Annotated in this window: 109 protein-coding genes (1 of these 109 only partly in view); 77 read left to right on the forward strand and 32 right to left on the reverse strand. The window is 69.5% G+C overall.

Annotation, left to right across the window (positions count from 1 at the left end):
- A protein-coding gene (locus tag AC0LPE_RS09090) for an ATP-dependent DNA ligase (protein WP_026061077.1) crosses the window boundary here: on the reverse strand, window positions 1–1297 show its 5' portion. 242 nt of this gene lie to the left of the window's left edge; only the first 1297 of its 1539 coding nucleotides appear in the window; the start codon lies at window positions 1295–1297; its stop codon lies beyond the left edge, outside the window.
- 136 nt (window positions 1298–1433) lie between these two features.
- On the opposite strand from AC0LPE_RS09090, the gene ligD reads away from it, so the two are divergent.
- Window positions 1434–2381, forward strand: coding sequence for a non-homologous end-joining DNA ligase (ligD, locus tag AC0LPE_RS09095; RefSeq protein ID WP_026061078.1), 948 nt, complete (start codon window positions 1434–1436; stop codon window positions 2379–2381).
- 38 nt (window positions 2382–2419) lie between these two features.
- Here ligD and AC0LPE_RS09100 read toward each other — a convergent pair whose 3' ends face one another.
- The 5 genes from AC0LPE_RS09100 to AC0LPE_RS09120 all read right to left on the reverse strand — a co-directional run bounded on the left by AC0LPE_RS09100 (window position 2420) and on the right by AC0LPE_RS09120 (window position 8050).
- Window positions 2420–3355: a D-isomer specific 2-hydroxyacid dehydrogenase family protein gene (locus AC0LPE_RS09100; protein ID WP_016691894.1), complete on the reverse strand. Its 936-nt coding sequence runs from the start codon at window positions 3353–3355 to the stop codon at window positions 2420–2422.
- Between the two features lie 49 nt (window positions 3356–3404).
- Window positions 3405–3803: an ectoine synthase gene (locus AC0LPE_RS09105; RefSeq protein ID WP_016691895.1), complete on the reverse strand. Its 399-nt coding sequence runs from the start codon at window positions 3801–3803 to the stop codon at window positions 3405–3407.
- Window positions 3804–3861: 58 nt separating this feature from the next.
- Window positions 3862–5151 (reverse strand): diaminobutyrate--2-oxoglutarate transaminase, encoded by a 1290-nt coding sequence (gene ectB / locus AC0LPE_RS09110; protein ID WP_016691896.1) that lies wholly within the window; start codon window positions 5149–5151, stop codon window positions 3862–3864.
- A 61-nt stretch (window positions 5152–5212) separates the two neighbouring features.
- Complete coding sequence (gene ectA, locus AC0LPE_RS09115) at window positions 5213–5719, reverse strand: diaminobutyrate acetyltransferase (protein ID WP_088897347.1); 507 nt, start codon at window positions 5717–5719, stop codon at window positions 5213–5215.
- A 216-nt stretch (window positions 5720–5935) separates the two neighbouring features.
- Complete coding sequence (locus AC0LPE_RS09120) at window positions 5936–8050, reverse strand: RecQ family ATP-dependent DNA helicase (protein ID WP_229567910.1); 2115 nt, start codon at window positions 8048–8050, stop codon at window positions 5936–5938.
- Window positions 8051–8399: 349 nt separating this feature from the next.
- Between AC0LPE_RS09120 and scpC the strand changes: the two genes are divergently transcribed.
- Window positions 8400–9941 carry a succinyl-CoA:acetate CoA-transferase ScpC gene (gene scpC, locus AC0LPE_RS09125; RefSeq protein ID WP_016691899.1) on the forward strand — a complete coding sequence of 514 codons (1542 nt, stop codon included), beginning with the start codon at window positions 8400–8402 and terminating at the stop codon, window positions 9939–9941.
- A 75-nt stretch (window positions 9942–10016) separates the two neighbouring features.
- Here the strand turns inward: scpC and AC0LPE_RS09130 are convergent, their stop codons facing one another.
- On the reverse strand, window positions 10017–10631 hold the full coding sequence (locus AC0LPE_RS09130) for a DUF3515 domain-containing protein (protein WP_145691825.1): 615 nt from the start codon (window positions 10629–10631) through the stop codon (window positions 10017–10019).
- Between the two features lie 129 nt (window positions 10632–10760).
- Between AC0LPE_RS09130 and AC0LPE_RS09135 the strand changes: the two genes are divergently transcribed.
- The 3 genes from AC0LPE_RS09135 to AC0LPE_RS09145 are packed head-to-tail and all read left to right on the forward strand — an operon-like array spanning window position 10761 to window position 13004.
- The gene (locus AC0LPE_RS09135) at window positions 10761–11699 is read left to right on the forward strand and encodes a thiamine-phosphate kinase (RefSeq protein WP_202400166.1); all 939 of its coding nucleotides are present in this window, start codon (window positions 10761–10763) and stop codon (window positions 11697–11699) included.
- Between the two features lie 45 nt (window positions 11700–11744).
- A complete protein-coding gene (locus AC0LPE_RS09140; RefSeq protein ID WP_088897343.1) occupies window positions 11745–12272 on the forward strand; it encodes a gamma carbonic anhydrase family protein in 528 nt (175 codons plus the stop codon).
- 3 nt (window positions 12273–12275) lie between these two features.
- Window positions 12276–13004: a uracil-DNA glycosylase gene (locus AC0LPE_RS09145; protein ID WP_145691823.1), complete on the forward strand. Its 729-nt coding sequence runs from the start codon at window positions 12276–12278 to the stop codon at window positions 13002–13004.
- 22 nt (window positions 13005–13026) lie between these two features.
- On the opposite strand, the gene AC0LPE_RS09150 is transcribed toward AC0LPE_RS09145, so the two are convergent.
- Both AC0LPE_RS09150 and rpmB read right to left on the reverse strand, forming a co-directional pair.
- Window positions 13027–13842 (reverse strand): enoyl-CoA hydratase/isomerase family protein, encoded by an 816-nt coding sequence (locus AC0LPE_RS09150; protein WP_490606059.1) that lies wholly within the window; start codon window positions 13840–13842, stop codon window positions 13027–13029.
- 88 nt (window positions 13843–13930) lie between these two features.
- Window positions 13931–14122 carry a 50S ribosomal protein L28 gene (gene rpmB, locus AC0LPE_RS09155; protein WP_006551201.1) on the reverse strand — a complete coding sequence of 64 codons (192 nt, stop codon included), beginning with the start codon at window positions 14120–14122 and terminating at the stop codon, window positions 13931–13933.
- A gap of 233 nt (window positions 14123–14355) precedes the next feature.
- On the opposite strand from rpmB, the gene AC0LPE_RS09160 reads away from it, so the two are divergent.
- The 10 genes from AC0LPE_RS09160 to mutM all read left to right on the forward strand — a co-directional run bounded on the left by AC0LPE_RS09160 (window position 14356) and on the right by mutM (window position 26500).
- A complete protein-coding gene (locus tag AC0LPE_RS09160; protein ID WP_145691822.1) occupies window positions 14356–16044 on the forward strand; it encodes a DAK2 domain-containing protein in 1689 nt (562 codons plus the stop codon).
- Between the two features lie 45 nt (window positions 16045–16089).
- Entirely contained in the window at window positions 16090–18381 is a 2292-nt protein-coding gene (gene recG, locus AC0LPE_RS09165) for an ATP-dependent DNA helicase RecG (protein ID WP_490606060.1), read from the forward strand.
- A gap of 182 nt (window positions 18382–18563) precedes the next feature.
- Entirely contained in the window at window positions 18564–21965 is a 3402-nt protein-coding gene (locus AC0LPE_RS09170; protein WP_490606061.1) for a pyruvate carboxylase, read from the forward strand.
- Window positions 21962–22528 (forward strand): 16S rRNA (guanine(966)-N(2))-methyltransferase RsmD, encoded by a 567-nt coding sequence (rsmD, locus tag AC0LPE_RS09175; RefSeq protein ID WP_016691908.1) that lies wholly within the window; start codon window positions 21962–21964, stop codon window positions 22526–22528. Before AC0LPE_RS09170 ends, rsmD begins: the two co-directional genes overlap by 4 nt.
- Window positions 22525–23016 carry a pantetheine-phosphate adenylyltransferase gene (gene coaD, locus AC0LPE_RS09180; RefSeq protein WP_016691909.1) on the forward strand — a complete coding sequence of 164 codons (492 nt, stop codon included), beginning with the start codon at window positions 22525–22527 and terminating at the stop codon, window positions 23014–23016. The genes rsmD and coaD overlap by 4 nt, the downstream gene beginning before the upstream one ends.
- Before the next feature lie 139 nt (window positions 23017–23155).
- Complete coding sequence (locus AC0LPE_RS09185; protein ID WP_088897337.1) at window positions 23156–23914, forward strand: DivIVA domain-containing protein; 759 nt, start codon at window positions 23156–23158, stop codon at window positions 23912–23914.
- A 101-nt stretch (window positions 23915–24015) separates the two neighbouring features.
- The gene (locus AC0LPE_RS09190; protein WP_016695888.1) at window positions 24016–24630 is read left to right on the forward strand and encodes a YceD family protein; all 615 of its coding nucleotides are present in this window, start codon (window positions 24016–24018) and stop codon (window positions 24628–24630) included.
- A gap of 2 nt (window positions 24631–24632) precedes the next feature.
- Entirely contained in the window at window positions 24633–24815 is a 183-nt protein-coding gene (gene rpmF, locus AC0LPE_RS09195; protein ID WP_006551208.1) for a 50S ribosomal protein L32, read from the forward strand.
- An 11-nt stretch (window positions 24816–24826) separates the two neighbouring features.
- Window positions 24827–25630 (forward strand): ribonuclease III, encoded by an 804-nt coding sequence (gene rnc / locus AC0LPE_RS09200; protein WP_490606062.1) that lies wholly within the window; start codon window positions 24827–24829, stop codon window positions 25628–25630.
- Between the two features lie 6 nt (window positions 25631–25636).
- A complete protein-coding gene (gene mutM / locus AC0LPE_RS09205; RefSeq protein WP_490606063.1) occupies window positions 25637–26500 on the forward strand; it encodes a bifunctional DNA-formamidopyrimidine glycosylase/DNA-(apurinic or apyrimidinic site) lyase in 864 nt (287 codons plus the stop codon).
- A 36-nt stretch (window positions 26501–26536) separates the two neighbouring features.
- On the opposite strand, the gene pcaG is transcribed toward mutM, so the two are convergent.
- Window positions 26537–27220 carry a protocatechuate 3,4-dioxygenase subunit alpha gene (pcaG, locus tag AC0LPE_RS09210; RefSeq protein ID WP_490606064.1) on the reverse strand — a complete coding sequence of 228 codons (684 nt, stop codon included), beginning with the start codon at window positions 27218–27220 and terminating at the stop codon, window positions 26537–26539.
- Complete coding sequence (pcaH, locus tag AC0LPE_RS09215; protein ID WP_490606065.1) at window positions 27217–27948, reverse strand: protocatechuate 3,4-dioxygenase subunit beta; 732 nt, start codon at window positions 27946–27948, stop codon at window positions 27217–27219. Before pcaH ends, pcaG begins: the two co-directional genes overlap by 4 nt.
- A gap of 94 nt (window positions 27949–28042) precedes the next feature.
- On the opposite strand from pcaH, the gene AC0LPE_RS09220 reads away from it, so the two are divergent.
- The 15 genes from AC0LPE_RS09220 to trmD all read left to right on the forward strand — a co-directional run bounded on the left by AC0LPE_RS09220 (window position 28043) and on the right by trmD (window position 45532).
- The gene (locus tag AC0LPE_RS09220; protein ID WP_490606066.1) at window positions 28043–29014 is read left to right on the forward strand and encodes a LysR substrate-binding domain-containing protein; all 972 of its coding nucleotides are present in this window, start codon (window positions 28043–28045) and stop codon (window positions 29012–29014) included.
- Window positions 29007–29444, forward strand: a complete 438-nt coding sequence (locus tag AC0LPE_RS09225; RefSeq protein ID WP_490606067.1) for an OsmC family protein — start codon at window positions 29007–29009, stop codon at window positions 29442–29444. Before AC0LPE_RS09220 ends, AC0LPE_RS09225 begins: the two co-directional genes overlap by 8 nt.
- A 3-nt stretch (window positions 29445–29447) precedes the next feature.
- Entirely contained in the window at window positions 29448–29735 is a 288-nt protein-coding gene (locus AC0LPE_RS09230) for an acylphosphatase (RefSeq protein ID WP_229567914.1), read from the forward strand.
- A 93-nt stretch (window positions 29736–29828) separates the two neighbouring features.
- Window positions 29829–30743 carry an SMP-30/gluconolactonase/LRE family protein gene (locus tag AC0LPE_RS09235; protein ID WP_490606068.1) on the forward strand — a complete coding sequence of 305 codons (915 nt, stop codon included), beginning with the start codon at window positions 29829–29831 and terminating at the stop codon, window positions 30741–30743.
- 36 nt (window positions 30744–30779) lie between these two features.
- Window positions 30780–34406 carry a chromosome segregation protein SMC gene (gene smc, locus AC0LPE_RS09240; protein ID WP_229567917.1) on the forward strand — a complete coding sequence of 1209 codons (3627 nt, stop codon included), beginning with the start codon at window positions 30780–30782 and terminating at the stop codon, window positions 34404–34406.
- Between the two features lie 12 nt (window positions 34407–34418).
- Entirely contained in the window at window positions 34419–36053 is a 1635-nt protein-coding gene (gene ftsY / locus AC0LPE_RS09245; protein ID WP_490606069.1) for a signal recognition particle-docking protein FtsY, read from the forward strand.
- A gap of 244 nt (window positions 36054–36297) precedes the next feature.
- Window positions 36298–37605: an ammonium transporter gene (locus AC0LPE_RS09250; RefSeq protein WP_490606070.1), complete on the forward strand. Its 1308-nt coding sequence runs from the start codon at window positions 36298–36300 to the stop codon at window positions 37603–37605.
- A gap of 63 nt (window positions 37606–37668) precedes the next feature.
- Window positions 37669–38007, forward strand: a complete 339-nt coding sequence (locus tag AC0LPE_RS09255; RefSeq protein ID WP_016694628.1) for a P-II family nitrogen regulator — start codon at window positions 37669–37671, stop codon at window positions 38005–38007.
- Entirely contained in the window at window positions 37997–40510 is a 2514-nt protein-coding gene (locus tag AC0LPE_RS09260) for a [protein-PII] uridylyltransferase (RefSeq protein WP_490606071.1), read from the forward strand. The genes AC0LPE_RS09255 and AC0LPE_RS09260 overlap by 11 nt, the downstream gene beginning before the upstream one ends.
- A gap of 128 nt (window positions 40511–40638) precedes the next feature.
- Window positions 40639–42207, forward strand: coding sequence for a signal recognition particle protein (gene ffh, locus AC0LPE_RS09265; RefSeq protein WP_059381161.1), 1569 nt, complete (start codon window positions 40639–40641; stop codon window positions 42205–42207).
- 13 nt (window positions 42208–42220) lie between these two features.
- Window positions 42221–43336, forward strand: coding sequence for an amidohydrolase family protein (locus AC0LPE_RS09270; protein ID WP_490606072.1), 1116 nt, complete (start codon window positions 42221–42223; stop codon window positions 43334–43336).
- A gap of 195 nt (window positions 43337–43531) precedes the next feature.
- The gene (gene rpsP, locus AC0LPE_RS09275; RefSeq protein ID WP_088897329.1) at window positions 43532–43978 is read left to right on the forward strand and encodes a 30S ribosomal protein S16; all 447 of its coding nucleotides are present in this window, start codon (window positions 43532–43534) and stop codon (window positions 43976–43978) included.
- Window positions 43978–44220, forward strand: a complete 243-nt coding sequence (locus AC0LPE_RS09280) for an RNA-binding protein (RefSeq protein ID WP_006550954.1) — start codon at window positions 43978–43980, stop codon at window positions 44218–44220. Before rpsP ends, AC0LPE_RS09280 begins: the two co-directional genes overlap by 1 nt.
- Window positions 44221–44230: 10 nt before the next feature.
- Window positions 44231–44821 (forward strand): ribosome maturation factor RimM, encoded by a 591-nt coding sequence (gene rimM, locus AC0LPE_RS09285; protein ID WP_490606073.1) that lies wholly within the window; start codon window positions 44231–44233, stop codon window positions 44819–44821.
- 3 nt (window positions 44822–44824) lie between these two features.
- On the forward strand, window positions 44825–45532 hold the full coding sequence (gene trmD, locus AC0LPE_RS09290) for a tRNA (guanosine(37)-N1)-methyltransferase TrmD (RefSeq protein WP_088897327.1): 708 nt from the start codon (window positions 44825–44827) through the stop codon (window positions 45530–45532).
- 18 nt (window positions 45533–45550) lie between these two features.
- Here trmD and AC0LPE_RS09295 read toward each other — a convergent pair whose 3' ends face one another.
- Window positions 45551–46537 carry a serine hydrolase gene (locus AC0LPE_RS09295; protein WP_490606074.1) on the reverse strand — a complete coding sequence of 329 codons (987 nt, stop codon included), beginning with the start codon at window positions 46535–46537 and terminating at the stop codon, window positions 45551–45553.
- A 202-nt stretch (window positions 46538–46739) separates the two neighbouring features.
- Here AC0LPE_RS09295 and AC0LPE_RS09300 point away from each other — a divergent pair, with 202 nt between their 5' ends.
- The 9 genes from AC0LPE_RS09300 (at window position 46740) to dprA (ending at window position 55845) form a co-directional block, all read left to right on the forward strand.
- Window positions 46740–49118 (forward strand): Tex family protein, encoded by a 2379-nt coding sequence (locus tag AC0LPE_RS09300; protein ID WP_490606075.1) that lies wholly within the window; start codon window positions 46740–46742, stop codon window positions 49116–49118.
- Between the two features lie 68 nt (window positions 49119–49186).
- On the forward strand, window positions 49187–50092 hold the full coding sequence (locus AC0LPE_RS09305; RefSeq protein WP_490606076.1) for a hypothetical protein: 906 nt from the start codon (window positions 49187–49189) through the stop codon (window positions 50090–50092).
- A gap of 83 nt (window positions 50093–50175) precedes the next feature.
- The gene (rplS, locus tag AC0LPE_RS09310; protein ID WP_006550960.1) at window positions 50176–50517 is read left to right on the forward strand and encodes a 50S ribosomal protein L19; all 342 of its coding nucleotides are present in this window, start codon (window positions 50176–50178) and stop codon (window positions 50515–50517) included.
- Between the two features lie 228 nt (window positions 50518–50745).
- Window positions 50746–51555, forward strand: a complete 810-nt coding sequence (gene lepB, locus AC0LPE_RS09315; protein WP_490606333.1) for a signal peptidase I — start codon at window positions 50746–50748, stop codon at window positions 51553–51555.
- A complete protein-coding gene (locus AC0LPE_RS09320; protein WP_490606077.1) occupies window positions 51552–52304 on the forward strand; it encodes a ribonuclease HII in 753 nt (250 codons plus the stop codon). The genes lepB and AC0LPE_RS09320 overlap by 4 nt, the downstream gene beginning before the upstream one ends.
- A 37-nt stretch (window positions 52305–52341) precedes the next feature.
- A complete protein-coding gene (locus AC0LPE_RS09325) occupies window positions 52342–52656 on the forward strand; it encodes a DUF2469 domain-containing protein (protein WP_006550963.1) in 315 nt (104 codons plus the stop codon).
- A 176-nt stretch (window positions 52657–52832) separates the two neighbouring features.
- Complete coding sequence (locus AC0LPE_RS09330) at window positions 52833–53207, forward strand: YraN family protein (RefSeq protein WP_016691241.1); 375 nt, start codon at window positions 52833–52835, stop codon at window positions 53205–53207.
- Window positions 53207–54715 carry a YifB family Mg chelatase-like AAA ATPase gene (locus tag AC0LPE_RS09335; RefSeq protein WP_016691240.1) on the forward strand — a complete coding sequence of 503 codons (1509 nt, stop codon included), beginning with the start codon at window positions 53207–53209 and terminating at the stop codon, window positions 54713–54715. Before AC0LPE_RS09330 ends, AC0LPE_RS09335 begins: the two co-directional genes overlap by 1 nt.
- Complete coding sequence (gene dprA, locus AC0LPE_RS09340) at window positions 54712–55845, forward strand: DNA-processing protein DprA (RefSeq protein WP_088897322.1); 1134 nt, start codon at window positions 54712–54714, stop codon at window positions 55843–55845. Before AC0LPE_RS09335 ends, dprA begins: the two co-directional genes overlap by 4 nt.
- A 23-nt stretch (window positions 55846–55868) precedes the next feature.
- Here dprA and AC0LPE_RS09345 read toward each other — a convergent pair whose 3' ends face one another.
- Window positions 55869–57185 carry a ClC family H(+)/Cl(-) exchange transporter gene (locus AC0LPE_RS09345; RefSeq protein WP_490606078.1) on the reverse strand — a complete coding sequence of 439 codons (1317 nt, stop codon included), beginning with the start codon at window positions 57183–57185 and terminating at the stop codon, window positions 55869–55871.
- 142 nt (window positions 57186–57327) lie between these two features.
- The gene (locus AC0LPE_RS09350) at window positions 57328–57594 is read right to left on the reverse strand and encodes a DUF6953 family protein (RefSeq protein WP_006550968.1); all 267 of its coding nucleotides are present in this window, start codon (window positions 57592–57594) and stop codon (window positions 57328–57330) included.
- Window positions 57595–57709: 115 nt separating this feature from the next.
- On the opposite strand from AC0LPE_RS09350, the gene AC0LPE_RS09355 reads away from it, so the two are divergent.
- The gene (locus tag AC0LPE_RS09355; RefSeq protein ID WP_016691237.1) at window positions 57710–58474 is read left to right on the forward strand and encodes a siderophore-interacting protein; all 765 of its coding nucleotides are present in this window, start codon (window positions 57710–57712) and stop codon (window positions 58472–58474) included.
- Window positions 58475–58490: 16 nt separating this feature from the next.
- Here the strand turns inward: AC0LPE_RS09355 and AC0LPE_RS09360 are convergent, their stop codons facing one another.
- On the reverse strand, window positions 58491–59702 hold the full coding sequence (locus AC0LPE_RS09360) for a multidrug effflux MFS transporter (protein WP_490606334.1): 1212 nt from the start codon (window positions 59700–59702) through the stop codon (window positions 58491–58493).
- Window positions 59703–59787: 85 nt separating this feature from the next.
- Between AC0LPE_RS09360 and AC0LPE_RS09365 the strand changes: the two genes are divergently transcribed.
- Together AC0LPE_RS09365 and AC0LPE_RS09370 are read left to right on the forward strand one after the other, a co-directional pair.
- Window positions 59788–60726, forward strand: a complete 939-nt coding sequence (locus tag AC0LPE_RS09365; protein WP_088897319.1) for a tyrosine recombinase XerC — start codon at window positions 59788–59790, stop codon at window positions 60724–60726.
- Between the two features lie 66 nt (window positions 60727–60792).
- Window positions 60793–62394, forward strand: coding sequence for a MinD/ParA family ATP-binding protein (locus AC0LPE_RS09370; RefSeq protein ID WP_490606079.1), 1602 nt, complete (start codon window positions 60793–60795; stop codon window positions 62392–62394).
- A 24-nt stretch (window positions 62395–62418) separates the two neighbouring features.
- On the opposite strand, the gene AC0LPE_RS09375 is transcribed toward AC0LPE_RS09370, so the two are convergent.
- Window positions 62419–62922 carry a murein hydrolase activator EnvC family protein gene (locus AC0LPE_RS09375; RefSeq protein ID WP_160876496.1) on the reverse strand — a complete coding sequence of 168 codons (504 nt, stop codon included), beginning with the start codon at window positions 62920–62922 and terminating at the stop codon, window positions 62419–62421.
- A 307-nt stretch (window positions 62923–63229) separates the two neighbouring features.
- On the opposite strand from AC0LPE_RS09375, the gene rpsB reads away from it, so the two are divergent.
- From rpsB to AC0LPE_RS09405, 6 genes are all read left to right on the forward strand, one after another.
- A complete protein-coding gene (gene rpsB, locus AC0LPE_RS09380) occupies window positions 63230–64072 on the forward strand; it encodes a 30S ribosomal protein S2 (RefSeq protein ID WP_060650992.1) in 843 nt (280 codons plus the stop codon).
- Between the two features lie 129 nt (window positions 64073–64201).
- Entirely contained in the window at window positions 64202–65026 is an 825-nt protein-coding gene (gene tsf, locus AC0LPE_RS09385) for a translation elongation factor Ts (RefSeq protein ID WP_006550975.1), read from the forward strand.
- A gap of 197 nt (window positions 65027–65223) precedes the next feature.
- Window positions 65224–65952, forward strand: a complete 729-nt coding sequence (gene pyrH, locus AC0LPE_RS09390) for a UMP kinase (RefSeq protein WP_006550976.1) — start codon at window positions 65224–65226, stop codon at window positions 65950–65952.
- 28 nt (window positions 65953–65980) lie between these two features.
- Window positions 65981–66538, forward strand: a complete 558-nt coding sequence (frr, locus tag AC0LPE_RS09395; protein WP_024100638.1) for a ribosome recycling factor — start codon at window positions 65981–65983, stop codon at window positions 66536–66538.
- Between the two features lie 2 nt (window positions 66539–66540).
- Window positions 66541–67479, forward strand: a complete 939-nt coding sequence (locus AC0LPE_RS09400) for a phosphatidate cytidylyltransferase (RefSeq protein WP_490606080.1) — start codon at window positions 66541–66543, stop codon at window positions 67477–67479.
- Window positions 67480–67486: 7 nt separating this feature from the next.
- Window positions 67487–68230, forward strand: a complete 744-nt coding sequence (locus tag AC0LPE_RS09405; RefSeq protein ID WP_490606081.1) for a class I SAM-dependent methyltransferase — start codon at window positions 67487–67489, stop codon at window positions 68228–68230.
- Between the two features lie 6 nt (window positions 68231–68236).
- On the opposite strand, the gene AC0LPE_RS09410 is transcribed toward AC0LPE_RS09405, so the two are convergent.
- Window positions 68237–69076: an HpcH/HpaI aldolase/citrate lyase family protein gene (locus tag AC0LPE_RS09410; protein ID WP_160876490.1), complete on the reverse strand. Its 840-nt coding sequence runs from the start codon at window positions 69074–69076 to the stop codon at window positions 68237–68239.
- Window positions 69077–69212: 136 nt separating this feature from the next.
- On the opposite strand from AC0LPE_RS09410, the gene rlmN reads away from it, so the two are divergent.
- Window positions 69213–70322, forward strand: coding sequence for a dual-specificity RNA methyltransferase RlmN (gene rlmN / locus AC0LPE_RS09415; protein ID WP_160876488.1), 1110 nt, complete (start codon window positions 69213–69215; stop codon window positions 70320–70322).
- Between the two features lie 59 nt (window positions 70323–70381).
- Here rlmN and AC0LPE_RS09420 read toward each other — a convergent pair whose 3' ends face one another.
- Entirely contained in the window at window positions 70382–70630 is a 249-nt protein-coding gene (locus AC0LPE_RS09420; RefSeq protein WP_120282265.1) for a DUF2631 domain-containing protein, read from the reverse strand.
- Between the two features lie 133 nt (window positions 70631–70763).
- Here AC0LPE_RS09420 and dxr point away from each other — a divergent pair, with 133 nt between their 5' ends.
- From dxr to AC0LPE_RS09450, 6 genes are all read left to right on the forward strand, one after another.
- Window positions 70764–71933, forward strand: coding sequence for a 1-deoxy-D-xylulose-5-phosphate reductoisomerase (dxr, locus tag AC0LPE_RS09425; RefSeq protein ID WP_390889767.1), 1170 nt, complete (start codon window positions 70764–70766; stop codon window positions 71931–71933).
- A 15-nt stretch (window positions 71934–71948) separates the two neighbouring features.
- Complete coding sequence (locus AC0LPE_RS09430; protein ID WP_490606082.1) at window positions 71949–73166, forward strand: M50 family metallopeptidase; 1218 nt, start codon at window positions 71949–71951, stop codon at window positions 73164–73166.
- 45 nt (window positions 73167–73211) lie between these two features.
- A complete protein-coding gene (gene ispG / locus AC0LPE_RS09435) occupies window positions 73212–74366 on the forward strand; it encodes a flavodoxin-dependent (E)-4-hydroxy-3-methylbut-2-enyl-diphosphate synthase (RefSeq protein ID WP_016691224.1) in 1155 nt (384 codons plus the stop codon).
- A 114-nt stretch (window positions 74367–74480) separates the two neighbouring features.
- Window positions 74481–75317 carry a GNAT family N-acetyltransferase gene (locus AC0LPE_RS09440; protein WP_145691800.1) on the forward strand — a complete coding sequence of 279 codons (837 nt, stop codon included), beginning with the start codon at window positions 74481–74483 and terminating at the stop codon, window positions 75315–75317.
- Between the two features lie 32 nt (window positions 75318–75349).
- Window positions 75350–77191: a penicillin-binding transpeptidase domain-containing protein gene (locus AC0LPE_RS09445; RefSeq protein WP_490606083.1), complete on the forward strand. Its 1842-nt coding sequence runs from the start codon at window positions 75350–75352 to the stop codon at window positions 77189–77191.
- Between the two features lie 108 nt (window positions 77192–77299).
- Window positions 77300–77764: an MFS transporter gene (locus tag AC0LPE_RS09450; RefSeq protein ID WP_490606084.1), complete on the forward strand. Its 465-nt coding sequence runs from the start codon at window positions 77300–77302 to the stop codon at window positions 77762–77764.
- A gap of 7 nt (window positions 77765–77771) precedes the next feature.
- Here AC0LPE_RS09450 and AC0LPE_RS09455 read toward each other — a convergent pair whose 3' ends face one another.
- Window positions 77772–79142 (reverse strand): APC family permease, encoded by a 1371-nt coding sequence (locus AC0LPE_RS09455; protein WP_145691797.1) that lies wholly within the window; start codon window positions 79140–79142, stop codon window positions 77772–77774.
- A 52-nt stretch (window positions 79143–79194) separates the two neighbouring features.
- Entirely contained in the window at window positions 79195–80058 is an 864-nt protein-coding gene (locus tag AC0LPE_RS09460) for a LuxR C-terminal-related transcriptional regulator (RefSeq protein WP_490606085.1), read from the reverse strand.
- 108 nt (window positions 80059–80166) lie between these two features.
- On the opposite strand from AC0LPE_RS09460, the gene AC0LPE_RS09465 reads away from it, so the two are divergent.
- Together AC0LPE_RS09465 and map are read left to right on the forward strand one after the other, a co-directional pair.
- Window positions 80167–81810: an AMP-binding protein gene (locus AC0LPE_RS09465; protein WP_160876478.1), complete on the forward strand. Its 1644-nt coding sequence runs from the start codon at window positions 80167–80169 to the stop codon at window positions 81808–81810.
- Window positions 81811–81876: 66 nt separating this feature from the next.
- Window positions 81877–82734 (forward strand): type I methionyl aminopeptidase, encoded by an 858-nt coding sequence (gene map, locus AC0LPE_RS09470; protein ID WP_120282274.1) that lies wholly within the window; start codon window positions 81877–81879, stop codon window positions 82732–82734.
- 82 nt (window positions 82735–82816) lie between these two features.
- Here map and AC0LPE_RS09475 read toward each other — a convergent pair whose 3' ends face one another.
- Genes AC0LPE_RS09475 through AC0LPE_RS09485 form a run of 3 tightly spaced genes read right to left on the reverse strand, consistent with a single transcriptional unit; the run spans window position 82817 to window position 84809 of the window.
- Entirely contained in the window at window positions 82817–83551 is a 735-nt protein-coding gene (locus AC0LPE_RS09475; RefSeq protein ID WP_430715521.1) for a hypothetical protein, read from the reverse strand.
- On the reverse strand, window positions 83548–84453 hold the full coding sequence (locus AC0LPE_RS09480; protein ID WP_490606086.1) for an ABC transporter ATP-binding protein: 906 nt from the start codon (window positions 84451–84453) through the stop codon (window positions 83548–83550). The genes AC0LPE_RS09475 and AC0LPE_RS09480 overlap by 4 nt, the downstream gene beginning before the upstream one ends.
- Window positions 84450–84809 carry a GntR family transcriptional regulator gene (locus AC0LPE_RS09485; protein ID WP_026060947.1) on the reverse strand — a complete coding sequence of 120 codons (360 nt, stop codon included), beginning with the start codon at window positions 84807–84809 and terminating at the stop codon, window positions 84450–84452. Before AC0LPE_RS09485 ends, AC0LPE_RS09480 begins: the two co-directional genes overlap by 4 nt.
- Before the next feature lie 121 nt (window positions 84810–84930).
- Here AC0LPE_RS09485 and AC0LPE_RS09490 point away from each other — a divergent pair, with 121 nt between their 5' ends.
- Entirely contained in the window at window positions 84931–85497 is a 567-nt protein-coding gene (locus AC0LPE_RS09490) for an alpha/beta fold hydrolase (protein WP_037189752.1), read from the forward strand.
- A gap of 91 nt (window positions 85498–85588) precedes the next feature.
- Here AC0LPE_RS09490 and mtr read toward each other — a convergent pair whose 3' ends face one another.
- Both mtr and AC0LPE_RS09500 read right to left on the reverse strand, forming a co-directional pair.
- Window positions 85589–86962 (reverse strand): mycothione reductase, encoded by a 1374-nt coding sequence (gene mtr, locus AC0LPE_RS09495; protein WP_016691211.1) that lies wholly within the window; start codon window positions 86960–86962, stop codon window positions 85589–85591.
- Window positions 86959–88029: an alpha/beta hydrolase gene (locus tag AC0LPE_RS09500; protein ID WP_016691210.1), complete on the reverse strand. Its 1071-nt coding sequence runs from the start codon at window positions 88027–88029 to the stop codon at window positions 86959–86961. Before AC0LPE_RS09500 ends, mtr begins: the two co-directional genes overlap by 4 nt.
- Before the next feature lie 187 nt (window positions 88030–88216).
- Between AC0LPE_RS09500 and mqo the strand changes: the two genes are divergently transcribed.
- The 4 genes from mqo to AC0LPE_RS09520 all read left to right on the forward strand — a co-directional run bounded on the left by mqo (window position 88217) and on the right by AC0LPE_RS09520 (window position 93738).
- Entirely contained in the window at window positions 88217–89743 is a 1527-nt protein-coding gene (mqo, locus tag AC0LPE_RS09505) for a malate dehydrogenase (quinone) (protein WP_490606087.1), read from the forward strand.
- Between the two features lie 96 nt (window positions 89744–89839).
- Window positions 89840–91102, forward strand: a complete 1263-nt coding sequence (gene cobA, locus AC0LPE_RS09510; RefSeq protein ID WP_490606088.1) for a uroporphyrinogen-III C-methyltransferase — start codon at window positions 89840–89842, stop codon at window positions 91100–91102.
- A gap of 59 nt (window positions 91103–91161) precedes the next feature.
- Window positions 91162–92583: an MFS transporter gene (locus AC0LPE_RS09515; RefSeq protein ID WP_232238113.1), complete on the forward strand. Its 1422-nt coding sequence runs from the start codon at window positions 91162–91164 to the stop codon at window positions 92581–92583.
- Window positions 92584–92655: 72 nt separating this feature from the next.
- On the forward strand, window positions 92656–93738 hold the full coding sequence (locus AC0LPE_RS09520) for an FUSC family protein (protein WP_490606089.1): 1083 nt from the start codon (window positions 92656–92658) through the stop codon (window positions 93736–93738).
- Here the strand turns inward: AC0LPE_RS09520 and yaaA are convergent.
- On the reverse strand, window positions 93731–94474 hold the full coding sequence (yaaA, locus tag AC0LPE_RS09525) for a peroxide stress protein YaaA (protein WP_145691793.1): 744 nt from the start codon (window positions 94472–94474) through the stop codon (window positions 93731–93733). The genes AC0LPE_RS09520 and yaaA overlap by 8 nt on opposite strands.
- Before the next feature lie 53 nt (window positions 94475–94527).
- Here yaaA and AC0LPE_RS09530 point away from each other — a divergent pair, with 53 nt between their 5' ends.
- Both AC0LPE_RS09530 and AC0LPE_RS09535 read left to right on the forward strand, forming a co-directional pair.
- A complete protein-coding gene (locus AC0LPE_RS09530) occupies window positions 94528–96261 on the forward strand; it encodes a proline--tRNA ligase (protein WP_024100656.1) in 1734 nt (577 codons plus the stop codon).
- 119 nt (window positions 96262–96380) lie between these two features.
- Entirely contained in the window at window positions 96381–97040 is a 660-nt protein-coding gene (locus tag AC0LPE_RS09535; protein WP_490606090.1) for an O-methyltransferase, read from the forward strand.
- A gap of 23 nt (window positions 97041–97063) precedes the next feature.
- On the opposite strand, the gene AC0LPE_RS09540 is transcribed toward AC0LPE_RS09535, so the two are convergent.
- Window positions 97064–97507: a ferritin-like domain-containing protein gene (locus AC0LPE_RS09540; RefSeq protein WP_016691202.1), complete on the reverse strand. Its 444-nt coding sequence runs from the start codon at window positions 97505–97507 to the stop codon at window positions 97064–97066.
- Window positions 97504–97995 (reverse strand): hypothetical protein, encoded by a 492-nt coding sequence (locus AC0LPE_RS09545; RefSeq protein ID WP_186455159.1) that lies wholly within the window; start codon window positions 97993–97995, stop codon window positions 97504–97506. Before AC0LPE_RS09545 ends, AC0LPE_RS09540 begins: the two co-directional genes overlap by 4 nt.
- 156 nt (window positions 97996–98151) lie before the next feature.
- Between AC0LPE_RS09545 and rimP the strand changes: the two genes are divergently transcribed.
- From rimP to truB, 11 genes are all read left to right on the forward strand, one after another.
- On the forward strand, window positions 98152–98751 hold the full coding sequence (rimP, locus tag AC0LPE_RS09550) for a ribosome maturation factor RimP (protein ID WP_186455145.1): 600 nt from the start codon (window positions 98152–98154) through the stop codon (window positions 98749–98751).
- A complete protein-coding gene (gene nusA, locus AC0LPE_RS09555) occupies window positions 98748–99776 on the forward strand; it encodes a transcription termination factor NusA (protein WP_145691791.1) in 1029 nt (342 codons plus the stop codon). Before rimP ends, nusA begins: the two co-directional genes overlap by 4 nt.
- 44 nt (window positions 99777–99820) lie before the next feature.
- Entirely contained in the window at window positions 99821–100129 is a 309-nt protein-coding gene (locus AC0LPE_RS09560) for a YlxR family protein (RefSeq protein WP_145691790.1), read from the forward strand.
- Window positions 100130–100332: 203 nt separating this feature from the next.
- Window positions 100333–103206, forward strand: coding sequence for a translation initiation factor IF-2 (gene infB, locus AC0LPE_RS09565; RefSeq protein ID WP_145691789.1), 2874 nt, complete (start codon window positions 100333–100335; stop codon window positions 103204–103206).
- Between the two features lie 112 nt (window positions 103207–103318).
- Window positions 103319–103609 carry a DUF503 domain-containing protein gene (locus AC0LPE_RS09570; protein WP_026061433.1) on the forward strand — a complete coding sequence of 97 codons (291 nt, stop codon included), beginning with the start codon at window positions 103319–103321 and terminating at the stop codon, window positions 103607–103609.
- 53 nt (window positions 103610–103662) lie between these two features.
- Window positions 103663–104121, forward strand: a complete 459-nt coding sequence (gene rbfA / locus AC0LPE_RS09575) for a 30S ribosome-binding factor RbfA (protein ID WP_016693580.1) — start codon at window positions 103663–103665, stop codon at window positions 104119–104121.
- A gap of 28 nt (window positions 104122–104149) precedes the next feature.
- Window positions 104150–105157 (forward strand): DHH family phosphoesterase, encoded by a 1008-nt coding sequence (locus AC0LPE_RS09580; protein ID WP_016693579.1) that lies wholly within the window; start codon window positions 104150–104152, stop codon window positions 105155–105157.
- Complete coding sequence (locus AC0LPE_RS09585; protein ID WP_145691788.1) at window positions 105154–106518, forward strand: MATE family efflux transporter; 1365 nt, start codon at window positions 105154–105156, stop codon at window positions 106516–106518. Before AC0LPE_RS09580 ends, AC0LPE_RS09585 begins: the two co-directional genes overlap by 4 nt.
- Window positions 106519–106521: 3 nt before the next feature.
- Window positions 106522–107460: a metallophosphoesterase family protein gene (locus AC0LPE_RS09590; protein WP_490606091.1), complete on the forward strand. Its 939-nt coding sequence runs from the start codon at window positions 106522–106524 to the stop codon at window positions 107458–107460.
- 41 nt (window positions 107461–107501) lie between these two features.
- Window positions 107502–108164, forward strand: coding sequence for a 4'-phosphopantetheinyl transferase Npt (gene npt / locus AC0LPE_RS09595; RefSeq protein ID WP_490606335.1), 663 nt, complete (start codon window positions 107502–107504; stop codon window positions 108162–108164).
- Window positions 108164–109087 (forward strand): tRNA pseudouridine(55) synthase TruB, encoded by a 924-nt coding sequence (gene truB / locus AC0LPE_RS09600; protein ID WP_145691786.1) that lies wholly within the window; start codon window positions 108164–108166, stop codon window positions 109085–109087. Before npt ends, truB begins: the two co-directional genes overlap by 1 nt.
- A 6-nt stretch (window positions 109088–109093) precedes the next feature.
- On the opposite strand, the gene AC0LPE_RS09605 is transcribed toward truB, so the two are convergent.
- Genes AC0LPE_RS09605 through AC0LPE_RS09620 form a run of 4 tightly spaced genes read right to left on the reverse strand, consistent with a single transcriptional unit; the run spans window position 109094 to window position 112378 of the window.
- Complete coding sequence (locus tag AC0LPE_RS09605; RefSeq protein WP_016693574.1) at window positions 109094–109786, reverse strand: metal-dependent transcriptional regulator; 693 nt, start codon at window positions 109784–109786, stop codon at window positions 109094–109096.
- A 20-nt stretch (window positions 109787–109806) separates the two neighbouring features.
- Complete coding sequence (locus AC0LPE_RS09610; protein ID WP_145691785.1) at window positions 109807–110700, reverse strand: metal ABC transporter permease; 894 nt, start codon at window positions 110698–110700, stop codon at window positions 109807–109809.
- Window positions 110697–111494, reverse strand: coding sequence for a metal ABC transporter ATP-binding protein (locus tag AC0LPE_RS09615; protein ID WP_490606092.1), 798 nt, complete (start codon window positions 111492–111494; stop codon window positions 110697–110699). The genes AC0LPE_RS09610 and AC0LPE_RS09615 overlap by 4 nt, the downstream gene beginning before the upstream one ends.
- Window positions 111491–112378 carry a metal ABC transporter substrate-binding protein gene (locus tag AC0LPE_RS09620; protein WP_145691783.1) on the reverse strand — a complete coding sequence of 296 codons (888 nt, stop codon included), beginning with the start codon at window positions 112376–112378 and terminating at the stop codon, window positions 111491–111493. The genes AC0LPE_RS09615 and AC0LPE_RS09620 overlap by 4 nt, the downstream gene beginning before the upstream one ends.
- 158 nt (window positions 112379–112536) lie before the next feature.
- Here AC0LPE_RS09620 and AC0LPE_RS09625 point away from each other — a divergent pair, with 158 nt between their 5' ends.
- Window positions 112537–113505 (forward strand): bifunctional riboflavin kinase/FAD synthetase, encoded by a 969-nt coding sequence (locus AC0LPE_RS09625; RefSeq protein WP_490606093.1) that lies wholly within the window; start codon window positions 112537–112539, stop codon window positions 113503–113505.
- A 93-nt stretch (window positions 113506–113598) separates the two neighbouring features.
- Window positions 113599–115017, forward strand: a complete 1419-nt coding sequence (locus AC0LPE_RS09630; protein WP_490606094.1) for a wax ester/triacylglycerol synthase domain-containing protein — start codon at window positions 113599–113601, stop codon at window positions 115015–115017.
- The last annotated feature ends 93 nt before the right edge of the window (window positions 115018–115110 follow it).

Raw genomic sequence — 115110 nt, forward strand, 5'->3', positions numbered from 1 at the left:
CTGTCTGCCACTGCAGCAGCGCGTCGGTGAGTCCCTTGAACGTCTTCCCGACCATGATCGGCGGACCACCGTCCGGGTCGCGGGCACCGAGGTGCAGATTGGACAGGAAGCCGGTGCGGCGCCCGTAACCCCACTCGGCGGCGAGCACCACGAGGTCCAGGGTGTGCTCGGGCTTGACCTTCTGCCACGCTCGGCCCCGGCGTCCGGCGGTGTAGGTCGACGTGAGGGACTTCACCATCACACCCTCGTGACCGTTGCCGAGCGAGTCACCGAGATGCGCCTCGGCGCTGTCGGCGTGCGGGGCGACCAGCGTCGGGATGCGGTGCTCACCCGCGACATGGGCGAGACGGTCGAGACGCACCGACAGCGGCTCGTCGAGCAGGTCGTCGCCGTCGAGGTGCAGGCAGTCGAAGAAGTACGGGTGGAGGAGCAGTTCGCGTTCGGAGCGGGCGCCGAACCGGCTCATGGTCTCCTGGAACGGTCGGGGACGGCCGGAATCGGTGAGCGCGAGCGTCTCGCCGTCGAGCACGACACTGCGGCACGGCAGCGCCCGGACGAGTTCGACCAGTTCGGGAACCGACGCGGTGATGTCGCGCAGTGTGCGGGTGAAGATCCACACGGCGTCCTCGTGGCGGTGCACCTGGATGCGTGCGCCGTCGAGTTTGTACTCCACGCTCACCGCCCCGTCGAACTCGGTCAGGGCCGCCTCGAGCGACTCGGCGGGCGAGGCGAGCATCGGCCGGACCGGTCGGCCGAGTTCCAGGCCGAACTCCGCCAGCGCGTCCACACCACCGTCGAAGGCCGCCGCTGCGGCCTGGGCGAGGCGACCCGACAACATCACCGCCCGGCGGACCGGTTCGACGGGGAGACCGGCTGCCGCTGCGACCGCATCGGTCATCACCCCTTCGAGCGCACCCTGCCGCAGCTCACCGCCGAGGAGCGCGACGAGGAAACGCTGCTCGCCCTCGGTGGCCCGGCCGAACAGGTCCAGGAGCAGTTGCTGCCGCGCGGCGGTGGATCCCGGACCTGAGATGTCGGCGAGCCGGTCGAGGAAACCGGACACCTCGTCGACGGAGAGCGTCGGATCGTCGGCGACCGGTGCGGAGAGACCGGCAAGGGTGCGGAAGCCGACACCCAGGCGGCCCTGGGTCATCTCTCCGGACAACCACGAGACCACCGCTTCGACCTCGTGGGATTCGGCGCGCTCCAGTAATTCCCGCAGCAGATCGATCTTGGTGCGTCGTGACCGCGTGGCGGCGACGGCGACGGACGTGTCGACAACCGAGTGCAGCAGCATCGCTTCGACGTTAGCGCCCGGCCGTGCCACGCGGAGGAAATCGTGCGCCGGGGTGTATTTCCGCACGCAGACGGGAATCGAGAGGCCAGGATGGTGCACGGGACGCGTGCACGAGCGGGAGGGACGGGAGACGCGGATGAGCAAGGACTCCGAGGCGGTCGAGCTCGACGTGGACGGTCGCCCGGTGCGTATCACGCATCCCGACCGCGTGTACTTCCCCGAGATCGGGGCGACCAAGCTCGATCTCGCGAACTACTACCTGAGCGTGGGGGAGGGGATCGTCCGGGCGCTCCGTGAGCGGCCCTGCATGCTGCACCGGTTCCCCGACGGACTCGAAGGGCAGAAGGTGCACCAGAAGCGGCTGCCCCGCGGGGCGCCGGACTGGGTCGAGACCGTGCGGGTGCACTTCCCGCGTTACGACCGCGACGCCGACGAACTGTGCGTCACCCACCTCGCCGATGTGGTGTGGGCCGTGCAGATGTCCACCGTGGAGTTCCATCCGTGGAACTCGCGGCGCAGCGACGTGGAGCGGCCCGACGAATGGCGGATCGACCTCGACCCGATGCCCGACTGCGATTTCGACCGGGTGCGGCGCGTGGCGTCGGTGGCGCACGAGGTGCTCGACGAGCTCGGTGCCGTGGGCTGGCCGAAGACCTCGGGCGGCGACGGCCTGCACGTCTACGTCCGGATCGCACCGGAGTGGGAGTTCGACGATGTCCGAAGGGCCGCATGGGCTTTCGCGCGGGAGGTGGAGCGACGCGCGCCGGGGGACGTGACGACGGCGTGGTGGCGCAAGGAACGTGATCCGTCGGCGGTCTTCGTCGACTACAACCAGAACTCGCGCGACCACACGATCGCCAGTGCCTATTCGGTCCGCGGTGTACCGGAGGCAACGGTCTCCACGCCGGTGCGGTGGGACGAGATCGACGACCTCGATCCGCGGGATTTCACGATCCGGACCGTGCCGAAGCGGTTCGAGGAACTGGGCGACCTGCACGCGGGGATCGACGACGCGGTCTTCGCCCTCGATCCGCTGCTGGAATGGGCGGAACGCGACGAGAAGCAGGACAAGGGGTCGGAGTGAGCGCTGTGGTCGGACAACTGTGGTCCGGTAGATGTGGCCTAGTAGCCGGCGCTGGGATCGACGACCCCGATCGGCACGAGGCCGGACGCGAACCGCGTGACGTTCTCGGTCACGTGCTCGAGATAGGCCGGGATGCGCAATGGGGGCGGATTGGCGTCGTGGGGCGTGATCACGGCGTTGGGGAGCGTCCACAACGGATGATCGTCGGGGAGCGGTTCGGGGTCGGTGACGTCGAGCCCTGCACCGCCGATCGCGCCGGATCGTAGGGCGGCGACGAGGGCGTCGGTGTCGACGAGATCACCCCGGGCGACGTTGACGACCCACGCCGTGGATTTCATCGCTGCGAGTTCGGTTGCGCCGACGAGGCGTTCGACGTCGAGGGTGGCAGTCGCGGAGATGACGAAATGATCTGCCAGAGTCCATATCTCGTCGATGCGTTCGACGGGGAACGTCTCGACGGCCCCGGGCACGGGACGACCGCTGCGGGTGACGGCGAGCGCATGTGCGCCCAGCGTGGCCAGCATCGGGATCAGTGCACGACCGACACCACCGGCACCGATGATCCCGACCGTCGCGCCGCGGAGGGTGCCGACGGCGGGCGCGAGGCTCTCGGGTGCCCACGAGGTGGCCGCCAGATGCGCGGGTAGGGCCCGGACCCCGGCGAGCAGGAGCAGGAGCGCGTGCTCGGCGACGGTCGTGGAGTAGGCGGCGGCCGCCGACGTCCAGGTGACGCGAGGATGAGCCTTGACGACGCCCTGCGACAGCCAGTACTCGACACCGGCGGACGGAAGCTGCACCCAGCGGACGGAGGCGGGGAGGACCTCGGGGAAGTCCTGCGGCCCGGCCGTCCAGACGAGCGCGTCCGGGGTGTCCTCGAGTCCGCAGGGCACGCCGCCCCCGCCCGAGACCGCCCGTTCGAAACGGGGGTCGCGCTCGGGGCCGACAGCGATGCGGGGCGCACGCTCGGGAGTCATGGTCTCGACTCTAAGCGTCCGCCCCGCATCGGTCACGTGGTTACCGCACTCAGGCGGGTTCGACGATCAACGGGTACACACCGTTCTCGTCGTGCACCTCACGGCCGGTGACCGGGGGATTGAAGACGCACAGCATGCGCATGCGCGTCTCGGGGAGCACGCGGTGACGCTCGTGTCCGTTGAGCAGGTACATCGTGCCCGGAGCGAGGTCGTACTCCACGTCGTTGTCGAGGTCCTGGAGCTTGCCGGTGCCCTCGACGAGCCACACGGCCTCGACGTGGTTGGCGTAGTGGAACTCGTTGACGGTGCCGGGCTCGATGGTGGTCTCGTGGAACGAGAAGCCCACCTTGTCGCCGGCGAGGATGATGCGCTTGCTGCGCCACTGGCCGTCCTCCGAGACGACGTCGCGCTCGGTGCCGGTGATCTCTTCTGTCGTACGAACGATCATGGGTGTCGAAAGTCCTTCTTCTGCAAGTAGTTTCGGAACGGGCGGAGCGGGGGACCGCTCAGGAACGGACCTTGGCGGTCGCTTCCGCCAGGATGTTCAGCCCGAACTCGAGTTCGTCGTCGGTGATGGTCAGCGGCGGCAGCAGCTTGACGACCTCGTCCGACGGGCCGGAGGTCTCGGCGAGCAGGCCCTCCTCGAAGGCCAGGGCGCAGACCTTGTCGGCGTCCTCCGGCTTGTCGAAGACCAGGCCCTGGACCAGACCGCGGCCGCGGGTCGAGACGCCGTCGAACATGTCCGACAGGTTCATGAAGGTCTGGCGGATGCGCTCGCCCTTGCGCAGGGTGTCGCGCTCGAGCTTGTCGTCGGCCCAGTAGTGCTCGAGGGCGGCAGCCGCCGTCACGAAGGCCGGGTTGTTGCCGCGGAAGGTGCCGTTGTGCTCGCCCGGACCCCACACGTCGAGCTCACGCTTGAACAGGGTGAGCGCCAGCGGCATTCCGTATCCGCCGATCGACTTCGACAGGGTCACGATGTCGGGCGTGATGCCGGCGATCTCGAACGAGAAGAACGGGCCGGTGCGGCCGCAACCCATCTGCACGTCGTCGACGATCAGCAGGATGTCGCGTTCCTTGCACAGGTCGGCCAGAGCGCGAAGCCACTCGGGGCGAGCAACATTCACGCCGCCCTCACCCTGCACGGTCTCGACGATGACCGCGGCCGGACGGTTCAGGCCACTGCCCGCGTCGTCGAGCACACGCGAGAACCACTGGAAGTCCTCGGTGACGCCGTTGAAGTAGTTGTCGAACGGCATCGGCGTGGCGTGGACGAGGGGGACACCCGCGCCGGCGCGCTTCATCGAGTTACCGGTCACCGAGAGCGCACCCAGGGTCATGCCGTGGAAAGCGTTGGTGAAGTTGATGATCGACTCGCGGCCGGTCACCTTGCGGGCGAGCTTGAGCGCTGCCTCGACGGCGTTCGTGCCGGTCGGGCCGGGGAACTGGACCTTGTAGTCCAGGCCGCGCGGCGCGAGCACGTGCGACTCGAAGGTCTCGAGCAGCTTGCGCTTGGCGACGGTGTGCATGTCGAGGCCGTGGGTGACGCCGTCGCTCATGATGTAGTCGACCAGGGCCGACTTGAGAACCGGATTGTTGTGGCCGTAGTTCAGGGCTCCGGCGCCGGCGAAGAAGTCGAGGTAGTCCTTGCCGTCCTCGCTGCGCAGCCAGGATCCCGATGCCTTGTCGAAAACGGCGGGCCAGCCGCGGCTGTAACTCCGAACCTCGGATTCGAGGTGCGAGAAAATCGCAGTATCGGGCTTACCGGTGGTCTCGGGCTTGTTTTCCAGGATGGTCATGTCGTGGTCCTCCTGTGATTATTCGAGAATTATGAAGATGTCGCGCGCACATGCGCTGCGATCATTCGCCGATGGTGTAGAGATCCTCGGCCAGATGTGAATCGGGGAAATCGTCGGGCGCGAACAACTCGGTGCGAGTGATATGCGTTCCGCGGCGACGTGCGAGAGCGGTGAACATTGCGATCGACGCTTCGTTGTCGGGACTCACCGTCGTTTCCAGACGGGTCACGCCGAGCGGCTCGAGTCGGTCGAGCAGTGCGTTGAGCATACGGCCGGCCACTCCACGTCCACGCTGGTCTGCGTCGACTGCCACCTGCCAGACGAACAAGGTGTTCGGGGAGTCGGGGCGGCGGTAGCCGGTTACGAATCCCACGGGGCGATCGGTGTCGTCCGTTGCGACGACCGATGTGTCTGCGAAATCGCGACACCACAGCACATATGCGTAACCGGAATTGACGTCGAGAACCTGCGAATCACGCGCGATCTGCCAGAGTCGTCTACCGTCGGCGATACGCGGACGCCGGAATTCGATTGCAGCCGGCTCACTACCGGACTCGGTGGCGGCCACGTCCGAAGAAGTGGTCGCGGTATTCGATTCAGCCGAGTCGGGGGTCGGGGTACTTCTTTCCTTGACGGGCCTCATATGTCCTTTCAACCTAACAACTTCCGGTGTCGAGATCACGCCCGTCTCCGGAATCGGGATCGGAACCCTGTGGTCCGTGCAGGTCGAGCGCATGTTGTGATGCCGGTCACAAACATGTTACGTCGGTCCTCCTCGTGGCGATTACTTCGGGCTCGCGAGTGCGTACGGCAACACCGCGTCGGCTCCCGCGGCGACGAGGGTTCTCGCCGCCATTGTGAACGTCCAGCCGGTGTCGGTCACCGCATCGACGAGCAGGATCGGACCAACCGACCCGACGTCGTCGGGTCGCTCCCACCCATCGATCAGTGCGGCGACCCGGTATGCCGAGTTCGCTGCCGTGGGCTCCGTATTCCCGCTTCGGCGTCGCAATACACCTAGATCTCGCAATCGTCCGATTTGTGCCAATCGGGACGCGAGTGACTCGACGAGCAGGGGGTGCGTGGGGGAGTCCATGGCCATGACGGCGGTGGGCCGCTCCTCCCAGTCCCACGCCGCGAGCACCGCGATCGACGCGTCGACCACCGCCTTCGGCACTTCGCGGTCCGGCCCGTCGAGCAGCTCGCGCAGTCGCGGTCCCCACCCCAGATCCGACAACCGGCCCAATACACGCCCCGGACGCGGACCGTCCGTGATCCGGCCCGACAGCGCGATCCCGAGGGTCGACATCCCCGTAGGCCACTGCCGTCGCGGTGGCAGATCGACGCCGGGGCGTTCGAGGCGGGCGCGGGTCCGGGCGACCTCGTCGTCGCCGACGGACGTCTCCCACCGGGAGCCGATGCAGTTGTCGCACCGGCCGCAGCCGGTGCCTGCAGCGTCGAGATCGGGGTCGTCGAGTTGACGGCGGAGGAAGACCATGCGGCATTCGGTGGTGCGCTCGTATTCGAGCATCGCCTCCTGTTCCGCGGTGCGCGCCTCCTCGAGGCGCCCGTAGCGCTCCTCGTCGTACACCCAGGGCTGCCCGGTGGCGAGCCAGCCGCCCTTGACCCTCTTCACTGCTCCGTCGACGTCGAGGACCTTGAGGACCATCTCCAGGCGGGAGCGCATGAGGTCGACCCGCGGTTCGAGGGCGGGCGTCGATACCGGCCGTTCGGTATCGAGTGCTGCGATCACACGTCGGACGAGCTCCTCGTCCGGGAAGGCGACCGAGGCGAACCACTGCCAGATCCGGCGGTCCTCCGGGCCGGGGAGCAGAACCACCTCGGCGCGGTCGGTGGAGCGACCCGCACGCCCGACCTGCTGGTAGTAGGAGATCGGGGACGAGGGAGCGCCGAGGTGCACCACGAAGCCGAGGTCGGGTTTGTCGAAACCCATGCCGAGCGCCGAGGTCGCGACGAGCGCCTTGACCTTGTTGTCGAGGAGATCGGCTTCGAGCTGTTCGCGCTCGGTCGGTTCGGTCTGCCCGGTGTACGCCGCCACCGCGTAACCGTGGTCTGCGAGCAGCGCCGCGAGGTCGCGGGCGGCGGAGACCGTCAGCGCGTACACGATGCCCGAGCCCGGCAGATCCTTCAGATGCTGCGCGAGCCACGCTGCGCGTCGTGCCGGCTCGTCGATCCGCACCACCGACAGGTGCAGCGATGGACGGTCGAGGCCGCCGCGCAGCACGAGCGTGTCACCCGGGCCGTCGCTGCTGTTCCCACCGACACCGAGCTGGGCGGCGATGTCGGCGACGACGCGGTCGTTGGCGGTCGCCGTCGTCGCCAGCACGGGGATGTCGTCGCCGAGCTCGGCGACGAGGGTGCGGATGCGGCGGTAGTCGGGCCGGAAGTCGTGACCCCAGTCCGACACGCAGTGCGCCTCGTCGACGACCACCAGTCCGGCGTCGCGGGCGAGGGACGGCAGCACCTGGTCGCGGAAGTCGGGGTTGTTCAGGCGTTCGGGGCTGACGAGGAGGACGTCGACCTCGCCCGCCGCGATCCGCTCGTGGATCGCCGACCATTCCGTGACGTTGCCGGAGTTGATGGTCGCGGCGTGGACACCGGCCCGTTCGGCGGCCGCGACCTGGTTGCGCATCAGGGCGAGCAGCGGCGAGACGATCACTGTGGGACCCCGGCCCTGTCGACGCAGCAGCTTGGCGGAGATGAAGTAGACGGCCGACTTCCCCCAGCCCGTGCGCTGGACGACGAGGGCTCGGCGACGGTGCACCACGAGCGCTTCGATGGCGACCCATTGGTCGTCGCGGAGCCGGGCATCGGGGCCCGCCAACTCGCGGAGAAGGTGCTCGGCATCGTCGCGCAACAGGTCGGTGGAGTTCGTCATGTTGCAATCGTGCCCGACGGCGTTCCGTCACGGCGGCGGTGAACGGTTCTCCGGGGGCGGCGAACGGTACTGATGCGGCGGCGAACGGGGATACCGTAGAGATGGCGGCGGAGCGGCTCGCGCGAAAGGTGGTGGCACCCAGTGTCAGTCAGCGTGGCGGAAATCATCGTGTAAAATCTTGCGGAACAACAACTTCCGATTACATCGATCTTGGAGTGCGACTCGTGACACTCTGTGTCCAAATTGGTGACGGCGATCGCCGGTCCGGCCCGAGTGTGACGAGCGGATCATCCGCGCCGCTATGGTCGTCGTCATGTACGCAGCCCTTTCATCGCCCGCAGCACCGTCTGTGGAGTCGGTCGTCGTGACCCCGGCCGAGGCTCGGGTACGTCATGAGACCTACCGCAAGAAGATCGTGTCGGCGCAGGACGCCGTCCAGTGGATCCGCCCCGGCGACACCGTTGCCATCAGCGGCTTCGCCAGCGCAGGTACCCCGAAGGCCGTGACCCCGGCCCTCGCCGAACACATCCGCCGCACGCGGGCGACCGGCGGCGACTTCCGGATCAACCTGCTCACCGGAGCATCGGTGGCCTCCGACACCGAGCGCATGCTCGCCGACGTCGACGGAATCGCGCTGCGTATGCCGTACCAGGCGGAGCCCACCGCCCGCGGACGGATCAACGAAGGCCGCATGGACTACGTCGACATCCACCTGTCGCACGTCGCCCAGCAGGTCTGGGAGGGCTACTACGGACACGTCGACGTCGCCGTCGTCGAGATCTCCGGCATCACCGAGACGGGCGAGCTGATCCCCGCCACCTCCATCGGCAACAACAAGACCTGGCTCGACGTCGCCGAGAAGGTGATCCTCGAGGTCAACTCGTGGATCCCCGCCGCCATGGACGGCGTGCACGACGTCTACTACGGCACCGCGCTTCCCCCCAACCGCCGCCCGATCGACCTCACCGACGTCGAGGACCGCATCGGCCAGCCCTACTTCCGGATCGATCCGGAACGTGTCGTCGCGGTGGTCGAGACCGATCGCCCCGACAGCGCGACCGCGCTCACGGCGCCCGACGCCACCAGCCGGGCCATCGCCGACCACGTCCTGGACTTCTTCGCGCACGAGGTCGCTGCCGGCCGGCTGCCCGCCGACACTCTGCTCCCGCTGCAGTCGGGTGTCGGCAACGTCGCCAACGCCGTGCTCGCCGGTCTCGACAGCGGACCGTACCGGGGGCTGACCTGCTACTCGGAGGTCATCCAGGACGGCATGCTCGACCTCGTCAAGCACGGCACCGTCCGGTTCGCCTCGGCCACCGCCCTCGCGCTGTCCGAAACGGGACTCAACGACTTCGTCGAGAACATCGACTTCTACCGCGACCACATCATGTTGCGGCCGCAGGAGATCAGCAACCACCCCGAGATCGTGCGCCGACTCGGCATCATCGCCATGAACGGCATGCTCGAGGCCGACGTCTACGGCAACGTCAACTCCACCCACGTGATGGGCACCCGCATCATGAACGGCATCGGGGGCTCCGGCGACTTCGCGCGCAACGGCTACCTGTCGATGTTCCTGAGCCCGTCGACGGCTCGCGACGGTGCGATCTCGTCGATCGTCCCGATGGTGCCGCACGTCGACCACACCGAGCACGACGTGCAGGTCATCGTGACCGAACAAGGTCTTGCCGATCTGCGCGCCCTGTCTCCCCGCCGTCGATCGCGGGTCGTCGTGGAGCGCTGCGCGCATCCCGACTACCGCGCCGAACTGCTCGACTACATCGAGCGCGCAGAAGCTGCCCCCGGCGCAGGTCACACCCCGCACCTGCTCGGTGAGGCATTCTCCTTCCACGAGCGCTACCAGCGCACGGGGACCATGCACGCGTCCTGATCGACGCGGCGGCGAACACGGTCGGCCCCGGCACCACACCACGGTGCCGGGGCCGACCTTTCTCGTTCGTCCGACTCAGCGGATCGGCGCCGGATCGATCTCCTGCTGCGGGAGCGTCGCGGAGATCGTCGCCGTGATGTCCTGCAGCGGGGTCGGCCCGGATCCGTCGGGCACGGTCAACGCCACGTAGACCGGACGGTCGACGGCGAACCACGTACTCGCCGGGATGCCCTGCTCGGCTCCCGACACCTCGAACCACTGCACGTCGTCGATCACCTGCAGCGCCGCCGCCTGGTCGAACTGGTCGGGCCGGTCGAGACCGCAGCGCAGGACGACCTCCTCGCCGTCGTCCGACTGCCAGGCCGCCGCACCCACCGGTGCCGGATCGGCCAATTCGGCGCGCGTGTAGTCGCCGAGCTCCTCCGGCAGCGCGTCGAGCAACTGTGAGCAGGATTCGGACTCCGCTTCCGGAGCCGGCACGGGACCGAGACCGACAGGCGTGTTCACCGGTGACTGCGACACGATCACGGCCGCGACCACCACACCGACCAGCAGGGCGACGGGCAGTGCGATCGCCGTGGCGATCAGCGCGGGACTGCGTCGCGTCCCGTCCGATCCGGGCGCCTCGACGGGGGCGTCGTCGGAGGGTTCGCGATCGGAAGCAGAGGTGTCGTTCATCGTGTCCAGCATCCGGGCTCGGGGACAGGGGGCGGTAGCGTGATCGAACGTAGCAGGGCACGTGCCGGCTCTCTCCCACCGCCGACCCAGAAAGAGGCGACCGTCACCGTGACGAACCCGACCGGACCCACCGTCGCCGACATGGGCGAATTCCCCGTGATCGAACGCGCGGTGAGGGCACGACGGCAACCCGACAGCACACTCGTCGGGCCGGGCCACGACGCGGCGGTCGTGTCGGCCGCCGACGGTCGCATCGCGATCTCGACCGACATGCTCGTCGAAGGACGTCACTTCCGGTTCGACTGGTCGAGCCCGGAGGAGGTCGGACGCAAGGCGGTCGCCCAGAACGGAGCCGATGTCGCCGCGGTCGGTGCGCGTCCCACCGCCTTCGTCGTCGGCCTCGGATGCCCACCCGAGACACCCGTCGCCGTGCTCGACGGCATCTCGGCGGGCATCGGGGAGGCTGCGGAGGAGATCGGCGCCGGAGTCGTGGGAGGTGATCTCGTGCAGGCGGGTCAGGTGATCGTCTCGGTCACCGTGCTCGGCGAACTCGACGGACGGCCACCGCTCCTCCGCTCCACTGCGCGCCCCGGCGACGTCGTCGCCCTCGCCGGTCGCACCGGTCGCTCCGCGGCGGGCCTGGCCCTGCTGCTGGCCGGCAACCGGGACTTCCCCGAACTCGTCGCGGCGCATCGTGTGCCCACACCGCCCTACGCCGCAGGTCCTGCTGCGGCCGCGGCAGGCGCCCACGCATGTACCGACATCTCCGACGGTCTCGTCGCCGATCTCGGGCACATCTGCACCGCATCGGAGGTCGCGATCGATCTCGACCCGGGTGCACTCGCTCCCGACACGCAACTCCGGGACGCCGGGGAGGCACTGTCGGTCGACCCGCAGGAATGGATCCTCACCGGCGGCGAGGACCACGCCCTCGCGGCGTGCTTCCCTCGCGAGGTCACCCTGCCGGACGGATGGCGGCCCATCGGCGTGGTCCTGGAAGGCTCCGGCGTCACCGTCGACGGGCGACACCACAACGGATCCGGGGGCTGGCAGAGCTTCGCGGCGGGCGCTGATCGCTAGGGCGACCACTCCGGGTGGGGTTCGCTCGAGATAGGTTCTGCAGTCATGGCTGTCTACGCACTCGGCGAGCGTGTCCCCGATATCCATCCCGACGCGTGGGTTCATCCCGACGCGGTCGTGATCGGCAACGTCACCCTCGGTGCCGGCGCCTCCGTGTGGCCCTCGGCGGTGCTGCGCGGCGACTACGGCACGATCACCGTGGGGGAGAAGACCAACATCCAGGACGGCACGATCATCCACTGCACCGCGATCGAGGCCACGGTCATCGGCGCTCGCTGCGTCGTCGGGCACAACGCGCACATCGAGGGCGCCACGATCGGTGACGGTGCGCTGATCGGCTCGGGTTCGCTCGTCCTCAACGGCTCGGTCGTCGGTGCCGGCGCGCAGGTCGCCGCCGGCGCCCTGATCCCGCCGCGCTTCGAACTGCCGCCCCGCCGCATGGCGATGGGTATCCCCGCGAAGGTCCGCGAGGGCTACGAGGTCCCCGAGAACAACTTCGACGCCAACGCCGAGATGTACGCGGCGAACGCCGCCTACTACCGGACCGCCCTCCGCCGCATCGATCAGGAGTGACAGGTGGCCGACACCGTCGACACACAGTCCGCGGCCGGGGGAGCGGACGAGCCCCGTTCCGGTCGGCCCCTGTCCGAACTCGTCGACCCGGGCTGGGCGCGAGCACTCGAACCCGTCGCCGGTGACATCACCGCGATGGGGCAGTTCCTCCGCGCCGAACTCGCCGCGGGCCGCAGTTACCTGCCGTCCGGTCCGAACGTGCTGCGTGCCTTCACGCAGCCCTTCGAATCCGTCCGCGTCCTGATCGTCGGTCAGGATCCCTATCCCACTCCGGGTCACGCTGTGGGACTGAGCTTCTCGGTGGCCCCGGACGTCCGGCCGATCCCGCGCAGTCTCGCCAACATCTACCGCGAGTACACCGACGATCTCGGGTTGCCGCAGCCCTCCACGGGCGACCTGTCGCCGTGGACCGAGCACGGCGTCCTGTTGCTCAACCGGGTCCTCACCGTCGCACCGGGCCAGCCGGCCTCCCACCGCGGCAAGGGCTGGGAGGCGGTCACCGAGCAGGCGATCCGCGCGCTGGTCGCACGCGGGACCCCGCTCGTCGCGATCCTGTGGGGTCGCGACGCCGCGACCCTCGAACCCATGCTCGGTGGTGTGCCCACCGTGAAGTCGGCGCACCCGTCCCCGCTGTCGGCCTCACGCGGTTTCTTCGGGTCGCGTCCGTTCAGCCGCGCGAACGCTCTGCTCGTCGAGCAGGGCGGCGAACCGGTGGACTGGCGACTGTCCTGAGCACCGATCCGCCGCCCGGAGATCAGGCGCGGACCGAATCCCAGTCCGGGCGCCGCTTGGCGACGAAGGCGTCGACACCCTCGATACCCGTGGGCGACGTCGCGGCCGCGGAGATCGAGGCGGCTTCCGCATCGAGGTGCTCGGACAGCGATCGCTCCGCCGAGCCCGCCACGAGCGAGCGGATGGCGGCGTAGGACTGCGTGGGGCCGTGCGCGAGGGTCCGTGCGAGTCGCAACCCCTCGCTCTGGATCTCGCCGTCGGCGACGAGCCGGCTCAGCAGACCCAGACGCACGGCTTCGTCGGCGCCGATCACGGCGTCGGTCATGATGATCTCCCGTGCCCGCGACGGACCGACGATCCGCGGCAGGGTCCACGACATGCCGCCGTCGGGGGAGAAACCGATCGACGGGTACGCGGCGCGCATCTTCGTGCCGGGGCCGGCGAGCGCGATGTCGGCGAGCAGCGCCAGGCTCATCCCGGCGCCGGCAGCCCAGCCGTGCACGGCGGCGACGACCGGCACGGCCGCCTTGTCCAGCTCGCGCACGAAGTCGTGGAAGAGGTTCGCGATGTCGAGCAGGTGGGCGCCGCGGTCCTCGGCCGCGGCGAATCCGTGGACGTTTCCGCCCGCGCAGAAGTTCGCACCCTCACCGACGAGCAGCACGGCGCCGATCTCGGGGCCTGCCGCGCGCAGGGCCGCGATGCCCTGCCCCATCCCTGCGGGGGACAGGGAGGTGCCGTACTCGGAGGTCGCCACGGCGATCCGCAGGACGCGGTCCTCCACGCTCACCAGTGAGCGGAGAGAGTCGCTGTCGGGGAAGGAAACTTGATTCTCGGTCATTCCCGCACGATATCCGGCCGGGGGATCGAACGGCGAAGGCCCCCTGCGCAATCAGCGCAGGGGGCCTTCGCTACGACTCGACCGGGAATCAGCCGCGGACGACCTTGCCGGCCTTGAGGCAGGAGGTGCACACGTTCATCTTGCGGGTGTTGCCCGGTGCAACCTGAGCGCGCACGCTCTGGATGTTCGGGTTCCAGCGACGGTTGGTACGCCGGTGCGAGTGCGAGACCGACTTCCCGAAGCCGGGGCCCTTGGCGCATACGTCGCAGACGGCAGCCATGTCGCGAACTCCTTGTGTCTAGTGGATAGATCTTCTGTCTGTTGTTTCGCCTTGCGAACACGGGGAACGAGCCGCCCGTGCGAGGCAACCCGGCAAGCTTAGCGAACTCGAGGGCGGTTGGCCAAACCGGACGGTGCGCCGGGTCGCGGCTAACCTGTTCGCCAGGGCTCGGCACCGTGTTCGACGGTACCGATCGTAGAGGTGGACGATGCCCGCAGGACGAGGCGAAGGGGGTGGAATCGTTGCTCGGAGCCGAGGACACGGTGGACGGGCGGGCGCTGCGCCGGTGGGTCGAGTTCGGTGTGGAAGCGCTCGAACAGCGCCGAGCGGAGATCAACTCGCTCAACGTCTTCCCGGTGCCCGACGGGGACACCGGCAACAATCTGCTGATCACCCTGCAGGCCGCGGCGGCCCGGATCGGCGGGCCCGTGGACGGCGCGCTCACCGCATCCGACGTCGCCGAAGGGCTCGCGCGCGGCGCCTTCGCCGGGGCGCGGGGCAACTCGGGGATCATCCTGGCGCAGGCGCTGCGCGGTGTCGCCGACGCGGTCGCGGGACTGACGACGGTCGGCGCCCGTGACCTGGCCGCGGCCTTCTCCAATGCGGCGACGCTCGTGACCGGAGCGCTCAGCGCGCCCGCGAAGGGCACCATCGTCAGCGTCCTCGAAGCTGCGGCCGACGGCGCGACCCGCGTCGCCTCGGAGACGGATGCGACCGTGTGCGATGTCGCCGTCGCGAGTGCAGACGCCGCCGCCGACGCGCTGCAGCGCACCACCACCCAGCTCGACGTCCTCGCCGAGGCCGGGGTGGTCGACGCCGGCGGTCTCGGCCTGCTCGTGCTGCTCGACTGCCTGGTGGAGGTCACCACCGGAACACGTCCCGACCGCCGGATGGTGCTCGCCGGCGCTTCGCGTCCCGTGGTCGAACCCGAGATCGTCGACGAGCGTCCCGACAGCGACCAGCAGGAATACGAGGTGATGTATCTCGTCGGGAACTCCGACGACGCGCGTATGGACGCCCTGCGGTCCTCCCTCGACGCGCTCGGCGACTCGGTCGCGATCGTCGCCGGGGAAGCGGGGTGCTGGTCCGTGCATGTGCACTGCTGCGATCCCGGAGCTGCTGTGGAGGCCGGTCTCGCGGCGGGCTCGCTGAGCCGCATCGACATCACGTGCTTCGCGCTCGAGTCCGCGCGTCGCGGATGCGGCGACGGTCCCGTGGCGCTCGGCACGGCCACCGCCCCGGTCCGCGCCGAGTCGGCGGGGGAGCAGTCCCGGGCGGTCCTCGCGGTGGTGGGCGGCGAGGGCGCCGCCGAACTGTTCGAGGCGGAGGGTGCCCGGGTGCTGCGGGCCGAGGAGATCTCCGTCCCGGACGAACTGCTCGAGGCGATCCGGGCAGTGCCGAGCCGGGACGTCCTCGTGCTGCCCAACGGTGCGCTCTCTGCACAGGACGTCGTCGCCGTGGGTGCGCGGGCGCGGCGGGACGACCGCGACGTGATGTTCCTGCCGTCCTCCTCCGTCGTTCAGGGACTGGCCTCGTTGGCCGTGCACGATCCGATGCGCGCCACCGTCGACGACGCCTTCGCGATGTCGGAGGCGGCGTCGTGTGTGCGGTGGGGGTCGCTGCGGTACGCGAACGAACGTGCGCTGACCTGGGTCGGAACGTGCGAACCCGGCGACAGTCTCGGACTGGCCGGCCATGATGTCGTAGTGATCGAGCATGATTTGGTGACAGCGGGAGCGTCGCTGCTCGACAGGATTCTCGCCGCGGGCGGTGAGCTCGTGACGATGCTGGTCGGTGCCGACGCCCCCGACGGACTCGTCGAGCAACTGGTCGCCCATCTCGATCACCGTCACCCGGAGATCGACGTGGCGGTCTACCAGGGCGGTCAGCGCAGCGACCTGCTGCAGCTCGGCGTCGAGTAGCCGGTGCGCCGCGAGGCCACCGCAGGAGTAGCGGAAGGGACGGCAGTGGCGACACTCGCGGACCGGCTCGATCATGTCCTCGGCCGCAAGACGGCGGACGCCTTGCACGACGCGTTCGGGATGACCACCGTCGAGGATCTGCTGAGGCACTATCCGCACCGCTACGCCACCCAGGGCGCCGAGCTCGGCGAGAGTCAGCCCACCGAGGGCCAGCACATCACGATCATCGCGCGGGTCGAGTCGGCGCAGGAGGTGCCGATGAAGTCCCGCGCCGGCAAACGCCTCGCGGTGCGGCTGCGCTCCGATCGTCACAGCATCGACGTCACCTTCTTCAACCCGCACCGGGTCAAGCACAACATCAAGCCCGGCGTGCGCGCGATGTTCTCCGGCACCGTGAAGTACTTCCGCGACAAGTGGAGCCTGACCCACCCGAGCTATCTCGTGCTGCCCGAACCGCGCGACGCCGAGGACCTGGTCTCGGCGACACCGGCGCGGGTGCGGGGCGCCGGAGCCCTGGCGGGTCTCGCACGCACCGCGCAGGACGGCTCGGGGGTCGACATGTCGGTCTTCGACCGTGCGCTGATCCCGATGTACCGCGCGACCCGCGAGGTCGAGTCGTGGACCGTCATGCGGTGTGTGCGGCAGGTGCTCGACCAGCTCGATCACGTCGACGACCCGCTGCCCGAGTGGGTGCGCGACGAGCACGGCTTCGTGGGGCTCGACGAAGCGTTGCGCTCGATCCACCTGCCCGACACGAAGCAGGAGATCGACCGGGCGCGCGACCGCCTGCGGTTCGACGAGGCCGCCGCGGTGCAGCTCGTGCTCGCCGGACGCCGGCACGACGTCGAGGTGCGGTCGGCGCCGTCCTGCCCACGCCGCGAGGGCGGGATCGCCGACGAGTTCGACCGGCGGCTGCCCTTCGAGCTGACGGCCGGGCAGCTGTCGGTGGCCGACGAGATCGCGGCCGATCTCGCACGTGAGCACCCCATGAACCGGTTGCTCCAGGGTGAGGTGGGTTCGGGCAAGACGATCGTGGCGCTGCGGGCGATGCTGCAGGTGATCGACTCCGGTCGGCAGTGCGCGCTGCTCGCACCCACCGAGGTGCTCGCGGCGCAGCACGCGCGCTCGCTCACGAAGATGCTCGGCGATCTCGCCGCGGCGGGCGAACTCGGCGCCCATGAACTCGCGACCCGCGTGACCCTGCTGACCGGCTCGATGGGTGTCGCGCGCAAACGGGCCGCACTCAACGAGGCGGTGACGGGCGATGCCGGGATCGTCATCGGCACGCACGCGCTGATCGAGGACAAGGTGCAGTTCTTCGACCTCGGCCTGGTGGTGATCGACGAGCAGCACCGCTTCGGTGTCGAACAGCGCGACGCTCTGCGCTCGCGAGGGCGCGACGGGGCGTCCCCGCACGTGCTGGTGATGACCGCGACGCCGATCCCGCGCACCATCGCGATGACGGTGCTCGGCGACCTCGAGGTCTCGACCCTGCGCGAGCTGCCCCGCGGGCGGTCGCCGATCGTCAGCCGCGTGGTGCCGGCGAAGGTGCACCCGAAATGGGTCGACCGCGCCTGGGAACGCATCCGCGAGGAGGTCGCCGACGGGCGGCAGGCCTACGTGGTGTGTTCCCGCATCGGCGACGGCGATTCCGACGACGACGCGCTCTTCGATCCGGACGGGCCCGAGCCGTCGGGATCGGGGAAGGGCAAACAGGCCCCGCCCGAGACCGTCTCGGTTCTCGAGCAGTTCGAGTTCCTCACCTCCGGTCCGCTCCGCGACCTGAGGGTGGGGCTGCTGCACGGCCGCCTCCCCGCCGACGAGAAGGACGCGGTGATGCAGGCCTTCAACGCCGCGGAGATCGACGTGCTCGTGTGCACGACCGTCGTCGAGGTCGGTGTCGACGTGCCGAACGCGACAGTGATGGTGATCGTCGACGCCGACCGGTTCGGTGTCAGCCAGCTGCACCAGCTGCGCGGTCGCGTCGGTCGTGGTGGCCACCAGGGTCTGTGCCTGCTCGTGACCGACGCGAAGCCCGCGACCCCGACGATGATGCGGCTCGAGGCCGTCGCCGGCACCACCGACGGTTTCGAACTCGCCCAGCTCGACCTGCAACTGCGCCGGGAGGGCGACGTCCTCGGTGTCGCGCAGTCCGGCACCGTGTCGACGCTGCGGCTGCTCTCGCTCGTCGACGACGCCGACGTCATCGAGGCGGCCCGCGACTTCTCCCGGACGGTGACGGAGAAGGATCCCGGCCTCGAACACCACCCGGGGCTCGCGAGCATGGTGCGGGCCGCGCTCGACGCCGAGCGCGTGGCCTATCTCGACAAGTCCTGAGTTACGTTCCGTACACCGTGTCGCAGAACCCGCGGTGAGGTTTCGGTGACCGTGCCCGGCATGTTGACGCCGTGTTACGGCGGGGTCGACTGCATCGTTCCAGTCGTGCCATCCGGACACCTTGTCCCACGATGTGGAACGCGCGTCGAAGTCGGCATGTTACGGCGCGGTACCGTCGACCAATGTTCTCGAAAGTGCTTGTCGCCAACCGTGGCGAGATCGCGATCCGCGCGTTCCGTGCCGCCTACGAACTGGGTGCCGGGACGGTCGCGGTGTTCCCGTACGAAGACCGGAACTCCCTGCACCGGTTGAAGGCCGACGAGGCCTATCAGATCGGTGAGGAGGGACACCCGGTCCGCGCCTACCTGTCGGTCGAGAAGATCGTCGAAGCGGCCGTGTCGGCCGGCGCCGACGCGATCTACCCCGGCTACGGCTTCCTCTCCGAGAACCCGGACCTCGCCGCGGCGTGCGCCGAAGCGGGCATCACCTTCGTCGGTCCGTCGGCGGAGATCCTCGAGCTGACGGGCAACAAGGCCCGCGCGATCGCCTCGGCGAAGGCCGCCGGCCTCCCGGTGCTGGCGTCGTCGGAGCCGTCGTCGGACGTCGAGGAGCTGGTCGCCGCCTCGGAAACGATGAACTTCCCGGTCTTCGTCAAGGCTGTCGCCGGTGGTGGCGGACGCGGCATGCGCCGGGTCGCCGAACCCTCCCAGCTGCGCGAGGCCATCGAAGCCGCCTCCCGCGAGGCAGACGCCGCCTTCGGTGATCCCACCGTCTTCCTGGAACAGGCCGTGGTCAACCCGCGGCACATCGAGGTGCAGATCCTCGCCGACAAGCACGGCAACGTCATCCACCTGTACGAGCGCGACTGCTCCGTGCAGCGCCGCCACCAGAAGGTCATCGAGCTCGCCCCCGCCCCGAATCTCGATCCCGAGCTTCGCGACCGCATCTGCGCCGACGCCGTGGCCTTCGCCAAGGAGATCGGCTACCAGTGCGCGGGCACCGTCGAGTTCCTCGTCGACGAACGCGGCAACCACGTGTTCATCGAGATGAACCCGCGGATCCAGGTCGAGCACACGGTCACCGAGGAGATCACCGACGTCGACCTCGTGCAGTCCCAGCTGCGCATCGCCGCGGGCGAGTCGCTCGACGAACTGGGCCTGTCGCAGGAAAGCATCACCATCCGCGGCGCGGCGCTGCAGTGCCGCATCACCACCGAGGACCCGGCCAACGGGTTCCGCCCGGACACCGGCCGCATCACCGGCTACCGCACCCCGGGTGGTGCCGGTATCCGTCTCGACGGTGGCACGTCGGTGGGCGCGGAGATCTCCGCCCACTTCGACTCGATGCTCGTCAAGCTCACCTGCCGCGGCCGCAACTTCGAGACCGCCGTCGCCCGCGCCCGCCGCGCGGTCGCCGAGTTCCGTATCCGCGGTGTCGCGACGAACATCCCGTTCCTGCAGGCGGTGCTCGACGACGAGGACTTCCGCGGCGGCAATGTCAACACCTCGTTCATCGAGGAGCGCCCGCATCTGCTGACGCTGCGCTCGTCCGCCGACCGCGGCACCAAGATCCTGCGGTACCTCGCCGACGTGACGGTGAACAAGCCGCACGGTGAGCGCACCACGACGGTGTACCCGCACGACAAGCTCCCCGCGATCGACCTGAACGCCGCGCCGCCGGCCGGTTCGCGTCAGCGCCTGCTCGAACTCGGCCCCGAGGGCTTCGCCCGTGCGCTGCGCGAGCAGAAGGCGATCGGCGTCACCGACACCACCTTCCGCGACGCCCACCAGTCGCTGCTCGCGACCCGCGTGCGCAGCAAGGACCTGCTGACCGTGGCCGGGCACGTGGCCCGGATGACGCCGCAGCTGCTGTCGATCGAGGCGTGGGGCGGCGCGACCTACGACGTCGCACTGCGCTTCCTGCACGAGGATCCGTGGGAGCGACTCGCGGCACTGCGCGAGGCGATCCCGAACATCAACCTGCAGATGCTGCTGCGCGGACGCAACACCGTCGGCTACACCCCCTACCCGGAGGCCGTAACCCGTGCCTTCGTGCAGGAGGCCGCCGACACCGGCATCGACATCTTCCGCATCTTCGACGCGCTGAACAACGTCGACCAGATGCGACCGGCGATCGACGCGGTGCGCGAGACCGGCACCACGCTCGCCGAGGTCGCGATGTCCTACACCGGTGACCTGTCGAACCCGAACGAGACGATCTACACGCTCGACTACTACCTGCGCCTGGCGGAGGAGATCGTCGAGGCCGGTGCGCACGTGCTGGCCATCAAGGACATGGCGGGTCTGCTGCGCGCCCCGGCCGCCGCGACGCTCGTGTCGGCGCTGCGCAGCAACTTCGATCTGCCGGTGCACGTGCACACGCACGACACCCCGGGCGGTCAGCTCGCCACCTACCTCGCGGCCTGGCACGCCGGTGCCGACGCGGTCGACGGTGCGTCCGCGGCCCTGGCCGGTACGACGAGCCAGCCCGCCCTGTCGGCGATCGTCGCCGCCGCGGCGAACAGCGAGTTCGACACCGGCCTCGACCTGCAGGCCGTGTGCGATCTCGAGCCGTACTGGGAGGCACTGCGCAAGGTGTACGCACCGTTCGAGTCGGGTCTGCCCGCGCCGACCGGCCGCGTCTACACCCACGAGATCCCCGGCGGTCAGCTGTCGAACCTGCGTCAGCAGGCCATCGCGCTGGGTCTCGGCGACCGCTTCGAGGAGGTCGAGGCCGCCTACGCCGGCGCCGACCGCCTCCTGGGCCGCCTGATCAAGGTCACGCCGTCGAGCAAGGTCGTCGGCGACCTCGCGCTGCACCTCGTGGGCGCGGGAGTCTCGGTCGACGACTTCGCCGCCGAGCCCGGCAAGTACGACATCCCCGATTCGGTGATCGGCTTCCTGCGCGGCGATCTCGGGACCCCGGCCGGTGGCTGGCCCGAGCCCTTCCGCAGCAAGGCGCTGTCGGGCCGGGCCGATCCCAAGCCGGTCACCCCGCTCGCACCGGAGGAGGAGAAGGCCCTCGGCGGTTCGTCCGACGAGCGTCGCCGCATGCTCAACCGCCTGCTGTTCCCGGGCCCCGCGAAGGAGTTCGAGCAGCACCGCGAGACCTACGGCGACACCACCGAGCTGTCGGCCAACCAGTTCTTCTACGGTCTGCGTCAGGGCGACGAGCACCGGGTGCGCCTGGACAAGGGCGTCGAACTGCTCATCGGTCTCGAGGCGATCTCCGATGCCGACGAGAAGGGCTACCGCACCGTCATGTGCATCCTCAACGGGCAGCTGCGCCCGGTGTCGGTGCGCGACCGCTCGGTGGCCGCGGAGGTCCCTGCCGCGGAGAAGGCCGACCGCAACCATCCCGGTCACGTCGCGGCGCCGTTCGCCGGCATGGTCACCCTCGTCGTGTCCGAGGGTGACAGCGTCTCGGCGGGCGACACCGTCGCCACGATCGAGGCCATGAAGATGGAGGCCGCGATCACCGCGCCGCGCGGCGGACGCATCACGCGCGTCGCGATCGGACCGGTGCAACAGGTCGAAGGTGGCGACCTGCTCGTCGAGGTGTCCACGGGAGACAGCGCCGAGTGACACGGATCGTCGCCGGCCGGGCCGGGGGGCGGCGCCTGAAGGTGCCGCCCCGCGGGACCCGGCCCACCTCCGAACGGGTGCGCGAAGCCCTGTTCAGTTCGCTCGACGCACGCATGGACATCGACGGGGCCGCCGTCCTCGACCTCTACGCGGGGTCGGGGGCGCTCGGCCTCGAGGCGCTGTCCCGCGGCGCCGAGCACGCGATGCTCGTCGAGTCCGACGCGAAGGCGGCGGGCGTGATTCGCGAGAACATCGCGACGGTGGGACTGCCCGGTGCGGTGCTGCGTACCGCACCGGTGTCCGCAGTGCTCGCGGGCACCCCCGACCGCGTCTACGACCTCGTCCTGGCCGACCCGCCCTACGCCGTCACCGAGGAGGCCGTCACCGGCGTGCTCGGGGCACTGGTCTCCGGGGGGTGGGTCGAGGACGGCTCGATCGTCGTGGTCGAACGGTCGTCGCGATCACCGGAAACGGTGTGGCCGCAGGGATTCGAGGTCGGCAGGTCGAAGCGCTACGGCGAGACCAGAGTGGAGATCGCCACCTGCTACGGTGCTGGGTCATGAGCCGCGCGGTCTGCCCAGGATCCTTCGACCCGGTCACCAACGGACACCTCGACGTCATCGGCAGGGTCTCGGCCCAGTTCGACGAGGTCGTCGTGACCGTCACGATCAATCCCAACAAGCAGGGGATGTTCACGATCGACGAACGCCTCGAGATGCTCTCCGAGGCCACGGCGCACCTGCCGAACGTCACGGTCGACGCCTGGCAGGGTCTGCTCGTCGACTACGCCCGCGAGCGGGGGATCACCGCGATCGTCAAGGGTCTGCGCGGCGCCAACGACTTCGACTACGAGCTGCAGATGGCGCAGATGAACCACAAGCTCACCGGCGTCGACACCCTGTTCGTCGCCACCAACCCGGTCTACAGCTACCTGTCGAGCTCGCTCGTCAAGGAGGTCGCGACCTACGGCGGCGACGTCTCCGAGATGCTGCCGGGTTCCGTGCACGATCGTCTGCTCGCGCGTCTCGCCGAGCGGGCCGCCGCGAAGTAGACGGACCCCTCCCGCACGGCCTGTGACGGCCGTATCCCGACACACCGAGCGCAGGGGACACGAGCGTGCCCTGCGCTGCGGCAGACTGGACGGCGGCGCGACCGCACCGGTCGTGTCGAGCGAGTGATTGGGGTTGGGCGTGTACCGGGTATTCGAGGCACTCGACGAGCTGGTCGCAATCGTCGAAGAGGCACGTAGCGTTCCGATGACGGCGAGCTGCGTGGTTCCGCGCGGCGATGTCCTCGAACTGCTGGACGACGTGCGCGATGCGCTGCCGCCCGAACTCGACGACGCGCAGGACGTCCTCGATCACCGCGACAAGCTGATCAACGACGCGCGGGCCCAGGCCGACAAGACGGTCGGGGACGCCGACGAGGAGGCACGCACCCTCCTCGAGGACGCGCGCGCCGACGCCGACCGCATGCTCGCGGACGCGAAGGCCCAGGCGGACCGGATGGTCAAGGAGGCCCGCGCCCATGCCGAGGAACTGGTGCGCGATGCGCAGGCCGAGGCCGACGATCTCGTCGCCGAGGGCAACAAGCAGTACGAGAGCGTGACCGGGCGTGCCCGCGTCGAGGCCGACCGTCTGGTCGAGTCCGGGCAGGCGTCCTACGAGCGTTCCGTGGCCGAGGGCGAGGCCGAGAAGGCGCGTCTGGTGTCGCAGACCGAGGTCGTGCAGGCCGCACACGCCGAGTCGGCGCGAGTCATCGATTCGGCCCACGCCGAGTCCGACCGTCTCCGGACCGAGTGCGACGAGTACATCGACGGCAAGCTGTCGGAGTTCGAGGAACTGCTCGGCACCACGCTGCGGTCCGTCGGCCGCGGCCGGCAGCAGCTGCGGCTGTCGGGTGCTCCCGACTTCGCGGAGGCCGATCACCGGGCGAGCCGTCGCCGCTGACCCGCGGGATTTTCGCTCCTGCCGTCCATCGCGTATCATGGAGCGGTTGCCCTATCACGACCGAGTCGTGTCCTGCGTCGTCCGAAGAAGGTGAGTTCCCCGTGTCCACCCGTGATTCCAGCACGTCCCGTTCCGGCCGGGACTCCGGGCTGGTGTTCGACACGCTCTCCCTGGGCCGTCGGCCCGGTTCGATGCGTACGGTCGAACGGAAGGTGCCGTCACCCTCGCGCATCGGGCTCGATCTGATCGCGATCGAGGAAGGTTCCGAGATCGATCTCGATCTCCGCCTGGAGTCGGTGTCCGAGGGCGTCCTGGTCACCGGTAGTGTTCGTGCCGACGCCGTCGGTGAGTGCTCTCGGTGCCTCGAGTCGTTCACCGAGCCGGTGGACGTGTACCTCACCGAGCTGTTCGCCTACCCGAACAGCGTCACGGAGCAGACCACCGAGGACGACGAGGTGTACCGCGTCGAGAACGATCTCATCGATCTCGAACCGGTCCTCGTGAACGCGGTGGGCCTGGAACTTCCGCTGCAGCCGTTGTGTAGTGACGACTGTGCGGGATTGTGCCCCGAATGCGGCATTCGCCTGGCGATTGCGGAATCCGGGCACCGTCATGAGACAATGGATCCTCGCTGGGCTGGGTTGGCAGCCAAGTTCGGCGCGGGCTCCGAAGAACCCAGCAGTCAAATCGACAGCTTGAACAACGAGGAGAAGTAGACGTGGCCGTCCCCAAGCGCAGAATGTCGCGTTCCAACACCCGGTCGCGGCGCAGCCAGTGGAACACCACTGCGCCGACGCTCGTCACCTGCCCGAACCGGGGTTGCGGAGAGAAGAAGCTGCCCCACGTGGCGTGCCCGTCGTGCGGCACCTACAACGGCCGTCAGGTGACCGCGCCCGTCTAATCGGTATTCACGTGACGAGCAAGTCCTCCGAAACAGTTACCGAGGGCGGCGAAGAGAGCCACGAGTCTCTCCTCGCCGCCCTCGGCGTGCCTCTGGACGCAGAACTGCTGTCCTTGGCGCTCACCCACCGCTCGTACGCCTACGAGAACGGCGGGTTGCCCACCAACGAACGTCTCGAGTTCCTCGGCGATGCCGTCCTCGGGCTCGCGGTGACCGAAAAGCTCTACCTCACCCACCCGGACAAGTCCGAGGGCGAACTCGCCAAGATCCGCGCGAGCGTCGTCAACATGCACGCGCTCGCCGAGGTGGCGCGCGGCCTCGGAGAAGGTGGGCTCGGAGTGCACCTCCTGCTCGGCAAGGGTGAGGAGCTGACGGGCGGACGCGACAAGGCCAGCATCCTGGCCGACGGCATGGAATCGCTCCTCGGCGCCGTCCATCTCGCCCACGGCATCGACGTCGCGCGCGAAGTGGTTCTGCGCCTGTTCGCTGCCCTGCTCGAACGCGGCCCCCGTCTCGGTGCCGGTCTGGACTGGAAGACGAGTCTTCAGGAACTCACCGCCGAACGCGGTCTCGGTGTTCCCGCCTACGAGATCACCGCCACCGGTCCGGATCACGACAAGGAATTCACCGCCACCGCCCTCATCGGTGGCAATCCCTACGGCACCGGTGTCGGACGTACCAAGAAGGAAGCCGAGCAGAAGGCCGCGTCGGCCGCGTGGAACGCGCTGACCGAGGGCACTGCTGCCGAGACCGGTGATGTCGAGGCTTCCGATCAGCAGTCCGGGTCCACCGACACGCCCACCGAGGGCAACTGACCGCAGGTGCCCGAACTTCCCGAGGTCGAGGTGGTCCGGCGCGGACTCGACGCACACGTCGTCGGCGCGACGGTGGACTCGGTGCAGGTGCTGCATCCGCGTGCCGTCCGCCGGCACGAGCCCGGTCCGCGCGATCTCGCACTGCAGGTGACCGGTCAGAAGGTCGCCTCGGTCGAGCGTCGCGGCAAGTACATGTGGCTCGTGCTCGAACCGGCCGATCTGGCGCTCGTGGTGCATCTGGGGATGAGCGGGCAGATGCTCGTGCAGCCCCCGACCGTGCCGGACGAGAAGCACCTGCGTATCCGCGCCGTCCTCGACAACGGTGCCGATCTGCGCTTCGTCGACCAGCGCACCTTCGGAGGCTGGGCCCTGGCTCCGCTCGTGGAGGTGGACGGTGATCGTCTGCCGCTGCCGGTCGCGCACATCGCCCGTGACCCGATGGATCCCCGGTTCGACCCGGACGCGGTCGTGGCCGTGCTGCGCACCAAGCACACCGAGCTCAAGCGTGCGCTGCTCGACCAGACCGTCGTCTCCGGCATCGGCAACATCTACGCCGACGAAGCGCTGTGGCGCGCAAGGATTCACGGCAACCGGCCGACCGGCGCGCTGTCGCGTCCGAAGCTCCGGTCGGCTCTCGACGCCGCCACCGAGGTGATGGCGGAGGCTCTCGGCCAGGGTGGCACGTCGTTCGACGCCCTCTACGTCAACGTCAACGGGGAGTCCGGCTACTTCGAGCGTTCCCTGAACGTCTACGGGCGCGAGAACGAGCCGTGCCGACGCTGCGGCGCGCCGATCCGTCGCGAGAAGTTCATGAACCGCTCCTCGTACAGCTGCCCGAAGTGTCAGCCACGACCGCGAACGGCCCGGTAGCGCACGCGCATACCGGGCCGTTCGCAACGGTTCTCGTCAGATGTCGAAGAAGACCGTCTCGGCGCCGCCGTCCGGGGTGTCCTGCAATCGGATGTCGATCGTGTAGACGGTGCGTCCGTCGCGCTCGGACCGCGACGCGATCAGCGTGTTGCGCCGCACCTCCCATTCGATGCCCTTCAGGACGGGATCCGCGGCGTTGAGCTCGGCCTCGTCCTCGAAGTAGACCCGCGTGTGCAGGCCGAGGTTGATGCCGCGCGCGAAGATCACGAGCAGGATGTGGGGTGCCGAGACGGAGCCGTCGGGGTTGGTGACGGCTCCGGGCTTGATCGTCTCGATCGTGAACACGCCGGTCTCGAAATCGCCGCCGGTGCGTCCCCAGCCGCGGAAGTTCGGATCGAGGTCCTTGTCCTGCGCGTCGTCCGGATGGGCGTACCGGCCGTGCGCGTTCGCCTGCCAGCTCTCGAGCAGTGCGTCGCGCACCGGGGTGCCGGTGCCGTCGATGACGCGGCCCTCCAACACGATCCGCTCGCCCTCGGTCTGATCGGTGACGAGGACGTTGCCGAAGTTGTTGTCGAAGATGTCGAAGCCGGCCTGCTGCGGCGCCAGCCCGATGTGGACGTACGGGCCGCCGGTCTGCGAGGGCGTCTCCGGGAAACGCGTGACCATCGCGCGGGGGAGCAGCGGGGGTACGGGCCGGTTGGGGTCGGTGGGCAGGCTCATCGCGGGGCTCCCGGGAGGTCGGTGTTCTCGAAGAAGGTGGCGCGGCGACCGCGCAGGGTGATGTCCCAGCGGTATGCGCGGGCGTCGAACGGCGCGTTGGAGGCGGGATCCTCCTGGGCGATCAGGCTGCGGAGCTGGTCCACGGTGGGGATCGTCCGCGCGATCGGGCACCTCTCGATGAGCGGGTCGCCCTCGAAGTACAGCTGGGTGATCAGGCGCTGCGCCCACCCGCGGCCGAGGATCGACACGTGGATGTGGGCCGGGCGCCAGGCGTTGCGGCTGTTGCCCCACGGATACGCGCCGGGCTTGATCGTCCTGAACTGATAGTAGCCGTTCGCGTCGGTGAGCATCCGCCCGCAACCACCGAAGTTCGGATCGATGGGGGCGAGATAGGTGTCCTTCTTGTGGCGGTACCGGCCACCGGCGTTGGCCTGCCACACCTCGACGAGTGCGCCCTCGACCGGATTGCCGAACTCGTCCTTGACGAAGCCGTGGACGATGATGCGCTCACCGATCGGTAGGCCGTCCTTCGAGAAGTTCAGGATCAGGTCGTTGTCGAGGGCGCCGAGCTCGTCGCTGCGGAAGACGGGGCCGGTGATCTCCGACAGGGTCGGTTTCGGCGTGATGAGCGCGTTCCGCGGTGCGCGCAGCACCGACGTGCGGTAGCCGGGGGTGAGCGCGGGTGGGTGCAGTGTGTGGTCGCGCTCGACGTATTCGCCGGTGGACATGCGATCTCCGATCTCTGAGCTGTGAGCACAACCATATGGCGAAGAAAAACTCATGTAAATTGACAAAAAAGTAGTTGAGCCATAACTTCCAGTGATGCAATCCGAGTTCGGTCCGTTCTCGTCCGTCCCGGAGCAGGCGCGACGCATCCGCCTCCGGCACCTGAGATGTTTCGTCACCGTCGCGCGCGAGGGTCAGGTCGGGCGGGCCGCCGATCTGTTGCAACTGAGTCAGCCGGCCGTCACGAAGACCCTGAACGAGCTCGAGGTCCTCGCCGGAGCGAAGCTCCTCGACCGCGGCCGGCACGGCGCGCGCCTCACAGCGGCAGGTCACCGCTTCCTGCGATACGCGCAGGACGTCACCACCTCACTGGACGCAGCGGTGGCCGCACTGGCCGGAGCGGCCGAACCCGCACGCGAGCCGCTGCGGATCGGGGCCCTGCCCACCGTGGCCGGGTCCATGCTCCCCGAAGCGCTGGCGGAGCTGCGCCGCGTACGCGCGGATCTGGACATCCGGATCCGCACCGACTCCAACGCCGTCCTGTTGTCGGCGCTCGCCGCCGGCGCACTCGACGTCGTCCTCGGACGCATGGCCGAACCGTCCCGGATGGTCGGGCTGTCGTTCGAACTCTTGTACGCCGAGACGCTGATCCTCGTCGTCCGGCCCGGCCATCCTCTCGCCGGGCGTTCCGTCTCCGTTGCCGACATGCTCGAATACCCCCTGGTGGTCGCGACCAGTGGCACCGTGCCGCGCCACGCGACCGAGGCGTTGTTCGAACGTCACGGCCTGCGATTGCCGGTCGGGCTCATCGAGACACTCGACCTCGCCGTAGCGCGCGGGGTGGTCCGGCGCAGCGACGCCGTGTGGATCACCACCGAGCGCGCGGCCCGCGACGACCTCGCCGACGGGGTGGTCCGGCGTCTGGACGTGCCCACCGCCGGCACCGTCGAACCGGTCGGAGTGCTGCGACGCAGTGCCGACGCGTCGTCCGCCGCGGTCGAGGACTTCGTGACCATCCTCCGCGACATCCCCGTCGACGGGACATGGCAGGATTTCCCCCATGGCTGACCAGACTTCCGACCTTCCCGCCACCGAGCTGTGGGTCGAGCGCACCGGCACGCGCCGCTACACCGGACGCAGCTCCCGCGGCGCCGAGGTACTCATCGGCTCGGAGAGCGTCGAGGGCGTCTTCACCCCGGGCGAGCTGCTCAAGATCGCGCTCGCCGCGTGCTCCGGCATGGCCTCGGACTTCCCGCTGTCCCGCCGGCTCGGCGACGACTACGACGCGACGATCCGTGTCTCCGGTGCCGCCGACCGCGAGAACGAGGTCTACCCGCACCTCGAGGAGGAGATGGTCCTCGACCTGTCGGAGCTCGACGCTGCTGCGCGGGACCGGCTCATCGCCCTCGTCGAACGCTCCGTCGACAAGGTATGCACAGTGGGCCGCACCCTCGAGGCGGGCACCAAGGTCTCGCTGACGATCACCGCCGAGGACTGATCGATGAACGCCCCCGCAGACGTCGAACGGCTCACGGCGTGGGTGCACGGCCGCGTCCAGGGGGTCGGTTTCCGCTGGTTCACGCGTGCCCGCGCACTCGAACTCGGTCTCGTCGGGCACGCGACGAATCACCCCGACGGTCGCGTGATGGTCGTCGCCGAAGGCCCCCGTCCCGCACTCGAACAGCTCCTCGCGTGGCTGAAATCCGGCGACACTCCCGGTGGGGTGCGGCTCGTCGTCGAATCGTGGGATCCCGCGCGCGGCGACCTCACCGGTTTCGTCGAACGCTGACTTCGTCCTGTTTGTCCGTTCGGCTTGGTATCCTGCCGCGATCGGGTGGATGCGGCCGGGTGGTGCCGGTCGCGGTCGGCAAGGGGGAGACGCATGGGCAGGCGTGCACGTTCGACGATGGTGGCGGCAGCAGTCGCCGCTGTGGCAGTGACACCTCTGGGTGCAGCACCGGCGGCGGCCGATCCGGCTGCCTGCGCGCCGCGGACGGTCACGACGGTCGCGTCCGGACTCGGTGTCCTCGAGAATCTGGCGTTCGACGAGCGAGGCGGTCTGCTCGTCTCGGACACCTCCTTCGTCGGCCCCGGAGCGCTGCGCCGGATCGCTCCCGACGGCAGCGTCACCACCGTGCTGCCCGAGGTGTCCGGTCCGGGCGGCATCGTCGTCGACGGTCCCACCGCGTACCTGAACGTGGGCAACACGACCGTCTCGGGGCTGGCCGGGACCGCCGACGGCACGATCGACACGCTCGACCTCGACACGGGTGAACGCGGCACCCACGGCACCGGGCTGGTCATGCCCAACGGCCTCGGCCGACTCTCGGACGGCTCGATGCTCGCCTCGCGCGATCTCGGCGAGGTCGGACTCACTCTCGTGCCCGCGGGCGGTGGCGACGCCCGTGTCGTCCGTACCGATCTCGGATCCGTCAACGGCATCGCCGTCGACGGCGACACGGTGTACACCGTGACGACCTTCGAGAACGTCAACCGGCTCCACATCCTCGACGCACGCGACCTCGAAGGACCCGTGCGCAGCATCGACCTGCCCGGGCCGGGCCTGCTCTCGATGCCCGACGACCTCACGATCGGCCCCGACGGAGCGCTGTACATCGCACTCAACCTCGCCGGCGCGGTCCTGCGGGTCGATCCGGCGACCGGGCACGGCTGCCGCATCGCCGAGGGCATCCCGCTGATGTCCTCGCTCGCCTTCGGTTCGGGACCGGGCTGGGACCCGAACGTCCTGTACACGACCGGTTTCGACGGGACGGTGCGCGCGGTGCACCCGGCCTAGGAAAGCGGTCACAACCCGCCGGTAGAGTTCTCACCCATGTACCTCAAGAGTCTGACGTTGAAGGGCTTCAAGTCCTTCGCCTCGTCGACGACTCTGCGTTTCGAACCGGGCATCACCTGTGTGGTCGGCCCCAACGGGTCCGGCAAGTCGAACGTCGTCGACGCACTCACCTGGGTGATGGGGGAGCAGGGCGCCAAGGCCCTGCGCGGCGGCAAGATGCAGGACGTCATCTTCGCCGGAACCGCCGGTCGCCCGCCGCTCGGACGCGCCGAGGTCACGCTCACCATCGACAACTCCGACGGCGCGCTGCCCATCGAGTACTCCGAGGTCTCCGTCACCCGCCGCATGTTCCGCGACGGCGCCGGCGAATACGAGATCAACGGCAGTTCCTGCCGTCTCATGGACGTGCAGGAACTGCTGTCCGACTCCGGTATCGGCCGCGAGATGCACGTCATCGTCGGCCAGGGCCGCCTCGCTGCGATCCTCGAATCCCGCCCGGAGGACCGGCGCGCCTTCATCGAGGAGGCCGCCGGCGTCCTCAAGCACCGCAAGCGCAAGGAAAAGGCGCTGCGCAAGCTCGACTCGATGCAGGCCAACCTCGCCCGCCTCACCGACCTCACCGCCGAACTGCGACGCCAGCTCAAACCGCTCGGCCGGCAGGCCGAGGTCGCGCGTCGTGCCCAGACCATCCAGGCCGACCTGCGCGACGCGCGGTTGCGTCTGGCCGCCGACGACCTCGTCACGCGCCGCGCCGAACTCGCCGGGCACGACGAGCAGGAAAAGATGGTCCGGGAGCGACTCGACACCGTGCTCACGGCCTTCGACGACGCGAACGCCGAACTCGCCCGCCACGAACAGGCCCTCGCGCAGCTCACACCGGGTGCCGAAGCGGCGTCGCAGACGTGGTTCCGCCTGTCCGCCCTCGCCGAGCGTGTCTCGGCGACCGTGCGGGTCGCGCAGGAACGCGCCCGCCACCTGCACGCCGAACCCGAGGACCGTTCCGGTCAGGATCCCGACGAGATGGAGGCCCGCGCCGACCGGATCGCCGCGGAGGAAGCGGAACTGATCGAGGCCGTCGAGATCGCGCACGGCGCGCTCGAAGCGGCACGTGAGCAGCTCGCCGCGCAGGAGGAGGCCGCAGCGGCCGCCGAACGCGCGCATCTGGCCGCGGTGCGTGCCGTCGCCGACCGGCGCGAGGGCCTCGCGCGTCTCGCCGGCCAGGTCGAGACGATGCGCACCCGCGCCGAGTCGATCGACGCGGAGATCGCGCGCCTGACCGTCGCCATCGAGGAGGCCCGCCTCCGTGGCGTTGCCGCACAGGCCGAGTTCGAGACCGCTCAGGCACGCATCGACGATCTCGACGCCGGTGAGATCGATGCCGACGCGCAGCACGAACGAGCGCTCGAAGCGCAGCGGCTCGCCGACGAGCGGGTCGCCGAACTGCAGGAGGCAGAACGCGCCGCGGGCAAGGAGGTCGCCTCCCTCGGCGCCCGCATCGAGGCCCTGTCGATGGGCCTCGAACGTACCGACGGCGCGGCCTGGCTGATCGACACGCGGTCCGGCGACGGACTCGTCGGGCGCCTCGCCGACCGCCTCCGGGTGTCCCCGGGATACGAGGCCGCCGTCGCAGCCGCCTTCGGTGCCGCAGCCGATGCCCTCGAGGTGGAGTCGGCCGACGCCGCGATCTCGGCGGTCGCAGCGCTCGCCGACGCCGACCAGGGCCGGGTGGCGTTCGTCCTGCCCGGCGCAACCGGCCCCACCGACACCGGCGACCTGCCGACCGGTGCCCGGTGGCTCCGCGAGGTCGTCGAGTGTCCCGCCGACCTGCGCGGAGGCGTCGACGGCCTGCTGGCCCGCACCGTCGTGGTCGACGACCTGCCCACCGCCCTCGGGGTCAGCGCTGCCCGGCCCGACCTGCGCGCCGTGACGCGCGGAGGAGACCTCGCCGGCGCGGGCTGGGTGGTCGGCGGCTCGCACCGCGCCCCGAGCACCCTCGAGATCCAGGCGGCGATCGACACCTCCCGTGCCGGTCTCGAACAGGCCGAACGCCGCTCCGAGGAACTGGCCGCAGCCCTCGCGGGCGCACTCGCGGAACAGGCCGAACGCGCCGAACACGTCGAACAGACCCTCGCCGCCCTCAACGAGTCCGATGCGGCGATGTCTGCCGTCTACGAACAGCTCGGCCGGCTCGGCCAGGCGGCACGCACCGCCCACGCCGAATCCGGACGGCTCGCGTCCCAGCGCACCGAGGCCGAGAAGGAACGCGACGCGGCGCGGGAGAAGCTGGTCGAACTCGAGGAGCGACTGCGCCTGGCCGAGGACGACTCGGCCGGGAGCAGCGACGGTGCCGGCACCGATCACACCGCCGCCGAGCGGGAGATGGCCGCGGCCGCCCTCGCCGAGGTCCGGGCCGTCGAGGTCGAGGCGCGACTCGCGGCACGCACGGCCGAGGAACGCGCCGAAGCGCTTCGGGGCAAAGCGGATTCGCTCCGCCGCGCCGCGCAGGCCGAGCGCGAGGCACGTGCTCGTGCCGAACGTGCCCGGATCGCGCGTCGTCAGGCGGCGGCCGTCGCCGCGGCGGTGGCGGAATCAGGACAGCGACTCGCCGAACAACTCGACGTAGCCGTGGCGACGGCACTCGCCCAGCGCGACGAACTGAACCGGCGCCGCGCCGAGTGCGCCGAACAGCTCGAACGGGCCCGCGAACTCGTCCGCGAACTGTCCGCGCAGCGCGACCAGCTCACCGACGCGGTGCATCGCGACGAAGTGGCCCGGGCGCAGGCCTCGCTCCGGATCGAACAGCTCGAACAGACCATCCTCGAGCAGCACGGCATCGCCCTCGACGACCTCGTCGCCGAGTACGGCCCCGACGTGCCGCTGCCGCCCACGCCGCTGGAGATGGCCGAGTACGAGCAGGCACGCGAGCGCGGCGAACAGGTGGTCGCTCCGCAACCGATGCCCTACGACCGGGCCACCCAGGAGCGGCGGGCCAAGCGCGCAGAGAAGGATCTCGCGACGCTCGGACGCGTCAACCCGCTCGCGCTGGAGGAGTTCGCGGCCCTCGAGGAGCGGTACAACTTCCTGTCGACCCAGCTCGAGGACGTCAAGAGCGCCCGCAAGGACCTGCTCGCCGTCGTCGAGGAGGTCGACGCACGGATCCTGCAGGTGTTCACCGAGGCCTACGCCGACGTCGAGCGCGAGTTCGAACAGGTCTTCGCGAAGCTGTTCCCCGGCGGGGAGGGACGGCTCGTGCTCACCGACCCGAGCGACATGCTCACCACCGGCATCGAGGTCGAGGCCCGCCCGCCGGGCAAGAAGGTCAAGCGCCTGTCGCTGCTGTCGGGCGGCGAGAAGTCCCTGACCGCCGTGGCGATGCTGGTCGCGATCTTCCGGGCCCGCCCCTCACCCTTCTACGTGATGGACGAGGTCGAGGCCGCGCTCGACGACACCAACCTGCGACGGTTGATCGGGCTGTTCGAGCAGCTGCGCGAGAAGTCCCAACTCATCGTCATCACGCACCAGAAGCCGACGATGGAGGTCGCCGACGCGCTGTACGGCGTGAGCATGCGGGGCGACGGCATCACCCGGGTCATCTCGCAGCGACTGCGCGGACGCGAGATCGCGACACCGGTCCCCGAACCGGAGGAAGAGCTCCAGGCCTGACAGTATGGGTGCGTGAGTACCGGAGCCTGGATAGTCATCGCCGCCGCGCTGGCGGTCGTTCTCGTCGCGCTCGTCGTCGGTCTGACCCTCTACCGGCGGCGGCAGGTGTCGCTGAAGGCGCCCGAGACCCCGCAGCTCGATTCCGCCGAAACCAAGGACCGCTCGGGCGGTTACAAGGCGCAGAGCGGATTCAGTTTCTCGCAGGGCACGGCCGCGCCACCGGCGCCGGCCCCCCGGCCGGCGCCGAAACCGGCACCGAAGCCTGCGGCGAAGCCGGAGCCCGCGCCCCGCACGGTGCCGCTTCCGGAGGAGATCACCGAAGCTCCGCCGAGCGCACCCGCCCCCGCGGAGCCGAAGGCGGAACCGGCGCCTGCGCCGAAGGTGGAACCGAAGCCCGAGCCGAAGGCCGAGCCCAAGCCTGCAGAACCCAAGCCTGCAGAACCCAAGCCTGCAGAACCCAAGCCTGCAGAACCCAAGCCGGCCGAACCGAAGCCGGCCGAACCCGAGCCGGTCGAGCCCGAGGTCGCCCCGGAGCCGGAGCGTCCCGCTCCCGAGCCCGTCGAGCCCGAGGTCGCCCCCGAACCGGAAGTCGCACCGACACCGGAACCCGAGGTCGAGCCCGCCCCGGCGACAGAGACCGTCGCTGAACCCGAGGTCACCGAACCCGAGGTCGTCGAACCGGCCGGACCGGCCGCTGTTCCTCCGGCAGCCCCGATCGAGGAGATCGAACCCACTGCGGGTCGCCTCGTCCGCCTGCGCGGCCGTCTGGCCCGCTCGCAGTCGGCGGTCGGCAAGAGCCTGCTCGGTCTGCTCGGTGGCGGCGACCTCGACGAGGACTCCTGGGAGGAGATCGAGGACACGCTGCTCGTCGCCGATCTCGGTGCCGCGACGACCACCAAGATCGTCGACCGTCTGCGTGAGGAGATGGTCGTGAACAACGTGCGCAGCGAGGCCGACGCCCGCGCCGTGCTGCGCAGCGTGCTCGTCGACGAGCTCCGCCCCGAGCTCGACCGCTCCATCCGGGCCCTCCCGCACGAGGACCATCCCGCCGTGCTGCTCGTCGTCGGTGTCAACGGCACCGGCAAGACCACGACGACCGGCAAGCTCGCCCGCGTGCTCGTCGCGGACGGACGCCGGGTGCTGCTCGGTGCCGCCGACACCTTCCGCGCCGCGGCCGCCGACCAGCTGCAGACCTGGGCCGAACGCGTCGGCGCCGAGGTCGTTCGCGGCAAGGAGGCCGCCGATCCCGCCGCGGTGGCGTTCGATGCCGTCGCGAGAGGTATCGATAACGGTGTCGACGCGGTCCTCGTCGACACCGCCGGCCGCCTGCACACCAAGACGGGCCTGATGGACGAGCTCGGCAAGGTCAAGCGCGTCGTGGAGAAGAAGGCTGCCGTCGACGAGGTGCTGCTCGTCCTCGACGCGACGATCGGTCAGAACGGCTTGATGCAGGCCCGTGTGTTCGCCGAGGTCGTCGACATCACCGGTGTGGTGCTCACCAAGCTCGACGGAACCGCCAAGGGCGGCATCGTCTTCCAGGTGCAGCACGAACTCGGCGTCCCGGTGAAGCTGGTGGGTCTCGGTGAGGGCGCCGACGATCTCGCCCCCTTCGAACCGGAAGCCTTCGTGGACGCCCTGTTGGGCTGATCGACGCTGCCCTGTCGGGCTGATCCGCACCGTATTCCGTCGCTCCGGCCGCTGTCCGCTCACGCGGGCAGCGGCCGGTTCCGTCGGTGGGATGCGGTGTCCGAAAAGTGTGAAACAAGGATGAAACAAGGTCGGTTCCTGCGTTCACGCCCACGAAACAGCACGGCGCCTCCACGGAAACATCCGGGCAGCAAGCTTTCCCTCGACAACGCGCCGATCGGCGCGGCCTACAGGGAGGTTGCAAGTGGAGGAAGTGGTGAACACCGGCGACGCAGCGTGGATGCTGATAGCAGCGTCGCTCGTGCTTCTGATGACCCCGGGCCTGGCGTTCTTCTACGGCGGGATGTCCCGCTCCAAGTCCGTGCTCAACATGATGATGATGTCCTTCGGCGCGATGGCCGTGATCGGGGTCATCTACGTCCTGTGGGGCTGGTCGATGTCCTACGGCAACGAGAGCGTGCTCGGGATCTTCGCGAACCCGTTCGAGCAGTTCGGTCTGCAGGGAGCCATGTACGGCGAGGATGGTGAGTTCCTTGCAAGTGGTTCGGGCAACTACCCGCAGATCATCGACATCGGTTTCCAGGTGACCTTCGCGATCATCACCACCGCGCTGATCAGCGGTGCGCTGGCCGAGCGCGTGAAGTTCGGTACGTGGATGGCGTTCGCCGCCATCTGGGTCACCTGCGCCTACTTCCCGCTCGCCCACATGGTGTGGGGTGGCGGCCTGCTCTCCGGTCAGGAGGGCAGCATCGCAGCGGCCATGTTCGGCACCGTCGACGTCGACGGAGAGATCAGCGCCGCGGTGGAGCCGATCGACTTCGCCGGTGGCACGGTCGTCCACATCAACGCCGGTATCGCCGCTCTCGTCCTGGCCGTCGTCATCGGCAAGCGTGCCGGCTTCGGTCGCACGGCCTTCCGCCCGCACAACCTGCCGTTCGTCATGCTCGGTGCCGCACTGCTGTGGTTCGGATGGTTCGGCTTCAACGCCGGTTCCGCCTTCGCGGCCGACGGCCTCGCCGGCCTGGCCTGGGTCAACACCACCACCGCCACCGCTGCCGCCATCCTCGGCTGGCTCGTCACCGAGCGCATCCGTGACGGCAAGGCCACCAGCCTCGGTGCCGCGTCCGGTGCCGTCGCCGGCCTGGTCGCCATCACCCCCGCTGCCGGCTCGCTGAGCCCGGTCGGATCGATCGCCCTCGGCGTCATCGCCGGCATCCTGTCCGCCCTCGCCGTGGGTCTGAAGTACAAGTTCGGTTACGACGACTCGCTCGACGTCGTGGGTGTCCACCTCGTGTCGGGCCTGTGGGGCACGGTCGCCATCGGCTTCCTCGGCACCGAGACCGGATTGTTCTACGGTGGCGATTACAAGCAGCTCGTCATCCAGATCGTCATCGCTGTCGTCGCCCTGGCGTTCACCGCTGTGGTCACCGCAGTGATCGCCTTCGCACTCAAGCCCATGGGCTGGCGTGTGAGCGACGAGGAAGAGGCCCGCGGTATCGACGAAGCCGAACATGCGGAATCCGCATACGACTTCGCGCCGGCTCTCAAGTGATAAGAAGACCACGACAGCGAGCAGGGATGACAGCGGCCAGCGGGCTCTGGGAAGGATGAGGATATGAAGCTGATCACGGCGATCATCAAGCCGTTCACGCTCGAGGACGTCAAGGCAGGCCTGGAGCAGGCCGGTGTGCTCGGAATGACAGTCAGCGAGGTGCAGGGCTACGGCCGCCAGAAGGGCCACACCGAGGTCTACCGCGGAGCCGAGTACTCCGTCGACTTCGTGCCGAAGGTCCGCGTCGAGGTCGTCGTCGACGACTCCGCTGTCGACAAGGTCGTCGAGACCATCGTCGAGGCCTCCCGTACCGGGAAGATCGGCGACGGCAAGGTGTGGGTCACGCCCGTGGAAGCGGTGGTCCGGGTCCGCACCGGAGAACGAGGTTCGGATGCGCTCTGACCCCCAGGGGTCCGGCACTCGAGGCCCTGATCCCGCTGCTTCGGCAGCGGGGTCGGGGCCTTCGGTGTCCTCGGCCCGCACAACCGCACCGGCGGGCGCCGCCGATCTCGCGGCAGCCCGCGACACCCTGCTCTCCGGCGGCCCCCGCAGCCGCCGCCTCGACACCGTGGCCCTGCGTCACGCCCTCGTGGACCTGCACGAATTCTGGTTGACGACGAAGGGCTCCGAACTCGGCATCAAGCGCGAGGGAGGCTTCGCCATCGTCGCCGTCGGGGGTCTCGGACGCCGCGAGATGCTCCCGTACTCCGATCTCGATCTCATCCTCCTCCACGACGACATGGCGCCGTCCGTCGTGTCGAAGGTCGCCGACGAGCTCTGGTACCCGCTGTGGGACGCGCACATCAAGCTCGACCACAGTGTCCGGACGGTGCCCCAGGCCCTCCAGGTGTTCTCCTCCGATCTGACGGCTGCGCTGGGAATGCTCGAGGCGCGGCACATCGCGGGCGACGCCCAGCTGAGCAATCTGCTCATCGGCGGTGTGCGACGTCAGTGGCGCACCGGCATCCGGTCCCGCTTCGACGAACTCATCGAGATGACCGAGGTGCGGTGGCAGCGCAGCGGGCAGATCGCCCACCGGGCCGAACCCGACCTCAAGAGCGGTCGCGGCGGGTTGCGGGACGTGCAGTTGCTCAATGCCCTGTCCGTTGCGCAGCTCACCGACGGCATGCCGGGACTCGGACCCGACGTCCCGGGTGGCGGTCTCGCGGCCGCCCACCGGCGACTGCTCGACGTACGCACCGAGCTGCACCGCGTCGCCGGTCGCTCCCGCGACCAGCTGCGCGCCCAGGACGCCGACGAGATCGCCGCGGCGCTGCGGATCGGCGACCGTTTCGATCTTGCGCGGGTGCTCACCGAATCGGCCCGCACGATCAGCTATTCCGTCGACGTCGGGCTGCGCACCGCGGCCAATTCGCTGCCGCGCAAGGGCCTGTCACGTCTGCGCCGCGGACCGGTGCGGCGTCCCCTCGACGAAGGGGTCGTCGAGCACGGGGGAGAGGTGGCCCTCGCGCGCGACGCGCATCCGCGTCGCGATCCGGGCCTGATCACGCGGGTCGCGGCGGCCGCCGCGCAGGCCGGACTGCCGGTCTCGGCGGCCACGCTCACCCGGCTCGCCGATCACGCACCGGAACTGCGCGAACCCTGGCCTCGCGAAGCCCTCGACGACTTCCTGGTGTTGCTCGGCTCGGGACGTCGCGCGGTCGACGTCATCGAGTCGCTGGACCGCACCGGACTGTGGGGGCGGTTGCTCCCCGAATGGGGTGCGGTGCGCGACCTGCCGCCCCGCGACGCCGTCCACACGTGGACCGTGGACAGGCACCTCGTCGAGACCGCCGTCTACGCGAGCGAACTGACGACGCGGGTCGCCCGGCCGGACCTGCTCGTCCTCGGCGCGTTGCTGCACGACATCGGCAAGGGACGCGGCGGCGACCACAGCGTGGTCGGTGCCGAACTGGCCCTGCAGATCGGGCGGCGGATGGGCCTGTGGCCCTCGGATCTGGCCCTGCTCACCTCGATGGTGCGGCACCACCTGCTCCTGCCGCACACCGCGACCCGCCGCGACCTCGACGATCCGGAGACCGTGGCCGCGGTCGTCGGCGCCCTCGACGGGGATCCGGTGCTGCTCGACCTGCTCCACGCGTTGGCCGAGGCGGATTCGCAGGCCACCGGCCCGGGGGTGTGGGGGGACTGGAAGGCGTCGCTGATCAGGGAACTCGTGCGCCGCTGCCGCATGATGATGGCGGGCGACGAGCTCCCGGCGCCGGACCCGATCGATCCTGTCCTCGCGAACCTCGCCGAGGACGGTGCCCTGCACGTCGCGCTCGACCCGCGCGAGGACGGCCGCAGCTTCACCGCGACCTTCGTCGCTCCCGACGAGCGGGGCGTGCTCTCCGACGAGGCCGGTGTGCTCTCGCTGCACGGTCTGCGGGTGCTGTCGGCCTCGATCGGCAGCCACGCCGGCAGCACGGTCAACAGCTTCGTCGTGGCTCCGAGATTCGGCTCACCGCCCGAAGCGGCCCTGCTCCGGCAGGAACTCGTGCGGGCTCGCTCCGGCGATCTCGACCTCCTCGGTGCCCTCGAGGCCAAGGACCGCGCCGAACGCGAGAGTCGGCTTCCCGAGCGAACGGCCCGGGCGGTTCCCGTCAGCGCCGCTCTCGCACCGCCGCGGATCATCTGGTTCGAAGGATCCGAATCGGACCAGGTCGTGCTCGAGATCCGGTCGGAGGACCGGATCGGTCTGCTGTGCCGCCTCGCGGACGTCTTCGAGCGTGTCGGAGCCGATGTGCGGTGGGCTCGGGTGAGCACGCTGGGCTCGACGGTGATCGACTCGTTCTGCGTCGATCTCGCAGGTGCCCACACCCGTGTCTCCCGCGAACATCTCGAGAAGGAACTGTTGTCGGTCCTGCCTGCTCCCGAGCCGCCCGCACCCGTCGACAGAGCGTGACCGACGGATCGTGACCGCGCGGGTGGCCCGCCCTGTGGTGTGGCCACCCGCGGTCGCGACGGATCGGGAGCGGTTACCCTGGTTCGCAGCATTGTCCGCATCTTCGTCAGAGCTCAGGAGCGCATTCGGTGTTCGAATCCCTTTCCGACAGGTTGACAGGGGTCCTGAAGGACCTGCGCGGCAAGGGGCGGCTGTCCGACGCGGACATCGACGCGACCTGCCGTGAGATCCGCCTCGCCCTGCTCGAGGCCGACGTCGCGCTGCCCGTGGTGCGCGAGTTCATCAAGAAGATCAAGGTGCGCGCCAAGGGTGCCGAGGTGCACGGCGCGCTCAACCCGGCCCAGCAGGTCGTCAAGATCGTCAACGAGGAACTCGTCGGGATCCTCGGCGGTGAGACCCGTCGTCTGCAGTTCGCGAAGACCCCGCCGACGGTCATCATGCTCGCCGGTCTGCAGGGTGCCGGTAAGACCACACTCGCGGGCAAGCTCGCGAAGTGGCTCAAGGCGCAGGGGCACACCCCGATGCTGGTCGCCTGCGACCTCCAGCGCCCCGGCGCTGTGACCCAGCTGCAGGTGGTCGGTGAGCGTGCCGGCGTGTCGGTCTTCGCGCCCCATCCCGGCACCTCCATCGGCGGAGGCGAGAACGAACTCGGAGTCACCGCCGCCGACCCGATCGCCGTGGCCGAGCAGGGCATCGCCGAGGCGCGCAACAAGCAGTACGACGTGGTCATCGTCGACACCGCCGGTCGCCTCGGTATCGACCAGGAACTCATGGCGCAGGCCGCGGGCATCCGCGACGCCGTGCAGCCCGACGAGGTGCTGTTCGTCCTCGACGCGATGATCGGTCAGGACGCTGTGAGCACCGCCGAGGCGTTCCGCGAGGGTGTCGGCTTCACCGGCGTGGTGCTCACCAAGCTCGACGGCGACGCCCGCGGTGGTGCCGCGCTCAGCGTCCGCGAGCTCACCGGCCAGCCGATCATGTTCGCCTCCACCGGTGAGAAGCTCGAGGACTTCGACGTCTTCCACCCCGAGCGCATGGCCAGCCGCATCCTCGGCATGGGCGACGTGCTCACCCTCATCGAGCAGGCCGAGCAGGTCTTCGACGCCGAGCAGGCCGAGGCCACCGCCAGCAAGATCGGTTCCGGCGAGCTCACCCTCGAGGACTTCCTCGAGCAGATGATGGCCGTGCGGAAGATGGGCCCCATCGCCAATCTCCTGGGCATGCTGCCCGGAGCCGGGCAGATGAAGGACGCCCTCGCCAACGTCGACGAGAAGCAGCTCGACCGCATCCAGGCGATCATCCGCGGCATGACGCCGGAGGAGCGCGCCAACCCGAAGATCATCAACGGCTCGCGGCGACTGCGCATCGCCAACGGTTCCGGTGTGAAGGTCTCCGACGTCAACCAGCTCGTCGACCGGTTCTTCGAGGCCCGGAAGATGATGACTGCGATGGCCGGCCAGATGGGCATGCCGGGCGCACGCAAGAACCAGCGCAAGAAGGGCAAGAAGGGGAAGAAGGGCGGTCGCGGACCGACGCCGCCGAAGGTGCGGGGCGGTATGCCCGGCGGCTTCCCCGGTCTCCCGGGTGGCATGCCCGCCGGGATGCCCGACCTGTCGAAGATGCCGAAGGGCCTCGACGAGCTTCCTCCGGGTCTCGAGAACTTCGACCTGTCGAAGCTGAAGTTCCCCAAGAACTGAGCCGGGCCGGGGGATGACCGTGACCGAGGGTGATGCGCGTTCCTTCGTCGTGCGGGGCCGGTCGTTGGCCGACGGCGAACCCGTCGAGCTGTTCGTCGGGGCCGACGGAGCGTTCACGGACGAGCCCGGCCGCGACGCCGAGGTGCTCTGCGCCGACGGCTGGATCCTGCCGGGTCTCGTCGACGCGCACTGCCACGTCGGTATCCGGTTCGGCGGGGGAGCGGAGGACGAGGAGGGTCTGCTCGCGCAGGCCGTCACCGAACGCGATGCGGGTGTCCTGCTGCTCCGCGATGCCGGGTCGCCCGTCGACACCCGGGCCCTCGACCAGCGGGCGGACCTGCCCCGGATCATCCGGGCCGGCCGGCACATCGCGCTGCCCAAGCGCTACATCCGCGGGCTGCCCGTCGACCTCGAGGACGAGTCGCAGCTGCCCGACGAAGTGGCCCGTCAGGCCCGGGCCGGCGACGGCTGGGTCAAGCTCATCGGCGACTGGATCGACCGTGAGGTCGGCGACCTCGCTCCGCTGTGGAGCGACGAGATCCTCGTCGAGGCGATCGCCGCGGCCCACCGTGAGGGCGCGCGGGTGACGGCGCACGTCTTCGGTGAGGACGCCCTGCCCGGACTGCTCGCGGCGGGGATCGACTGCATCGAACACGGCACGGGCCTGACCGACGAGACCATCGCGACGATGGCCGCTCACGGCACCGCGCTCGCGCCGACACTGGTCAACATCGAGAACTTCCCGGACATCGCTGATTCGGCGACGCGATTCCCGGTGTACGCAGCGCACATGCGCGCCCTGTACGCGCGCCTCGACGAGACCATCGGCGCCGCCCACGAGGCCGGCATCCCGATCTACGCGGGCACCGATGCCGGTGGTCAGGTGCAGCACGGGCGCATCGCCGACGAGATCGCGTCGCTCGTGCGCGTGGGTCTCGACCCCACCGAGGCGTACGCCGCGGCGAGCTGGAAGGCCCGCGCGTGGCTCGGGCACCCGAGTCTCGAGCCGGGGACGTCGGCGGATTTCGTCGTGTACCGGGAGGATCCGCGCAGCGACCCGGTGGCGGCCCGTCCCGATCTCGTGGTTCTCCGCGGCCGGGTGGTCTCGGGCAGTCCCGCGCGCCTGTAGAGAGGGTGCGTGGGGTCACCGGGTGCCGGTTTCGTCCTGGCTCACGCGTCTGGCAGAATGGTTCGCTGTCGTCGCATCCGGTTACGTACCGCGCGGCGGTCACAGGCTAGAGGCAAAACCGGGCGTGCCAGAAGGGCGCGTCGTCCGAATTGCACGTGACACGCGCCTCGGCGCACCCCGAAGGAGAACACAGCAGTGGCTGTCAAGATCAAGCTCACCCGTCTCGGCAAGATCCGCAACCCGCAGTACCGCGTCGTCGTCGCGGACTCGCGCACCCGCCGCAACGGCCGGGCCATCGAGACCATCGGCAAGTACCACCCGAAGGAAGAGCCTTCGCTGATCGAGATCGACTCGGAGCGTGCGCAGTACTGGCTGAACGTCGGCGCCCAGCCGACCGAGCCGGTCCTCAACCTCTTCAAGATCACCGGTGACTGGCAGAAGTTCAAGGGCCTGCCGGGCGCCGAGGGCACGCTGAAGAAGGCGGAGCCGAAGCCGTCCAAGCTCGAGCTGTTCCAGGCCGCCCTCGCGCAGGCCGAGAACGAGCCGGCTGCCGAGGCCGTCACGCCCAAGAAGAAGAAGGCTGCCAAGGAAGAGTCCGCCGAGGCGTCCACCGAGGCCGAGTCCACCGAGGCCGCCGAGTAATGAGCGCCGTGGTCGCCGATGCCGTCGAGCATCTCGTTCGTGGAATCGTCGCCCATCCCGACGACGTCCGCGTCGACCTGATCGCGGGTCGTCGGGGCCGCACCGTCGAGGTGCACGTCAACCCCGACGACCTCGGCAAGGTCATCGGCCGCGGCGGTCGCACCGCGACCGCGCTGCGGACCCTCGTCACCGGAATCGGTGGCCGGGGTATCCGTGTCGACGTCGTCGACACCGACCGCTAGGCGAGCGTCGATGGAGCTCGTCGTGGGCCGTGTGGCCAAGTCGCACGGCATCCGAGGCGAAGTCGTCGTCGAGGTTCGCACCGACGAACCCGAGGAGCGCTTCGCTGTCGGCGCGGTCCTGCGTGGCCGTAAGCCTCGCGACAAGCACCTGCACGAGTACACAGTGGAAGCCGCCCGGGAACACTCCGGGCGGCTTCTGCTGCGCCTGCAGGGCATCGACGGTCGCGACGCCGCCGACGCACTGCGCGGGGTGCTGTTCGTCGTCGACAGCGCCGACCTTCCGCCCTCCGACGACCCGGACGAGTTCTACGACCACGAACTCGAAGGGTTGACGGTGCGGATCGTCGCCGGGCGTTCCGACGGTGGAACCGAGGTCGGCACCGTCCGCGAGGTCCTGCACACGGCCGCCGGCGAACTGCTGTCGATCCGGCCGGCCGGCCAGGAACGCGGGGAGCTGCTCGTCCCGTTCGTCACCGAGATCGTGCCGACGGTGTCGGTCCGGGACGGCGTGATCGAGATCGATCCGCCCGACGGGCTCCTCGACCCCGATTTCGGGGAACCGCCGTCCAAGAAGAAGAAGTCGACCGAGGGGAAGCAGTAGTCCGTGCGGCTCGACGTCGTCACCATCTTCCCCGAATATCTCGAACCCCTGCGCGTCGCTCTGCTCGGCAAGGCGATCGACAAGGGGCTCATCTCCGTCGGTGTGCACAACCTGCGCGACTGGACGCACGACGTGCACAAGGCCGTCGACGACGCGCCCTACGGGGGCGGCCCTGGCATGGTCATGAAACCCACCGTGTGGGGACCGGCGCTCGACGACGTGCTCGCCGGACCCGACGGTGGGACCGATCCCGACGTGCTGCTCGTCGTCCCGACGCCCGCCGGTCGCCGCTTCGATCAGGCCACCGCGCAACGCTGGTCGAAGGAGAAGCGGATCGTCTTTGCGTGCGGCCGCTACGAAGGTATCGACCAGCGCGTCTTCGACGATGCCGCGCGTCGCGTGCGCGTCGAGGAGGTGAGCATCGGCGACTACGTCCTCATCGGTGGGGAGGTCGCCGTTCTCGTCATGGTCGAGGCCGTCGTCCGGCTGCTGCCCGGAGTGCTCGGCAATCAGCAGTCGCACCAGGAGGATTCGTTCTCCGACGGACTGCTCGAAGGGCCGAGCTACACCCGGCCGGCGGTGTGGCGCGACCTCGAGGTGCCGCCGGTGCTGTTGTCCGGCGACCACGGGAAGGTCGCTCGCTGGCGCCACGAGCAGTCGCTCGAACGCACCCGCGAACGACGACCCGATCTGCTTCCGTCCGACGACTGACGCCGGGCCGGACGGCCCTCAGGGGCGGTGCGCGCTTCCGAGCGTCGTCTCGACCGCCAGCGTGACGGTCTCGCGCGCGTGCTGTGCGCTGCCGTCGTCCGTTGCGTCGTACATCGCCGTGTCGGGCAGGAAACCGGTGTCGTAGAAGGGATCCGACTCGTCGTAGGTGACGGTCTCCCGTGCCGCGACCACGACCACGTACCGGTGGTCGTCGCCGAAGAACCCGGTGGACAGGTGCAGCCATTCACCGGCCAGGCAGCACATCCACCCCTGCTTCACACCCAGCTCCGTGGAGTCTCCGAGCCCCTCGGGAAGCCCGAAACGCTGGTCGTATCCGTCGACGCCCTCGTCGGTGAACTCCACGAGATGGCCGACGATCCGGGCCGCACTCTCGTCACCGGATGCGCTGTCGCCGAGCAGATCGTCGTACCAGGTCAGCAGGTCCGACGCCGTCGTGGTCGTGTTCCACCACCAGGACCCCGGATCCGGGGGAGTCGTGCCGGTCAGGTTGTGCCGCTCCACGACGTGCTCGACGATCCCGGGGCCGCCGTAGGTGTCCCACAGCAGCGTCGCGGCGTTGTCGTCGGAGGAGCGCAGCATCGACCGGATCAATTCGTGGTCCTCGTCGGCGAGCGTCGCCTCGCCCGTCACCTCGCGGTACAGGACCTCCTCGGCGATGAAGAGCTTGACCGTCGAGGCGGTCTCGAAGGGCTCGTCCGTGCCGCCGAGCACGCGGGTCCCTGATTCGCGGTCGAGCACGGCGATGGTCAGACGCGCTCCGCGGCTGTACGCGAGTGCGACGGCCGCGTCGATCTGCCGGGGGAGTTCGGCCGTCGACAGCGTCACGGTCGACTCGTCGGAATCGGTGTCCGCGACCGAGGCGAGACCGAGCGCCTCGTGCGGGAGCGGGTGGGTGTCCATCGAATCGCAGCCGGATACGGCCAGTGCGGTGGCCACGCACAGCATCATCGCGCCCGATCGTGCGCGTCCGCGCCCGTGCTTCATTTCCGGTTCCTGCATTCCATTGTGCTGTGGACGATAGCGCCGGTCCACCCGACAGCCTGCACGGACCCCGAGTGCGAGCGCTCGCGGTCACAGGCGCGAGCGCCTACGGGGTCACAGGCGCGAGCGCCTACGGGGTCACAGGCGCGAGCGCCTACGCGGTCACAGGCGCGTGCCGAGGTCGGCAACTGTAGGGTCGTTCGACGTGACGACCGAACTCGACACCGTGAACCGGCGGATCGCCCAGGAACTCGACGTCCGCGAAGACCAGGTGGCCGCGGCCGTGGGACTGCTCGACGGCGGCGCGACCGTGCCGTTCGTCGCGCGCTACCGCAAGGAGGCGACCGGCGGTCTCGACGATGCCCAGCTGCGTACCCTCGAGGAACGCCTCCGCTATCTGCGCGAACTCGACGAGCGCCGCGTCGCGATCCTCGAATCGATCGAGGCGCAGGGCAAGCTCGACGACACGCTGCGCGGACAGATCATGCTCGCCGACACCAAGGCGCGGCTCGAGGACATCTACCTGCCGTTCAAGCCGAAGCGGCGCACCAAGGCACAGATCGCCCGCGAGGCCGGTCACGAACCCGTCGCCGACGCGCTCATCGGCGACCCCACCACCGATCCTGCCGGGTACACCTCCGAGCAGCTCGACGGTGCGCGCGCCATCCTCGTCGAACGTTTCGCCGAGGACGCCGACCTCGTCGGCGAGCTCCGCGAGGCGATGTGGACGCGCGGCAAGGTGAGCTCCACCGTGCGGTCCGGCAAGGAGAACGACGGCGCGAAGTTCTCCGACTACTTCGAGTTCTCGGAACCGTTCACCCAGCTGCCCTCGCACCGCATCCTCGCCCTCCTGCGCGGCGAGAAGGAGGAGGTGCTGTCGCTGTCGTTCGATCCCGAGATCGACGAGCCGGTGCCCGGCGAGCGCAGCTACTACGAGGGCCGGATCGCGACGCGCTTCGGCATCGCCGACGAGGGACGTCCCGCCGACACGTGGCTGCTCGACACCGTGCGGTGGGCGTGGCGCACCAAGCTGCAGATGTCGCTGTCGCTGGACATCAGGATGCGGCTGCGGCAGTCCGCCGAGAAGGACGCGGTCGACGTCTTCGCCGCCAACCTCAAGGACCTGCTGCTCGCCGCACCGGCCGGCACGCGCCCGACGATGGGCCTCGATCCCGGCTTCCGCACCGGCACGAAGGTCGCGGTCGTCGACGCGACAGGCAAGGTCGTCGACCACACCACCATCTATCCGCATCAGCCGCACAACAAGCGCGACGAGGCCCTCACGGTGCTCGCCGCGCTGGTCGCGCGGCACGGTGTCGAACTGATCGCCATCGGCAACGGCACGGCGTCTCGTGAGACCGACGCTCTCGCAGCCGATCTCGTGTCGCTGGCGAAGGTGCCCGGGTTGACGAAGATCGTGGTGTCCGAGGCGGGCGCGTCCGTCTACTCGGCATCCGAGTACGCCACCAAGGAACTTCCGGACCTCGACGTGTCCATCCGCGGTGCGGTCTCCATCGCGCGTCGTCTGCAGGATCCGCTCGCCGAACTGGTCAAGATCGACCCGAAGTCGATCGGTGTCGGCCAGTATCAGCACGACGTGTCCGAGACGATGCTCGCGCGGTCGCTCGGCGCGGTCGTCGAGGACGCGGTGAACGCCGTCGGTGTCGACGTCAACACGGCGTCGGTTCCGCTGCTGTCGCGGGTCTCGGGTATCACCGGCTCGCTCGCGGAGAGCATCGTCGCCCACCGCGACCAGAACGGTCCGTTCCGGGCACGCACCGCGCTCAAGGACGTCCCGAGACTCGGCCCGAAGGCATTCGAGCAGTGCGCGGGCTTCCTGCGCATCCCGAACGGCGACGACCCGCTCGACGCGTCCGCGGTGCACCCCGAGGCGTATCCGGTGGTGCGGCGGATCGTCGACCGGACCGGCAGCAGCGTCCGCGAACTGCTCGGTAACACCGCGACCCTGCGGAAGCTGCGCGCGGACGAGTTCGCCGACGACCGCTTCGGTGTCCCGACCGTCACCGACATCATCTCCGAGCTCGAGAAGCCCGGCCGCGACCCGCGTCCGGAGTTCAAGACCGCGACCTTCGCCGCCGGTGTCGAGAAGGTCGCCGACCTGAAGCCCGGCATGGTCCTCGAAGGAGTGGTCACCAACGTCGCGGCGTTCGGTGCGTTCGTCGACGTCGGTGTGCACCAGGACGGCCTCGTGCACGTCTCCGCCATGTCGCGCAGCTTCGTGAAGGATCCGCACGACGTCGTCCGGTCCGGGGAGGTCGTCAAGGTGAAGGTCCTCGAGGTCGACGTCGCGCGTCAGCGCATCGGTCTGACGCTGCGACTCGACGACGAGATCCCCACTCCGGGCGCCGAGAAGTCCGGCGGCCAGTCGCGCGGAGGTGGCCGGCGTCCCGGAGGCCAGGGCGGCGGGAACCAGGGCGGCGGCCGGGGCAGCAACACTCAAGGCAATCGTGGACAGCAGGGCAATCGTGGGCAGCAGGGCCGCGGTGGCGACCGCCGTTCGGCGCCGGCCGCCTCCGGATCGATGGCCGACGCCCTGCGACGCGCCGGTTTCGGCAACAACTGACGCGAATCACCGGGTCACTCCTGCAATGCTGTGGACATGAGATCCACGGTGGCCGGGGTGATCCGGTGATGCTCGACTGGGTGCAGCGCGAGATCGTCGATCAGGGGCGCCTGCCGCTGTTGTTCTTCCTGCTCGGTTTCGTGGCCGCGTTCGTCTTCATCCGGATCAGCGTGCGGTTGATCCGCGCGCAGGTGCGCTGGTGGCCCGGCAACATCACCCCGGGCGGTCAGCACGTGCACCACGTGGTGTTCGGTGTCGTGACGATGGTGATCGCCGGTGGGGGACTGATCGCGATCTCCGAGGACGCCAACCGCATCGCCGCCTGCGTCCTCGCGGCGCTCTTCGGAATCGGCGCCGCCCTGACCCTCGACGAATTCGCCCTGATCTTCTACCTGAACGACGTGTACTGGGAAGAACAGGGACGGGTCTCCGTCGACGCCGTATTCGTGGCGATCGCCGTGACCGGGATGTGGTTGCTCGGCCTGCGACCGTTCGAACTCGGGGACACCACGAATTTCGAGGACAGCGGTGACTGGGCCGGACGGGCCGCGCTCGTCGTGGCCGTGCTCGTGAACCTCCTGCTCGCCGCGATCGTCCTGGCGAAGGGCAAGATCTGGACCGGCCTGGTGGGGCTGTTCATCGTTCCGCTGCTGTGGGTCGGCGCGATCCGGCTCTCCCGGCCCGGAGCGCCGTGGGCTCGCTGGCGGTACGGCAAGCGGCCCCGCCGCATGGCGCGCGCGCTCGAACGCGAACGTCGACTGCGGCGCCCCGTGATCCGCGCCAAGATCTTCGTGCAGGATCTCGTCGCGGGTGCACCGACGCTCGAGACCGTGCGGGGCAGTGTCGAGCACTCGCGCACCGCGACCGAGGCGGAACTGGACCGCCGCGTCAAACCGGCGCCACCGCCGATTTCCTCGATCGATGTTCCGTCTGGCACAATGGACGGGTTGCCCCGTTCGGGCACGCCTACCTGACCTGGGCACGAACCGGTCGAGCCCGCCACACGGCGGTCGCCGCCAGGTTCCTCTGCTCGAGCGAACAAGAGGATGAAAAACCGATGAACACCCTGGACTTTCTGGACGCCAAGTCGCTGCGCGACGACATCCCGGACTTCCGTCCCGGCGACACTCTCGATGTGCACGTCAAGGTCATCGAGGGCAGCAAGGAGCGTGTGCAGGTCTTCAAGGGCGTCGTGATCCGGCGTCAGGGCGGCGGCATCCGCGAGACCTTCACCGTCCGCAAGGTTTCCTTCGGCGTCGGCGTGGAGCGTACCTTCCCGGTGCACAGCCCCAACCTCGCCAAGATCGACGTGCTGACCCGTGGCGACGTCCGTCGCGCGAAGCTCTACTACCTTCGTGAGCTGCGCGGCAAGGCTGCCAAGATCAAGGAGAAGCGCTGATCTTCGGCCGCTGACCAGCCCCCTGGGCTGCTCGGCACGGCTCCCGAGCCACCCGATACAGCATCCGACGACCCGGCCCGGACTTCCGTCCCGGCCGGGTCGTCGTCGTTGTGGGCGGCGGTCCGTCGCTCGCCGGTCCGGTCGACGGTCGTCCTCGGCGGGCCGCCGTGCCGCAGACGCTAGTCTGTCGAGGTGGCAGATTCTCCGCACGATCCGGCTCGACCGGATGTGAACCGCAACGATGTTCGAGGTTCGGCTCGGAGCGATCGCGCCGACGGTGCACACCACCGGCGCGAGGACCCCGCAGCGAACGACACCGCCCCGAAGGCGAAGAAACAGAAGTCGTTCTGGCGTGAACTGCCGATCCTCGTCGTCGTCGCACTGGCCCTGAGCTTCCTGCTGCAGACCTTCGTGGCGCGGGTCTACCTCATCCCCTCGGAATCGATGGAGCCCACACTGCACGGCTGCCCGGGCTGCACCGGCGACCGCATCGTCGTCGAGAAGGTGGGATACCGCTTCACCGACCCCCGCCCCGGCGACGTCATCGTCTTCGAAGGCCCCGAATCGTGGTCTGCCGGCTACACCTCGACCCGTTCCGACAACGTCGTCGTACGGGGACTGGAGGAGATCGGTTCGCTCGTCGGCGTCGTGCCGCCCGACGAGAACGACCTCGTCAAGCGCGTGATCGCGACCGGTGGGCAGACGGTGGAATGCTGCGACGACCAGGGCCGCGTCCTCGTCGACGGTGTCCCGCTCGACGAGCCGTACGTGACCATGGACTTCCCGTTCACCCCGGGTGTCGTCACCTGCGAGACCGAAGTGCCCTCCGGGCGCTGCTTCGGTCCCGTCACCGTGCCCGAAGGCCACGTCTGGGTGATGGGTGACAACCGCAGCAACTCCGCCGACTCGCGCTACCACGTCGGGGACGAGCACCAGGGCTCGATCCCGCTGGACAATGTCATCGGAAAAGCCCGATTCATCGTGCTGCCTCCCGGCCGATGGGGCCTCATCGACTCACCGGAGATCCTTCCCTCGTGACTGCCTGGCCACCTCGACCCGTGATCCGTCGCTCCTCCGGACTGCGCACCATGGAGTCCGCGCTCGCGCGGTGCGGTCTCGGTCCGGTCGCGGGGGTCGACGAAGCCGGCCGCGGTGCCTGCGCCGGGCCGCTCGTCGTCGCCGCGTGCGTGCTCGGCGACCGGCCGCACGCGTCGCTCGACCGGCTCGACGATTCGAAGAAACTCACCGAACGCACCCGCGAGGAGCTGTACTCGGTGATCGTGAAACGCGCCCGGGCGTGGAGCGTGGTGGTGATCCCCGCGGAGGAGGTCGACGCGATCGGCATCCACGTCGCCAACATCGAAGGTATGCGACGCGCGGTGGCAGGCCTGTCGACTCCGCCCGGCTACGTGCTCACCGACGGCTTCCGGGTGCCCGGACTACCCGCACCGTCCCTGCCCGTGATCGGCGGCGACGCGGCGGTCGCGTGCATCGCGGCGGCCAGCGTGCTCGCGAAGGTCACACGCGATCGCATGATGGTCGACCTCGACGGCGAGCTACCGGAGTACGGTTTCGCAGTACACAAGGGCTACAGCACTCCGACGCACATGGCGGCGTTGGCCGAGCACGGCCCGTCACCGCAGCACCGGCGGTCGTGGGCCAATGTGCGCTCCGTGTGCGGAGTGCCCGCGGTGCGACGTCGACTGTTCGCCGACGACCTGGTTCGTCGCTCGTATGCAGACGACCTGGAGCGTCGATTGTTCACCGACGAGGCGGATGCGGGATGATTGCAGGACACACCAGACTGGGAGGACACCGAGACCGATGAGTGCCGAGGATCTCGAGAAGTACGAAACCGAGATGGAACTCTCGCTGTACAGGGAGTACCGGGACATCGTCGGTCAGTTCGCGTACGTCGTGGAGACCGAGCGCCGGTTCTACCTGGCGAACGCGGTCGAATTGCTGCCGCACAACGCCAACGGCGAGGTGTACTTCGAGGTACGCATGTCCGACGCCTGGGTGTGGGACATGTACCGTCCCGCACGCTTCGTCAAGCACGTCCGTGTCATCACGTTCAAGGACGTCAACATCGAAGAGCTCGACAAGCCCGAACTGAGACTGCCCGACAAGCTGGGCTGACGCCCTCGGGGACGATCCTGCGCGCAGCGGCCGCATCCTAACCGGGGCGCCGACACCGAGCCGTTCGCCGCGGCTCGTCGTCCGCGGTTGTGCACAGGCACCGCACTCATCCACAGATCCCCGATCTCCGTGCTCGGACCCCGATTCCGCGTGCCTCGGTCCTCCACAGTGGGGGCATGCAGGGGACGAATCGGACATCACACAATCGGGATCTGGGCGCGCGAGGCGAGGACCTCGCCGCCGAATACCTCGAATCGACCGGCATGGTCGTGCTCGAACGCAACTGGCGCAGCCGATACGGCGAACTCGATCTCATCGCACAGGACGGCGCGGCCGTCGTCTTCGTCGAGGTCAAGACCCGCACCGGCACCGGCTACGGCACCCCCGCCGAAGCGGTGACGCACGCGAAGGCCGAACGCATCCGTCGCCTCGCCGGACAGTGGTTGTCCGAGCAGACGCGCCGCTGGTCGCACATCCGCGTCGATGTGGTCACCGTCCTGCTCGCGCGGGGGCACGCTCCGGAGATCACCCACCGCAAGCAGGTCCTCTGATGGCGCTCGGACGCGCCTGGTCGGTCGCGGTCTCCGGAATCGACGGGCAGGTCGTCGAGATCGAAGCCGACATCGGGCGAGGTCTGCCGGGTGTGACGATGGTCGGGCTGCCCGACACCGCGCTTCAGGAGTCGCGCGACCGGGTGCGCGCCGCCGTGTCGAATTCCGGTGCCAAGTGGCCGGATTCGAAGGTCGTGCTCGCACTGTCGCCGGCCACGCTGCCGAAGGTCGGCAGCGTCTACGATCTCGGACTGGCGTGCGCGGTGCTCGACGCGGCGGATGTCGTGCCGACCGAAGCCGTCTCCCGGACGGTGCTGCTCGGCGAACTTGCGCTCGACGGGCGCGTCCGCCCGGTGCGCGGGGTGCTGCCCGCTGTGCTCACGGCGAAGAAACACGGCTGGTCGCGCGTGGTGGTGCCGACCGCGACGATGACCGAAGCGGCGCTCGTCGACGGCATCGACGTCTACGGCGCCGAGACGCTGCGGGAGTTGGTGCTCTGGCTCCAGGGCGACGGTCCGCTCGAACGGCCCGATCCGCGTGCGCTGCCACCGCGGGCGGTGCGCGGCGATCTCAGCGAAGTGGTCGGTCAGCACGAAGCGCGACGCGCGATCGAGGTCGCTGCGGCCGGTGCACACCACCTGATGTTGACCGGTCCGCCGGGGATCGGGAAAACGATGCTTGCGCAGCGACTTCCGGGGATCCTGCCGGACCTGAGCGAAAATCATGCCCTCGAGGTGACGGCCATCCATTCGGTGGCGGGCACCCTCACCAGCGACCGGCCGCTCGTGACGGAACCGCCCTTCATCGCGCCCCACCACACCGCGTCGGTGAGTTCGCTGATCGGAGGGGGCACCGGCATGGCGAAACCCGGTGCGGTGAGCCGGGCGCACCGCGGCGTGCTGTTCCTCGACGAGGTCGCCGAGATGGGGACGAAGACACTCGAAGCGTTGCGGACACCGCTCGAGGACGGGGAAGTGCGCATCGCCAGACGGGACGGTGTCGCGCGATATCCGGCCCGTTTCCAGCTGATCCTCGCCGCCAACCCGTGCCCGTGCGCACCTCCACGCGACGCCGACTGCGTGTGTGCGCCGACCGCACGTCGCCGCTATCTGGGACGCCTCTCGGGTCCGCTCCTCGACCGCGTCGACCTGCGGGTCCGGATGCAGGCCGTCGCGACGAGCGCGTTGATGGGGGAGACGGGCGAGAGCACCGACGAGGTGCGGGCGCGCGTCGCCCGGGCGAGAGCCGCGGCACGCGAACGGTGGGCCGACCACGGCTGGGCCACCAACGCCGAGGTGCCCGGACCGGCCCTCCGGCAGAAGTTCCGCCTTCCGCGTGCTGCGCTCGAACCCGTCGAATGGGCGCTGCGCAAGGGCGCGATCACCGCGCGAGGAGCGGATCGCGCACTGCGGGTCGCGTGGACGCTGAGCGACCTCGACGGTTCCGATTCACCGTCGGCGACCCATGTCGCTGCCGCACTCGACTTCCGGGATCGGGGTGTCGCATGAACGGACACGACGACGAACGGCGCCTGGCCTGGGCCTATCTGTCCACTGTCGCGCAGGGTGCGTCACGATCGTTGGCGGCGGCGGTCGAGGCCGAGGGTGTACTCGAGGTGGCCGCCGCCATCCGGTCGGGTTCGGGCCTCGGCGAACTCTCGTCGCGGTACTCGGTGCGGGCGCACCTCGACACCGCGGCGCGGGATCTCGACCGCCTGGGGCGGGCCGGCGGGCGACTGGTGACCCCCGACGACGACGAATGGCCCGCCTGGCAGATGCTCGGCTTCGGCGCCCTCGACACCGCCACCGACGCCGAGGGGCCACCCCTCGCCCTGTGGGTGTGGGGGAGCCGGCGGATCGACGACCTCGCCGAACGCGCGATCGGCATCGTCGGAACTCGCGCCGCGAGTGGTTACGGGGAGCACGTCACCGCCGAGATCGCCGGGGATCTCGCCGCCGACGGATGGACGGTCGTGTCCGGTGCGGCCTTCGGCGTCGATGCTGCCGCACACCGCGCGGCGCTCGGGGTGGGCGGCACCACCGTTGCGATCCTGGCCTGCGGTGTCGATCGGGCGTATCCGGCAGCACATGCGACGATGCTGCGGCGGATCTCCGAATCCGGCCTCGTGGTCAGCGAATATCCACCGGGCACGACTCCGGCGCGGTACCGGTTCCTCGCCCGCAACCGCCTGATCGCGGCGTTGTCCGCGGGCACGGTCGTCGTCGAGGCGGGTTGGCGCAGCGGGGCGCGCAACACCGCGGCGTGGGCGCGACGACTCGGCCGGCCGGTCATGGCGGTCCCCGGACCGGTGACCTCGGCGGCCTCGCAGGGTTGTCACCGCATGATCAGGGAGGGGGAGGCCCGGTTGGTGGGTGCGGCGCGCGACGTCGTCGAGGAGTGCGGTCCGCTCCTGGCGTGCGGGGACGACGACCGCGACGGCCTGTTCCGCCGCGACCTGGACGGACTGTCGGGCGACATGGCGCTGGTCTACGAGGCGCTTCCGGCGTCGGACGTCTGTGATCCGGCGACGGTGGCCGAGTCGGCGGGGCTGCCGATCGAGCGGGTGCGGGCGGCGCTGCCCCTGCTCGAACTCGACGGTCTGGTGGTGGCGACGGACGGAGGGTGGCAGCGGACGTGATGGTGGCCCGACGCCGGACCGGTCTACCCGCGGTGAGGAAGGGCGCCGAACATGCGGTTGCGCAGGCTGTCGTAGATGGGCGGGACCCGCGTGGAATACGCCACGACGACGGCGCAGATCGTCGCGGCGAGCATCGGGACCGTCACTCCCGTCGCCGCGGTCATCTCCACGACGAGGACGACTCCGGTGATCGGGGCCCGCACCGACGCACCGAAGAGAGCGGCCATCCCCGCGATCGCCATCGGCACGGCCAGGGACGACCCGATCCCGGGGACGATCGCGGTGCAGATCCCGGCGCACAACAGGCCCCAGAGAGCACCCAGTGCGAGAAGTGGCGCGAACAGTCCGCCCGGTGTCCCGGCCGCGTACGACAGCGGACCAGCGACGAACCGCAGCAGGACGTACCAGGCGACCACCGGCAGTGCGAGCGCACCGCCGCTCACCACGTGCTGGACGAGGGAGTCGCCGCCCCCACCCGCCCACGGTGCGACCACCGACAACAACCCGATGAGCCCGCCGATGATCGCGGCCTTCGTCACCGGGGAGAGCGACCGGACCGACTCCACCACGCTCAGCGATCCCAGGACCATCCGGTTGTAGGCCGCGCCGAGCAGTCCGGTGAGCAGACCGAACACCACGAAGACGGGCAGCAGGACGATGGACGGGGGAGCGATGGGGTCCACGGCGAAGTCGGGGGTGTCGCCGACGATCGTCCGCGAGCACGCGACCGCGGCGGCCACCGACAGGACGACGGGCACGACGGTGCGGAACCGGAAGCTGCCGGTGACCTCCTCGACGACGAACAGCGCACCACCGATCGGCGCATTGAACGCGACGGCGAGTCCGGCACCGGACACCGAGGTCTGCAACAGACGTTCGTGCTCGGGACGCCGGGCACGGCGTGCGGTCTCGGCGCCCACCGCGGCACCCATGTGCACGATCGGGCCCTCCCGTCCCAGGACGAGACCCGACCCGATCGACAGGAGCGCCCCGACGAATCTGGCGGGCAGCACCGACAGCGGTGGTGGCTCGGCCTGCCCGCGGTCGACGGCTTCGACGTGCTGGATTCCGCTACCCGAGGCAAGAGGGACCATCCGGACGATCAGCGCCGCGAGCAGAGCGCCGAGGATCGTGATTCCCACCGGCACGAGCCATCCCGGACCGGGGAGTTCGTGCGCCCATTCGACGGTGTGGATCCGCCATCGCTCGAGCCGTTCCAGACACCAGCGGAAGGCCCCGCCGACGACGCCGATGACGGCGCCGGCCACGATCGCCAGCACACAGATCGTCGCCAGTTCGCGAGCGGGAACGGAAGGTTCCCGCACGTTCTCGATGTCCACCCGGCGCCCTCCCACCTGCCGCCGACGCGCCGATCCGCCCGGCGGTGCCGGAGACGGTCGCGCGAAGGAGTCGTGACCGTATGTTCACAGACTCCGAGACGTTTCGCCGGGACGCGCGAGGGTGAATTCGGAGGAGGACCGCCTACTCGGCCGAGGTGTCGGCGGTCGGCTCGTCCTCGACGTACCAGGCGCGGTCCTCGCGGTCCCACTTCACGGCACCGCGGTGGGCCTTCCGGAACTCCTTGAGGACGGCGCGGTCGATCGACGGGTGGCCGTTGTCGTTCACGTAGATCCACTCGGAACCGAACTTGGCCTCGATCGCGTCGACCATGTCGGTCTGGGTGACCCTGCGTTCGGTGGTGATGATGTCGGTCATCCAGGTGGCGATGTCGGCCGCGGTGGTGCTCATGTTCTCGAGCCTAGAGCCTCGCCGATCGTGACCTCCCCGCCGCATCCCGCGACAGAGTACGGTGACGCGAGAATAGGTAACCCTAATAGGAGGTTCGGTGGCACGGAAAGCGCCCATGGGGACGACACTCACGGTTCTGCGGACCGAAACGATCGGCGAGCACTTCGTCCGCGTCGTGCTCGGCGGAGACGGCTTCGGAGAGTTCCAGGCCCGCGCGGAGACCGACAGCTACGTGAAGATCGAGCTGCCCGCGGGGGACGAGACGGTCGTCCGCACCTACACCGTCCGGCGTGTGGACCCGGACGCCCGGGAGATCTGGATCGACTTCGTCGTGCACGGCGACGAGGGCGTTGCGGGGCCGTGGGCCCGCTCGGTACAGCCGGGCACGCAGGTCGTGGTGCGAGGACCCGGCGCCGGATACCGGCCCGATCGCTCCGCCGACTTCCATCTGCTCGCCGGCGACGAGACCGCGATCCCCGCGATCGCGGCTGCGCTCGAGGACCTGCCCGCCGACGCGCGGGGTGCGGTCTTCCTGGAGGTCATCGGTCCCGGCGACGAACTGAAACTCGACGCCCCGGCGGGTGTGGACATCACGTGGCTCCATCGCGGTGTCGCGGCCGGTGACGCCGGTGCCGACCTGATCGACGGCAACTCGCCGCTCGTCGCCGCGGTGAAGGCCTTGCCCTGGCCGGGCGGCGACGTGCAGGTCTTCGTGCACGGTGAGGCCGAGGCCGTCATGAAGCACATCCGGCCGTACCTGCGGAAGGAACGGGCCGTGCCGCCGGCACGCGCGTCGATCTCGGGTTACTGGCGTCGCGGACGCACCGAGGAGGGTTTCCGCGTGTGGAAGAGCGAACTGGCGGCCGTCGAGAGCAACTGACGGCCGGTCGTTCACGTCAGCTCGCGGACTCGCGCGCCGGCACCGCGGCGGAGTCACGCGCCGGCACCGCGGCGGAGTCACGCGCCAGCACCGCGGCGGAGGTGAGCGCGAGTCCCGAGCAGACCACGATGGCGACGGCCATCGGGATACCGGTGCCTTCGCCGCCGAGCCCGACGAGCGGGGAGACCACGGCAGCGAGACCGAACTGGGAGGCGCCGATCACGGCGGAGCCCGTACCGGCCGCCTTCGGGACCTGCGACTGGGCCAGCGCGGTGGCGTTGCCCAGCGTCAGGCCCATCATGCTGATCGCGACGAACAGCAGCGGCAGGATCAGCGCCGCGACGTAGCCGACGACGACCATCGTCAGCAACAGCAGCGCACCTGCCGTGAACATGGTGGTCACTCCGAAGAGCAGCAGTGTCCGCACCTCGAACCGGCCGATGAGGCGGGTGTTGACGGCATTGGCCAGCACGAGACCGGCCGAGTTCGCGGCGAAGACCAGAGAGAACTGGCCCGGGCTCAGACCGAGGATGTTCTGGGTGACGAAGGGTGAGGCGGAGATGTAGGAGAACATCGCGCCGAAGCCCAGGGCCATCGCGGCGGCGTAACCGACGAAGCGTCGCTGCCGGAGAACGTATCCGAAGTTGCCGGCCATCGTCTTCAGACCGCCACCGTGCCGCTTCTCCGGCGGCAGGGTCTCCGGGACGAACGCGAAGGCACCGACGGCCATCAGGACGGCCAGGCCCGTGAGCACCCAGAAGATGCCGCGCCATCCGATCGGACCCAGCAGCACACCACCGAGCAGAGGAGCGGCGACGGGCGCGATGCCACCGATGATCATCATCAGGCTGAACAGCTTGGCAGCCTGATTGCCTCGAGCCCGGTCGGCGATGACCGCCCGGGCGAGGACGATGCCGGTGCCGCCGCTGAAGCCCTGGACCAGACGCGCAGCGATCAGGATCTCGACGGTGGGCGCCATCGCGCAGATCGCGCTGCTCACCGCCAGGACGATCGTGCCGGCGAGGATCAGCCGTCGACGGCCCCAGCCATCCGACAGGGGACCCACGAGCAACTGGCCGAGCCCGAGACCCGCCATGAAGGTCGTGAGTGTGAGCTGGACGCCGACGGTCGAACTGCCCAGGCTCTCCGCCATGACGGGAAGTCCCGGGAGGTACATGTCCGTAGCGAGCGGCGCGATCGCCGACAGCAACGCCAGGGCGCACAACATCGGTACCGGGATCGTTTTGTTCACGAAAGCACCTTAGTCGGCGCGGGTCGTTGCACCCGAGCCGGTCGTGCCGCACGGTAGACCCATGCGAGGCAACGAATCCGACATGCTCCCGGCGACGCTGGACGTGCACCTCGGGGACTTCGTCGACCACCTGCGCCTCGAAGGCAACCGCTCGGAACACACGATTCGCGCCTATCGCACCGACACCCGCTCGCTGTTGCAGCACCTCGCCGACCGGAATCCCGATGCGCGCATCACCGACCTCGATCTCGATCTGCTGCGGTCCTGGCTCGCCGGGATGGTGGCGGCGGGAGCGGCCCGCACCACGCTCGCGCGGCGCACCTCGTCGGCACGCGTCTTCACGGCATGGCTCGTGCGCACCCGGCGACTCGACGCCGACCCGGCGACGCGTCTCGTCTCACCGCGTCCGCACCGCTCACTGCCCGCCGTGCTCCGCGACGACCAGGCACTGGAGATCATGGAGGCCGCGAAATCCGGTGCGCGTGAACTCGATCCCGTCGCACTGCGTGACCGGGCGATCGTCGAGCTGCTGTATGCGACCGGAATCCGGGTCGGTGAGCTGTGCGCGGTCGACATCGACGACGTCGACGCCGAGCGGCGGGCCGTCCGGGTTCTCGGTAAGGGCGACAAGGAACGGATCGTTCCCTACGGAGGTCCCGCGGCAGAGGCGCTCGACGCGTGGCTGCGTCACGGACGCCCGCATCTCGCACGACCGTCGTCGGGTGCGGCGCTGCTGCTGGGCAAGCGTGGTGGTCGGATCGACCAGCGGCAGGTCCGGTCGGTGGTGCACGACGCCGTCTCGTCGGTGCCGGGCGCACCCGACCTCGCGCCGCACGGTCTGCGGCACAGCGCTGCGACGCACCTGCTCGAAGGGGGAGCGGATCTGCGGGTGGTCCAGGAGGTGCTGGGCCATTCGAGTCTGGCCACCACGCAGCTCTACACCCACGTCTCGGTGGCGCGTCTGCGCGCCGCGCACGATCAGGCCCATCCCCGCGCCTGATCGGCTTGCCCGAGAAGCCGTCCCGGTTTGATAGCGTGCGCCGGCACCATCGAATCGGGGGAACAGATGAGACGCAACGAACCGGGTCCTGCCGTGCCCGCCTGGCTGCAGGACCCACCGGAATCCGGAACCGACCACGCGCGACGCGGCCTCCGCCGCGCGGCCAGAGGCACCGAGACGCCCGGTCCCTCCACTTCGCCCGGCGACGGTGCGACTCCGCCCGCTCCCTCCGCTCCGCTCGAGATGACGGCCTCCGTGCCTCTCGGCATGGCGTTGCGGCCCCGGGTCAGTTCCGAGGCCGACCCGGAGCCGGAAGTGTCCGAAGCCGCTCTCACGCACGAGCCGGCGCGACCCGAAAGGCGTGTTCTCCCGCCCGCGGAGCGCGAGGCGACGGTCCCGGCGGAGCCCGAGGCGACGTTTCCCGCGGAGCCCGAGGCGACGTTTCCCGCAGTGCCCGAGGCGACGTTTTCCGCAGTGCCCGAGGTGACGGTCCCGGCAGCCGCGACCGAACCCGGGCCTGCGCCCGTCTCCGTGGATCCGGTTCCCGACGTCGCGGAGCAGCCCGAGGCCGAGGCACCTGCACCTGCACCTGCACCGGAGGTGTCGAGTCCGGAGGCCACGGAGGTCGCACCCGATCCGGTCGACCCCGAGCCCGCATCGGTCCAGGCCCCGCTACCGGCACGAACGGACGCTCCGGTCGACGACCTGCAACACGAGGCCCGTCGTTTCGACCATCAGCCGTCCAATGTCGACCTCGCCTCGGGAGTGCTGGTCCGCAGGTCACGACGTTCCACGCGACGGTGGCGGGAGCGGGTCGACCGGCTGACCGGCGGCAGGCTCGACGGAGGAGGCAGCGAGCGCCGGGAGGAGCTCGTCGCCCGGATCCGCCAGCCGATCCCGGGCGACTACCGGATCGCGGTGCTGTCGCTGAAGGGCGGGGTGGGCAAGACCACCACGACCGTCGGACTGGGGTCGACGTTCGCGTCACTGCGCGGCGACTGCGTCATCGCCGTCGACGCGAATCCGGACTTCGGCACCCTCGGGCAGAGGATCCCGCAGCAGACCACCTCGACCGTGCGGGACCTGCTCGCGAACGCGTCGGGCATCCGCCGGTACTCGGACGTGCGTGCCCACACCTCGCAGGCGCCGAGCCGGCTCGAAGTGCTCGCGAGCGAACGCGATCCCGCTGCCTCGGAAGCGTTCAGCGAGGAGGACTACCGCCGCGTCGTCGACATCCTGCAGGTCTACTACAACGTGATCCTCACCGACTGCGGCACCGGGATCATGCATTCGGTCATGCGCGGCGTGCTGGACCTGGCGAACACCCTCGTGCTCGTCGCGTCGCCCGCAGTCGATGCGGCGCGCAGTGCGGCGGCGACCCTCGACTGGCTGCAGGCGCACGGCTACTCCGACCTGGTCGAGCGCACGGTCGTGGTGATCAGTTCGCCGCGCCCGGGTGCGGCGAGCATCGACATGGACGCGCTGACCGCGCATTTCCTCGCGCGGTGCCGCGCGGTGAAGGTGCTGCCTTTCGACGAGCACCTCGCGGAGGGAGCCGAGATCGATCTCGAACGGCTCCGCCCCGCGACACGCACGGCGTTCGTCGAACTCGCCGCGATGGTCGCCGACGACTTCCCCGTACTGTCGGGTCGACACGCAGTGCATTAGGCGGGCGTACGGGCCACCAGGGCGTCATACCGGCAGCAGGCGGATCACCGGGCGCTCGACGAGCGGCAGCGGATCGAGATAGTCGTCGCGGCCGCGTCGGAGTCCCCAATGCAGGCATGCGGGGGAGACGCCTCCCTCGTGACCGGCGACGACGGTGCCGATGGGATCGCCCCTCGTCACCCGGCGACCCGCGGCGACCGCCGCCTCCACCGGCTCGTAGGTGGTGCGCAGCCCGCCCTCGTGATCGATGGAGACCACAGGCTTCCCGGCCACGACACCGGCGAACGCGACGACGCCGTCACCTGCCGCCACGACGGTCTGCCCCACGTGTGCGTCGAGATCGACACCGCGGTGACCGGGGAGCCAGTTCTGCTCGGGCAGGTCGAACTCCCGGCTCACGACCGGCCGGGGATCGAGCGGCCACACGAACCGTCCGGCGTCGGCCGATCCGGTTCCCGGCGCAGCGGTGAGCACGACGAACGCGGCGATCACGACGGCGAGCGACCGGAGGCGAGCGGCGAGGAGCATGCCCGCCAGTCTCGTGAATCGGAGTCGCTGCGCACCAGAGGGCGACGCGATCTGTGGACAACCCCGGATCCGTCCACAGGCCCGGCGACTCCCGGTTAGGGATCCGCGCCTGCTCCGCGTACACTTGTCGGGCGGTCTGTATACGCAGATCGACTTCGCGCGTCCGCGCATCGATGCCGACCCGTTTCTCCGGGCCGCATCGGAAATGGCCGTCGGCCGGTCCCGCAAGGGTTCGACGGGCATGTGGACGCCAGGGCGGGGATCGGAAGATCCACCGCGGAAACCGACACGAAAGAGAGAAACAGGCATGCCTGTTGTGACTATGCGGCAGCTGCTCGACAGCGGCGCCCACTTCGGACACCAGACCCGTCGCTGGAACCCGAAGATGAAGCGGTTCATCTTCACCGACCGCAACGGCATCTACATCATCGACCTGCAGCAGACCCTGACGTACATCGACAAGGCGTACGAGTTCGTCAAGGAGACCGTCGCTCACGGTGGAACCGTGCTGTTCGTCGGCACCAAGAAGCAGGCGCAGGAATCCATCGCCGAAGAGGCCACCCGCGTGGGCATGCCCTACGTGAACCAGCGCTGGCTCGGCGGCATGCTCACCAACTTCTCGACCGTCCACAAGCGCCTGCAGCGCCTGAAGGAGCTCGAGTCGATGGAGCAGACCGGTGGCTTCGAGGGACGCACCAAGAAGGAAATCCTCATGCTCACGCGTGAGAAGAACAAGCTGGAGCGCACCCTCGGCGGCATCCGCGACATGGCGAAGGTTCCGTCGGCGATCTGGGTCGTCGACACCAACAAGGAGCACATCGCCGTCGGTGAGGCCCGCAAGCTGAACATCCCGGTCATCGCGATCCTCGACACCAACTGCGATCCGGACCTCGTCGACTACCCGATCCCGGGTAACGACGACGCGATCCGTTCCGCGGCGCTGCTGACCAAGGTCGTCGCTTCCGCCGTCGCCGAGGGCCTGCAGGCCCGCGCCGGCAAGAGCAGCGACGCCGAGGCCAAGCCCGAGGCCGGCGCCGAGCCTCTCGCCGAGTGGGAGCAGGAGCTGCTCGCGCAGGCCACCCCCGCCGCCGACGCCGAGGCGCCCGCAGCGGACGCAGCCCCCGCAGCAGACGCGGCCCCCGAGGCCTGATTTGTTGCCCGGCCCCGACCTTCCGATCGAGAGATCCTGGTCGGGGCCGTCGCATCGCGGCCCGAGCTCATCCGCGCGATAGGGCCGCCCCAGAGACTTTTCCACCACAGACACAGGAGGCTCGCTTCCATGGCGAACTACACCGCCGCCGACGTCAAGCGTCTCCGTGAGCTCACCGGCTCCGGAATGCTGGACTGCAAGAACGCTCTCGCCGACAACGACGGCGACTTCGACAAGGCCGTCGAGCAGCTGCGCATCAAGGGTGCCAAGGACGTGGGCAAGCGCGCCGAGCGCTCCACCGCCGAGGGCCTCGTCGTCGCCAAGGACGGCGTTCTCGTCGAGCTGAACTCCGAGACCGACTTCGTCGCCAAGAACGACGAGTTCCAGGCTCTCGCCGACAAGGTCGTCACCGCTGCCGCACAGGCCCGGGCGAACGACGTCGAGGCGCTCAAGGCCGTCGAGGCCGACGGCAAGACCGTCGACGCCCTCGTCCAGGAGCTGTCCGCGAAGATCGGCGAGAAGCTCGAGCTGCGTCGCGTTGCCGCATTCGACGGTCAGACCGCCGTCTACCTGCACAAGCGTGCTTCCGACCTGCCGCCGTCCGTCGGCGTTCTCGTCGAGTACACCGGTGAGGGCGATGCTGCTGCCGAGGCCGCTCGCGCTGCCGCGATGCAGATCGCCGCTCTGAAGGCCAAGTACGTCACCCGTGACGAGGTTCCCGAGGACATCGTCGCCAACGAGCGTCGTATCGCCGAGGAGACCGCCAAGGCCGAGGGCAAGCCGGAGCAGGCTCTGCCGAAGATCGTCGAAGGCCGCGTCAACGGCTACTTCAAGGACGTCGTCCTGCTCGAGCAGGCGTCCGTGACGGACTCGAAGAAGACCGTCAAGGCGATCCTCGACGAGGCCGGCGCGAACGTCGTCCGCTTCGTGCGTTTCGAGGTCGGCGCCAGCTAGTTCTTCCACTCCACGACCCCGTCGGTGCTGCTACCGGCGGGGTCGAGGTGTGTCGGGCCACGCCGCCTCGGGGCACGGAGGCGCTCGCGCGTGCTGCGCGGTGACAGGTGTGGCGTGTCTATCCGCCCGATCTCGGTTCCCTCGAGCGGATGAGGCAGGATGATAAGGGCCGATTCATGCGCAACCAGAGGAGAGTCATGTCCGACCACGCCCACGATCGGCCCGGATTCCGCCGGGTACTGCTCAAGCTCGGCGGCGAGATGTTCGGCGGCGGCAAGGTCGGACTCGATCCGGACGTGGTGACGACGGTGGCCCAGCAGATCGCGGAGGTCGTGCGCGGTGGCGCCGAGGTCGCCGTCGTGATCGGTGGCGGCAACTTCTTCCGCGGCGCCGAACTCCAGCAGCGCGGTCTCGAACGCGCGCGGTCCGATTACATGGGCATGCTCGGCACGGTCATGAACTCCCTTGCGCTGCAGGACTTCCTGGAGAAGGAAGGCATCGACACCCGCGTGCAGACCGCCATCACGATGGGGCAGGTCGCCGAGCCCTATCTGCCGCTGCGTGCGCGCCGCCACCTCGAGAAGGGGCGCGTGGTCATCTTCGGTGCGGGCATGGGCATGCCGTACTTCTCCACCGACACCACCGCCGCGCAGCGCGCCCTCGAGATCGGCGCCGAGGTCGTCCTCATGGCGAAGGCCGTGGACGGCGTCTACTCCGACGACCCCCGCACGAACCCGGATGCGGTGCTGTTCGAGGAGATCACCCATCGCGAGGTCATCGAGCAGGGCCTCAAGGTCGCCGACGCGACCGCCTTCAGCCTGTGCATGGACAACGCCATGCCGATCATGGTCTTCAATCTGCTGACCAAGGGCAATATCGCCCGAGCCATCGCCGGTGAGAAGATCGGAACACTCGTACGGTCATGAACGGACAACGGAACATGGAGGAACTGCCGTGATCGATGAAGCCCTCTTCGAAGCAGAAGAGAAGATGGAGAAGGCCGTCACGGTGGCCCGGGACGATCTGGGTGGCATCCGGACCGGTCGCGCGAACCCGGGCATGTTCAACCGCATCGTCGTCGACTACTACGGGGCTCCCACGCCGATCACGCAGATCGCCAGCATCAATGTTCCGGAGGCGCGCATGGTCATCGTCAAGCCGTACGAGGCCTCGCAGCTGAACGCGATCGAGACCGCGATCCGTAACTCCGATCTCGGTGTCAACCCCACCAACGACGGCAACATCATCCGCATCTCGGTCCCGCAGCTCACCGAGGAGCGTCGTCGCGAACTCGTCAAGCAGGCCAAGGCCAAGGGTGAGGACGCCAAGGTCGCCGTGCGCAACGTCCGCCGCAAGGCGATGGAGGAACTCGGACGTATCCAGAAGGACGGCGAGGCCGGCGAGGACGACGTGAACCGCGCCGAGAAGGAACTCGACAAGACGACCGCCAAGTACGTCGGTCAGATCGACGAGTTGATCAAGCACAAGGAAGCCGAACTGATGGAGGTCTGACAGTGGGTCGAGCCGACGGGTCCTCCGACCCGCAGCTTCCACTCGGTGCCGGAGCCGACTCCGGTGCCACCCCTGCAGACCCGGCACCGGCCCCCGACCCCGCGTCGGAGCCGGTGAAGAAACCCTCACGGGCGGGACGCGACCTGCCGGCCGCTTTCGCGGTCGGCGGGGGTCTGGGCGCGCTCGTCATCGGGATTCTGCTGTTCGCCCCGAAGGCGTGGCTCGCCGTGGTCGCGATCGCCATCGGCATCGCGACCTGGGAGGTCACCAAGCGGCTGCGTGAGGCCGACGTGCTCGTCCCCAGACTGCCGTTGCTGGCCGGTGGCCAGGCGATGATCTGGCTCGGCTGGCCGTACGGCACGACGGGTGTGCTCGGTGCGTTCGCGGGCACGGTCGTCGTGACGATGCTGTGGCGGCTGTTCGACCACGGTCTCGTCGCGCAACCACGCAACTACCTGCGCGACACCGCGGTCGCGGTCTTCGTCGCGGCCTGGTTGCCGCTGCTGGCGTCGTTCGCGACCCTCATGGTCCTCCAGGATCAAGGCGCCCAGCGCGTGTTCTGCCTGATGCTCGTCTGTGTCGCGTCGGACATCGGTGGCTACGCCTCGGGTGTCCTGTTCGGCAAGCACCCGATGGTCCCGGCGATCAGCCCGAAGAAGTCGTGGGAAGGTTTCGCCGGGTCGTTGGTGGCCTGCATCGCGGTCGGTGTCCTCACCGTCGTCTTCCTGCTCGACGGCCCGTGGTGGGCCGGTCTGCTGCTCGGCGCCGTGCTCGTGGTGACGGCGACGGCCGGCGATCTCATCGAGTCGCAGGTCAAGCGGGATCTCGGCATCAAGGACATGGGCACCCTGCTGCCCGGCCACGGCGGCATCATGGACCGGCTCGACTCGATCCTGCCGTCGGCCTTCGTCACCTGGCTGATCCTCACGGCCTTCGTGTAGTCGCCCGATGGTGCGTTCGTCGAAGCTTCGTGCGCCGAAGTCGGGGAGTGGTGTGATCGCCAGCCCCAACATCTGGCACTGGCCCGAGGTGTACGAGGAGGAGAACCGCGCGCAGGATCCCCGCGGCGCCGTGTACGCGGCGCTGCGGGAGGCCGCGGACTGGACCGGCCGCGACGTCGTCGACGTCGGGTGCGGTTCGGGTTTCCACCTTCCGATGTTCGCGGCCGACGCACGCACGGTGACCGGGATCGAACCGCATCCGCCGCTGGTCGCCGCGGCCCGCATCCGCGTGGACGGTCTTCCGTCGGTCACCGTGACGGAAGGCTCCGCGGCTCACATGCCGCTTCCCGACGCTTCGGTCGATCTCGTCCACGCCCGCACCGCCTACTTCTTCGGCCCGGGGTGCGGCGCCGGAATCCTCGAGGCGATGCGTGTGCTGCGTCCGGGCGGCGCGCTCGCCGTCGTCGATCTCGACGCCACCGCCCATCCCTACGGCGACTGGATGCGCGACGACCTGCCGCACTACGACCCGGCCGCGGTCGAGGCGTTCTTCGAGGCGCAGGGATTCGATCTGCGCCGCGTCGACACGCTGTGGGAGTTTCCGGACCGAGCGACCCTCGAGCGGGTGCTCGGCATCGAGTTCGCACCACGCGTCGCGACCCGGGCGATCCGCGAGACACCCGGCACGACGCTCACCGTCCGCTACCGGCTGCACGTGCGCCGCAGACCCCTGGGCCTGGAACTGAGCTGAGAGCGGTCAGCGCGACCGGCCGATACCGAACATTCGCGCCAGCTCGGTGATCTTCTTCGCCTTCGCGAGGTTCGGCAGGTCGCTGCCGTCGCGGACGTTGCGTCCGTCCTCACCGAGTTTGTCGATGATGCCTTCCGCCCAGTCCACGTCCGTGCTGTTCGGGCTCAGAGCCACGTTCGCGTACGACGCGCGTTCGCCGGTCATGCACAATTTGCCGGTCATCCCCATCGAGCGGGTCAGCTCGGCCTCACGTTCGAGGACCTCGGGGTCGTCGCTGAGTGTGGGTCCGTCGATGGGTCCCGGCAGGCGCGCGGCGCGGCTCGTGATGACCAACCTCGACCGCGCGTACGCCATCGCCATCGGGCTGTCGCTCATGCCGGTGTCGCGCCGGAAGTCGCCGCTGCCGAAGACCAGGCGGAAGGTGCCCTCCGCACGGGCGATCTCGGGAGCCGCCTCGAGACCCATCGCCGACTCGATCAACACGAGGATGCGCGTGCCCTCCGGCAGCAGATCTGCGGTGGCCTCGACCTGGTGACCACTCTCCGCCTTCGCGAGCATGACGCCCTGCAGGCCCGGGAGGCCGGCGAGTGCGGCGAGATCGTCGGCCCAGAACGACGTGGTGGCGTCGTTGACCCGCACCCAGGCCTTCCCACCCTCGCGCAGCCACGCCACGATGCCTTCGCGAGCAGCGGGTTTGGCCGCGGCGGGTACGGCATCCTCGAGGTCGAGCACCACCGCATCCGCCGGCGAGTCGGCGGCGGTGTCGAAGAGATCGGGGGAGCGGCCCGGAACGAGCAACCACGAGCGTGCGACTTCGGGAGCGACGAGACCGGTCATGATGTCCATGCTCCCGTATTCCCCCTCCGCGCCCGGGCGACTCGGCGTGAGGGAGACCGACCGGTGACACCGGCCCGGGAATGGGGGCGAGTATCACAGCAACGCCCGGACCCATCCGTCCCGGATCATGGGACAATAGGTGATTATGGCTTCTTCCCTGCCCCTGGTCTTCGATGCACCCAAGCGTGGTCTTCCGCCGCGCCATCTCGCCGACCTCGACGCAGATCAGCGTCGTGATGCGGTGCGCGAACTGGGGCTTCCGGCCTTCCGCGCCGACCAGCTCGCCCGCCAGTACTACGGGCGGCTCGAGGCCGATCCGGCGAAGATGACCGATCTGCCCGCCGCCGTCCGCGACAAGGTGGGGGAGGCGTTGTTCCCGCCTCTGCTCAGCGCGGTCCGGCACATCGCGTGCGACGGAGGCGAGACCCGCAAGACCCTGTGGCGCGCCCACGACGGCACCCTGCTCGAGAGCGTCCTCATGCGCTATCCCGATCGCGCCACGCTGTGCATCTCCAGCCAGGCCGGATGCGGCATGGCATGCCCGTTCTGCGCGACCGGCCAGGGCGGTCTCGACCGCAACCTGTCCACGGCCGAGATCGTCGACCAGGTGCGCGCGGCCGCCGCTGCCCTGCGCGACGGCGACGTCGCCGGCGGACCGGGACGGTTGTCGAACGTCGTGTTCATGGGCATGGGCGAGCCGCTCGCGAACTACAAGCGCGTGGTCGCGGCGGTGCGGCGCATCACCTCACCTGCGCCCGAAGGCCTCGGTCTGTCGCAGCGTTCGGTCACCGTCTCCACGGTGGGACTCGCACCGGCCATCCGCCGCTTCGCCGACGAAGGGCTCAGCGTCACCCTCGCGGTGTCGCTGCACACCCCGGACGACGAACTGCGCGACACCCTCGTCCCGGTCAACAACCGGTGGTCGGTCGCCGAGGTCCTCGAGGCGGCGCGGTACTACGCCGACAAGACCGGCCGGCGCGTCTCGATCGAGTACGCCCTCATCCGCGACGTCAACGACCAGCCGTGGCGCGCCGACATGCTCGGCAAGAAGCTCCACAAGGCTCTCGGGTCGCTCGTGCACGTGAACCTCATCCCGCTCAACCCCACCCCGGGCAGCGAGTGGGATGCCAGCCCGAAGGACGTCGAACGCGAGTTCGTGCGGCGCGTGCAGGCCCAGGGCGTGTCGTGCACCGTCCGCGACACCCGCGGCCAGGAGATTGCCGCAGCGTGCGGTCAGCTCGCCGCGGAAGGCTGAGCCGACAGACACGAAAGGGCCCGTCCGGAGAATTCCGGACGGGCCCTTTCGTCGATGGACTAGCGCAACCGGCGGCGACGCACCGCATCGCGCGCGACGATGAACACCAGCAGAGCCGCCGAACCGATGAGGTACAGGCTCTCGACATGGCCTTCGTGATTGCCGATCAGCATCAGCAGCAGGAACGCCGCCACGATCAAAGCCATCACGCGGAAGAACTTGGGGGCTTCCCCGCTCCAACCCCACTCGGCGGACGGCACTTCCGCCGCCACATCACCACGAGTGGACTGCAACTCGGTACCGGCCACGGTTTCCTCCTGCTCACCAGATGCTGCTGTTGCTGCTTATCGTGACATACGACCCCGCGTCGTACGAAGCGGGGCATGCGTGTGGCGCCTGTCGAGAGGTGGAGACCGGGCGGTTCAGGAACCGTTCAGGTGCGTGGGGAACAATGCTCGCGTGGCCGACACTCGATCTTCTTCCCGCACCCGGGTGCTCCTGCTGGGTAGTACCGGTTCCATCGGTACCCAGGCACTCGACGTGATCGCCGCCAACCCCGACGACTTCGAAGTCGTCGGTCTCGCCGCGGGCGGAGGCAAGACGGATCTGCTCGCCGAGCAGATCCGCGCAACGGGTGTCCGCGAGGTCGCCGTGGCCGACCCCGACGCCGCCGCACGTCTCGACCTGCCGGTTCGGAGCGGCCGGACCGCTGTCACCGAGCTCGTGCGCGAGGTCGAGGCCGACGTCGTGCTCAACGCCCTCGTCGGCTCCCTCGGCCTCGAACCGACGCTCGCGGCGCTCGACACCGGTGCGCGACTCGCGTTGGCGAACAAGGAGTCGCTGGTCGCGGGCGGCTCGCTCGTCACGAAGGCGGCGGCGCCGGGCCAGATCGTGCCGGTCGACTCGGAGCACTCCGCGCTTGCGCAGTGCCTGCGCGGCGGCACCGGCGACGAGGTGGCGCGTCTCGTGCTCACCGCCTCGGGCGGTCCGTTCCGCGGCTGGACCGCCGACCGCCTCGAATCGGTGACTCCCGAACAGGCCGGCGCCCACCCCACCTGGTCGATGGGACCGATGAACACCCTCAACTCGGCGACCCTCGTCAACAAGGGACTCGAACTCATCGAGACCCACCTGCTCTTCGGCGTGGACTACGACCGGATCGACGTGACGGTGCACCCGCAGTCGATCGTGCACTCGATGGTCACCTTCGTCGACGGGTCGACCCTGGCCCAGGCGTCGCCGCCGTCGATGAAGCTGCCGATCGCGCTGGCCCTCGGCTGGCCGCACCGCGTTCCGCACGCCGCCCCGGCACTCGACTTCTCGACCGCGTCCACCTGGGAGTTCGAACCCCTCGACGACGACGTCTTCCCGGCCGTGCGGCTCGCGCGCCAGGCGGGCGTGGGCGGCGGATGCCTCACCGCCGTCTACAACGCGGCCAACGAGGTCGCCGCCGAGGCGTTCCTCGCGGGGACGCTGTCGTTCCCGCGGATCGTGCAGACCGTCGAGGCCGTGCTGAACGACGCACACGAGTGGTCCGCCGAACCCAGTACCGTGGACGACGTGCTCGCCGCCGACGGCTGGGCCCGCGACCGGGCGCGCACACTCGTATAGGAGGATCGGCCACTCATGATGTTCGTACTGGGCGTGGTGCTGTTCGCCCTCGGCATCGCCATCTCCATCGCCCTGCACGAGGCCGGCCACATGTGGACCGCGCAGAAGCTGGGCATGAAGGTCCGGCGCTACTACATCGGGTTCGGCCCCCGCGTGTTCGCCTTCCGCCGCGGTGAGACCGAATACGGTCTCAAGGCGGTTCCGGCCGGCGGGTTCTGCGACATCGCCGGCATGACGGCCCTGGACGAACTCGCGCCCGACGAGGTCGAGCGCGCGATGTACAAGCAGAAGACGTGGAAGCGCCTCGTCGTGATGTCGGGTGGCATCGCGATGAACTTCCTGCTCGGCATCGTGCTCATCTACGGCCTCGCCGCCAGTGCGGGGCTGCCCAACACCGACAACCGCGCGGTGGTCGGCACCGTCGGCTGTGCCGCGCCGACCCAGGACGGCCCGCCCGATTACACCCCGGCCGACTGCTCGGGTCCCGGTCCGGCCGAGCAGGCCGGCATCGAACCGGGCGACGTGATCGTCGCCGTGGACGGGCAGTCCGTCGAGACCTTCGGCGACCTCGTCCGGGCCACGCAGCCCCTGTCGGGCACCGTGCCGTTCACCGTCGAACGCGGCGAGGAGACCCTCACCGTGCCGGTCACGGTCCAGCAGGTCCAGCGCTGGGTCTACGAGAGCGAGTCGCCCGACGCCGAACCCGTCTCCCGCACCGTCGGTGCGATCGGTGTCGGGGGAGAGCCGGGAATCATCGAGTACACGCCGCTCTCGGCGATCCCCGCGACCTTCGACTTCACCGGTTACCTGGCGGTCCGCACGGCCGAGGCGCTCGTGAGCCTGCCGAGCAAGGTCGCCGACCTGTGGGCGGCGGTCACCGGGGGAGAGCGTGCGGTCGACACCCCGGTCAGCGTCGTCGGCGCCAGCGTCATCGGCGGCCAGTTCGCCGAGCGCGGCATCTGGGAGTCGTTCGTGTTGTTGCTCGCACAGCTGAACTTCTTCCTCGGTGCGTTCAACCTCCTCCCGCTGCTGCCGCTCGACGGCGGGCACATGGCCGTCGCGATCTACGAGAAGGCCCGGAACTGGCTGCGCGGCCTGCGCGGACTGCCGGTCGGCCCGCCCGTGGACTACATGAAACTGCTGCCGCTGACCTATGTGGCGGTGGTCATCGGGGGCGCCTACATGGTGCTCACCCTCACAGCAGACATCGTCAACCCCATCAAGCTGTTCTGATCTGCGCCGGTAGACTTGCCGAGTAGCGACGAAAGAAGGCGAACTGTGACCAGCCCCGTCGGATTGGGCATGCCCGAAATTCCTGCGGTCCTCGCACCCCGACGCAAGACCCGCCAGCTCATGGTCGGAAATGTCGGCGTCGGCAGCGATCATCCGGTGTCCGTGCAGTCGATGACCACCACGAAGACGCACGACGTGAACGCCACCCTCCAGCAGATCGCGGAGCTCACGGCGTCCGGCTGCGACATCGTGCGTGTGGCGTGCCCGCGTCAGGAGGACGCCGACGCGCTCCCGATCATCGCGAAGAAGAGCAAGATCCCGGTGATCGCCGACATCCACTTCCAGCCGCGGTACATCTTCGCCGCGATCGACGCCGGCTGCGCGGCCGTGCGCGTCAATCCCGGCAACATCAAGGAATTCGACGGTCGCGTCAAGGAGGTCGCCAAGGCGGCCGGCGATGCCGGGATCCCCATCCGTATCGGCGTCAACGCCGGTTCCCTCGACCCCCGGTTGCTCGCCAAGTACGGCAAGGCCACGCCGGAGGCGCTCGTCGAATCCGCCCTGTGGGAGGCGAGCCTGTTCGAGGAACACGGCTTCGGCGACATCAAGATCTCCGTCAAGCACAACGACCCCGTCGTGATGGTCGAGGCCTACCGGCAGCTCGCCGCGCAGTGCGACTACCCGCTGCATCTCGGCGTGACCGAGGCCGGCCCCGCCTTCCAGGGCACCATCAAGTCGGCCGTCGCCTTCGGCGCGCTGCTCAGCGAGGGCATCGGCGACACCATCCGCGTGTCGCTGTCGGCGCCGCCCGCCGAGGAGATCAAGGTCGGCACGCAGATCCTGCAGTCGCTGAACCTGCGTCCCCGCAAGCTCGAGATCGTCTCCTGCCCGTCCTGCGGGCGCGCCCAGGTGGACGTCTACTCCCTCGCCAACGAGGTCACCGCCGGACTCGAGGGCATGGAGGTGCCGCTGCGGGTCGCGGTGATGGGGTGCGTCGTCAACGGACCCGGTGAGGCTCGTGAGGCGGACCTCGGTGTGGCCTCCGGAAACGGCAAGGGCCAGATCTTCGTCAAGGGCAAGGTCATCAAGACCGTGCCCGAGGCGCAGATCGTCGAGACCCTCATCGAGGAAGCGATGCGCATCGCCGACGAGATGGAAGGCAACGCCTCGGGCGGCGGCCCCGTGGTGTCGGTCGGCTGATACGGGTGGGGCGCACGGGACGGCGTTCTCTCACTTTCGAGGACTCAGGTTTCCACGCCGCCGTCCGGCATGGCACTCTGATCTCGTATCGGCTTGTCGACGGGTGGTGAGCGAGTGCTCAAGCTTCTGGGTGTCCGGTCGTTGGGTGGACGTGACACCGCCGCGGTGCTCCGGGTGCTCTCCCGCGACCCCGTGGCCGCGTGCATGGTGGCCGGCCGCGTCGAGGAGTACGGACTCGACGGGCGTGCCGTCGGCGGTGAGATGTGGAGCCGCGGCGGCCCCGAGACCTCGCTGTGCTTCTCCGGCGCGAACCTCATTCCGCTGCTGGGCAGTCCCGACGACATCCAGGCGTTCGCCGAGCGCGCGAGTCGCGGGCCGCGACTGTGTTCGTCCATCGTCGGTCGCGCCGAGTACGCGCTGCCGATGTGGGAGCGGCTCGAATCGGCGTGGGGCGCTCCCCGCGAGGTGAGGGCCGAACAACCCCTCCTCGTTCTCGACCGCGAGCCGCTCGTCGAACCCGACCCGCAGGTCCGTCCCGTGCGGCCCGAGGAACTCGATGTCTATCTGCCGGCCGCGATCTCGATGTTCATCGAGGAGGTCGGTATCGACCCGCGCACCGGCGACGGCGGTGCGGGTTACCGGCGCCGCGTCGCGAGCCTCATCGCGGCGGGACGCGCCTGGGCGCGATTCGAGGACGGACAGGTGGTGTTCAAGGCGGAGGTGGGCTCCCAGTCGTCCACGGTGGGCCAGATCCAGGGCGTCTGGGTCGATCCCGCGCATCGAGGTTCGGGCCTCGGCACGATCGGCACCGCCGCCGTGGCCTGCGCGGTTGCTCGCAGCGGTCGCCTGCCCAGCCTCTACGTCAACAGTTTCAACGCCCCGGCCCGCGGAGCCTACGCCCGCGCGGGTTTCCGCCAGGTCGCGACGTTCTCCACGGTGCTGCTCGACTGATTTCCCGTCGGCTCTGCCTACGATGACGGGCGATGAGACCTCGAAGTTCCACCCCGGCATCCCCGTACGCACGCGCACTCCGGATCGGCGCTGTGCTGTCGGTGGCCGTCGTGCTCCTCGGCCTGGCCGTCGCGTGCACGCCGCGCCCGGCCGGGCCGGAGGCCGCCGCCCAGGCGTTTCTCGACTCGTTCGCCGCTCAGGACGTCGCGTCGGCGGCGGACCGCACCGACCGCCCCGACGACGCGGCCGTCGCGATGCAGGAAGTCCTGGACGGGCTTCAGGCCGAATCCCTCACCGCCACCACGACATCCACCCGGATCGGCGGCGACTCCGCGACCGTGGGCTACAACTACGAGTGGCACCTGCCGAAGGAACGGGTGTGGCAGTACACCGGTGAGCTCAACATGGGGCGCAGCGGGAACGACTGGATCGTGCGGTGGGCGAAATCCGCGCTGCACCCGCAGCTCGGCGAACGGCAGACCATGCAGCTCCGCAGCAGCCCGGCGCCGCGCGCCCGGGTCAACGAGCACGCGGGCAGCGACATCCTCGTCCCCGGCACGGTCTACGGCATCGCCTTCGACGCCTCGCAGACCACCGACGTCGCCGGTGCGGCACGACAGCTCGCGTCGACGTTGTCGGAGTTCGATTCCTCGCTCACGGCGCAGGCGATCGCGGAATCGGTGACGGCCTCGTCCGGGCCGCGGTCGGTGATGCGACTGCGCGAGGACGACTACGAGCGCGTCGCCCCACGTCTCGCCGGGATCGACGGTGTCGTGGTGACCGAGCAGGCCGACCTCGTCGCGACCGATCGCAACTTCGCGCCTGATCTCGTGGGCCAGATCAAGAAGACCGTCATCGACGAGGTCGACGGCACGGCCGGGTGGAGCGTCGTCGTGGTGAACCAGTACGGCGTGGACACCGGGGTGCTCACCGAGACGCCGCCGCAGCCGGTGCCGTCGTTCTCGGTCAGCCTCGACCGTCCCCTCCAGCTCGCGGCTCAGGCGGCCGTCGATGCCCGCACCGAGCAGGCGATGACGGTCGTGATCGAGGCGTCCACGGGTGCGGTGCTGGCGGTGGCTCAGAACAAGGCCGCCGACAGGGACGGGCCGGTCGCGCTGGCCGGCCAGTACCCCCCGGGCTCGACGTTCAAGATCGTCACCTCGGGTGCGGCGATCGCCGAGGGTCGCGCGACCCCGAACACGATGGTGCCGTGCCCCGGTCGCATCACGATCGGCGAGCGGAGCGTGCCGAACTACAACGAGTTCGAGCTCGGGACGGTCTCTCTCGCCACCGCTTTCGCCCGATCCTGCAACACCTCCTTCGCCAAGCTCGCCTCCGAGATGGCCCCGGACGCGCTGACCGTCGCCGCCTCGCAGTTCGGTATCGGTGTGGACTACGAGGTGGTGGGGATGCCGACCTTCACCGGATCGGTTCCGCCCGCGGAGGATCTCGTCGAACGGACCGAGGACGGTTTCGGTCAGGGCAAGGTGGTCGTGAGCCCGTTCGGGATGGCGCTCACCGCGGCGACGGTCGCCGCCGGCCGTACTCCGGTGCCCTATCTCATCGCGGGTCGCGAGACGGTTGTGAACGGTTCGCCGCCGCCGGTGACGCCGGAGATGGTGGAGGGTCTGCGCGAGATGATGCGCTTGGTGATCACGAGCGGTACCGCCGACCGTATCCGGGACCAGGGCGACGTCTACGGCAAGACCGGCGAGGCCGAGGTCGAGGGCGGGTCGCACTCGTGGTTCGTCGGCTACCGCGGCGATCTGGCGTTCGCGACGCTCGTCGTGCGCGGCGGCAGCTCCGACAACGCGGTCGCGGTCACCCGCGACATGTTCGCCGCCCTGCCGCCGGAGTACGACGAGGGAGCCTGAGCTCAGGCCAGGGCCGGATCCTCGGCGAGGGCGGCGAGCTGTTCGAGCAGCGGTGCCGCCGCGACGAGTTCGGCGGCATCGACCGGATCCATCGCGTCGCCGTTCGTCATGCAGAAGATCCACGGCCTGTCGACCGGCTGGTTCACCCTGCTGTTCGCGTTCAACGCCGTAGGCATCAGCCTCGGCAATGTGGTGAACCAGAAGCTGCTCCAGCGCACGACCCCGCACCGGCTGCTCGGCATCGGGTCGGCGCTGCTCGTCTTCTGGTCCGCCGTGCTCACCGTCAACGCCCTCGCGGGACCCGTCCTCGGAGTGACCATAGTGGCGTTGTGGTTCGGCGTCGCGAGCCTCGGGCTGGTGCTCGCCAACGCCGCGACCCTCGCTCTCGGTCAGGTCCGGCACGCTGCCGGCACCGGCTCGGCGCTCCTCGGCGCCCTCCAGTTCCTGCTGGCGGCCGTAGTCGCTCCGATCGTCGGCGCCTGGGGTGAGGACACCGCGGTCCCCATGTCCCTCGCCATGCTCGTCACCGCCGTCCTCGGCCTCGGCTCGATGGCGTTGGTCCGCAACCGCTGACGGACCCTCAGCTCTCCTCACGATCCGTCGTACTCGCGGGCCGGCCGTCGCGCCGGCCCGCGAGTCGCGTCACCAGCCACAGCACCACGCCGATCCCGAGCAGCACCCCGGCCGTCCGGTACTGGGTCGCAGGCCGGTCGACCCACGGTAGGACGAGGAACAGGCAACTGGTCGCCCCGAGCACCGGAAGGATCGTCGGCGCGCGGAAGTGCCGGTGCTCCACGTGGTCCCGGCGCAGGACCAGGGCCGCGACGTTGACGATCGCGAACACCCCCAGCAGGAGCAGCGCCGTCGTACCCCCGAGTTCGGGCACCCCGCCGACGAAGACGACGAGACCGACCGCGAGCAGCGTCGTGAACACGATCGCGACATAGGGCGTGCGGCGGGTCGGGTGCACCCGCCCCAGGACGGCGGGCAGGACGTCCTCGCGGGCGATGCCGTAGATCAGCCGGCTCGCCATCAGCATGTTGATCAGCGCGGTGTTGGCCACCGCGAACATCGTGACGAAGGCGAAGATCCCGACCGGGAACGCCGGGGCGCCGACCTCGACCACCCGCAGCAAGGGCGTCTCGCCCGCCCCGAGTTCGTCGGGCGGGACGAGCGCGATCGCGGTGATCGACACGAGCACGTACACCAGCGCAGCGAGACCCAGGCCGAGCAGCAGCATCCGGGGGAAGATCCGGGTGGGCTCCTTGCATTCCTCGGCCATGTTCACCGAGTCCTCGAATCCCACCATCGCGAAAAAAGCCAGGGCTGTCCCCGCGACCACCGCGGAGAAGACGGACCGGTCGCCGGGATCGATCTCGACCACACGCGAGAAATCGCCGCCGCCGAAACCCAACGCCCACATGCCGATCGCGACGATGATGAGCAGGCCGCCCAACTCGATCATCGTGAGCACCACATTGGTCTTCACGCTCTCGGCGACCCCGCGGAAGTTGATCACCGCCAGGACGAGGACGAAGACCAGCGCGATCACGGTGATCCCGGCCGTGCCGGCCAGGTCGAGTCCGAAGGCCTCGGCGAAGTTCGCGGCGAACGCCCGCGCAGCCGTGGCGGCAGAGGTGATGCCCGAGGACATCACGGCGAAGGCCACCAGGAAGGTCAGGAAGTGCACGCCGAACGCCTTGTGCGTGTAGAGCGCCGCTCCGGCCGCCCGCGGATACTTCGTGACCAGCTCCAGATAGCTGAACGCCGTCACCGTCGCGACGGCGAACGCGACGAGGAACGGCAGCCACACCACGCCACCGACCTCGTTCGCGACCTCCCCGGTGAGGGCGTAGATGCCGGTGCCCAGGATGTCGCCGATGACGAACAGCAGGAGCAGACCCGGCCCGAGAACGCGGACGAGCTGGGGTGAGTCGGTCGTCTCGGCCACCGCAGGCCCCCTTCCGCGCACCCTGTCCACCGCCGGCGGGGACCGACCGGATTCAGGGCAGCAGACCCGATTTTCGCGCGGCGACGACGGCCTCGTGGCGGGAATGGACGTCGAGCTTGCTCATGGCGCTGCGCAGGTAGCTCTTGACCGTCTCGGCGCCGACCGACAGGCGCTGGGCGATCTCGGCGTTGCTGCACCCCAGCGCCACATGGGACAGCACGTCGGTCTCGCGGGGGGACAGCACGACGTCCGTCGGTTCCGGTTCCGTTCCGTCGAGCACCCCGGCGAGACGGTCGGACAACGAGCGGAGCTTCTCCTGCAGCGCCGGATCGGTCGTGCCCTGCGCGAGCACCCGCAGATCGGCATGGACCTCGCGGACCTGCGCAGTCGCGACGGGATCGCGGTCGCCGGACGACCGCTCGAGCATCGCGAGTCGCCGATCGACCTCGTCGCGCACCTCGATCTCGTGCGCGAGACGAGCCGCCGCCTGCGCGAACGCCGTCACAGCCCGATCGCCGACGGGCGCGGACTCGCGCGCGGCGCCGTACAACACCGCGCGGGCCTTGCCCTCGACGAGTACCGGCACCGCGAGGATGGACCGCAATCCCTCGTACAGAACGGGACGGTCGAAGTGGTGCGTGATCGACGCGGAGCGACCGTAGTCCGACACCGTCACCACCCGCGACTCCGCGAGGACGCGACCGCCGAGACCCGCCCGCGGAGGCACCACGACCCCGGCCAGGCTGTTGGTGCGGGTGCCGAAGAATTCGCTGAGTTGCAGCGATCCCTGCTGGACCTCGCCGGCGAAGACCACCGGCAGCTGGGCCTGCGCCGCGGTGCGGCGGAGTTCACCGCGCAGGGCATCACCGTCGCGGGGACGCAGCAGCGCCGACGAGGAGGACGACACGAACGCCACCCCTTTCCGGGGGTATCGGGGAACATGGTGTGACTCGAATCATAGACGTCGAACGGGTGTGCTCCCCAGATCGGGAACACCCTGGCCGGTACGGACGAAAGGACCACAATGGGCGACACAGCGAGCCGCGTGCGGACACTGCTCGAGCGGTACGACACGGCAGACGCCTGCGCAGCCCGACTGCTGTGCGACGACCATCCCGCCGACGCGGTGGCGTTCACCGTCGTCGATGCCGACCTGAGCTCGACGGATCTCACCTACGGTGAGCTCCGCGAACGGTCGGCCCGCTTCGCCGCGGCGCTGGCGGATCTCGGTGTCGAACCCGGCGACCACGTCGCGACGCTCATGGGCAAGTCGGCAGACCTGGTGGTCGCGGTTCTCGGTATCTGGCGTCGCGGCGCCGTGCACGTGCCGCTCTTCACCGCCTTCGCCCCGCCGGCGATCGCCTTCCGGCTCGACGCGAGCGGCACCAAGGTGGTCGTGGCCGATCGGGATCAGGCCGGCAAGCTCGCCGCCGGATCGGATCTTCCAGCCGAGGTGCCGTGGCAGGTCGTCGTGGCCGGCCAGGGCGACGCAGACGCGTCCGGTCGTGAGGGCCGCGACTTCGGCGAACTGATCGCCGCGCAGTCGGCCGACGACCCGCGTGGCGAGGCCGTCGCCGTCGGCGCCGAGGGGCGTCTGGTCCAGCTGTTCACCTCCGGCACGACCGGCACTCCCAAGGGTGTCCCCGTCCCGGTGAAGGCGCTGGCGTCCTTCCACGCCTACCTGGAGTTCGGCCTCGACGTGCGCGAGGACGACGTCTTCTGGAACGCGGCCGATCCGGGATGGGCGTACGGGCTCTACTACGCGCTGCTCGGGCCGCTCGCGGCCGGTCGGCGCAGCCTCCTGCTGCACGCCGGTTTCTCGCCCGCGCTCACCTGGCAGATCCTCGACACCTTCGGGGTGACCAACTTCGCGGCGGCCCCGACGGTCTACCGCAGCCTCAAGGCCGACACCGCCGAGCACCCGCCGGTCCGGCTGCGTCGTGCCTCCTCGGCCGGTGAGCCGCTGACCCCGGACGTCCTCGAGTGGTCGCAGGAGACCCTCGGTGTCGTGGTGCGCGACCAGTACGGACAGACCGAACACGGCATGTTCGTCGTCGACGCGTGGGCGGACGAACTGCGCGAGGACACCCCGGCGCGTTCGATGGGCAAGCCGCTGCCGGGCTGGAGTTGCGCGGTGCTGCGCGAGGACAGCGACGAGATCGCCGAGCCGGGTGAGGTCGGGCGCGTCGCGATCGATGTGCATGCGAGCCCGCTCGTGTGGTTCACCGGCTACGTCGACGCCCCCGAGAAGACCGCCGACCGGTTCAGCGAGGACGGCCGTTGGTACCTGACCGGCGACGCCGGCAAGGTCGACGAGAACGGATTCTTCTTCTTCTCGTCCCGCGACGACGACGTGATCATCATGGCCGGTTACCGCATCGGCCCGTTCGACGTCGAGTCGGTGCTCGTGATGCACCCCGACGTGATCGAGGCCGCCGTGGTGGGGCTGCCGGACGAACTGCGGGGTGAGGTCCTCGAGGCGTTCGTGGTGCTGCGGGAGGGTGTCGAGGGCGACGACGCGCTCGAGGCGGAGCTCCAGAAGCTCGTGAAGCAGAAGTACGCCGCCCACGCCTACCCGCGCACGGTGCACTTCGTGCCGCACCTGCCCAAGACGCCGAGCGGCAAGGTCCAGCGCTTCAAGTTGCGCCAGGCGGGCGCCGTCGGCTGATTCGGTGCACGACCGCTCGATCGGTGGATGACGGGGGAGCGGGGCGCGGCAGCTAATCTGGAAGTCATGGCTACCCGCGCTCCGCTCGTCCCCGGCACTCCGACTCCCGTCCGGGAGGTGCCCGCGTCGATCGAACGGCCGGAGTACGTGTGGAAGCCCACGGCGAAGGAAGGCAACGAGCCGTGGGTGCAGACACCCGAGACGATCGAGAAGATGCGACTCGCGTCGAAGATCGCCGCGCAGGCCCTCGTGGAGGCCGGTAAGGCCGTCGCGCCCGGCGTGACCACCGACGAGATCGACCGCATCGCGCACGAGTACATGTGCGACCACGGCGCCTACCCGTCGACCCTCGGTTACCGCGGCTTCACCAAGTCGTGCTGCACCTCGCTCAACGAGGTCATCTGCCACGGCATCCCCGACTCGACCGTCGTCGAGGACGGCGACATCGTCAACATCGACGTCACCGCCTACATCGACGGCGTCCACGGCGACACCAACGCGACCTTCCTGGCCGGCGACGTCTCCGAGGACGTCCGTCTGCTCGTCGATCGCACCCGCGAGGCGACGATGCGCGGCATCAAGGCGGTCAAGCCGGGCCGGGCCCTCAACGTCATCGGCCGGGTCATCGAGTCCTACGCCAACCGCTTCGGCTACGGCGTCGTCCGCGACTTCACCGGCCACGGCATCGGCGAGACCTTCCACAACGGCCTGGTGATCCTGCACTACGACCGGCCCGACATCGACACGATCATCGAGCCCGGCATGGTGTTCACCATCGAACCGATGATCAACCTCGGTACGCCCGACTACGAGATCTGGGACGACGGTTGGACGGTCGTCACCAAGGACCGCAAGTGGACCGCGCAGTTCGAGCACACCATCGTCGTCACCGATACCGGCGCCGAGATCCTCACCCTGCCGTGACCTCCGCTCGCTGGAGCGAGCACGGAGTTCGGCCCCGACCCGGAAAGGGTCGGGGCCGAACCTGTTCCGGAAGGCGGCCGGCCTAGGGTGCCGCGTTGCGGACGACCTGACAGGTCGCACCCACGCACACCGCGGCGACCAGCAGGGGAAGGACCACCAGGGTCGTCGTCGGCGACGTGTCGACGATCCACGACCACAGCGACGACCACGACCGGGTCCACGTGACGAGGATCGCGGCGAGACCGCCGATCACGACGACGGACGCGGCAGCCGTGAGCAGACCCGTTGCACGCCAACGGTGCTGGATCGCGCCGGTGAGCATCGACAACGCGACGATCAGGAGCATCGTGGCGAAGAAGCCAAGGAACTGCACCACGGAACTGTCGGTGACGAAACGCAGGATCCCGAACATCCGCATGTCCACACCCCAGCCCCCGGTCGCGGCCTCGAGCACCGAGAGGAGCTGGAAGGCGATCGCGAACACCGCCGACTGGGCCACCGCGATCGCGACCATCGACTGCATGTAGTGCGATCGCGTGGAACCGAGACGCAGTGCGAACGAGAACATCTGGGTCATCGCCAGGAGGTAGAAGGCGACGACGAAGCCGTAGACCGACAGCATGCTGCCGGTGACGTTGTACTCCGCACCCGTGTCGACGAGGGAGAAGATCACCCACGGGATGAGGGCCGAGGTGATCAGCAGTCCGACGGGCCACGCGACGAACAGCGGCCACGAGACGAGTTGCAGGCGGGCGACGGACAGGACACGCGCCGACCCGGTGGTGACCGGGGCGGGCAACGGGATCGCGGTGGTCACAGCGATGCCTCCTCGTTCGTGGTGGCGGTCTCGGGTGTCCGGTGGAGGTGGACCACGAGGTCCTGGAGCGAGATCGGTTGCACGTCCACACGTCCGGAGGCATGGGGGAGTTCGTCCGCGTCGTTGCGGAGGAAGGCCGTGCGGGCGACACCGCCGAGGCTCTCCGTGTGCAGGACGGTGCTGTCGCCGACGATCCGCGCCACCTCGTCCGCCGGGCCGGTCGCCTGTGCGGCGCGGGTGCGCAGCGTGTCGGTGTCCTCGTCGACGACGAGATGTCCGCGGTCGAGCACGAGGATGTGTTCGAGCAGGTCGGCGGCCTCGTCGATCAGGTGGGTCGACAACACGATCGTGCGCGGCCGCTCCGCGTAGTCGAGCAGAAGTTCGTCATAGAACATCTGCCGGGCCACGGCGTCGAGACCGAGATACGGTTCGTCGAAGATCGTCACCGGTGCGCGCGACGCGAGACCCACCACGATGCCCAGTGCGGAACTCATGCCGCGGGAGAGCTTCTTGACCTTGCGTCCGCAGGGCAGCGCGAACTTCTCGGCCAGCCGCTGCGCGTACTCCCGATCCCACAGCGGCAGAAGCAGTTCCGCCGAGGCGAGCACGTGCCCGACGCGCATGTCGTCGGGATAGCGCTGGGTGTCGGCGACGAAGCACAACTGCTGGAGCACCGCGGTGTTCTCGTACGGATCGGCGTCGAACACCTCGACGCTGCCGGTCGTGGGACGCATGTGGCCCGCGAGCAGCTGCATGAGGGTGGTCTTGCCGGCGCCGTTGCGGCCGAGCAGGCCGTAGATCGTGTTCCGGTGGAGTGTGAAGTCGGCGTCGGTGAGGGCGGCGACGTCCCCGAACCGCATGCCGAGGTGACGTGCGCGGACGACGGGCGGAGTGATGGTCATACGTGCTCCCGTGTGTCGAGCATGGACTTGAGCTCGTCGATGCCGATTCCGAGTTTCTCGGCCTCGAGGACGAGCGGGACGACGTACTGCTGGGCGAACCGATCCCGTCGGCGGGCGATCAGTTTGTCGCGGGCACCGGTGGTGACGAACATGCCGATTCCTCGTTTCTTGTAGAGGATCCCGTCGGCGACCAGGGCGTTGAGGCCTTTCGCGGCCGTGGCCGGGTTGATGCGGTGGAAGGCCGCGAGCTCGTTCGTCGAGGGAACCTGCGATTCCTCCGCGAGGCTGCCGTCGACGATCGAGTTCTCGATGAGCTCGGCGATCTGTTGGAAGAGGGGCTTGCCCTCGTCGTTCAGCACGACGCCCCGCGGCCCGCAGGCAGGTGCATCGGTTCATTACTCATGTAATGAACCATAGGACCTCGTCGTCGATACGGCAAGAGGCGGAGCACGGACCGCGGCCATGTAGCGTTTGCCCATGGAATCGAGGACGGTGACCACGCCCGGTGGGGACGTGCAGGTTCGGATCGGCGGCCCCGAAAGTCGTTACACGGTGCTGCTCTTCCCCGACGCGGGGGAGGACGCGGGTGTGTACGACGTCGTGTGCGAGCGGCTGCACACGTCCGACCTGCGGACGATCGTGGTCGAGAAGATCGACGGACTCGCGCCCGCCGACGTGTTCGCCCTACTGGACGCCCTCGCCCTGCCCTGGGTTCATCTGGCGGGCAGCGGCGCGGGAGCCGAGCTGGCATGGGCCGTCGCCGCAGGGCGCTTCGGACGGTTCGCGAGCCTGGTGGTCGCCGACCGCGGCCATCCCGCGGTCCCGGATCGTGACGGCACGGTGCGCGACGAGTCGGCGCCGCCCGCGGAGGTGCCCACCACGGTCGTCGTGGGCGATGCATCGCGCCGACCCGAAGCGGACGCGTCGATGCGCTACGTGACGGGGGAGTTCCGGGTGGTCGAACTCGCCGGTGTCGCCAACGTGCCCGCCGAGGCGCCCACCGACTTCGCGTCCGCGATCGCGCTGCGCACCGGAAGCTGGTGAGACGCGTGTGGCCTGCCGCCCGGACGGGCAGCAGGCCACACGGCATCGATGAGGTGCTCAGGGGCCCAACAGTTCGGAGACCCCGGCGAGTTCAGAGACCCAGCAAGGCGTTCTCGACGAGTTCGGGCAGCGCCGGGTGGATCCAGTACTGGCCCGTCGCCATCTCCCGCGCGGGCAGACCGAACGACATCGCCTGGATGAGCGGCTGGATGACCGTCGACGCCTGCGCCCCGATGATGTGGGCGCCGAGCAACAGACCCGTCGACCGGTCGGCGATCAGCTTGCAGAAGCCTTCGGTGTCCTCCATCGCCCAGCCGTAGGCGACGTTCCCGTAGTCCTGGATCTTGACGGAGATGTCGTATCCCGCCTGCCGGGCCTCGGCCTCGGTGAGACCGACCGACGCGATCTGCGGATCGGTGAACACCGCGGACGGGACGTAGCGGTGATCCGTCCGCTGCAGACCCGCGGTGCCGCCGCTCCACGCGTCGTGCAGCAGGTTGTGCTGGACGACCCGCGCCTCGTGGTTGGCGACGTGCTTGAGCTGGTAGGGCGACGACACGTCGCCGAGCGCGAACACGCCCGCAGCGGACGTGCGCTGGAACTCGTCGACCACGATCCGGCCCTTCGCATCGAGTTCGATGCCGGCCGCCGCTGCGTCGAGCAGGTCTCCGTTGGGCTGCCGGCCCGTCGCGACGAGCAGGGCGTCGCCGCTCACGACGGTGCCGTCGGCGAGTTCGACCTCCACTCCGTCACCGACCGGACGGAACGCCCGGGCCGGGTTGGCGAGGTGGACGTCCCACTTGGCCGCGGCGAGCGCCGTGAACCGCTCGGAGACGTCGGCGTCGAGGTGCCGCAGCAACCGGTCGGTCCGCGCGACCACCGACACCCGCGTGCCGAGCGCCGAGAAGACGTGGGCGAACTCCATCGCGATGAAGCCCGTCCCGAGGATCACGAGGGACTCGGGCAGTTTCGGCAGCCGCATGACGTCGTCACTCGTGTGATATCTCACACCGGAATCGAGGACGTCCTGCGGGATCGCAGGTCGCGAACCGGCCGCGACGACCACCTGATCCGCGGTGATCACCTCGCCGGTTCCGGTGTCGATGCGGCGTTCGCCGACGAACCGCGCGTGACCGTCGTAGACGGTGACGTTCGCGCAGTCCTCGCGGCGGTAGCGCTCACCGCCCGCAGCGATGGGATCGATGCGACCGAACACCCGGTCGACGATGTCGTTCCACCGCACCCCGTCGATCGACGCGTCGACACCGTACTTCGACGCGGTGCGGACCGTGTGGGCGACCTCTGCGGCGTAGACGTACATCTTCGTGGGGATGCAGCCCACGTTGAGGCAGGTGCCCCCGAAGGTGCCTTCTTCGAGGAGAGCGACGCGCTTTCCGTCGTACCGCTCGTCGAGGATCGAGTTCCCCGATCCTGTGCCGATGATCGCGAGGTCGTAGTGGGTCACGCGTGCTCTCCCATGGGTCGGTGCAGTACGGAAACGGTGGCGGAGCCGGCGGAGTCGTCGGTCTCGGTTCGGGAACCGGAGGTGTCCGCCTCGTCCGCTCCGTCCAACCATTCCAGCCACAGGTCCAATTCCCGGAAGGCCTCCGCCAGGGGACCGGGTGTGGACAGGAACACGTCGTGACGGGCACCGTCGATCGGCACGATCGTCGTGCGGTTGCCCAGGCAACCCGCCCATCGGGCTATCTGGCGGACATCGAGGACGGCGTCGAGGGTGTCGACGCTCGCGTCGTACCGCGGAGCGGAGCGCGACGCACCGGATCGCAGGATCAGCGACGGCACCCCGATGTCGAGCCCGCGGTGCAGGACGGCCTGGCCCCGCCGCACGGCACGCAACCAGCCGAACCGGACGGGGAAGCCGGCCAGGGGCTTCCAGTCGAGGTCGTAGCGCCAGCCGTCGGATTGCAGACTGCGTCCGTAGGCCTCGGTCTTCGGCAGCGGGATGAGCGCGCGGGGCCGCAGGCGGCCGACGACGTCGATGGCTGCCGTGCCGACATTGCGCAGGTAGGACGGCCCCTGCAGGTCGAACCACGGACTGTTCAGGACGAGACCCACGATGCCCGTCGCGGCCACACCCCCGGGACGGCGACGGAGCCGGTCGAGCCACAGCGGAAGGACCAGTCCGCCCGTCGAGTGGGCCGCCAGCAGCACACCGCCACCGACCTCCTCGCGGACCACGCGCAGCGCCTCGTCGAGCTCGGCGTCGTAGTGGGAGAGATCGGTGACGAAGTGAGGAGTGTGCCCGGGTGCCCGGGATCGGCCGCACTTGCGCAGGTCCAGCGCGAAGAAGCGGTAGCCGCGCGCCGCGAAGTGCTCGGCCAGGTGCTGCTGGAAGAAGTAGTCGGTGAAGCCGTGGACGTAGAGCACCGCACGGTCGGGGAGATCGGTGGTCGTCGGCTGGTAGCGCACGAGGGTCGCCGAGATCTCGCCTTCGCCGTCGGGGTCGGTGCCCAGCGGCAGTTCGAGCTGCTCGTAGCCGTCTCCGAGGACGTCAGGACGCCAAGTAGTCACTATCACACCCTAGGTGTGTTCGCCGACCAGCGCTCATGGGTACACAATGAGGTGAAATGAAACGCCGGACCACGCGCGGGTAACCTGTCGGTCGCATTCGCGCGCCGCGTTGACGGGACACCCACGCGAGACGGTACCTCCGTACTTCGGCGGCGCGTGCGAACCAGACAAGGAAGTCGATTTCCCAGTGTCAGAGAACGTAGTAGCGAAAACCGACGTCGTGCTCGTGGGCGCGGGCATCATGAGCGCAACCCTCGGTGCGTTGTTGCGTCAGGTGCAGCCCGACTGGTCGATCACCGCGTTCGAGCGCCTCGACGCAGCGGCCGCCGAGAGCAGCGACCCCTGGAACAACGCCGGTACGGGCCACTCCGCGCTGTGTGAGCTCAACTACACCCCCGGGAAGCCGGACGGTTCGGTCGACATCGCGAAGGCCGTCAACGTCAACGAGCAGTTCCAGGTCTCGCGTCAGTTCTGGGCGTACGCCGTCGACAACGGCATCCTGTCCGACCCGAAGAACTTCATCAACCCGGTCCCGCACGTCAGCTTCGTGCACGGCGCCGAGAACGTGAAGTACCTGCGCGCCCGCTACGACGCCCTCGCCGGCCACCCCCTCTTCGAGGGCATGGAGTACACCGAGAACCCCGAGGTCTTCTCCGAGCGCCTGCCGCTGATGGGCAAGGGCCGCGACTTCTCCGACCCGGTCGCCCTGAACTGGACGCAGACCGGCACCGACGTCGACTTCGGCGCCCTCACCAAGCAGCTCATCAACCACGTCGCGGCCTCCGGCGGCACCGTCTTCTTCGGCCACGAGGTCACCGACGTGTCCAAGCAGTCCGACGGCAGCTGGATCGTGAAGGTCCGCAACCGCCGCACCGGCGAGTCGCGCAAGGTCCAGGCGAAGTTCGTCTTCGTCGGCGCCGGCGGTGGCGCGCTGCACCTGCTGCAGAAGTCGGGCATCAAGGAGATCAAGGGCTTCGGCGGCTTCCCCGTCTCCGGTGCCTTCCTGCGCTGCACCAATCCCGAGGTCATCGCGCAGCACAGCGCCAAGGTCTACGGCAAGGCCGCAGTCGGTGCCCCTCCGATGTCGGTGCCGCACCTCGACACCCGCGTCATCGGTGGCAAGCAGGGCCTGCTCTTCGGTCCCTACGCCGGCTGGTCGCCCAAGTTCCTCAAGCAGGGCGGCATCATGGACCTGCCCAAGTCGGTCAAGCCCGGCAACCTGATGTCGATGCTCGGCGTCGGCGTCACCGAGCTCGGCCTGGTCAAGTACCTCGTCGGTGAGCTCATGCAGTCGCCCGCCGACCGCATCGGCACCCTCGCCGAGTTCGTGCCCGACGCGCGCCTCGAGGACTGGGAGCTCATCGTCGCCGGTCAGCGCGTGCAGGTCATCCGCCGCAAGGGTGCGGGCGGCGTCCTCGAGTTCGGTACCGCCGTGGTCAACGCGGGCGACGGATCGATCGCCGGTCTGCTCGGTGCGTCACCGGGTGCCTCGACGGCCGTTCCGGCCATGCTCGACGTCCTCGAGCGCTGCTTCCCGCAGCAGTGGGCGGGCTGGCAGTCCAAGCTCCGCGAGATGGTCCCGTCGCTCGGCGTGAAGCTGTCCGACAACCCCGACCTGTTCCGCCAGGTCTGGGACCACAGCACGAAATCGCTGCAGCTCGACGTCGTCTCCGACACCGTCGCCGAGGCGCCCGCAGAGGCCGCCGCGGTCTGATCCGATCACTGCACCTGTGGCCCGAGGCGATGCCCGGGCCACAGGTGTCCTGAAGGTGGGTCCGATCGGATTCGCCCCGACACGAGAGATGGGGAGATGCCCGTGTCCGCTGCCGCTGAGGACGAGACCAGTTACCTGGTCGGACTCGATCTTCGTGGACGCCGCGTCGTGATCGTCGGAGGAGGCAGCGTCGCGCAGCGGCGTCTCGGTCTGCTCGTCGCGTCCGGTGCCGATGTCCACGTCGTCGCCCGGGCCGCGACCCCCGTGGTCGAGAGCATGGCGACGAAGGGCCGCATCTCCCTCGACCTGCGCGACTACCGCGACGGCGACCTCGACGGTGCGTGGTACGCCATGGCCTGCACCGACGAACCCGAGACCAACGCCGCGGTCGTCGCCGAGGCCGAACGCAACAGGATCTTCTGCGTCCGCGCCGACAACGCCCGCCACGGCAGCGCCGTCACCCCCGCCACGGCCCGCTACGAGGGACTGACCGTCGGCGTGCTCGCCGGTGGCGACCACCGCCGGTCCGCCGCGGTGCGCACCTCGATCCGCGACGCCCTCGCCGGAGCAGCCGTCACCGAGTTCGCGGAGACCGCGCCGAAGCCGGTCGGTGTCGCCCTCGTCGGCGGAGGACCGGGCGATCCCGATCTGATCACCGTGCGCGGCCGCCGTCTCCTCGCCCGCGCCGACGTGGTCGTCGCAGACCATCTCGCCCCCCAGGAGCTGCTCGCGGAACTCGACTCGCACGTCGAGGTGATCGACGCGGCGAAGCTCCCGTACGGGCGGGCCATGGCCCAGCAGGTCATCAACGACACCCTCATCGACCGCGCGAAGGCCGGCAAGTTCGTCGTCCGGCTCAAGGGCGGCGACCCGTACGTCTTCGGACGCGGCTACGAGGAACTCGAAGCCTGCACTGCGGCCGGCATCCCGGTGACCGTCGTCCCCGGCATCACCAGCGCGATCTCCGTGCCGTCCGCGGCAGGCATCCCCGTCACCCATCGCGGCGTCACCCACGAGTTCGTCGTGGTCAGCGGACACGTCGCACCCGGGCACCCCGATTCGCTCACCGACTGGGACGCGCTCGCGAAGTTGCGGGGCACCCTGGTCCTGCTCATGGCTGTCGAACGCATCGACCGGTTCGCCGATGCCCTGATCGCCGGCGGACGTCCCGCAGACACCCCGGTGGTCGTCGTGCAGGAGGGAACACTGCGCAGTCAGCGCGTGGTGCGTGCCGATCTGTCGACCGTCGCGCACCGCGTCCGCGACGAGGGCGTGCGCCCGCCCGCGATCATCGTGATCGGGCCGGTGGCCGCATTCGGACTCGATCCGCGGACCGGCTCCGACTCGGACGGTGGGTAACATTGGAACACGTGTCAGCCACCTCGCATCCGTCGGCCACCCGCGCGGTCGCTCTGGCCATGCTGGTCCTCAGCGGTCTCCAGTTGATGGTCGTTCTCGACGGAACGGTCGCGAATCTCGCGCTCGCTCCGCTGCAGAGCGATCTGGGACTGTCGGATTCGGGTCGCAACTGGGTCCTCACCTCGTACGCCCTCGCGTTCGGCGGACTGATGCTCCTCGGCGGCCGCCTGGGCGACAGCTACGGGCGCAAACGCATGTTCATGGGCGGGGTCGGCCTGTTCACCCTGGCGTCCCTTCTGTGCGGGCTGGCGACCGGCGAAGCGACGCTCATCGGCGCCCGCGCCCTGCAGGGTGTCGGGGCCGCGGTCGCGTCCCCGACCGCTCTCGCGCTCGTTGCGACGACCTTCGCCGCAGGCCCGGCACGCAACCGCGCCATCGCGGTCTTCGCCGCCATGACCGGCGTCGGGTCCATCGCCGGACTCATCCTCGGTGGGGCCCTCACACAGGTGTCGTGGCGCTGGATCTTCCTCATCAACGTCCCCATCGGTGTGCTCATCGTCGTGCTCGCCGCGATCGCGCTGCGTGAGACCGCGTCCGAACGCCTCGCGCTCGACGTTCCCGGCGCGATCCTCGCGACGCTCGGCTGCACCGGTCTGGTCTTCGGTCTCACCGAGGGCCCCGAACTCGGCTGGTCGAGCCTTCCGGTGATCGGTGCTGTCGCCGCGGGCTTCGTGCTGCTGGGACTGTTCCTGCTCGCCGAGCGGCGGGCCGAGAACCCGCTGCTGCCGTTCGTGCTGTTCCGGAACAAGGACCGCGTCGCGACCTTCGTGGCGATCTTCTTCGCGGGTGCGGTGATGTTCAGCCTCGCGGCCTTCGTCGCCCTGTTCGTACAGGACATTCTCGGCTACAGCCCACTCTCCGCGGGCCTGGCGTTCGTGCCGTTCGCCTTCGGTCTCGGAGGCGCCGCCGCGGTGTCGTCGAAGATGGTCGCGCGGATCGAACCCCGCTGGCTGGTGGTCACCGGCTCGGTGATCATGACGGTGAGCCTGCTCTACGGATCGACGATGGACGGCAGCGTCCGCTACTTCCCGACCCTGTTCGTGCTGGTGCTCGTCGTCGGTTTCGGCGTCGGACTGGCCGTCGTCCCGCTGCCGCTGTGCGCGATCTCCGGGGTGGGTCCGCACGAGATCGGACCGCTCTCGGCGATCGCGCAGGTCGCAACGACCCTCGGAGGTCCGATCGGCCTCGGTGTGATCGGTGCGATGGCCACCTCGCGGACGATGTCGCTCGGCGGTGTCTCGGGGGCCGTCGCCGGCATGACCGACGCCCAGCTCGTCGCGCAGGGCGAGGGTTACATGTTCGCGCTCGTCGGCTGCGCCGTCTGCGCGGTGATCGCCGGTATCGCGGCTCTGTTCATCCGCTTCACCCCCGAAGAGGTCGCCCAGGCGCAGGAAGCCGAGAAGGCCGCGCAGACGTCCTGATCCCGGGACCGTCGGCGCGGCGGATGAGTTTGCTCACGCCTGCCACGCGCGAACGCCGGGTACCCGACGCCCATGCAGGTCGGTGTTCTCGAACGGGGCAGATTCGTCGGATCGTGGATCGTCCGGGCCGTACGCGAGGCCGGACACGAGCGGTACGTCGCCCTCGAGGCGTTCCGGTCCACGCTCGCCGCGGTCGTCGCGTGGCTGGTCGTGACCGAGGTCTTCCACTTCCAGCAGGCATTCCTCGCGCCCTACGTCGCGGTCTTCCTCGTCGAGGCGACGCTCGTGCGCTCGCTCCAGCAGGCGGTGGTGCAGGTCGGGGCGGTGGTTGCGGGTCTGCTGGTCGCGGTAGTGGTGACGCGGCTCGTGGAGTCGACGACCGCTGCGATCGGCATCGCCGTGGCGATCGGCTACTTCGCGGGTCGCTGGCGACGGTTCGGGGCCAGTGGCATCTGGGTGGCGATCACCGCGCTGCTGGTGATCGCGACGGGCGCCTCGGACAGCCCGATCCTGCTCGGTGAACGACTCGCGGAGACGGCGATCGGCGCGGCGATCGGCGTGGCCGTGACGGCGCTGGTCTTCCCGCCGGTGTACTCGGCGGGCAAGGAGGCCCGCGAACTCACCGGTGAGCTGCGCGACCTGCTGCGGGACATGGCGTCCGGATGCCGTGAGGGATCGTCGGGGGTGCGGGACTGGGTGCAGCGCGCGCGGGGCATCGACAGCCTCGTGCAACGCGCCTTCGAGGAATCACGGTGGGCGCACGAGAGTGCCCGGATGAACCCACGCGCCGCCGCTGCACGGGCCGGGGAATGGGCACGTCGCTGGGACCGGACCCTCGACGACCTCTCGTCGGTGTCCAGCGCTGTCGAGGAACTCGCGCACGCTCTGGACCCCGTACTCGGCGACGACGTCGCCGAAGCCGACCGTCGCCGCCTGCGGACGGGGATCGCAGCGATGCTCGACGCACTCGCCGAGATGGTCGACGCCGTGGGGGCGGGCCGCGAGGTCGACCCCGACGGGGCGTGCCGCAGCAACCTCATCGAGCTCGAGCGGTTCGCCACCGGATCGGACGACCTGGTCCTGACCGCGCGACTCGGCGCCGTCCTGCACACGGCCCGCCGGATCGTCGCGGCGATGGGACTCGAGGTCAGGTGAGCACGACCAGCTCGGTCGGCGATTCCACCTCGACCCTCAGTCCCGCCTTCGACGCCACGCGGGCGAGTGCTCGGATGTCGCTCGGCTCCGCGCGGGTGAGGACCAGCGCGCGGGCCAACAGGCCCTTGTGGTGCTTGTTGAAGTGACTGACGACCTTGCGGGTGCCGTCGGGCTGCTCGGTGAGCACGGTGGCGGTCACTGCGCCCGGCACGGGACCGAGCTGCTGGTAGACACCGGAGCGGAGATCGACCACGAGGTCGCCGTCGGCCTCGGCCACCAGCGCGTCGGTGAGTTCGTTCCGCCACACCGACTTCGACGTGCCGAAGCCGGGCAGTTTCGACCCTCCGGAGAGGCGGTAGGCGGGGATCGGATCCGCGGCGCGGACCGCGCCGAACAGCGCCGATCCGATGCCGAGGCGCCGGTACGCCTTGTCGCGCTGCGCCTTCGTGAACGCTCCCGCGTCGAGCGCGTCGTAGAGCACCCCGGTGTACCGCTCGAGTGCCGGGCGGGTGGGGGAGACCCACAGCTTCGCGTTGCGTTCGATCTCGTCGGCGCCCTTCGCGCCCAGCCCGAGTGCGCGGCTCGACTCCTCGGGGTCGGCGGCGAGGTCGACGAGGGCCTGCACGAGCATCTCCCGCGTCTCCGTCAACTGCGGCATCGACAGGTCGGCGAGATCGAGCGGTCCGCCGTCGCCGCCGTCGGACTTGGTTTCGGAAGGGGGGAGAAGCACCAGCACAACCGGTAACCGTACCGACGTCGCGGAAGGTGGCCACGGTAGGCTGCACGGTCGTGATCACCCGCATGTCGCACCTGTTCCTCCGCACCCTCCGAGACGACCCGGCCGACGCCGAGGTCGCGAGCCACAAGCTGCTGGTCCGAGCCGGATACGTGCGACGAATCGCGCCAGGTGTGTACTCGTGGCTGCCTCTGGGGCTGCGGGTGCTGCGGCAGATCGAGCGGGTGGTGCGCGAGGAGATGAACTCCATCGGAGCGCAGGAGATCGCTCTGCCCGCGCTGCTGCCGCGCGAACCCTACGAGGCCACCAACCGGTGGACGGAATACGGCGACAGCCTGTTCCGGCTGAAGGACCGCAAGGGCGGCGACTACCTCCTCGGACCCACCCACGAGGAGCTCTTCGCGCTCACCGTCAAGGGCGAGTACAACTCCTACAAGGACTTCCCGGTCACGCTCTACCAGATCCAGACGAAGTACCGCGACGAGGAGCGCCCCCGCGCCGGCATCCTCCGCGGTCGCGAGTTCGTCATGAAGGACTCCTACAGCTTCGACCTCACCGACGAGGGCCTGGCCGACTCGTACAAGGCTCACCGCGACGCCTACGAGCGCATCTTCGCGCGTCTCGGCGTGAAGTACGTGATCGTCTCGGCCACCTCCGGTGCGATGGGTGGCAGCGCCTCCGAGGAGTTCCTGGCCGACTCGCCTGCGGGTGAGGACACCTACGTGCGGTGCCTCCAATCCGGCTACGCGGCGAACGTCGAAGCGGTGAAGACGCTCGCGCCGGAACCGCTGCCGATCGACGGACAGCCCGAGGCGGTCGTGCACGATACCCCCGGCACCCCGACGATCGCCTCGCTCGTCGCCGCGGCGTCGGAGGTCCTCGGCCGGGAGGTCACCGCGGCCGAGACGCTCAAGAACGTCATGGTCAAGGTCCGGCAGCCCGGTGGCGAGTGGGAGCTGCTCGGCATCGGCATCCCCGGCGACCGCGAGGTCGACGACAAGCGCCTCGAGGCCTCGCTCGAACCCGCCGAGGTCGAGTTGCTCACCGACGCCGACTTCGAGGCCAATCCCTTCCTCGTCAAGGGCTACATCGGCCCGAAGGCGCTGCTCGCCAACGGTGTCCGCTACCTCGTCGACCCCCGCGTGGTCGACGGCACCAGCTGGATCACCGGCGCCGACGAGCAGGGCAAGCACGTCTTCGGGTTGGTCGCCGGTCGCGACTTCACCCCGGACGGCACGATCGAGGCCGCCGAGGTCCGCGACGGCGATCCGTCGCCCGACGGAGCCGGCCCGCTCCTCTCCGCCCGCGGCATCGAGATCGGCCACGTCTTCCAGCTAGGCCGCAAGTACACCGATGCCTTCGCGGTGGACGTCCTCGGCGAGAACGGCAAGCCCGTCCGCCCCACGATGGGCTCCTACGGCGTCGGCGTGTCACGCCTCGTCGCGGTGGTCGCCGAACAGCAGCACGACGAGAAGGGCCTGCGCTGGCCGTCGGAGATCGCACCGTTCGATGTGCACCTGGTCATCGCCAACAAGGACGAGCAGGCCCGCGAAGGCGCCGAGAACCTCGCCGAGGAACTCTCGAACGCCGGCCTCGAGGTGCTCCTCGACGACCGCAAGGCGTCGCCCGGCGTGAAGTTCAAGGACTCGGAGCTGCTCGGCATGCCGCTCGTCGTCGTGGTCGGCCGCGGCTTCGCCGACGGCAAGGTCGAGGTCCGCGACCGTTTCTCCGGCGAGGCCGACGAACTGCCGATCGGTGAGGTCGTCCAGCGCATCGTCAACCGCTGACGCTCTTATTCGCCGATACAGGCGGAACCCGGTGTCCCTGCGACCTGCCGTCGCGGGGGCACCGGCGTATGTGGCAGAAGTCGCCGTGGTGCGCTGCGCGCCGAACCACAATGAGGTACATGGCCGACAACTGGAGTGCGACCGACAACTACCTCACCGACGTGCTGATCGGCGACGATCCTGCGCTGAGCTCAGCGCTCGAGGCGAACGCCGCAGCGGAACTGCCGCCCATCGACGTGTCCGCGCCGCAGGGCAAGTTCCTGCACCTGCTCGCACGGATCCGGGGTGCCCGCCGGGTCCTGGAGATCGGCACCCTCGGCGGATACTCGACCATCTGGCTTGCCCGGGCCGTCGGGGAGTCCGGCCGGGTGGTCACCCTCGAATACGAGCGCAAGCACGCCGAGGTGGCCCGCGCCAATCTCGACCGCGCCGGCGTCGGTGACCGTGTGGACATCCGGGTCGGCCCCGCCCTGGACTCGCTGCCGGGCCTGGTCGACGAGGATCCCTTCGACCTGGTGTTCATCGACGCCGACAAGGAGAACAACAGCAACTACGTGCGCGCGGCCCTCGGGTTGTCACGCCCCGGCACCGTCATCGTCGTCGACAACGTGGTGCGGGCAGGGGCGATCGTCGACCCGGACAGCGACGACGAACGGGTGCGCGCGTCGCGCGACGTGCTCGAACTGCTCGCCCGTGAGCCGCGTCTCGACGCGACGGCGCTGCAGACCGTGGGGACGAAGGGCTGGGACGGCTTCGCGCTGGCGGTCGTGACCGGGTGACCCGTGCTTCGGGGCCGACCGGATCAGGGTTGACCGGGGAAGGCCACCGACGGCACGACCCCGCGGCTCTGCCGCCACCGTGCCGCCCGCAGCGCCGCCTCGGTGAGTGCACCCACGGCCGTGGCCCGGGTGGCCTCGCTGCGTGCCCGCTCGACGACCGAGCGCCACGCGACCGCCGTGTCGCTCTCGATCTGCTCGGCGAGCTGCGCGGCGGACGCGGCGTCGACCACCGGGAACGGGACGGTGTAACCGGGTGCCGCGACCGGCGGCTCGACGCTGGCGGCACGAAGAGCCTCGACCGTCGCATCACGTCGTGCGCGGTGCGCGGCGGTGTCCTCAGCCACGGCGTCCGCGCGGGCGGGATCCGCGAAGGCCGCGATCACGCCGTATCCGTAGACCGCCGCGTGTTCGGCCTCGAGCGCGTCGACGAGGGCCTGCTGTTCGGAACCGAGTTCGGGTGAGCTCACGGCAACATCACCGCCGTCTGCACAGCACAGGAGGCACTGATCGAAGCGAGCAGGCCCGCGCGGTAACCCGAGAGTGTGCGGGCGAGGTCGGCGGCTTCGCGCTGCGACCGGTTCAACCGCTCACGGAGCTCCTCGACGGTCGGCAGCTCCCCGGCGGGGGTGGTGACGGTGGTCGACGGGGGAGTGAAACTCGTGGTGGCGCCCTCCATCCGGGCGATCTCGGCCTCGAGCGCGTCGGCGTGGGAGGTCCGTTCGGCCGCGATCGTGGTGAGCGCCGCGGACAGCTCCGGCGCCCGCGCGACCAGCACGGTCGCGATCGCGGCGTCGGTGCGGGCGCGGGTCGCCTGGCCCGCCAGCGGATCGGGTTCGGCGGCATCCTCGTCGGAGGCGCCGCACGCGGTGATCGTCGTTATTCCGAACCCGCCGACGGCGACCGACGACCATCGAAGGAGGGTTCGTCGGGAGAGGGTGGGACGGTCGAGTGACATCGGCACCGGACCATCCTGCCAGTCTCCTCGCCCGGTGAAGGACGCCGCCCTGGTCACGGCAGCACGAAACGCGGGTTAGGCTTGATGTCTGCCGGTACGCATCCGTTCCGGCCCGCTGTCCGCTGCGACCACAACTGAACGAGGAGCCTGCCCGCCATGCCTGTGCCGCCCCCGGAGAGGATCGTCGAGCTCGTCTCCGATCTGCTCGCCAGAGAGGGATACGACCTCGAGGACGTGGTGGTCACGGCCGCCGGAAAGCACAGTACGGTGCGCCTCCTCGTCGACAGCGACGCAGGTCTCGGTCTCGACGAGGCGGCCCGCCTGAGCAGGATCGTCTCCGAGGCCTTCGACGGCGTCTCGGACTTCGGCGAGTCGCCCTACGTCCTGGAGGTCACCAGCCCCGGGATCGGCCGGCCCCTGACCGATCCCCGCCACTGGCGGCGCGCCCAGGGTCGCAAGGCGAAGGTGGAACTGGCCGACGAGACCCTCGTCGCACGCATCGGCGAGCTCGTCGGCGACGAGATCAGGCTCGTCCTGCCCGATCGGTCCGGGCCGGTCGTGCGTTCGGTCCCGCTCTCGGAGGTGCGCAGAGCGGTGGTGGAGGTGGAGTTCTCCCCGCCGCCGCCGCGGGAACTCGAGCTCGCGGGCGGGGTTCCGGACGGCCGGGTCGCGGCCGGGGAGCTGGTCGAAGGACCCGAGGACGAGACCGGCAGCGACGACCACGACGAGACGAACGAAACGAAGGTGGACAAGTGAATATCGAGATCGCCGCCCTGCGTATGCTCGAGGCGGAGAAGAACATCCCGTTCGACGAGCTGATCGCGACGCTCGAGACGGCCCTGCTCACGGCGTACCGGCACGTCGACGGACACCAGCCGCACGCGCGGGTCGTGGTCGACACGAAGACCGGCGCCATCCAGGTCCTCGCCGAGGAGCGCGACGCCGACGGCAACCTGATCGCCGAGTGGGACGACACTCCCGAGGACTTCGGCCGGATCGCGGCGACCACCGCGCGCCAGGTCATCATGCAGCGCATCCGCGACGCCGAGCACGAGCAGCGCTTCGGTGAGTTCGCGACCCACGAGGGCGAGATCGTCAGCGGCGTCGTGCAGCGCGACTCGCGTGCCAACGCCCGCGGCATGGTCGTCGTGAAGATCGGTGGCGAGACCAACAACGCCGAGGGACTGATCCCGCCGGCAGAGCAGGTGCCGGGGGAGACCTACGAGCACGGCGACCGCATCAAGTGCTACGTCGTAGGCGTCTCCCGCGGACAGCGCGGCCCGCAGATCACCCTGTCGCGGACGCACCCCAACCTCGTACGCAAGCTGTTCGCCCTCGAGGTCCCCGAGATCGCCGACGAATCGGTGGAGATCGTCGCCGTCGCCCGTGAGGCCGGCCACCGCTCGAAGATCGCCGTGCACTCGACCGTCCCGGGCCTCAACGCCAAGGGTGCGTGCATCGGCCCGATGGGGCAGCGCGTGCGCAACGTCATGCGTGAGCTCGGCGAGGAGAAGATCGACATCATCGACTACGACGAGGATCCCGCCAAGTTCGTGGGCAACGCACTCTCGCCGTCGAAGGTGGTTTCGGTCACGGTCGTCGACCCCGACGCGCGTGCCGCCCGGGTGGTCGTGCCCGACTTCCAGTTGTCCCTCGCGATCGGCAAGGAAGGGCAGAACGCCCGGCTCGCGGCCCGGCTGACGGGCTGGCGGATCGACATCCGCAGCGACGCGGCACCGGCGGGGAACGACGATTCGCGCGGCGGCTCGACAGGCTCGTAGGAGTGGGATGCGGGATTCCGGGCAAATCAGCGGTACAGTGGTCGATGGTTCAGCATGACCTGCCCTCGACCGGCGGGGAACGCGCCACTACGGTGCGGACCTGTGTCGGATGTCGGCAGCGAACGCTGGCTGCCGAACTGCTCCGGGTGGTGGCGCGCGAGAAGGAACCGTCAGGTTTCGCCGTGATTCCCGATCCCCGACGCAGGCTTCCCGGGCGAGGTGCTTGGTTGCATCCCACTCCGGAATGTCTGGGCCTGGCGGTTCGGCGTCGAGCATTCGGCAGGGCACTGCGTGTGACCGGACAACCGGACACCGCAGCGCTGGATCAGCTGGTCGGGTCCACGGAACAGTGATCACGGACGCATCGAAACGGCTTCGGCCGGGTAGACGGACGTGGGAACGACGACGAGGAACACCAACAGTGACATCGCACTCTGAGAAGAACAGGCACGAACACTCATGAGCACACCGTGAAGCACCAGCGATGAACGTCCATCGGAGATAACCCGAGGTCGTGCGGGCAGTCGGCCGCTCGACCTCATCAGTGAGGAGAGCAGTGGCAGGCAAGGCCCGCGTGCACGAGTTGGCGAAAGAACTCGGTGTCACCAGCAAGGAACTACTCGCACGCCTGAAGGAACAGGGCGAGTTCGTCAAGTCCGCGTCGTCGACGGTCGAACCGCCGGTCGCGCGTCGACTCCGCGAATCGTTCGGTAAGTCCGAAGGCGATGCAGCCGCGAAGGCTGCACCCACCCCCGCACCGAAGCCCGGTGCCCCCCGGCCGGGTCCCCGGCCCACCCCTGCGAGCCCGGCCCCCGCGGCCGAGACCGCACGTCCGAAGCCGGGCGCACCGAAGCCGGCCGCTCCCAAGCCGGCTCCGGCACCGGAGAAGCCCGCGGCTCCCACGCCGCAGGCCCCTGCCGCCCAGGCTGCACCGCAGTCCCCGGCTGCTCAGGCTCCCGGCGCCACACCGCAGGCCCCCGCGGCCAAGCCCGGCCCCAAACCGGCCGGTCCGCGTCCGGGTCCGAAGACCCCGCGCGTCGGTAACAACCCGTACTCCTCGGCTCCGGCCGAGCGTCCCGCTCCGCGTCCGGGTGCTCCGCGCCCCGGCCCGGGCGGACCGCGTCCGACTCCCGGACAGGGCGGACCCCGCCCCACGCCCGGACAGGGACGTCCCGCAGCAGGCCCCGGTGGCCCGCGTCCCGGACCCGGCCAGGCCGGTCCGCGTCCGGCTCCCGGTCAGGGCGGTCCCCGCCCGGCGCCCGGTCAGGGCGGACCCCGTCCGTCCCCGGGTTCGATGCCCCCGCGTCCCAATCCGGGTGCGATGCCGCAGCGTGCTGCGCGTCCGGCCGCGTCCGGTCGTCCGGGTCGTCCGGGTGGAGCTCCCGGTGGACGTCCCGGCGGTGGCGGCGGCTACCGCGGTGGCGGCGGTGGCGGCGCACCCGCAGGTGCAGGCGCTCCCGGTGGTTTCCGCGGTCGCCCCGGTGGCGGCGGCGGTGGACGCGGTCGCGGCGGTGCAGCCGGCGCGTTCGGTCGTCCCGGTGGCGCTCCGCGCCGTGGTCGCAAGTCGAAGCGGCAGAAGCGGCAGGAATACGATTCGATGCAGGCGCCGTCGGTCGGCGGCGTGCGGTTGCCGCGTGGCAACGGCGAGACCATCCGTCTCGCTCGCGGCGCATCGCTGTCCGACTTCGCCGAGAAGATCGACGCGAACCCGTCGGCCCTGGTGCAGGCGCTGTTCAACCTCGGTGAGATGGTCACGGCCACTCAGTCCGTGAACGACGACATCCTCGAGCTGCTCGGCTCGGAGATGAACTACGTCGTGCAGGTCGTCTCGCCCGAGGACGAGGACCGCGAGCTGCTCGAGTCGTTCGACATCCAGTACGGCGAGGACGAGGGTGGCGAGGAAGACCTCCGCCAGCGTCCGCCGGTGGTCACCGTCATGGGTCACGTCGACCACGGCAAGACCCGCCTGCTCGACACGATCCGCAAGGCGAACGTCGGCGAGGGCGAGGCCGGTGGCATCACCCAGCACATCGGTGCCTACCAGGTGATGACGCACCTCAATGGTGAAGATCGCCTGATCACCTTCATCGACACCCCGGGTCACGAGGCGTTCACCGCCATGCGTGCCCGCGGTGCGAAGTCGACGGACATCGCGATCCTCGTGGTCGCCGCCGACGACGGCGTCATGCCGCAGACGGTGGAGGCGATCAACCACGCGCAGGCCGCCGATGTCCCGATCGTGGTCGCGGTGAACAAGATCGACAAGGAGGGTGCGAACCCTCAGAAGATCCGTCAGCAGCTCACCGAGTACGGGCTGGTCGCGGAGGAGTACGGCGGCGACACCATGTTCGTCGACATCTCCGCGAAGCAGAACCTGCACATCGAGCAGCTGCTCGAAGCGGTGCTGCTCACCGCCGACGCGGCGCTCGATCTGCGGGCCAACCCGGACATGGAGGCGCAGGGCGTCGCCATCGAGGCGCACCTCGACCGCGGTCGCGGTCCGGTGGCCACGGTGCTCATCCAGCGCGGCACCCTGCGGGTCGGCGACTCGATCGTCGCCGGCGACGCCTACGGCCGCGTGCGGCGCATGGTCGACGAGCACGGTGAGGACGTGCTCGAGGCACTGCCGTCGCGTCCGGTCCAGGTCGTCGGCTTCACGTCGGTGCCCGGCGCCGGCGACAACCTGGTCGTCGTCGAAGAGGACCGCATCGCGCGTCAGATCGCCGACCGGCGTAATGCCCGCAAGCGCAACGCGCTCGCAGCACGCAGCCGCAAGCGCATCAGCCTCGAGGACCTCGATGCCGCTCTCAAGGAGCACAACGAGCTCAACCTCATCCTCAAGGGCGACAACTCGGGTACCGTCGAGGCCCTCGAAGAGGCGCTCATGGGTATCGAGATCGACGACGAGGTGCGTCTGCGCGTCATCGACCGCGGTGTCGGTGGTGTCACCGAGACCAACGTCAACCTCGCTGCCGCGTCGAACGCCGTGATCATCGGCTTCAACGTCCGCGCCGAGGGCAAGGCCACGGAGCTCGCGAACCGCGAGGGCGTCGACATCCGCTACTACTCGGTCATCTACCAGGCGATCGACGAGGTGGAGAAGGCCCTCAAGGGCATGCTCAAGCCGATCTACGAGGAGGTCGAGCTCGGCCGCGCCGAGATCCGTGCGATCTTCAAGTCGTCGAAGGTCGGCAACATCGCGGGTTGCCTCGTGCAGTCCGGCATCGTCAAGCGCAACGCGAAGGCCCGCCTCATCCGCGACAGCAACGTCGTGGCCGAGACGGTCACCATCTCGTCGCTGCGCCGCGAGAAGGACGACGTCACCGAGGTCCGCGAGGGCTTCGAGTGCGGTATGACGATCACCTACTCCGACATCAAGGTCGGCGACGTGATCGAGGCGTACGAGTTGCGCGAGAAGCCGCGCGACTGATCCACCCGCACCCGTGGCGGTGAACGATTCGTCGTTCGCCGCCACGGGTGTGTCGGGACGCCCGACCGGGCCGGTGCAGAGCCGACCGGACGGTCCTCGAGGGGAGAAGCGGATGTATCTGGGAGCGCTCGAACTCGACCTGCTGCTCGGCGACGTGCATTCGCTCAAACAGAAGAGATCGGCGATCCGTCCGGTGATCGCGGAACTGCGCCGGTTCGGGGTGTCCGCCGCCGAAACCGGGGAACACGATCTGTACCGCCGGGCGCAGGTGGGTGTGGCGGTCGTCGCCCCCGACCTCGCGCACGTCGGAGAGATACTGGACAAGTGTGAGCGGCTGGTCGCCCAGCGGCCCGAACTCGACCTGCTGTCGGTCAGACGCAGGCTGTACGGGCCCGAGGACTGATCCCGGCCGCACGACGGGCCGCCTGCCGGCGGCCACAGAAGGGAACGAACGACATGGCCGATCCAGCACGGGCCCGCCGACTCGCGAAGCGCATCGCCACCATCGTGGCCACCGCCATCGACCTCGAGATCAAGGATCCGCGGCTCGAGTTCGTGACGATCACCGACGCGAAGGTCACCGCGGATCTGCACGACGCCACCGTCTACTACACGGTCCGCGGCGCGGATCTGAACACCGAACCCGATCACGAAGCAGCTGCTGCCGGCCTCGAGAAGGCCAAGGGCGTGCTCCGCTCGAAGGTCGGCGCCGGCACCGGTGTGCGGTTCACCCCGACGCTGACGTTCGTCACCGACACCGTGCCCGACACGGCACGGCACATGGAGGAACTCCTCGCACGCGCTCGCGCGGCCGACGACGAGGTCGCACGCGCCCGTGAGGGTGCCGTTCCGGCCGGCGACGCCGATCCCTACAAGGAACCCCGTGAACGCGACGCCGGTGACGACGACGAATAACGCACCGGTGCCCGACCCGACTCCTCCGGTGATCCCGTCGCACCGGGACGATGCCGCTCTCCCGTCTGCCCCGGCAGGATCCGTCGACCTGCCTGGTGCCGCCGCACTGCTGGATGCGGCGGCCACCGTGACGGTGCTGTGCCACATCAATCCCGACGCCGACACCCTCGGCAGCGGGCTGGCCCTCGGGCTCGCGCTCGAGCGGCGCGGTGTCGCCGTGCAGGTGGCGTTCGGTTCGCCGGCGAACATGCCGGACTCGATGCGGTCGCTGCCGGGCGCACACCTGGTCACGCCGGTCTCGGAGGTGCGCCGCGAGGCCGATCTCGTGGTGACCGTCGACTGCGGTACCGCGGGCCGTCTCGGTGTCCTGCGCGACCGTTTGAAGACCGCCCCGAACGTCCTGGTGATCGATCACCACCTGTCCAACACGCGGTTCGGCACCCACAACCTCATCGACCCGGAGTCCGAGGCCACCGCGATGGTGCTCGCCGACCTCTTCGACGTGTGGGGTGTCGAGATCGATGCCGCACTCGCGCACTGCCTGTACGCGGGACTGGTGACCGACACCGGATCGTTCCGGTGGGGTCGCCCGCAGGCCCACGGACTCGCCGAGCGTCTGCTCGCCACCGGGATCGACGGCACGTCGATCACGCGTGCCCTGCTCGACACCCATCCCTTCGGGTGGCTGCCGATGCTGTCGTCGGTGCTTGCCACTGCCACGCTCGAACGCGACGCCGCGCAGGGCAGGGGACTGGTCTACGCCTTCGTCCGGCGCGCCGACTCCGCACATCTCGGTCCGGAGGAGGTCGAGAGCGTCATCGACATCGTGCGCACCACCGCGGAGGCCGAGGTCGCCGCAGTGTTCAAGGAGGTCGCTCCCGAGGAGTGGACCGTCTCCCTGCGCGCCAAGAGCTCGGTGGACGTGTCCGCCGTCGCCACCGCACTCGGCGGCGGAGGACACCGCCTGGCGGCGGGGTACACCGCCCACGGCGACACCGATCGGATCGTCGCCGCCCTGCGCGGCGTGCTCGGTTGACGGCGTCCGGCGAGTCGCCCGCCTCGGATATCTCCGGACGGCGCATTCTCGGACTCGCCCTTCCCGCGCTCGGGGTGCTCGCGGCCGAACCGCTCTACCTGCTGTTCGACATCGCCGTCGTCGGCCGGCTCGGGGCGCTGCCCCTGGCCGGTCTCGCGATCGGCGGATTGATCCTCGCTCAGGTGAGCACCCAGCTCACCTTCCTGTCGTACGGCACCACCTCGCGTGCGGCGCGTTTCCACGGCGCGGACCGGCACGACGACGCGGTCGGCGAAGGCGTGCAGGCGACGTGGCTCGCGATGATCGTCGGACTGGCCATCCTGATCGTCGGGCAGGCGCTGGCCGGCCCCGTCGCGCGGCTGCTCGCCGGTGATGCCGAGATCGCCGACGCCGCCGTCTCCTGGCTGCGTGTCGCGCTGTTCGGGGCACCCCTCATCCTCGTCGGCCTGGCAGGGAACGGCTGGATGCGCGGCGTGCAGGACACGATCCGGCCGCTGCGTTTCGTCATCACCGGTCTCGCCCTGTCGGCGGTGCTGTGCCCGGTACTGGTCCACGGTCTGCTGGGTGCTCCCCGGTGGGAGCTCGTCGGTTCCGCCGTCGCCAACGTGATCGGGCAGTCCGTGACGGCCGTCCTGTTCGTCGTGGCGCTGTTGCGGTCCGGGGTTCCGCTGCGACCGCGACCCGCCGTGATCGGCGCGCAGTTGCGGCTCGGCCGCGACCTGATCGCCCGCAGCCTCGCGTTCCAGGCCTGCTTCCTGTCCGCGGCGGCGGTGGCGTCGCGCTTCGGTGCGGCCGCGGTGGCCGGTCATCAGGTCGTGCTGCAACTGTGGAACTTCGTGACCCTGACCCTGGACTCGCTGGCGATCGCCGCGCAGGCCCTCGTCGGAGCAGCACTCGGTGCGGCCGATCGGCGGGGCGCGACGCGCCTGGCGTGGCGGTTGTCGGCCTGGTCGGCGGTCTTCGCGGTCGTCCTCGCGGTGGTCTTCGTGGTCGGCAAGGACGTGATCCCGGGTCTGTTCACCACCGACACCGAGGTGCTCGACCAGATCGGCGTCGCGTGGTGGTTCTTCGTCGCGATCATGCCGCTCGCGGGAATCGTGTTCGCACTCGACGGTGTTCTCCTCGGTGCCGGGGACGCCGCCTTCCTGCGCACCGCGACGCTGGCCTCGGCGTTGTTCGGCTTCCTGCCGTTGATCTGGTTGTCGCTCGCGTACGACTGGGGTCTGGCGGGTATCTGGACGGGGCTTACGGTGTTCATCGTGTTCCGGATGATCGCCGTCGTATGGCGCACGCTCTCGGGACGATGGGCGGTGACGGGCGCGGACCGGCAGGTGCGTGTCCAGGACGAGTCGGGAGGTTAGTGCGTGGCAGCGAAGCTGTGGGCGATCAGCGACATCCATGTGGGCCATCGGGGCAACCGGCCGGTCACCGAGGATCTGTATCCCGAGTCGCCCGACGACTGGTTGATCGTCGCGGGCGACGTGTCGGAGAAGACCGACGACATCCGGTGGGCGCTGTCGCTGCTCCGCAGCCGGTTCGCGAAGGTGATCTGGGTGCCCGGCAACCACGAACTGTGGACGACCGCCAAGGATCCGGTGCAGATGTTCGGGGTCGCGCGCTACGACTACCTCGTCACGATGTGCCACGAACTCGACGTGCTCACCCCCGAGGATCCCTATCCGGTCTGGGAGGGCGAGGACGGGCCCGTGGTGCTCGTGCCGATGTTCCTGCTCTACGACTACTCGTTCCTGCCGGAGGGCACCACGACGAAGGCGGACGGTCTCGCTCTCGCGCGCGAACGCAACGTCGTCGCGACCGACGAGTTCCTGCTGAAGCCGGATCCGTACATCACGCGCGACACCTGGTGCCGGGTGCGTGTGGAGCAGACCCGCGCCCGTCTCGACGCGCTCGACCCCGCCCTGCCCACCGTGCTGATCAACCACTTCCCGCTGGTGCGCGAACCCACGCGGATGCTGTTCTACCCCGAGTTCGCGCTGTGGTGCGGTACCACCGAGACGGCCGACTGGCATCTGCGCTACCGGGCGCTGTGCAGCGTCTACGGCCACCTGCACATCCCGCGGACCACCTACTACGACGGGGTGCGCTTCGAGGAGGTCTCGGTCGGCTACCCGCGCGAATGGCAGCGACGCGGCATGCCGGAGCAGCCCCTGCGGCAGATCCTGCCGGTCCCGGAGTATCCGCCGGGCAGCCTGAACAAGTGGGGCGGTCATTTCACCGTGACCCCCGAGATGGAAGCGGAGGCCGAGAAGATGCGGGCTCAACGAGAGAAGGAGTTGCGGTGACCGAACCGGACACCGGCCAGAAGACGGACACGCGCGGCGCGCTGATCGGGCGCATCGTGCCGGACGGCGTCGCTGCAGCCGAGTTGTTCGAGGACCCACCGGGACTGCGGCCGCATCCCCTGGAGGAGCCGCTCGTGGCGCGGGCCGTGGAGAAGCGGCGCCGCGAGTTCGCCGGTGCCCGTCACTGCGCCCGACAGGCCATGCGCACCCTCGGCGTCGACCCGGCGCCGGTACTGCGCGGGGAGAAGGGCGATCCGATCTGGCCGCGCGGCGTCGTCGGCAGCCTCACCCACTGCGACGGTTATCGCGGTGCCGTGCTGGGCTATTCGCTGCAGATCCGTTCGCTCGGCATCGACGCCGAGCCGCACGACGTGCTCCCCGACGGGGTGCTGCCCGCGGTGAGCCTCGAACCCGAACGCGAGTGGCTCGCCTCGGCCGGCGACGACCTGCACTGGGACCGTCTGCTGTTCTGCGCCAAGGAGGCCACCTACAAGGCGTGGTTCCCGCTGACGAAGCGGTGGCTGGGCTTCGAGGACGCCCACATCACGTTCGAACGCGACACCACCGCGGACGCGGTCACCGGCACCTTCCACTCGCGACTGCTCGTCCCCGGCGACACCCTCGACGGGCAACCGCTGACGGGCTTCGACGGACGGTGGCTCATCGCCGACGGTCTCGTCCTCACCGCGATCACGGTGCGTTGATGAACGACACCGTCCCCTCGCAGGAACATCCGGCCCTCGCCCGCGCAGGCCTGCTCGTCGTCGACAAGCCCGCCGGCATGACGAGCCACGACGTGGTGGCGCGCTGCCGCCGACTGCTCGGCACCCGCAAGGTCGGGCACGCGGGCACCCTCGACCCCATGGCGACGGGCGTGCTCGTCCTCGGCGTCGAGCGCGCCACGAAGCTGCTCGGGCTGCTCGCGCTGACGACCAAGTCGTACACCGCGACGATCCGTCTCGGGCAGAGCACCGTCACGGACGATGCGGAAGGCGAGACCGTCGCGACCACCGATGCGACGCACGTGACCGACGAGCAGATCGGCGAGGGCGTGGCGGCGCTGACCGGCGACATCCAGCAGGTGCCCGCCAGCGTCAGCGCCATCAAGATCGACGGCAAGCGCGCCTACGCCCGGATGCGTGAAGGGGAGGCGGTCGAGCTGAAGGCCCGGCCCGTCACCGTCTCGCGGTTCGACGTCCTCGTCCGGCGCGATGTGCCCGAGAGCGGCTTCGTGGACCTCGACGTCGACGTGGACTGCTCGTCCGGCACCTACATCCGGGCGCTCGCACGCGATCTCGGCGCGGCCCTCGGAGTGGGCGGCCATCTGACGGCGCTGCGTCGCACGAAGGTCGGCCCGTTCGGACTCGAACACGCCCGCACGCTCGAACAGCTCGCCGACGACCCGACGCCGAGCCTCGACATCGACGCGGCGGTGCGCACGGCCTTCGAGTGCCGGACCATCAGCGACGAGGAGGCGGGGCTGCTCGCGAACGGCCGCTGGCTCGAGCCCGTCGGGATCCGCGGGGTCTACGGCGCCGTGGATGCGCAGGGCCGGGCCGCGGCGCTGCTGCAGGAGAAGGGCAAGCGGGCCGCGGCGGTGTTCGTGGTGCGGCCCTCCAACATGTGAGCCGGCTCAGACCAGCCAGATCGCTTCGGCGGCCGGGTGACCGAGGTCGATCGTGCGGCCCTCGGTCCGGCCCAGCCGGACCGAGATGGTCCCGGCGAAGTCGCGGCGTTCGAGGACCGTGATGTCGGTGTCGAGCGCGATCCCGACCTCGTCGAAGTAGCGCAGCATCGCGGGGTCGGAGTCGGAGATGCGGGCCACCCGGCCGTGGTCGCCGTCGTTGAACTCGCTCAGGGCGCGGGCGGGCGGTGCCGGGATCGTGCCGTCGGGCGACGGGATCGGGTCGCCGTGCGGGTCGCGTTCGGGATGGCCGAGTTTGGCGTCGATCGCCGCGACCATCCGTTCGGAGACGGCGTGTTCGAGGATCTCGGCCTCGTCGTGCACCTCGTCCCACCCGTAGTCGAGCTCGCGGACCAGGAAGGTCTCGATGAGGCGATGGCGACGGACCATCGCCACCGCGGCCTGCCGACCCTCGTCGGTGAGCGAGATCGCGCCGTATCGCTCGTGGTCGACGAGTCCCTGGTCGGCGAGGCGGCGCACCGCTTCGGACACGGTGGACGCCGACACGCCCAGCTTCTCGGCGAGCAGCTTGGTGGAGATCTTCTCCCCGGACCACTCCTGGACCGTCCACATGATCTTGAGATAGTCCTGTGCGACCGAGGACAACATCTCGGTCGCGGTGGTCTCGTTACTCTCAGGCACGCGTCCAGCTTAGGTAACCGTCACCCGGGAATCACGCTCTCCGTCGGCTCGCTCGCCCTTTCGCCCTCCGGGGCGCGGCGACGCGTCACGAGCCGGGTGAGGACGCCCTGCCGCGGCGCGAACAGGTACGCGAGGGTGAAGACCACGGCCTGGGCGAGCACCACCACGCCGCCGGTCGCAGCATCGGTGTAGTAGCTCGTGTACACACCGACCACCGACGCGATCACCGCGAGTACCGGTGCGATCACCAACATCCGGGCCATCCGGTCGGTGAGCAGATAGGCCGTCGCGCCCGGGATGATGAGCATCGCGACGACCAGGATCACACCGACCGCCTGCAACGCGCTGACGATCGTCACCGCGAGCAGCGACAGCAGCAGCGCCGACAGCGCGGCGGGGGACAGGCCGAGGGTGTGCGCCTGGACGCGGTCGAAGGCGAACAGCGTCAGATCGCGGCGCTTCGCGACGAGGACAGCCAGCACGACGGCCGCCAGGATCGACACCTGCCAGACGTCGCCCGTGGCGAGACCGAGCAGGTTCCCGAACAGCACGTGGTGCAGGTCGATCTGGCTCGGGTTCTTCGAGATCAGAACCACGCCCAGGGCGAACAGTGTCGTGAAGACGATGCCGATGGTCGCGTCCTCCTTGACGCGGCTCGTGCCGCGGACGAGCCAGATCAACGCGACGGCGATGCCGGCGAAGACGAGGGCTCCGAGCGCGAAGGGCACCCCCACCAGATAGGCGAGGACGACACCGGGCAGCACGGCATGCGAGACCGCGTCGCCCATCAGCGACCAGCCGATGAGCACGAGCCAGCAGCTGAGCAGCGCGCACACGATCGTCGCGGCCACCGCGACGAGCAGCGCGCGCTGCATGAAGCCGTACTGCAGGGGTTCGATCAACGTGTCGATCATCGTCCGGCCTCCTGTGCGTACGTCTCCCGTGCGAAATCCTCGGCCCGCCCACCGTTCGCCGGTGGGGGAGCACCGAAGGCGCGGGCGAGGTTCTCCGGGAGCAGGACCTCCTCGGGGGAGCCGTGCACGAGCACGCGCCGCTGCAGCAGCACCGCCTCGTCGCACAGTTGCGCGAGACCCGCGAGATCGTGGGTGGCGACGAGGATCGCGTGACCGCTCGCCGCCAGTTCGCGGATGACGGCGGTCAGCGCGTGCTCGGTGGTGGTGTCGACCCCCGCGAACGGCTCGTCGAGCAGCAGCAGCGGCGAGCCCTGCGCGATCGCCCGTGCCACGAAGACACGCTTGCGCTGACCGCCCGAGAGCTGCCCGATCTGCCGGCCGGAGAGCGCGGTCATGCCCACGCGTTCGAGCGCGGCGTCGACGGCCTCGTGGTCGGCGGGGCGCGGACGGCGCAGGAAGCCCTGGTGGCCGTAGCGTCCCGTCATGACGACGTCGCGTACGCCGATCGGGAAGTTCCAGTCGACGGCCTCGGACTGCGGCACGTAGGCGACCTGCGTGCGGCGACGCGCCACGGTGGTGGTCGTCCCGCCGATGGTGACGCGACCCGAGGTGGGTCGCACGAGACCCATGATCGTCTTGAACAGCGTCGACTTGCCCGAGCCGTTCGTGCCCACGAGTCCGCAGACGCGGCCCGGTGCGAGCTTCAGGGTGACGTTCTGCAGGGCCAGGACAGTGTCGTAACGCACCGTCACGTCGTCGACGAACAGTGCCGGTGTGTCGAGTGTCGAAGTCATGGCCTCAGTCCCGTCGTGATGACGTCGATGTCGTGTCGGAGCAGATCGAGGTAGGTGGGGACGGGGCCGTCCGCCTCGGAGAGCGAGTCGACGTAGAGGATTCCGCCGAATTCCGTTCCGGTGTCGGCGGCGACCTGCCGTTGCGCCTTGTCCGAGACGGTCGATTCGCAGAACACCGCCGGCACCTCGTTGGTGCGCACGAAGTCGACGGTGCGGGCGATCTGCTGGGGGGTGCCCTGCTGGTCGGAGTTCACCGGCCACAGATAGGCCTCCTGCAGCCCGGCGTCCCGCGCGAGATAGCTGAACGCGCCCTCACAGGTGACGAGTGCGCGCCGGTCGGCGGGCACGCCGTCGAGGGCGGTGACGAGTTCGGTGTGGAGACCGTCGAGTTCGGCCTTGTACGCCTCGGCGCGGGCCGCGAAGTCGTCCGCGTATTCGGGGGCGAGGTCGGCCAGTGCCGCGGCGATGTTGTCGACGTAGACGCGGGCGGCGAGCGGGGACATCCAGGCGTGGGGGTTGTACGGGCCCGTCGTCGCGCCCTCGCCGATCGGCAGGGGGTCCACGCCCTCGCTCACGACCACGTGCTCGGCGTCGACGTCGGCGACGAACTGCTCGAACCACCGCTCGAGACCGAGTCCGTTGTCGAGGACGAGATCGGCCTCGGTCGCGAACCGCAGGTCGCCCGGGGTGGGCTCGTAGCCGTGGACCTCGGCGCCGGGTTTCGTGATGGACTCGACCCGCACGTGTTCGCCGCCGACGTTGCGTGCCATGTCGGCGAGGACGGTGAAGGTGGTCAGGACCAGGGGCCGGTCGTCGGCGGAACCGGTGGTGGAACACGCCGTGAGGGCGGCAGCGCAGGCCGTGGCCGCGAAGACGGCGATCATGCGACCGGCGCGGGAGGATACGGACCGTGTTCTGTGGGCTCTCGACGAAAAGTTCGGCACACCGAAATTATGCATTCGCAGGGCCGTCAACGTCATGTGGGGCACGCCGGGAGCCATCCGGGCGTGCCCCACCCGCTCATGAGCCGTAGGCTGCCGATGTGCAGAGATGGCGAGGTCTGGACGAAATTCCTGCGGACTGGGGTCGGTGTGTACTCACGATCGGCGTGTTCGACGGTGTACACCGCGGCCATCAGCAACTCATAGCGCGTGCCGTCGAGGCCGCGCGGGCACGCGGTGTGGCCGCCGTGCTCATGACCTTCGATCCCCACCCCATGGAAGTGGTACGCCCCGGCAGTCACCCGGCGCAGCTGACCACCCTCGCGCGGCGCGCCGAACTCGCCGAGGAACTCGGCATCGACGTCTTCTGCGTCACGCCGTTCACCCCGGAGTTCATGAAGCTCTCACCGGAGCGGTACGCCCACGAGATCCTCGTCGAGCGACTGCACGTGGCCGAGGTGGTCGTGGGGGAGAACTTCACCTTCGGCAAGAAGGCTGCCGGCACCGTCGACATGCTCCGCTCGATCGGTGAACGCTTCGGGTTCGCGGTGCAGGGGCTCACGCTGGTCGCCGAGCACGCCGTGACGTTCTCGTCGACGTACATCCGTTCGTGCGTCGACGCCGGGGACGTCGTCGCGGCCGCGGACGCACTCGGGCGCCCGCACCGGGTCGAGGGTGTGGTCGTGCACGGCGACGGCCGCGGTCGCGGACTCGGATTCCCGACCGCCAACGTCGCACCGCCGATCTACGCGGCGATCCCCGCCGACGGCGTGTACGCGGCCTGGTTCACGGTGCTCGACTCCGGTTCGCCCGTCGAGGGACTCACGGCCGGTCAGCGTTACCTCGCGGCCGTGTCGGTGGGTACCAATCCGACCTTCTCCGGACGCAAGCGCACGGTCGAGGCGTTCGTCCTCGACGAGAAGGCCGATCTGTACGGCCAGCACGTGGCGGTCGACTTCGTCGAGCGGCTGCGGGGCATGGAGAAGTTCGATTCGGTCGAGGCGCTCATCTCCGCGATGCACCGCGACGCCGAACGAGCGCGAGAGGTCCTTACGAAGACTCCCGACTGACGCCGGTGTCGTTCGGGTGGCCGGTGTCGTCCGAACGAACGAAACTGCGAGTTCGGTAGCAAGAACCGCTTGTATGGCGTCACAATCGGCTACATGCTTTTTCGAGAGTGGAGGTCCGCGCGCCTTTCGTGGGTCGATGCGGGTAACTACTTTCAGTCGATCCCGGGACGGCCCACCGATTGGTGGTCGTTCGCCGTGTTCTCCGAGGACCGGGGACGCACTCCGGACCGCGAGGCGGTTCTGTCGTTCTTCGCCTCCCGGATGCACCTGGTCAGCGCTCTGGCACGTCGGATCGCCGACGCGCCGGGCTCACTGGACTATCCCTACTGGGTGAAGGCCGACCTCGCCGTCGACGACGTGGTCACCGTCCACGACGCGCGCAGTTCCACCTTCGAGGACTGGCTCGGGTCGGTGGCGCGACTGTCCGCCGACGGCGTCGACGCCGCCCGGTGCCCGTGGCAGGTGCACGTCTTCCGGGGCGTCCCCGATCCGGACGAGCCCGGCGCGACCGTCACCGTCGCCGCGATCCAGGCGAGCCATGCCATGCTCGTCGGTTCCTCCGCCCGGGGGCTCCTCGAAGCCCTGTTCGGTGAGGAGGGCCGGCCGCTGGAGGTCGACGGTCTCGCGCCGCCCGCCGGCACGACCCATCCCGTCGCGGCCACGACGCACGGCATCGCCCGTCTCGCGATCTGGCCGGTCGTCGCGCTCGGCGGGCTCGTGCGGGCACATCCGGAGGCGCGTCGTCGCCGTCAGGATCCGCTGCCCGGAACGGTAAGCGCGGATCCCGCCCCGGACAGGACTCCCGTCGTGCAGACGAACCGCCGGGTCATCCGCATCCTGCGGCCCGACCTGTCGGCGCTGGCCGGACGATCGTGGACGGTGACCGCCCTCGGGCTGACGGCGGTGTCGCTCGCGATGGAGCGCTATTACCGCGAGCGCGGGGAGGATGTGCCCTCGGAGTACGCGGCGGTGCCCGTGGCGCTCGGCGAGTCGGCGGCCGGGCTCGGGGTGAATCGCGTCGCGGGCGGTCTGGTGCCCCTGCACGTCGAGATCCCCGAGCCTGCGCAGCGCGCGGCGACGATTGCCGACTCCCTCGCGCGTGAACGGGCCCGCGTCGACTCGGCGGAGAGCATCGACGCGATGCACCGCACGGGCGCCGCGCCCTATCCGGTCTTCCGGCGTGTCTCCCGCGCGCTTGCGCGCGCGCTCGCGTCCGGAGCGGTCCCCGGCGTCGCGACGGCGCTCAGCAGCGTCAACTGCGGTGCGGACGTACGGTGGTCGGTGCCGTGGGGGCACCTGGAGTTCATTGCCGGTGTGCAGGCCCTCGTGCCGCGTGTCGACTTCATGCACACCTTCGCGCGGGCGGGGGATGCGTTCGCGGTCACCGTCCTGGCCCCGGCACGGGACGACAACCGTCCCAACCGCGACATCGACCGGTACGTCGAGCTGCTCGATCAGGGTTTCGCCGAGGTGTCGGCCGCGGTGGGCCGCGCGGGTGCCGGCCGGCGTTGAACCCCGATCGTGGTTCGGCGGCGGAAGCCGGCTCTGATAGGCTGGACCGTCGGTGCGCGCTGCGGTTCGCGGTGGCCGTACCGGGCGGACTCC

The organism is Rhodococcus sp. S3 (assembly GCF_058211795.1).

Coding starts and splice junctions, on each gene's coding strand:
- AC0LPE_RS09270 (WP_490606072.1), top strand. CDS start 42,221: ATGACCGTGACCGAGGGTGATGCGCGTTCCTTCGTCGTGCGGGGCCGG.
- rplS (WP_006550960.1), top strand. CDS start 50,176: ATGAACACCCTGGACTTTCTGGACGCCAAGTCGCTGCGCGACGACATC.
- AC0LPE_RS09355 (WP_016691237.1), top strand. CDS start 57,710: ATGGGGACGACACTCACGGTTCTGCGGACCGAAACGATCGGCGAGCAC.
- AC0LPE_RS09560 (WP_145691790.1), top strand. CDS start 99,821: ATGGTTCAGCATGACCTGCCCTCGACCGGCGGGGAACGCGCCACTACG.
- AC0LPE_RS09120 (WP_229567910.1), bottom strand. CDS start 8,050: ATGACGAACTCCACCGACCTGTTGCGCGACGATGCCGAGCACCTTCTC.
- AC0LPE_RS09620 (WP_145691783.1), bottom strand. CDS start 112,378: ATGATCGCCGTCTTCGCGGCCACGGCCTGCGCTGCCGCCCTCACGGCG.
- AC0LPE_RS09410 (WP_160876490.1), bottom strand. CDS start 69,076: ATGGACATCATGACCGGTCTCGTCGCTCCCGAAGTCGCACGCTCGTGG.
- AC0LPE_RS09405 (WP_490606081.1), top strand. CDS start 67,487: ATGGTGCGTTCGTCGAAGCTTCGTGCGCCGAAGTCGGGGAGTGGTGTG.
- AC0LPE_RS09615 (WP_490606092.1), bottom strand. CDS start 111,494: ATGACTTCGACACTCGACACACCGGCACTGTTCGTCGACGACGTGACG.
- AC0LPE_RS09330 (WP_016691241.1), top strand. CDS start 52,833: ATGCAGGGGACGAATCGGACATCACACAATCGGGATCTGGGCGCGCGA.
- AC0LPE_RS09230 (WP_229567914.1), top strand. CDS start 29,448: ATGAACGCCCCCGCAGACGTCGAACGGCTCACGGCGTGGGTGCACGGC.
- AC0LPE_RS09445 (WP_490606083.1), top strand. CDS start 75,350: ATGAGACCTCGAAGTTCCACCCCGGCATCCCCGTACGCACGCGCACTC.
- rpmB (WP_006551201.1), bottom strand. CDS start 14,122: ATGGCTGCCGTCTGCGACGTATGCGCCAAGGGCCCCGGCTTCGGGAAG.
- AC0LPE_RS09130 (WP_145691825.1), bottom strand. CDS start 10,631: ATGCTGGACACGATGAACGACACCTCTGCTTCCGATCGCGAACCCTCC.
- AC0LPE_RS09255 (WP_016694628.1), top strand. CDS start 37,669: ATGAAGCTGATCACGGCGATCATCAAGCCGTTCACGCTCGAGGACGTC.
- AC0LPE_RS09630 (WP_490606094.1), top strand. CDS start 113,599: ATGCTTTTTCGAGAGTGGAGGTCCGCGCGCCTTTCGTGGGTCGATGCG.
- tsf (WP_006550975.1), top strand. CDS start 64,202: ATGGCGAACTACACCGCCGCCGACGTCAAGCGTCTCCGTGAGCTCACC.
- AC0LPE_RS09350 (WP_006550968.1), bottom strand. CDS start 57,594: ATGAGCACCACCGCGGCCGACATCGCCACCTGGATGACCGACATCATC.
- AC0LPE_RS09225 (WP_490606067.1), top strand. CDS start 29,007: ATGGCTGACCAGACTTCCGACCTTCCCGCCACCGAGCTGTGGGTCGAG.
- AC0LPE_RS09100 (WP_016691894.1), bottom strand. CDS start 3,355: ATGACTCCCGAGCGTGCGCCCCGCATCGCTGTCGGCCCCGAGCGCGAC.
- pyrH (WP_006550976.1), top strand. CDS start 65,224: ATGTCCGACCACGCCCACGATCGGCCCGGATTCCGCCGGGTACTGCTC.
- AC0LPE_RS09480 (WP_490606086.1), bottom strand. CDS start 84,453: ATGACCATCACTCCGCCCGTCGTCCGCGCACGTCACCTCGGCATGCGG.
- pcaH (WP_490606065.1), bottom strand. CDS start 27,948: ATGTCCACCGGCGAATACGTCGAGCGCGACCACACACTGCACCCACCC.
- AC0LPE_RS09170 (WP_490606061.1), top strand. CDS start 18,564: ATGTTCTCGAAAGTGCTTGTCGCCAACCGTGGCGAGATCGCGATCCGC.
- AC0LPE_RS09140 (WP_088897343.1), top strand. CDS start 11,745: ATGGCTGTCTACGCACTCGGCGAGCGTGTCCCCGATATCCATCCCGAC.
- rlmN (WP_160876488.1), top strand. CDS start 69,213: ATGGCTTCTTCCCTGCCCCTGGTCTTCGATGCACCCAAGCGTGGTCTT.
- dprA (WP_088897322.1), top strand. CDS start 54,712: ATGAACGGACACGACGACGAACGGCGCCTGGCCTGGGCCTATCTGTCC.
- AC0LPE_RS09280 (WP_006550954.1), top strand. CDS start 43,978: ATGAGCGCCGTGGTCGCCGATGCCGTCGAGCATCTCGTTCGTGGAATC.
- AC0LPE_RS09335 (WP_016691240.1), top strand. CDS start 53,207: ATGGCGCTCGGACGCGCCTGGTCGGTCGCGGTCTCCGGAATCGACGGG.
- truB (WP_145691786.1), top strand. CDS start 108,164: ATGAACGACACCGTCCCCTCGCAGGAACATCCGGCCCTCGCCCGCGCA.
- ectB (WP_016691896.1), bottom strand. CDS start 5,151: ATGACCATCCTGGAAAACAAGCCCGAGACCACCGGTAAGCCCGATACT.
- rpsB (WP_060650992.1), top strand. CDS start 63,230: ATGCCTGTTGTGACTATGCGGCAGCTGCTCGACAGCGGCGCCCACTTC.
- AC0LPE_RS09610 (WP_145691785.1), bottom strand. CDS start 110,700: ATGATCGACACGTTGATCGAACCCCTGCAGTACGGCTTCATGCAGCGC.
- AC0LPE_RS09360 (WP_490606334.1), bottom strand. CDS start 59,702: ATGTTGTGCGCCCTGGCGTTGCTGTCGGCGATCGCGCCGCTCGCTACG.
- AC0LPE_RS09325 (WP_006550963.1), top strand. CDS start 52,342: ATGAGTGCCGAGGATCTCGAGAAGTACGAAACCGAGATGGAACTCTCG.
- ligD (WP_026061078.1), top strand. CDS start 1,434: ATGAGCAAGGACTCCGAGGCGGTCGAGCTCGACGTGGACGGTCGCCCG.
- AC0LPE_RS09305 (WP_490606076.1), top strand. CDS start 49,187: ATGCTCGACTGGGTGCAGCGCGAGATCGTCGATCAGGGGCGCCTGCCG.
- rbfA (WP_016693580.1), top strand. CDS start 103,663: ATGGCCGATCCAGCACGGGCCCGCCGACTCGCGAAGCGCATCGCCACC.
- smc (WP_229567917.1), top strand. CDS start 30,780: ATGTACCTCAAGAGTCTGACGTTGAAGGGCTTCAAGTCCTTCGCCTCG.
- AC0LPE_RS09150 (WP_490606059.1), bottom strand. CDS start 13,842: ATGACCGAGAATCAAGTTTCCTTCCCCGACAGCGACTCTCTCCGCTCA.
- AC0LPE_RS09365 (WP_088897319.1), top strand. CDS start 59,788: ATGCGAGGCAACGAATCCGACATGCTCCCGGCGACGCTGGACGTGCAC.
- AC0LPE_RS09490 (WP_037189752.1), top strand. CDS start 84,931: ATGGAATCGAGGACGGTGACCACGCCCGGTGGGGACGTGCAGGTTCGG.
- rimM (WP_490606073.1), top strand. CDS start 44,231: ATGGAGCTCGTCGTGGGCCGTGTGGCCAAGTCGCACGGCATCCGAGGC.
- AC0LPE_RS09465 (WP_160876478.1), top strand. CDS start 80,167: ATGGGCGACACAGCGAGCCGCGTGCGGACACTGCTCGAGCGGTACGAC.
- AC0LPE_RS09515 (WP_232238113.1), top strand. CDS start 91,162: ATGCTGGTCCTCAGCGGTCTCCAGTTGATGGTCGTTCTCGACGGAACG.
- AC0LPE_RS09450 (WP_490606084.1), top strand. CDS start 77,300: ATGCAGAAGATCCACGGCCTGTCGACCGGCTGGTTCACCCTGCTGTTC.
- AC0LPE_RS09535 (WP_490606090.1), top strand. CDS start 96,381: ATGGCCGACAACTGGAGTGCGACCGACAACTACCTCACCGACGTGCTG.
- AC0LPE_RS09235 (WP_490606068.1), top strand. CDS start 29,829: ATGGGCAGGCGTGCACGTTCGACGATGGTGGCGGCAGCAGTCGCCGCT.
- AC0LPE_RS09260 (WP_490606071.1), top strand. CDS start 37,997: ATGCGCTCTGACCCCCAGGGGTCCGGCACTCGAGGCCCTGATCCCGCT.
- AC0LPE_RS09570 (WP_026061433.1), top strand. CDS start 103,319: ATGTATCTGGGAGCGCTCGAACTCGACCTGCTGCTCGGCGACGTGCAT.
- AC0LPE_RS09375 (WP_160876496.1), bottom strand. CDS start 62,922: ATGCTCCTCGCCGCTCGCCTCCGGTCGCTCGCCGTCGTGATCGCCGCG.
- pcaG (WP_490606064.1), bottom strand. CDS start 27,220: ATGAGCCTGCCCACCGACCCCAACCGGCCCGTACCCCCGCTGCTCCCC.
- AC0LPE_RS09295 (WP_490606074.1), bottom strand. CDS start 46,537: ATGAAGCACGGGCGCGGACGCGCACGATCGGGCGCGATGATGCTGTGC.
- AC0LPE_RS09370 (WP_490606079.1), top strand. CDS start 60,793: ATGAGACGCAACGAACCGGGTCCTGCCGTGCCCGCCTGGCTGCAGGAC.
- AC0LPE_RS09105 (WP_016691895.1), bottom strand. CDS start 3,803: ATGATCGTTCGTACGACAGAAGAGATCACCGGCACCGAGCGCGACGTC.
- rimP (WP_186455145.1), top strand. CDS start 98,152: ATGCCTGTGCCGCCCCCGGAGAGGATCGTCGAGCTCGTCTCCGATCTG.
- AC0LPE_RS09430 (WP_490606082.1), top strand. CDS start 71,949: ATGATGTTCGTACTGGGCGTGGTGCTGTTCGCCCTCGGCATCGCCATC.
- AC0LPE_RS09135 (WP_202400166.1), top strand. CDS start 10,761: ATGGGCGAATTCCCCGTGATCGAACGCGCGGTGAGGGCACGACGGCAA.
- AC0LPE_RS09520 (WP_490606089.1), top strand. CDS start 92,656: ATGCAGGTCGGTGTTCTCGAACGGGGCAGATTCGTCGGATCGTGGATC.
- coaD (WP_016691909.1), top strand. CDS start 22,525: ATGAGCCGCGCGGTCTGCCCAGGATCCTTCGACCCGGTCACCAACGGA.
- map (WP_120282274.1), top strand. CDS start 81,877: ATGGCTACCCGCGCTCCGCTCGTCCCCGGCACTCCGACTCCCGTCCGG.
- AC0LPE_RS09545 (WP_186455159.1), bottom strand. CDS start 97,995: ATGTCACTCGACCGTCCCACCCTCTCCCGACGAACCCTCCTTCGATGG.
- AC0LPE_RS09220 (WP_490606066.1), top strand. CDS start 28,043: ATGCAATCCGAGTTCGGTCCGTTCTCGTCCGTCCCGGAGCAGGCGCGA.
- cobA (WP_490606088.1), top strand. CDS start 89,840: ATGCCCGTGTCCGCTGCCGCTGAGGACGAGACCAGTTACCTGGTCGGA.